This is a genomic window from Rhizobium sp. P1_E1, assembly GCF_056406015.1.
Genome location: NZ_JBFUAY010000007.1, coordinates 1 through 105522, shown reverse-complemented (window position 1 = coordinate 105522; position 105522 = coordinate 1). Strand labels below are relative to the sequence as shown.

Annotated in this window: 110 protein-coding genes and 1 pseudogene; 52 read left to right on the top strand and 59 right to left on the bottom strand. The window is 61.1% G+C overall.

Going from position 1 to position 105522, the window contains the following annotated elements; genetic code table 11:
- Nucleotides 1-361: 361 nt before the first annotated feature.
- Genes pyk through AC1D1Z_RS05240 form a run of 4 tightly spaced genes read right to left on the bottom strand, consistent with a single transcriptional unit; the run spans nucleotide 362 to nucleotide 5634 of the window.
- Nucleotides 362-1837 (bottom strand): pyruvate kinase, encoded by a 1476-nt coding sequence (gene pyk / locus AC1D1Z_RS05255; RefSeq protein WP_477849722.1) that lies wholly within the window; start codon nucleotides 1835-1837, stop codon nucleotides 362-364.
- A gap of 28 nt (nucleotides 1838-1865) precedes the next feature.
- Nucleotides 1866-3134 (bottom strand): glycerate kinase type-2 family protein, encoded by a 1269-nt coding sequence (locus AC1D1Z_RS05250; RefSeq protein WP_477849720.1) that lies wholly within the window; start codon nucleotides 3132-3134, stop codon nucleotides 1866-1868.
- Nucleotides 3135-3140: 6 nt separating this feature from the next.
- On the bottom strand, nucleotides 3141-4214 hold the full coding sequence (locus AC1D1Z_RS05245) for a tartrate dehydrogenase (protein WP_018449318.1): 1074 nt from the start codon (nucleotides 4212-4214) through the stop codon (nucleotides 3141-3143).
- A gap of 28 nt (nucleotides 4215-4242) precedes the next feature.
- The gene (locus tag AC1D1Z_RS05240; RefSeq protein ID WP_446959788.1) at nucleotides 4243-5634 is read right to left on the bottom strand and encodes an MFS transporter; all 1392 of its coding nucleotides are present in this window, start codon (nucleotides 5632-5634) and stop codon (nucleotides 4243-4245) included.
- Between the two features lie 47 nt (nucleotides 5635-5681).
- Here AC1D1Z_RS05240 and AC1D1Z_RS05235 point away from each other — a divergent pair, with 47 nt between their 5' ends.
- From AC1D1Z_RS05235 to AC1D1Z_RS05225, 3 genes are all read left to right on the top strand, one after another.
- Nucleotides 5682-6596 carry a LysR family transcriptional regulator gene (locus AC1D1Z_RS05235; RefSeq protein ID WP_446949754.1) on the top strand — a complete coding sequence of 305 codons (915 nt, stop codon included), beginning with the start codon at nucleotides 5682-5684 and terminating at the stop codon, nucleotides 6594-6596.
- A gap of 248 nt (nucleotides 6597-6844) precedes the next feature.
- Nucleotides 6845-8389 carry a methionine--tRNA ligase gene (gene metG, locus AC1D1Z_RS05230; RefSeq protein WP_283186125.1) on the top strand — a complete coding sequence of 515 codons (1545 nt, stop codon included), beginning with the start codon at nucleotides 6845-6847 and terminating at the stop codon, nucleotides 8387-8389.
- A 164-nt stretch (nucleotides 8390-8553) separates the two neighbouring features.
- Nucleotides 8554-8775: a hypothetical protein gene (locus tag AC1D1Z_RS05225; RefSeq protein ID WP_104891238.1), complete on the top strand. Its 222-nt coding sequence runs from the start codon at nucleotides 8554-8556 to the stop codon at nucleotides 8773-8775.
- Between the two features lie 126 nt (nucleotides 8776-8901).
- Here AC1D1Z_RS05225 and AC1D1Z_RS05220 read toward each other — a convergent pair whose 3' ends face one another.
- The 6 genes from AC1D1Z_RS05220 to AC1D1Z_RS05195 form a co-directional block, all read right to left on the bottom strand.
- Nucleotides 8902-10041: a PAS domain-containing sensor histidine kinase gene (locus AC1D1Z_RS05220; protein ID WP_477849715.1), complete on the bottom strand. Its 1140-nt coding sequence runs from the start codon at nucleotides 10039-10041 to the stop codon at nucleotides 8902-8904.
- Nucleotides 10038-10829, bottom strand: coding sequence for an alpha/beta fold hydrolase (locus AC1D1Z_RS05215; RefSeq protein ID WP_477849713.1), 792 nt, complete (start codon nucleotides 10827-10829; stop codon nucleotides 10038-10040). The genes AC1D1Z_RS05220 and AC1D1Z_RS05215 overlap by 4 nt, the downstream gene beginning before the upstream one ends.
- Nucleotides 10830-10916: 87 nt before the next feature.
- Nucleotides 10917-11429 carry a GXWXG domain-containing protein gene (locus AC1D1Z_RS05210; protein ID WP_065277959.1) on the bottom strand — a complete coding sequence of 171 codons (513 nt, stop codon included), beginning with the start codon at nucleotides 11427-11429 and terminating at the stop codon, nucleotides 10917-10919.
- 166 nt (nucleotides 11430-11595) lie between these two features.
- Nucleotides 11596-12159, bottom strand: coding sequence for a biotin transporter BioY (locus AC1D1Z_RS05205; RefSeq protein WP_018245071.1), 564 nt, complete (start codon nucleotides 12157-12159; stop codon nucleotides 11596-11598).
- A gap of 24 nt (nucleotides 12160-12183) precedes the next feature.
- A complete protein-coding gene (locus AC1D1Z_RS05200) occupies nucleotides 12184-12792 on the bottom strand; it encodes an energy-coupling factor transporter transmembrane component T family protein (RefSeq protein ID WP_477849711.1) in 609 nt (202 codons plus the stop codon).
- Nucleotides 12792-13466, bottom strand: coding sequence for an energy-coupling factor ABC transporter ATP-binding protein (locus tag AC1D1Z_RS05195; protein ID WP_446973114.1), 675 nt, complete (start codon nucleotides 13464-13466; stop codon nucleotides 12792-12794). Before AC1D1Z_RS05195 ends, AC1D1Z_RS05200 begins: the two co-directional genes overlap by 1 nt.
- Before the next feature lie 118 nt (nucleotides 13467-13584).
- Here AC1D1Z_RS05195 and AC1D1Z_RS05190 point away from each other — a divergent pair, with 118 nt between their 5' ends.
- A complete protein-coding gene (locus AC1D1Z_RS05190) occupies nucleotides 13585-14775 on the top strand; it encodes a winged helix-turn-helix domain-containing protein (RefSeq protein WP_018449309.1) in 1191 nt (396 codons plus the stop codon).
- Nucleotides 14776-15004: 229 nt separating this feature from the next.
- On the opposite strand, the gene ribB is transcribed toward AC1D1Z_RS05190, so the two are convergent.
- The 3 genes from ribB to AC1D1Z_RS05175 all read right to left on the bottom strand — a co-directional run bounded on the left by ribB (nucleotide 15005) and on the right by AC1D1Z_RS05175 (nucleotide 20631).
- Entirely contained in the window at nucleotides 15005-16108 is a 1104-nt protein-coding gene (gene ribB / locus AC1D1Z_RS05185) for a 3,4-dihydroxy-2-butanone-4-phosphate synthase (protein ID WP_130715746.1), read from the bottom strand.
- A gap of 13 nt (nucleotides 16109-16121) precedes the next feature.
- Nucleotides 16122-17219: a chorismate synthase gene (gene aroC, locus AC1D1Z_RS05180; protein WP_026231122.1), complete on the bottom strand. Its 1098-nt coding sequence runs from the start codon at nucleotides 17217-17219 to the stop codon at nucleotides 16122-16124.
- A 232-nt stretch (nucleotides 17220-17451) separates the two neighbouring features.
- The gene (locus tag AC1D1Z_RS05175) at nucleotides 17452-20631 is read right to left on the bottom strand and encodes a bifunctional diguanylate cyclase/phosphodiesterase (RefSeq protein ID WP_446965567.1); all 3180 of its coding nucleotides are present in this window, start codon (nucleotides 20629-20631) and stop codon (nucleotides 17452-17454) included.
- A gap of 244 nt (nucleotides 20632-20875) precedes the next feature.
- On the opposite strand from AC1D1Z_RS05175, the gene AC1D1Z_RS05170 reads away from it, so the two are divergent.
- Complete coding sequence (locus tag AC1D1Z_RS05170; protein ID WP_018449305.1) at nucleotides 20876-21136, top strand: DUF1344 domain-containing protein; 261 nt, start codon at nucleotides 20876-20878, stop codon at nucleotides 21134-21136.
- A gap of 126 nt (nucleotides 21137-21262) precedes the next feature.
- Here the strand turns inward: AC1D1Z_RS05170 and AC1D1Z_RS05165 are convergent, their stop codons facing one another.
- The 4 genes from AC1D1Z_RS05165 to AC1D1Z_RS05150 all read right to left on the bottom strand — a co-directional run bounded on the left by AC1D1Z_RS05165 (nucleotide 21263) and on the right by AC1D1Z_RS05150 (nucleotide 24769).
- Nucleotides 21263-21853: a histidine phosphatase family protein gene (locus tag AC1D1Z_RS05165; protein ID WP_018449304.1), complete on the bottom strand. Its 591-nt coding sequence runs from the start codon at nucleotides 21851-21853 to the stop codon at nucleotides 21263-21265.
- Nucleotides 21854-21877: 24 nt separating this feature from the next.
- Nucleotides 21878-22696 carry an enoyl-ACP reductase FabI gene (fabI, locus tag AC1D1Z_RS05160; protein ID WP_018245080.1) on the bottom strand — a complete coding sequence of 273 codons (819 nt, stop codon included), beginning with the start codon at nucleotides 22694-22696 and terminating at the stop codon, nucleotides 21878-21880.
- 121 nt (nucleotides 22697-22817) lie between these two features.
- On the bottom strand, nucleotides 22818-24035 hold the full coding sequence (locus AC1D1Z_RS05155) for a J domain-containing protein (protein WP_477849706.1): 1218 nt from the start codon (nucleotides 24033-24035) through the stop codon (nucleotides 22818-22820).
- Nucleotides 24036-24310: 275 nt separating this feature from the next.
- The gene (locus AC1D1Z_RS05150) at nucleotides 24311-24769 is read right to left on the bottom strand and encodes an RT0821/Lpp0805 family surface protein (RefSeq protein ID WP_018245082.1); all 459 of its coding nucleotides are present in this window, start codon (nucleotides 24767-24769) and stop codon (nucleotides 24311-24313) included.
- A gap of 65 nt (nucleotides 24770-24834) precedes the next feature.
- On the opposite strand from AC1D1Z_RS05150, the gene pdxH reads away from it, so the two are divergent.
- Nucleotides 24835-25455 carry a pyridoxamine 5'-phosphate oxidase gene (pdxH, locus tag AC1D1Z_RS05145; RefSeq protein ID WP_018245083.1) on the top strand — a complete coding sequence of 207 codons (621 nt, stop codon included), beginning with the start codon at nucleotides 24835-24837 and terminating at the stop codon, nucleotides 25453-25455.
- Between the two features lie 6 nt (nucleotides 25456-25461).
- Here the strand turns inward: pdxH and AC1D1Z_RS05140 are convergent, their stop codons facing one another.
- Nucleotides 25462-26499 carry a polysaccharide deacetylase family protein gene (locus AC1D1Z_RS05140; RefSeq protein WP_427149204.1) on the bottom strand — a complete coding sequence of 346 codons (1038 nt, stop codon included), beginning with the start codon at nucleotides 26497-26499 and terminating at the stop codon, nucleotides 25462-25464.
- Nucleotides 26500-26776: 277 nt separating this feature from the next.
- Between AC1D1Z_RS05140 and AC1D1Z_RS05135 the strand changes: the two genes are divergently transcribed.
- Nucleotides 26777-28060, top strand: coding sequence for a serine hydrolase (locus tag AC1D1Z_RS05135; protein ID WP_446962901.1), 1284 nt, complete (start codon nucleotides 26777-26779; stop codon nucleotides 28058-28060).
- Nucleotides 28061-28142: 82 nt separating this feature from the next.
- Complete coding sequence (locus tag AC1D1Z_RS05130) at nucleotides 28143-28460, top strand: nucleoside triphosphate pyrophosphohydrolase family protein (protein WP_446947622.1); 318 nt, start codon at nucleotides 28143-28145, stop codon at nucleotides 28458-28460.
- Between the two features lie 42 nt (nucleotides 28461-28502).
- Here AC1D1Z_RS05130 and AC1D1Z_RS05125 read toward each other — a convergent pair whose 3' ends face one another.
- From AC1D1Z_RS05125 to AC1D1Z_RS05095, 7 genes are all read right to left on the bottom strand, one after another.
- The gene (locus tag AC1D1Z_RS05125) at nucleotides 28503-29981 is read right to left on the bottom strand and encodes a DUF1254 domain-containing protein (protein WP_245498906.1); all 1479 of its coding nucleotides are present in this window, start codon (nucleotides 29979-29981) and stop codon (nucleotides 28503-28505) included.
- Nucleotides 29982-29992: 11 nt separating this feature from the next.
- The gene (locus AC1D1Z_RS05120; RefSeq protein ID WP_018449298.1) at nucleotides 29993-31393 is read right to left on the bottom strand and encodes a DUF1254 domain-containing protein; all 1401 of its coding nucleotides are present in this window, start codon (nucleotides 31391-31393) and stop codon (nucleotides 29993-29995) included.
- Nucleotides 31297-31980: a sulfatase-like hydrolase/transferase gene (locus tag AC1D1Z_RS05115; protein WP_446962902.1), complete on the bottom strand. Its 684-nt coding sequence runs from the start codon at nucleotides 31978-31980 to the stop codon at nucleotides 31297-31299. The genes AC1D1Z_RS05120 and AC1D1Z_RS05115 overlap by 97 nt, the downstream gene beginning before the upstream one ends.
- The gene (locus AC1D1Z_RS05110; RefSeq protein ID WP_477849698.1) at nucleotides 31896-32141 is read right to left on the bottom strand and encodes a sulfatase-like hydrolase/transferase; all 246 of its coding nucleotides are present in this window, start codon (nucleotides 32139-32141) and stop codon (nucleotides 31896-31898) included. The genes AC1D1Z_RS05115 and AC1D1Z_RS05110 overlap by 85 nt, the downstream gene beginning before the upstream one ends.
- Before the next feature lie 294 nt (nucleotides 32142-32435).
- Nucleotides 32436-32927, bottom strand: coding sequence for a GNAT family N-acetyltransferase (locus AC1D1Z_RS05105; protein ID WP_477849697.1), 492 nt, complete (start codon nucleotides 32925-32927; stop codon nucleotides 32436-32438).
- 16 nt (nucleotides 32928-32943) lie between these two features.
- Complete coding sequence (gene tldD, locus AC1D1Z_RS05100; protein WP_446945313.1) at nucleotides 32944-34359, bottom strand: metalloprotease TldD; 1416 nt, start codon at nucleotides 34357-34359, stop codon at nucleotides 32944-32946.
- A 433-nt stretch (nucleotides 34360-34792) separates the two neighbouring features.
- On the bottom strand, nucleotides 34793-35461 hold the full coding sequence (locus AC1D1Z_RS05095; protein WP_018245089.1) for an invasion associated locus B family protein: 669 nt from the start codon (nucleotides 35459-35461) through the stop codon (nucleotides 34793-34795).
- A 316-nt stretch (nucleotides 35462-35777) separates the two neighbouring features.
- Between AC1D1Z_RS05095 and coxB the strand changes: the two genes are divergently transcribed.
- The 6 genes from coxB to AC1D1Z_RS05065 all read left to right on the top strand — a co-directional run bounded on the left by coxB (nucleotide 35778) and on the right by AC1D1Z_RS05065 (nucleotide 41098).
- Nucleotides 35778-36662 carry a cytochrome c oxidase subunit II gene (gene coxB / locus AC1D1Z_RS05090; protein WP_018449294.1) on the top strand — a complete coding sequence of 295 codons (885 nt, stop codon included), beginning with the start codon at nucleotides 35778-35780 and terminating at the stop codon, nucleotides 36660-36662.
- Nucleotides 36663-36679: 17 nt separating this feature from the next.
- On the top strand, nucleotides 36680-38395 hold the full coding sequence (gene ctaD, locus AC1D1Z_RS05085; protein ID WP_446962903.1) for a cytochrome c oxidase subunit I: 1716 nt from the start codon (nucleotides 36680-36682) through the stop codon (nucleotides 38393-38395).
- A gap of 67 nt (nucleotides 38396-38462) precedes the next feature.
- Complete coding sequence (locus AC1D1Z_RS05080) at nucleotides 38463-39413, top strand: heme o synthase (RefSeq protein ID WP_018449292.1); 951 nt, start codon at nucleotides 38463-38465, stop codon at nucleotides 39411-39413.
- The gene (locus AC1D1Z_RS05075; RefSeq protein WP_018245093.1) at nucleotides 39413-39553 is read left to right on the top strand and encodes a hypothetical protein; all 141 of its coding nucleotides are present in this window, start codon (nucleotides 39413-39415) and stop codon (nucleotides 39551-39553) included. Before AC1D1Z_RS05080 ends, AC1D1Z_RS05075 begins: the two co-directional genes overlap by 1 nt.
- Nucleotides 39550-40158: a cytochrome c oxidase assembly protein gene (locus tag AC1D1Z_RS05070; RefSeq protein WP_018245094.1), complete on the top strand. Its 609-nt coding sequence runs from the start codon at nucleotides 39550-39552 to the stop codon at nucleotides 40156-40158. The genes AC1D1Z_RS05075 and AC1D1Z_RS05070 overlap by 4 nt, the downstream gene beginning before the upstream one ends.
- A gap of 61 nt (nucleotides 40159-40219) precedes the next feature.
- On the top strand, nucleotides 40220-41098 hold the full coding sequence (locus tag AC1D1Z_RS05065; RefSeq protein ID WP_018245095.1) for a cytochrome c oxidase subunit 3: 879 nt from the start codon (nucleotides 40220-40222) through the stop codon (nucleotides 41096-41098).
- Between the two features lie 55 nt (nucleotides 41099-41153).
- Here AC1D1Z_RS05065 and AC1D1Z_RS05060 read toward each other — a convergent pair whose 3' ends face one another.
- Nucleotides 41154-41795, bottom strand: coding sequence for a chloramphenicol phosphotransferase CPT family protein (locus tag AC1D1Z_RS05060; protein WP_157213976.1), 642 nt, complete (start codon nucleotides 41793-41795; stop codon nucleotides 41154-41156).
- Between the two features lie 141 nt (nucleotides 41796-41936).
- Between AC1D1Z_RS05060 and AC1D1Z_RS05055 the strand changes: the two genes are divergently transcribed.
- The 6 genes from AC1D1Z_RS05055 to AC1D1Z_RS05030 all read left to right on the top strand — a co-directional run bounded on the left by AC1D1Z_RS05055 (nucleotide 41937) and on the right by AC1D1Z_RS05030 (nucleotide 46147).
- Nucleotides 41937-42317, top strand: coding sequence for a DUF983 domain-containing protein (locus AC1D1Z_RS05055; protein WP_065277971.1), 381 nt, complete (start codon nucleotides 41937-41939; stop codon nucleotides 42315-42317).
- A 1-nt stretch (nucleotide 42318) separates the two neighbouring features.
- Nucleotides 42319-43065 (top strand): SURF1 family protein, encoded by a 747-nt coding sequence (locus AC1D1Z_RS05050; RefSeq protein ID WP_477849725.1) that lies wholly within the window; start codon nucleotides 42319-42321, stop codon nucleotides 43063-43065.
- 63 nt (nucleotides 43066-43128) lie between these two features.
- Nucleotides 43129-44130, top strand: coding sequence for a 4-hydroxy-3-methylbut-2-enyl diphosphate reductase (ispH, locus tag AC1D1Z_RS05045; RefSeq protein ID WP_011650764.1), 1002 nt, complete (start codon nucleotides 43129-43131; stop codon nucleotides 44128-44130).
- Between the two features lie 70 nt (nucleotides 44131-44200).
- On the top strand, nucleotides 44201-45166 hold the full coding sequence (locus AC1D1Z_RS05040) for a homoserine kinase (protein ID WP_113541739.1): 966 nt from the start codon (nucleotides 44201-44203) through the stop codon (nucleotides 45164-45166).
- Nucleotides 45163-45618, top strand: a complete 456-nt coding sequence (gene rnhA, locus AC1D1Z_RS05035) for a ribonuclease HI (protein ID WP_003545999.1) — start codon at nucleotides 45163-45165, stop codon at nucleotides 45616-45618. Before AC1D1Z_RS05040 ends, rnhA begins: the two co-directional genes overlap by 4 nt.
- Nucleotides 45619-45736: 118 nt before the next feature.
- The gene (locus AC1D1Z_RS05030; protein ID WP_446949763.1) at nucleotides 45737-46147 is read left to right on the top strand and encodes a hypothetical protein; all 411 of its coding nucleotides are present in this window, start codon (nucleotides 45737-45739) and stop codon (nucleotides 46145-46147) included.
- Between the two features lie 196 nt (nucleotides 46148-46343).
- Here AC1D1Z_RS05030 and AC1D1Z_RS05025 read toward each other — a convergent pair whose 3' ends face one another.
- From AC1D1Z_RS05025 to AC1D1Z_RS05015, 3 genes are all read right to left on the bottom strand, one after another.
- Entirely contained in the window at nucleotides 46344-47429 is a 1086-nt protein-coding gene (locus AC1D1Z_RS05025; protein WP_222284563.1) for a zinc-binding metallopeptidase family protein, read from the bottom strand.
- Nucleotides 47430-47577: 148 nt separating this feature from the next.
- Complete coding sequence (locus tag AC1D1Z_RS05020) at nucleotides 47578-47769, bottom strand: CsbD family protein (RefSeq protein WP_477849692.1); 192 nt, start codon at nucleotides 47767-47769, stop codon at nucleotides 47578-47580.
- 98 nt (nucleotides 47770-47867) lie between these two features.
- Nucleotides 47868-48473 carry a YqgE/AlgH family protein gene (locus AC1D1Z_RS05015; protein ID WP_018245102.1) on the bottom strand — a complete coding sequence of 202 codons (606 nt, stop codon included), beginning with the start codon at nucleotides 48471-48473 and terminating at the stop codon, nucleotides 47868-47870.
- 141 nt (nucleotides 48474-48614) lie between these two features.
- On the opposite strand from AC1D1Z_RS05015, the gene AC1D1Z_RS05010 reads away from it, so the two are divergent.
- Both AC1D1Z_RS05010 and AC1D1Z_RS05005 read left to right on the top strand, forming a co-directional pair.
- On the top strand, nucleotides 48615-49466 hold the full coding sequence (locus AC1D1Z_RS05010) for a protein-disulfide reductase DsbD domain-containing protein (RefSeq protein ID WP_018449284.1): 852 nt from the start codon (nucleotides 48615-48617) through the stop codon (nucleotides 49464-49466).
- 81 nt (nucleotides 49467-49547) lie between these two features.
- Nucleotides 49548-50033 (top strand): peroxiredoxin, encoded by a 486-nt coding sequence (locus AC1D1Z_RS05005; protein WP_003557102.1) that lies wholly within the window; start codon nucleotides 49548-49550, stop codon nucleotides 50031-50033.
- Between the two features lie 160 nt (nucleotides 50034-50193).
- On the opposite strand, the gene pcaD is transcribed toward AC1D1Z_RS05005, so the two are convergent.
- The 9 genes from pcaD to AC1D1Z_RS04960 all read right to left on the bottom strand — a co-directional run bounded on the left by pcaD (nucleotide 50194) and on the right by AC1D1Z_RS04960 (nucleotide 58812).
- A complete protein-coding gene (gene pcaD, locus AC1D1Z_RS05000) occupies nucleotides 50194-50982 on the bottom strand; it encodes a 3-oxoadipate enol-lactonase (protein ID WP_477849689.1) in 789 nt (262 codons plus the stop codon).
- A 197-nt stretch (nucleotides 50983-51179) separates the two neighbouring features.
- Entirely contained in the window at nucleotides 51180-52514 is a 1335-nt protein-coding gene (locus tag AC1D1Z_RS04995; RefSeq protein ID WP_477849687.1) for an MFS transporter, read from the bottom strand.
- A 39-nt stretch (nucleotides 52515-52553) separates the two neighbouring features.
- Complete coding sequence (benD, locus tag AC1D1Z_RS04990) at nucleotides 52554-53342, bottom strand: benzoate diol dehydrogenase BenD (RefSeq protein WP_047622055.1); 789 nt, start codon at nucleotides 53340-53342, stop codon at nucleotides 52554-52556.
- Nucleotides 53339-54367, bottom strand: a complete 1029-nt coding sequence (gene benC / locus AC1D1Z_RS04985) for a benzoate 1,2-dioxygenase electron transfer component BenC (RefSeq protein ID WP_477849684.1) — start codon at nucleotides 54365-54367, stop codon at nucleotides 53339-53341. Before benC ends, benD begins: the two co-directional genes overlap by 4 nt.
- Before the next feature lie 41 nt (nucleotides 54368-54408).
- The gene (gene benB / locus AC1D1Z_RS04980) at nucleotides 54409-54897 is read right to left on the bottom strand and encodes a benzoate 1,2-dioxygenase small subunit (protein WP_018245108.1); all 489 of its coding nucleotides are present in this window, start codon (nucleotides 54895-54897) and stop codon (nucleotides 54409-54411) included.
- The gene (locus tag AC1D1Z_RS04975; protein WP_477849682.1) at nucleotides 54894-56252 is read right to left on the bottom strand and encodes a Rieske 2Fe-2S domain-containing protein; all 1359 of its coding nucleotides are present in this window, start codon (nucleotides 56250-56252) and stop codon (nucleotides 54894-54896) included. The genes benB and AC1D1Z_RS04975 overlap by 4 nt, the downstream gene beginning before the upstream one ends.
- Nucleotides 56253-56358: 106 nt before the next feature.
- The gene (catA, locus tag AC1D1Z_RS04970; protein WP_018245110.1) at nucleotides 56359-57297 is read right to left on the bottom strand and encodes a catechol 1,2-dioxygenase; all 939 of its coding nucleotides are present in this window, start codon (nucleotides 57295-57297) and stop codon (nucleotides 56359-56361) included.
- Between the two features lie 64 nt (nucleotides 57298-57361).
- The gene (catC, locus tag AC1D1Z_RS04965; protein ID WP_018245111.1) at nucleotides 57362-57652 is read right to left on the bottom strand and encodes a muconolactone Delta-isomerase; all 291 of its coding nucleotides are present in this window, start codon (nucleotides 57650-57652) and stop codon (nucleotides 57362-57364) included.
- Between the two features lie 11 nt (nucleotides 57653-57663).
- On the bottom strand, nucleotides 57664-58812 hold the full coding sequence (locus tag AC1D1Z_RS04960) for a muconate/chloromuconate family cycloisomerase (RefSeq protein WP_130651854.1): 1149 nt from the start codon (nucleotides 58810-58812) through the stop codon (nucleotides 57664-57666).
- 98 nt (nucleotides 58813-58910) lie between these two features.
- On the opposite strand from AC1D1Z_RS04960, the gene AC1D1Z_RS04955 reads away from it, so the two are divergent.
- Nucleotides 58911-59849: a LysR family transcriptional regulator gene (locus tag AC1D1Z_RS04955; protein WP_210067010.1), complete on the top strand. Its 939-nt coding sequence runs from the start codon at nucleotides 58911-58913 to the stop codon at nucleotides 59847-59849.
- Between the two features lie 204 nt (nucleotides 59850-60053).
- On the opposite strand, the gene AC1D1Z_RS04950 is transcribed toward AC1D1Z_RS04955, so the two are convergent.
- Complete coding sequence (locus tag AC1D1Z_RS04950) at nucleotides 60054-61190, bottom strand: NADH-dependent flavin oxidoreductase (RefSeq protein WP_477849723.1); 1137 nt, start codon at nucleotides 61188-61190, stop codon at nucleotides 60054-60056.
- 117 nt (nucleotides 61191-61307) lie between these two features.
- Between AC1D1Z_RS04950 and AC1D1Z_RS04945 the strand changes: the two genes are divergently transcribed.
- From AC1D1Z_RS04945 to AC1D1Z_RS04905, 9 genes are all read left to right on the top strand, one after another.
- On the top strand, nucleotides 61308-62204 hold the full coding sequence (locus AC1D1Z_RS04945; RefSeq protein ID WP_477849678.1) for a LysR family transcriptional regulator: 897 nt from the start codon (nucleotides 61308-61310) through the stop codon (nucleotides 62202-62204).
- A gap of 208 nt (nucleotides 62205-62412) precedes the next feature.
- Nucleotides 62413-63582: an aldo/keto reductase gene (locus AC1D1Z_RS04940; protein ID WP_477849676.1), complete on the top strand. Its 1170-nt coding sequence runs from the start codon at nucleotides 62413-62415 to the stop codon at nucleotides 63580-63582.
- 214 nt (nucleotides 63583-63796) lie between these two features.
- The gene (locus AC1D1Z_RS04935) at nucleotides 63797-64315 is read left to right on the top strand and encodes a cytochrome P460 family protein (RefSeq protein WP_446981004.1); all 519 of its coding nucleotides are present in this window, start codon (nucleotides 63797-63799) and stop codon (nucleotides 64313-64315) included.
- On the top strand, nucleotides 64312-65028 hold the full coding sequence (locus tag AC1D1Z_RS04930) for a DUF4405 domain-containing protein (protein WP_477849674.1): 717 nt from the start codon (nucleotides 64312-64314) through the stop codon (nucleotides 65026-65028). Before AC1D1Z_RS04935 ends, AC1D1Z_RS04930 begins: the two co-directional genes overlap by 4 nt.
- Before the next feature lie 92 nt (nucleotides 65029-65120).
- Nucleotides 65121-65960, top strand: a complete 840-nt coding sequence (locus AC1D1Z_RS04925; protein WP_477849672.1) for an SDR family oxidoreductase — start codon at nucleotides 65121-65123, stop codon at nucleotides 65958-65960.
- Nucleotides 65961-65995: 35 nt separating this feature from the next.
- Nucleotides 65996-66373, top strand: coding sequence for a DUF1330 domain-containing protein (locus AC1D1Z_RS04920; protein ID WP_334542289.1), 378 nt, complete (start codon nucleotides 65996-65998; stop codon nucleotides 66371-66373).
- Nucleotides 66374-66469: 96 nt separating this feature from the next.
- Nucleotides 66470-67540 carry an alpha/beta hydrolase family protein gene (locus AC1D1Z_RS04915; protein ID WP_334542291.1) on the top strand — a complete coding sequence of 357 codons (1071 nt, stop codon included), beginning with the start codon at nucleotides 66470-66472 and terminating at the stop codon, nucleotides 67538-67540.
- Nucleotides 67541-67772: 232 nt separating this feature from the next.
- The gene (locus tag AC1D1Z_RS04910) at nucleotides 67773-68609 is read left to right on the top strand and encodes an SDR family NAD(P)-dependent oxidoreductase (protein WP_047622076.1); all 837 of its coding nucleotides are present in this window, start codon (nucleotides 67773-67775) and stop codon (nucleotides 68607-68609) included.
- 215 nt (nucleotides 68610-68824) lie between these two features.
- A complete protein-coding gene (locus tag AC1D1Z_RS04905; RefSeq protein ID WP_334542294.1) occupies nucleotides 68825-69241 on the top strand; it encodes an ester cyclase in 417 nt (138 codons plus the stop codon).
- 122 nt (nucleotides 69242-69363) lie between these two features.
- Here AC1D1Z_RS04905 and AC1D1Z_RS04900 read toward each other — a convergent pair whose 3' ends face one another.
- Both AC1D1Z_RS04900 and AC1D1Z_RS04895 read right to left on the bottom strand, forming a co-directional pair.
- Nucleotides 69364-69939, bottom strand: coding sequence for a peroxidase-related enzyme (locus AC1D1Z_RS04900; protein ID WP_065277988.1), 576 nt, complete (start codon nucleotides 69937-69939; stop codon nucleotides 69364-69366).
- Nucleotides 69936-70418 (bottom strand): CMD domain-containing protein, encoded by a 483-nt coding sequence (locus tag AC1D1Z_RS04895; RefSeq protein WP_446972097.1) that lies wholly within the window; start codon nucleotides 70416-70418, stop codon nucleotides 69936-69938. Before AC1D1Z_RS04895 ends, AC1D1Z_RS04900 begins: the two co-directional genes overlap by 4 nt.
- A gap of 161 nt (nucleotides 70419-70579) precedes the next feature.
- On the opposite strand from AC1D1Z_RS04895, the gene AC1D1Z_RS04890 reads away from it, so the two are divergent.
- The 10 genes from AC1D1Z_RS04890 to AC1D1Z_RS04845 all read left to right on the top strand — a co-directional run bounded on the left by AC1D1Z_RS04890 (nucleotide 70580) and on the right by AC1D1Z_RS04845 (nucleotide 79595).
- Nucleotides 70580-71578: a LysR family transcriptional regulator gene (locus AC1D1Z_RS04890; RefSeq protein ID WP_446949775.1), complete on the top strand. Its 999-nt coding sequence runs from the start codon at nucleotides 70580-70582 to the stop codon at nucleotides 71576-71578.
- Nucleotides 71575-73065: an NAD(P)-binding domain-containing protein gene (locus tag AC1D1Z_RS04885; RefSeq protein ID WP_446972096.1), complete on the top strand. Its 1491-nt coding sequence runs from the start codon at nucleotides 71575-71577 to the stop codon at nucleotides 73063-73065. Before AC1D1Z_RS04890 ends, AC1D1Z_RS04885 begins: the two co-directional genes overlap by 4 nt.
- Nucleotides 73058-73798, top strand: coding sequence for an amino acid ABC transporter ATP-binding protein (locus AC1D1Z_RS04880; protein WP_011650774.1), 741 nt, complete (start codon nucleotides 73058-73060; stop codon nucleotides 73796-73798). The genes AC1D1Z_RS04885 and AC1D1Z_RS04880 overlap by 8 nt, the downstream gene beginning before the upstream one ends.
- Nucleotides 73799-73814: 16 nt before the next feature.
- Nucleotides 73815-74639: an amino acid ABC transporter substrate-binding protein gene (locus AC1D1Z_RS04875; protein WP_477849666.1), complete on the top strand. Its 825-nt coding sequence runs from the start codon at nucleotides 73815-73817 to the stop codon at nucleotides 74637-74639.
- A 55-nt stretch (nucleotides 74640-74694) separates the two neighbouring features.
- Nucleotides 74695-75402, top strand: coding sequence for an amino acid ABC transporter permease (locus tag AC1D1Z_RS04870; protein WP_018245130.1), 708 nt, complete (start codon nucleotides 74695-74697; stop codon nucleotides 75400-75402).
- 19 nt (nucleotides 75403-75421) lie between these two features.
- Nucleotides 75422-76114: an amino acid ABC transporter permease gene (locus tag AC1D1Z_RS04865; protein ID WP_018245131.1), complete on the top strand. Its 693-nt coding sequence runs from the start codon at nucleotides 75422-75424 to the stop codon at nucleotides 76112-76114.
- Nucleotides 76115-76935: 821 nt separating this feature from the next.
- Entirely contained in the window at nucleotides 76936-77064 is a 129-nt protein-coding gene (locus AC1D1Z_RS04860; RefSeq protein WP_261315743.1) for a hypothetical protein, read from the top strand.
- Nucleotides 77061-77810 carry a metal ABC transporter ATP-binding protein gene (locus tag AC1D1Z_RS04855; RefSeq protein ID WP_446962908.1) on the top strand — a complete coding sequence of 250 codons (750 nt, stop codon included), beginning with the start codon at nucleotides 77061-77063 and terminating at the stop codon, nucleotides 77808-77810. Before AC1D1Z_RS04860 ends, AC1D1Z_RS04855 begins: the two co-directional genes overlap by 4 nt.
- Nucleotides 77807-78679: a metal ABC transporter permease gene (locus AC1D1Z_RS04850; RefSeq protein WP_018449256.1), complete on the top strand. Its 873-nt coding sequence runs from the start codon at nucleotides 77807-77809 to the stop codon at nucleotides 78677-78679. Before AC1D1Z_RS04855 ends, AC1D1Z_RS04850 begins: the two co-directional genes overlap by 4 nt.
- 16 nt (nucleotides 78680-78695) lie before the next feature.
- Entirely contained in the window at nucleotides 78696-79595 is a 900-nt protein-coding gene (locus AC1D1Z_RS04845; protein ID WP_446971269.1) for a metal ABC transporter substrate-binding protein, read from the top strand.
- A gap of 35 nt (nucleotides 79596-79630) precedes the next feature.
- Here the strand turns inward: AC1D1Z_RS04845 and AC1D1Z_RS04840 are convergent, their stop codons facing one another.
- The 3 genes from AC1D1Z_RS04840 to AC1D1Z_RS04830 form a co-directional block, all read right to left on the bottom strand.
- On the bottom strand, nucleotides 79631-79939 hold the full coding sequence (locus tag AC1D1Z_RS04840) for a Dabb family protein (RefSeq protein WP_477849661.1): 309 nt from the start codon (nucleotides 79937-79939) through the stop codon (nucleotides 79631-79633).
- A gap of 136 nt (nucleotides 79940-80075) precedes the next feature.
- Entirely contained in the window at nucleotides 80076-80501 is a 426-nt protein-coding gene (locus tag AC1D1Z_RS04835) for a hypothetical protein (protein ID WP_018449254.1), read from the bottom strand.
- Between the two features lie 142 nt (nucleotides 80502-80643).
- Nucleotides 80644-81087 carry a RidA family protein gene (locus AC1D1Z_RS04830; protein ID WP_052215302.1) on the bottom strand — a complete coding sequence of 148 codons (444 nt, stop codon included), beginning with the start codon at nucleotides 81085-81087 and terminating at the stop codon, nucleotides 80644-80646.
- Nucleotides 81088-81318: 231 nt separating this feature from the next.
- Here AC1D1Z_RS04830 and AC1D1Z_RS04825 point away from each other — a divergent pair, with 231 nt between their 5' ends.
- Entirely contained in the window at nucleotides 81319-82017 is a 699-nt protein-coding gene (locus tag AC1D1Z_RS04825) for a TetR/AcrR family transcriptional regulator (protein WP_447013253.1), read from the top strand.
- A 76-nt stretch (nucleotides 82018-82093) separates the two neighbouring features.
- On the opposite strand, the gene AC1D1Z_RS04820 is transcribed toward AC1D1Z_RS04825, so the two are convergent.
- Genes AC1D1Z_RS04820 through AC1D1Z_RS04800 form a run of 5 tightly spaced genes read right to left on the bottom strand, consistent with a single transcriptional unit; the run spans nucleotide 82094 to nucleotide 84793 of the window.
- Complete coding sequence (locus AC1D1Z_RS04820) at nucleotides 82094-82444, bottom strand: DUF2200 domain-containing protein (RefSeq protein WP_018449251.1); 351 nt, start codon at nucleotides 82442-82444, stop codon at nucleotides 82094-82096.
- 48 nt (nucleotides 82445-82492) lie between these two features.
- A complete protein-coding gene (locus AC1D1Z_RS04815; protein ID WP_157214111.1) occupies nucleotides 82493-82651 on the bottom strand; it encodes a nuclear transport factor 2-like protein in 159 nt (52 codons plus the stop codon).
- Nucleotides 82652-82656: 5 nt separating this feature from the next.
- Nucleotides 82657-83553, bottom strand: a complete 897-nt coding sequence (locus AC1D1Z_RS04810) for an MBL fold metallo-hydrolase (protein WP_461522644.1) — start codon at nucleotides 83551-83553, stop codon at nucleotides 82657-82659.
- 60 nt (nucleotides 83554-83613) lie between these two features.
- Nucleotides 83614-84102 carry a GlcG/HbpS family heme-binding protein gene (locus tag AC1D1Z_RS04805; RefSeq protein WP_018449248.1) on the bottom strand — a complete coding sequence of 163 codons (489 nt, stop codon included), beginning with the start codon at nucleotides 84100-84102 and terminating at the stop codon, nucleotides 83614-83616.
- Nucleotides 84103-84106: 4 nt separating this feature from the next.
- Nucleotides 84107-84793 (bottom strand): DsbA family protein, encoded by a 687-nt coding sequence (locus AC1D1Z_RS04800; protein WP_018449247.1) that lies wholly within the window; start codon nucleotides 84791-84793, stop codon nucleotides 84107-84109.
- A gap of 106 nt (nucleotides 84794-84899) precedes the next feature.
- Here AC1D1Z_RS04800 and AC1D1Z_RS04795 point away from each other — a divergent pair, with 106 nt between their 5' ends.
- Nucleotides 84900-85796, top strand: a complete 897-nt coding sequence (locus AC1D1Z_RS04795) for a LysR family transcriptional regulator (protein ID WP_168320086.1) — start codon at nucleotides 84900-84902, stop codon at nucleotides 85794-85796.
- Nucleotides 85797-86185: 389 nt separating this feature from the next.
- Complete coding sequence (locus tag AC1D1Z_RS04790; RefSeq protein WP_477849658.1) at nucleotides 86186-86812, top strand: class I SAM-dependent methyltransferase; 627 nt, start codon at nucleotides 86186-86188, stop codon at nucleotides 86810-86812.
- 269 nt (nucleotides 86813-87081) lie between these two features.
- On the opposite strand, the gene AC1D1Z_RS04785 is transcribed toward AC1D1Z_RS04790, so the two are convergent.
- Nucleotides 87082-88239 carry an acyl-CoA dehydrogenase family protein gene (locus tag AC1D1Z_RS04785; protein ID WP_477849656.1) on the bottom strand — a complete coding sequence of 386 codons (1158 nt, stop codon included), beginning with the start codon at nucleotides 88237-88239 and terminating at the stop codon, nucleotides 87082-87084.
- 165 nt (nucleotides 88240-88404) lie between these two features.
- Here AC1D1Z_RS04785 and AC1D1Z_RS04780 point away from each other — a divergent pair, with 165 nt between their 5' ends.
- Both AC1D1Z_RS04780 and AC1D1Z_RS04775 read left to right on the top strand, forming a co-directional pair.
- On the top strand, nucleotides 88405-89097 hold the full coding sequence (locus AC1D1Z_RS04780) for a winged helix-turn-helix transcriptional regulator (protein WP_018245148.1): 693 nt from the start codon (nucleotides 88405-88407) through the stop codon (nucleotides 89095-89097).
- Between the two features lie 274 nt (nucleotides 89098-89371).
- On the top strand, nucleotides 89372-89881 hold the full coding sequence (locus AC1D1Z_RS04775; RefSeq protein ID WP_477849655.1) for a DEAD/DEAH box helicase family protein: 510 nt from the start codon (nucleotides 89372-89374) through the stop codon (nucleotides 89879-89881).
- 253 nt (nucleotides 89882-90134) lie between these two features.
- Here AC1D1Z_RS04775 and AC1D1Z_RS04770 read toward each other — a convergent pair whose 3' ends face one another.
- The 4 genes from AC1D1Z_RS04770 to thrC are packed head-to-tail and all read right to left on the bottom strand — an operon-like array spanning nucleotide 90135 to nucleotide 96414.
- Nucleotides 90135-93047 (bottom strand): sensor domain-containing phosphodiesterase, encoded by a 2913-nt coding sequence (locus AC1D1Z_RS04770; RefSeq protein WP_130715783.1) that lies wholly within the window; start codon nucleotides 93045-93047, stop codon nucleotides 90135-90137.
- The gene (locus tag AC1D1Z_RS04765; protein ID WP_018245151.1) at nucleotides 93044-93658 is read right to left on the bottom strand and encodes a GNAT family N-acetyltransferase; all 615 of its coding nucleotides are present in this window, start codon (nucleotides 93656-93658) and stop codon (nucleotides 93044-93046) included. Before AC1D1Z_RS04765 ends, AC1D1Z_RS04770 begins: the two co-directional genes overlap by 4 nt.
- Before the next feature lie 29 nt (nucleotides 93659-93687).
- A complete protein-coding gene (locus tag AC1D1Z_RS04760) occupies nucleotides 93688-94986 on the bottom strand; it encodes a M16 family metallopeptidase (protein ID WP_026231110.1) in 1299 nt (432 codons plus the stop codon).
- A 3-nt stretch (nucleotides 94987-94989) separates the two neighbouring features.
- Entirely contained in the window at nucleotides 94990-96414 is a 1425-nt protein-coding gene (gene thrC, locus AC1D1Z_RS04755) for a threonine synthase (RefSeq protein WP_446995869.1), read from the bottom strand.
- A gap of 275 nt (nucleotides 96415-96689) precedes the next feature.
- Between thrC and AC1D1Z_RS04750 the strand changes: the two genes are divergently transcribed.
- A complete protein-coding gene (locus tag AC1D1Z_RS04750) occupies nucleotides 96690-97337 on the top strand; it encodes a hypothetical protein (RefSeq protein ID WP_477849652.1) in 648 nt (215 codons plus the stop codon).
- A 255-nt stretch (nucleotides 97338-97592) separates the two neighbouring features.
- Nucleotides 97593-98357, top strand: a complete 765-nt coding sequence (locus AC1D1Z_RS04745) for an MBL fold metallo-hydrolase (protein WP_130715784.1) — start codon at nucleotides 97593-97595, stop codon at nucleotides 98355-98357.
- An 85-nt stretch (nucleotides 98358-98442) separates the two neighbouring features.
- Here the strand turns inward: AC1D1Z_RS04745 and AC1D1Z_RS04740 are convergent, their stop codons facing one another.
- The 4 genes and pseudogenes from AC1D1Z_RS04740 to AC1D1Z_RS04725 form a co-directional block, all read right to left on the bottom strand.
- Nucleotides 98443-99132 carry an HAD family hydrolase gene (locus AC1D1Z_RS04740; RefSeq protein WP_028734823.1) on the bottom strand — a complete coding sequence of 230 codons (690 nt, stop codon included), beginning with the start codon at nucleotides 99130-99132 and terminating at the stop codon, nucleotides 98443-98445.
- Nucleotides 99133-99488: 356 nt separating this feature from the next.
- Nucleotides 99489-100838, bottom strand: a complete 1350-nt coding sequence (locus AC1D1Z_RS04735; RefSeq protein ID WP_477849650.1) for a Dyp-type peroxidase — start codon at nucleotides 100836-100838, stop codon at nucleotides 99489-99491.
- 265 nt (nucleotides 100839-101103) lie between these two features.
- Nucleotides 101104-101303: pseudogene (locus AC1D1Z_RS04730) on the bottom strand (hypothetical protein); the annotation flags it as partial.
- Between the two features lie 68 nt (nucleotides 101304-101371).
- A complete protein-coding gene (locus tag AC1D1Z_RS04725) occupies nucleotides 101372-103204 on the bottom strand; it encodes a methyl-accepting chemotaxis protein (protein ID WP_477849648.1) in 1833 nt (610 codons plus the stop codon).
- 261 nt (nucleotides 103205-103465) lie between these two features.
- On the opposite strand from AC1D1Z_RS04725, the gene AC1D1Z_RS04720 reads away from it, so the two are divergent.
- Nucleotides 103466-103675: a hypothetical protein gene (locus tag AC1D1Z_RS04720; protein ID WP_018245157.1), complete on the top strand. Its 210-nt coding sequence runs from the start codon at nucleotides 103466-103468 to the stop codon at nucleotides 103673-103675.
- A 234-nt stretch (nucleotides 103676-103909) separates the two neighbouring features.
- Nucleotides 103910-104341 carry a hypothetical protein gene (locus AC1D1Z_RS04715; protein WP_026231108.1) on the top strand — a complete coding sequence of 144 codons (432 nt, stop codon included), beginning with the start codon at nucleotides 103910-103912 and terminating at the stop codon, nucleotides 104339-104341.
- 46 nt (nucleotides 104342-104387) lie between these two features.
- Here the strand turns inward: AC1D1Z_RS04715 and AC1D1Z_RS04710 are convergent, their stop codons facing one another.
- Complete coding sequence (locus tag AC1D1Z_RS04710) at nucleotides 104388-105074, bottom strand: ArsR/SmtB family transcription factor (protein ID WP_477849647.1); 687 nt, start codon at nucleotides 105072-105074, stop codon at nucleotides 104388-104390.
- An 84-nt stretch (nucleotides 105075-105158) separates the two neighbouring features.
- Between AC1D1Z_RS04710 and AC1D1Z_RS04705 the strand changes: the two genes are divergently transcribed.
- Nucleotides 105159-105488 carry an NIPSNAP family protein gene (locus AC1D1Z_RS04705; protein ID WP_442182412.1) on the top strand — a complete coding sequence of 110 codons (330 nt, stop codon included), beginning with the start codon at nucleotides 105159-105161 and terminating at the stop codon, nucleotides 105486-105488.
- Nucleotides 105489-105522: the final 34 nt, after the last annotated feature.

The window sequence follows — 105522 nt, the reverse complement described above, 5'->3', positions numbered from 1 at the left end:
GCACGGAGACCCTCGCAAGCCTGAGCTCGCAGGCCAGCAACAAGCCGACCGGCCCGGCGCCTGCAATCACGACATCGAAGAGAAAAGACGTTGGGTGGCGATTATTCATGAACGGCTCCTTATGGTCGTTCGACCGGAGCAGTTCGTCGTTCTGACAACCACACGGACGAACGGGTGGGCGCTCTCAGCGTCCGACGTTCGTCGCGGGGTCTCATGCCTGGGGCAGGGGACAGAGCTTCCGTTTCCAGAAGGACTTGGGCTTACCAAACCAAGTCTGCCTTTTCCGACACCGGCAGCATATCGGCATGCCGCTCGATCGGCAACGGGTCTGTAACAATCCGCGCCTAGAGCCAGTCCTTTCTCAAGGGGCAGCGCGGTCCGAAAGCGAGTGCAGATCGAGCACCGCCTCGGACGGTGTTTCCTCCTTCAATTGAACCACCCGCAAATTGTTTGTCGTTCCCGGTCGACCGAAGGGGATGCCGGCAACCACCACGATATTGTCGTGGGGTGAGGATAATCCGGATCTGCCCGCCATCTGCCGGGCGTAGTCGATCGTGTCTTCGTAGGTAACGATCTCCTTGGAATGGATACTGACAGCCCCCCAAAGAAGACAAAGCTGCCTGGAGACCAGCTCGTCAGGCGTGATGGCAAGAATGGGCAACGATGGTCGCTTGCGGGCAATTCTGGCGGCGGTTATGCCGCGGGATGTAAAGGCCGCGATCAATGGCGCGTTGATGGCGGTTGCCAGGTCGGCAGCGGCGGCCGCCACGGCGTGGGGTGGTGACGGTTCGATGTCCGGCTCGGACGCGGCAATCAGCGAGCGGTAGAGCTTGTGGCCCTCGGTACTCCGGATGATGCGGTCCATGATCTCCACCGTCTCGCGGGGAAATCTGCCGGTCGCGGATTCGGCAGACAGCATCACCGCATCTGCTCCGTCATAAATCGCCATGGCGACGTCGGAGGCTTCCGCCCGTGTTGGCGTCGGCGCGGCCACCATCGAATCCAGCATCTGGGTGGCGACAATGACGGGTTTGACGGCAAGGCGGCAGGCGCGAATGAGTTCCTTCTGACGGCCGGGAACCTCCTCTGGCGGAATTTCGACGCCGAGATCGCCGCGCGCCACCATGATGCCGTCCGAAAGACGAATGATATCGTCGATCTGATCGAGCGCCGAAGGCTTCTCGATCTTGGCGATCAGCCCGGCCCGCTGACTGACGAGCGCGCGCGCCTCCATCATGTCGCTGGCCTTCTGAACGAAGGAGAGGGCGACCCAGTCGACCCCGAGTTCCAGCCCGAACTCCAAGTCGCGCCTGTCCTTCTCAGTCAAAGGCGAGATGTCGAGAATTGCCCCGGGAATATTGACGCCCTTGCGGTCGGAAATCACCCCGCCGACCACGACCTCCGCCGTTATCGTTTCAGCTCCGACGCCATCGATCCGAACCCTGACGCGGCCGTCATCAATCAGCAGGTCATCGCCCGGCTTGACGGCTGCGAATATCTCACGATGGGGGAGGGGAATGGAATCCGCTATGCCCTCGTCTGTTCCTGGAACGAAGCGGATCCGATCGCCTTTCGAAACCGAAATTGCGCCGTTTCGAATTCGTCCGACACGGATTTTCGGACCCTGAAGATCCTGCAGGATACCGATCGGTCTTCCCGTTTCTCTTTCCAAGGCGCGGATCGATCTGAAGACAGCCGCATGATCCTCGTGTGAGCCGTGGCTGAAGTTGAGGCGAAACGTGTCGACGCCCGCTTCGAACAGTGACTTCAGCATGTCGGGAGACGCGCTTGCCGGCCCGACAGTCGCCACGATCTTGGCCCTGCGATTGCGATGCATCGAAATTTCCTCAGGCTTGGTCGCCGTTTCAGACGATGAGTATGGCTCGGATATCGTTGACATTGGTCAGGGTCGGCCCGGTTTTGACCAGATCCCCGATCTCGTCGAAGAATGAATAGCTGTCGTGCGAAGCGAGATAGGCTCGGGCATCAAGGCCCTTCTTACGGCCGCGCTCCAACGTGTCGGGCGTGACGACGGCCCCCGCTGCATCTTCGGTGCCATCGATGCCGTCGGTATCGCCAGCAATCGCCCATATTCCGGCATGTCCCTTGAGGGCCACCGCAAGGCCGAGAAGGAATTCGGTGTTGCGGCCACCGCGCCCCGCGGGCTCGCAGCCGATCGTAACCGTCCCTTCGCCGCCCGACAGAAGGACGGCGGGCCCGCGAACCGGAAGCCCCTTGGTCTTTGCGGATAAGGCGATGCCCGCCATCACCGTACCGAGCTCGCGCGCCTCTCCCTCGATGGCGTCGCCGAGGACAAGTGTTTGCAGGCCCGCGTTGGCGGCGGCTTTCGCTGCACTATCCAGGGCGAGCGAGGGGGCAGCGATGATGCGGACATCGCTTGCGAGATCCGCGGGTTTCGGCGTCTCGTCGCCGCTTTTGAGGACGGAGCGTGCCGTGTCGGGCAGAACGATCCTGTAGCGGGATATGATGCCGCGAACCTCGTCGATCGTGCTTTCATCGGCGATCGTCGGGCCGGATGCGATGGATGCAGGATCATCGCCCGGCACATCGGAAATGACCAGGGTAACGACTTTCGCGGGCCGGGCGGCCAGCCCGAGACGGCCTCCCTTGATACGCGAGAGGTGCTTGCGAACGGCGTTCATCTCGGTGATCGTCGCGCCGCTCGCCAGAAGCGCACGATTGACGCTCTGCTTGTCCGCCAAGGTCATGCCGCCCGCCGGAGCGACCAGAAGCGCCGACCCGCCGCCAGAGACGAGAGCAACCACGAGATCGTCCGGTGTCAGCCCGCGAACGGCTTGCAAGACATCGGCAGCCGCCCTTTCGCTCATCGCATCCGGAACGGGGTGCGATGCCTCGATGATGCGGATACGACCGGCAGGCACCGCGTGACCATAGCGTGTCACGACAACACCGGAGAGATCGACATCCGGCCAGGCGCTATCGAGAGCGGCCGCCATGGCCGCCGATGCCTTACCGGCGCCGACGACGATGCATCGGCCCGTTGGCTTGTCCGGGAGGTTTTCGAGAACCGCCCGCTGGGGACTGGCGCTTTCGACCGCTGCATCAAAGATCTGATGCAGCGTTGCCCGTGCTTTCTGATCGGTCCAGTACATCGTCGTTCAGACGTTCGATGCGTGGATCGCATCGACGACCGCGTCGGTGACTTCCTTGGTATTGGCCGTTCCACCGACGTCAGGCGTCAATATGCCGGCCCCGGTCACGCGTTCGACGGCCCGCATCAGGCGTGCGGATGCATCTGTTTCACCGAGATGGTCGAGCATCTGCGCCGCTGTCCAGAAGGTCGCCACCGGGTTTGCGATGCCCTTGCCCGTGATGTCGAAAGCAGAGCCATGGATCGGTTCGAACATCGACGGGAAGCGGCGTTCCGGATCGATGTTGGCGGTCGGCGCGACGCCGAGGCTGCCTGCGAGCGCGCCTGCAAGGTCCGAGAGGATATCGGCATGAAGATTGGTGGCGACGATAGTGTCGAGGCTCCTGGGGTTGAGGGTCATGCGGACGGTCATGGCGTCGACGAGCATCTTGTCCCAGGTGACGTCAGGGAATTCCTCGGCCACTTCGGCCGCGATTTCATCCCACATTACCATGCCGTGCCGCTGGGCATTGGACTTGGTGACGACGGTCAAGAACTTGCGCGGCCGGGACTGGGCGAGCTTGAACGCATAGCGCATGATGCGGGTGACGCCGACGCGGGTGAAGATGGCGACCTCAGTGCCAACCTCTTCCGGCAGCCCCCTGTGCGCACGGCCGCCGTGACCGGAATATTCGCCTTCGGAGTTTTCGCGGACGATAACCCAGTCCAGATCGCCCGGGCCGCAGTTGCGCAGCGGCGGCGTGATCCCGGGCAAAATCTTCGTCGGGCGAACATTCGCATATTGGTCGAAGCCCTGGCAGATAGGCAGCCGCAGACCCCAGAGCGTGACGTGGTCGGGAACATCAGGCGCTCCGACGGCGCCGAAATAGATGGCGTCGAATTTCTTCAGCTGCTTCAAGCCGTCGGTCGGCATCATGACGCCGTGCTTTTTGTAATAGTCGGATCCCCAGTCGAAATTCTCGAGATTGAACTTGATCCCGCCCTCGCGCTTCTCGATAGCAGCCAGGACACGTGTACCGGCAGCGATGACTTCAGGGCCGATGCCGTCAGCGGGGATGGTGGCGATTGCATATTCACGCATTGGTATTCTCCGATTGGGTCAGCTGTGGTCAGTGTTGACTGGCGGCGCGGGTATCAGCCGCTTTGGGGCCGGACCGTGCCAGGACGAGGGTGAGGATTGCCGAGATCAGCAGAAGCCCGGCGACGAAGTAGAGGCCACCGGCGAAACTCCCGGTCGTATCCTTGATCCACCCGATCATCGACGGACCGACGAAGCCGCCGAGGTTGCCGATGGAGTTGATGGTGGCGATACCGGCCGCCGCAGCCGGGCCGGAAAGGAAGAGGGTCGGCATGCTCCAGAGCGGCGGCTTCGAGGAGCTGATGCCGATATTGACGAGGGTGAGAGCGATCAGAACGGTGAATACGCTGGTCGCACCCGTTGCGAAGGCCAGTCCTGCGGCTGCCAGCAGGCAGGCTCCGACGACGTGCCATGTCCGTTCGCCGGTCTTGTCGGAATGACGTGCCCAAAGAACCATGGCAATGACGGCGAAGATACCGGGAATAGCATTGATGAAGCCGACCTGGAGTGCCGGTAGGCCGAACTGCTTGATGATCTGCGGAGCCCAGATGCCGAGGGTGTAAAGCCCGGCAGAGGTGCCGAAATAAACCAGGGCGAGGGCAATCACGCGGATGTCGGCCAGTCCTGCCAGGATGCTGTGGCTGGCCTTGCTTTTGCCTGCCTGCTCCGCATTCATCGTTTTGACGAGCCAGCTGCGCTCTTCGTCCGTCAGCCATTTCGCCTTTTCCGGACGATCGGTGAGATAGAACAGGACGACGACACCAAGGATGATGGCTGGGGCTGCCTCGATCAGGAACATCCACTGCCAGCCGGCAAGGCCGAGAAGGCCGTGCATTTCCATCAGCGCACCGGAGATCGGCGAGCCGAGGACCGTGGAGAGCGGTGCTGCGGCCATGAAGATCGCGGTCACCGCGGCGCGGCGGCGGGCGGGGAACCAGAAGCTGAGATAGAGGATGATGCCGGGGAAAAAGCCCGCTTCGGCGACGCCGAGAAGGAAGCGCAGGACGTAGAAGCTGGTCGTCCCCTGCACCAGAGCCATGAGGCCCGAGACGATCCCCCAGGTGATCATCACCCGGGCGATCCAGATGCGGGCGCCGACCTTGTTGAGAATGAGGTTCGAGGGAACTTCGAAGAGGAAGTAGCCGACGAAGAAGATGCCCGCACCGATGCCGAAGACGGTCGACGAGAAGCCGAGGTCCTGGTTCATCGTCAGGGCGGCAAAGCCGATATTCACGCGGTCGAGAAACGCGATGAAATACAGCAGCATGATGAACGGTACGATGCGGAATGTGATTTTGCGCAAGACGCGCGTTTCCAAGTCGTGAGTCACGACGGTCTCCTCCCAGATTGGACGATAAACGAAGCGCACCTCCTGCGCTTGCGAATATCTATGACCACCGCCGGCTTGATCCTCAAGCGACACAGGAATATATAAAAATTTGATATAATCGAACTCTGGAGCAGACGTTCGTGGACCTGAACCAGCTTCGATGTTTCGTGTCGGTAGCGGACGAGCTTCATTTCGGGCGGGCGGCTCAAAAGCTTGGCCTCCTGCCGGCATCGCTATCTCGGCACATACGCCTGCTTGAAGAATCCCTTGGGACGCGGCTGATGGCGCGAACGACACGCAGCGTTTCGTTGACGGAAGACGGTCTCGTCTTCCTGGAAGGCGCGCGGGAGATCCTGGCCAAGACCGAAGCTCTTCAGCAACGGTTCCACACCTCCCGCCAGGCAAAAGCGGATGTGCTGCGGATCGGGGCGATCGACAGCGCGGCAGCAGGGCTCGTCCCCATGCTGTTGCACGATTTCCGCCAGCAGTGTCCCGACGTCTCGACGCAGTTGTCGGAAGACAAGACGATCAGGCTGATCCCGAAACTCCTGTCAGGTTCATTGGATTTGGCATTCATCCGCGCCCCCGATATCGTCGACCCCAAGCTGAAGACGATGTTTCTCTTCCATGAGACCGCGGTCGTCGCCATGTCCGAGAACCATCGACTGGCTTCGAGAGCCAGCGTGAGAATCGAAGACCTCGCCGACGAACCGTTGATCGTCCCCGAGCGCCGGTCGCGCCCGCATAGCCACGACCTGACGATGAAGCTGTTCATCGAGGCGGGACTGCAGGCGCGGGTGGCCCAGCTTGCTGAAGAAAAGCAGACGATTGTTAATCTCGTGGCCGCGGAGATCGGGCTGGCGATCGTACCCCAATGGACATCGCGGCTCGCCGTCAGCGGCGTCCGTTACATCGCTCTCGATATGGAAGGGATGGCGGCGATGAACAAGCTTCCCCTATCGGTCGCGTGGTTGAAGGGCGTCCGCGACCCGGGGCGGGACCGCATTCTCGCCATGCTTCAAGACAAGCTGGCCCACTATGCCGAGCTTGCCTGACAATCGGATTCAATTGCCGCTGCGTGGTTTGACGATGGGCGCCAACGAGCACGCTTGTTCGAAACCGCTCTTGATGCTAGGAAAATCGCATGGACAACACCGTAATCAGCACCTTCGTGATGATGATGCCGCGCTCATAGCGTGGCGGGTTTCGTGCGTCCAGAATGCACCAGCGACCGCCCTCGAGGCGGTCTTTTCATGGGTCGATCCGTCTCGCGGGCATTAACAGCCTTCGAAAGGAAACGCCGATGAACAAGATCTACATCACCACCTCCATCCCCTACGTGAATGCCGCGCCGCATGTGGGCTTCGCTCTCGAGCTCGTCCAGGCCGATGCCTATGCCCGCCATTTCCGCCTTCTCGGCCACGACGTGCGGTTCCAGTGCGGAACCGACGATAACAGCCTGAAGAATGTCCGGTCTGCGGAAGCCGCGGGACAGGAGGTGAGGGACTTCGTCAATGCCAACGCCGACAGGTTCGAGAGCCTTGGCGGCCTGCTCGATATCTCCAACGAGGAATTCGTCCGCACGTCGCGCGATCCGAGGCATATTGCCTGCGTCCACGCCTTGTGGAGGGCATGCGCTGAAAATGGCGACCTCTATCGCAAGGCCTATGAGGGCCTCTACTGCGTCGGTTGCGAGCAATTCTACGAGCCGTCGGAACTCGATGACGGGCGCTGCCCGGAACACGGCATTGCCCTTGAGACCATCCGTGAGGAGAACTGGTTCTTCCGCCTCTCGCGATACGGCGACCGGCTGCTTGAGCTCGTCGAGACCGGGGGGCTTCGGATCGTTCCAGCCCATCGTCGCAACGAGGTCCTTGCCCTGCTGCGGCGCGGCCTGACCGACATCAGCGTGTCGCGCAGCGCCGAACGGGCGCGCGGCTGGGGTGTGCCCGTCCCCGATGGGGATGAGGTCGTCTACGTCTGGTTCGATGCATTGGCGAACTACCTCACAGGTCTCAGCCACGGGTCCGATCCAACCCTGCTGCAGCACTATTGGAACGGCGGCCAACGCATCCACGTCGTCGGCAAGGGCATCTCCAAGTTCCACGCCATCTACTGGCCGGCCATCTTGCTGTCCGCAGGCCTGCCGCCACCTTCGTCGATCCTGGTGCACGGCTACGTCACGGTCGACGGCCGGAAGATCGGCAAGTCGGCCGGCAACGGCATCGATCCGGAACGCATCATCCAATCCTACGCAACGCCCGACGCACTGCGATATTACCTGCTCCGGCATATACGCTCGGGTGACGATGGCGATTTCTCAGACGAGCGTCTGGAAGCCGCCTGGTCGGGAGAGTTGGCAGGGCAGCTCGGAAATCTCGCCAACCGGGTCCTTGCCCTTCTGTCTACCTCGTTCAACGGCATCGTTCCGCCGGTGCCAGACAGCGAGTTCGTGGAGGAGGCTGCCCGCCTTCCGGAGAAGATGGCTCGAGCCTTCGCGGCCTACGAGCTCCATGTCGGCCTCGCTGATATTTTCGCGTTTATCGGCGCGGCGAACAGGCGGTTTGCACAACGCGCGCCATGGGCCGATGCGAAAGCCCTGCTTGGCGATCTCACGCCGGACGATCGGAAGGCGACCGCGACCCGTCTTGGCGCTTCCCTGGCCGAGCAGGTCCACGGCCTTGCGATCATCGCCCGCTGCCTCCTGCCGTTCCTGCCGAGCTCGGCCGCAAAGCTGCATTCCAGGCTCGGAATACCGTCTCCTCGCCTCTATCAGGACCCCTTGATGGTGGCTGGAGTCAAAACCGCCCCGCAAGCCGTCCTCTTTCCGCAAAGGGCGGCGGCTTGAAGGGGCAGTCCGAGATACTCTGTGCTGCAACTTAGGCAGCGCAGAGTTCAAGCCTGTTTGAAGTGTCATGAAAGTTTCATATTCAGGCTATTTCCGGGAGCGGGAAAATAATCTACTATTTTAGTCAGGAAACAAGATTTCCTGAAACAAACGAAGGAGACTGATTGGAGATATTTCTTGTGGTTACCGTGCTCGTTGGAGGCTTCGCACTGATCTTTGCGCTGATCGCAAGGGCAGAAAGAGGCGCCACCACCCAGACCACCGCAAACACCAAGCGCAGGTGGGGCAATTCGGAAGGCTCCGGCGATGGAGGTGGAGGCTGGTTCGATGCCTCAGGCGACGGCGGCTGTGATGGCGGTGGCGGAGATGGCGGAGGAGGAGACTAAATCAAACTGAAATCGATAGAATGCCCGACCGCCTCAAGGCGGTTTTTTGTTGCCCGGATTCCAGGCGGTATCGAGACGGCCATAGAACGGAACGTCGCCCACGCCGGCGCAGCTGTGCGGTCCGGTTCAATCCAAGGGCATCACAAAGGTGAAGCGTGTCTCGTTGACACCGGAACTGACCGTGATCGCCCCGCCATGGGCGCGGGCGATTTCCGAAGCGATATACAAACCCAGCCCCAATCCTCTTTGACTTGTGCCGCCTTCGCCTTTGAAGAAAGGCTGGAAAAGCCGCGTCATCGCATCGCTGGAAATAGGAGCGCCGCCGTTGGCGATCCAGAGCTCCAGTCTTCCGTCGACGGTTGCCGCAGATAGCCGCACCGGTTCGTCCGGCGTCCCATGGGTCAGGGCATTTCCCAAGAGATTGGACACCAGCTGGCCAATCCGGCTGCTGTCGCAACTTATAGGGCCGTCTAATTCGATGCTCACCTCAATCCTGCGGTCGAGGTGACTATAGCGGAGTTCTTCGATGACCTGCCGCAGGATCGGCTCGAGCTCCTCCGTTCGCCTGTCGAGCACGATGCCGCCACCCAATCGTGCACGCGCGAAGTCGAGGACGTTGTCGATCAGGCCAGACATGCGAACGACGCTGCCCTGCATCAAATCGAGAACTTTAGTCGAGCGATCGGTCTGCTCTTCCTTTCGCAACATACGCCCCGCAGCGGCAATCGAGGCAAGCGGGTTGCGCAGGTCATGCCCAAGGATGGCGATGAACTGCTCCCGCAACTCGGCGGTTTGCTGTTCGAAGTCGAGCTGGGATTTGACGATGGCACCGGCCGTGTCCGCCGCCGCGCGCGCTTCGACCAGTTCCCGTTCATAACGGCGACGCTCGGCAGCCTGGAACATCGTCACACGGGTGAAAAGCAGGGCACCGTCTTCTGCACGTCTTTCCATGGCATTGGCGAGCACAGGCAGTTTTCTGCCGTCCGCCGCCACAAGATCGAGGGCAACCTCGTTGAAAAACCCTTGCATGCGCAGCAAAGGCGCAAAATGGGTTTCGTAGAATATACGGCCCGAGGTGTTGAGCAGGTCGTGAAGTCGTTTGCCAAGGAGTTGCTCGGCAGGGATGCCGATCCAGGTCGACAGCGTTTTGTTCACCTTGACGATGCGCCCGTCCGGCTGCAGCGAAAGATAGCCGCATGGCGCGTTTTCGTATAAGTCCTCAAGGTCTTCCGCCGGCATGGAGATCTGCGTGTCGGGACCGCTCATCGGGCGAACCGCCGGATTGCAGAGATGACCTCGTCGGGAGCGCTGAGGTTAGGGCAGTGGCCACTTGCGTTCAGCACGACCAATTGACTATTCGGGACCTGCTGATGGACGTATTCGCCGACCTCTTCGGAGGCGATGATATCATCGCGGCATTGAAGGATCAGCGTTCTGGCGGTGACGCGCGGAAGGTCGCGGCGATTGTCTGACGTGAAGGTCACCCGTGCGAATGCCTTGGCGATCTCAGGATCGGTGCGGCAGAAACTGTTTGTCAGCTCTTCGCTAAGTTCCGGTCGATCCGGATTGCCCATGATGGCGGGCGCCATGGCGGCAGACCACCCCAAGTGATTGTCGTCCAACGATGTCAGGAGTTCGTCTATCTCGGTCGCGCTGAAGCCGCCGATATAGTCATCGTCGTTGGTATAGCGCGGCGACGGCCCGACAAGGATCAGGCTTTCAAACAGGTCCGGTGCCTTAAGCGAGGCGATGACGCCAATCATCGCGCTGACGGAGTGCCCGACGAAGACTGTTTGCGTCAGGCCAAGCGCGCGGCAAATTTCCACGAGGTCATCGGCATAACCAGACAATGAAGAATACTTTCCGGCATCATAGGCCGTGAGATCGGATCGTCCCGCGCCAACATGATCGAACAGCACTGTCTTGAAGTCGCCTTCAAAAGCCGGAGCCACGAAGCGCCACATATTCTGGTCGCACCCGAATCCATGCGAAAAGATCATCGCACGCTGGCCATCGCCCCGGACTTGAACATGATTTCGATCGATGACGGTCATCTCGCCCTCTTCCCTGCTTTCATAGCATGTTCAGCCCGTTTTGGATTGAGGAAAGATTATCCAGGCGCCAGCCGTTTGCTGCATACCTCAGTCCGTCACTTTCCGGAGCTTGAAGAAGAACCGCCGAGGGTCGTCGCGAACGCACATCATTCCGGCAATCTCGCCATCGTCAATCCTCCGGAAGTAGTCCACGATCGGCTGTTTGTCGTAGATCATCGCAGCCGTTTCGATGCCGTCAAAGGCCTGAAGCCGTAACGAAGCGGTCGTGCCTCTCGCTCGAAGCATCTTCTGCAGGTATGAGAACCAGCTGCGCGCGACGAATGTCCGGCCAAAGGGCGCTATCTTGATCGCCAGCCTGATGGGTAAGAAGCTTGGCTCGAGCGCCACCAGTCGGCCCGGTCTCCACGTGAAGAGCAGGGCGTCCGCCCTCATGTCGGAATGGAAGCGCTTGCCAAACCAGTTGAGATTCTCGAGCACGCCGTCCAGTGGATGATCCGACGGAATGCCGACGCCGCTCCAGAGGCCGACCATGTCCTTCGGCTGGACAGGATCCAGCGACCGGAACCAGGCAGCCATCTCCTCCTGCTGGTCGCCTCGCATGATTTCTCCTTCACGGATGTTCGTTGCGACAAATGAAAAGAAGGTTTGGAAGTTCCCGCATTCATCCGGACCGGAAGCGACTTCTGGTGAAAGGCTCCATGTCTTTAAGCGCAACGGCCCCCGAAGGGGCCGTTGGGGTATTCACCAGACAAGACCGGTCTATGCGTCAGGCGCGCGACGGCAGCAGGGGATAGCCGACCATGACGGCGCGGCCAAGCAGGGCTGCGACGAAGGCCTTGATCACGTCGCCGGGAATGAAGGCCATCGAGCCGACGAAGGCTTTCGTGAAGCCGAAGCCGGCGACGGTGGCGAGATAGGTGATGCCGAAAGCGTAGAGCACGACGATGCCGCCGGCCATGGCGGTGAGGAAGAAGCTCACCGTCTGCACCAGGCCGGATTGCTGTTCGTTGACCAGCCGTTCGCTGAGATAGCCGGTGACGAAGGCGGCAAAGATCCAGCCGATCAGGAAGCCGGCCGTTGGCGACGCGAAGATCGCAAGCCCGCCGCGGCCACCGGAAAGCACCGGCAGGCCGATCGCGACCAGAACCAGCACGATCAGCACGGCAATCGCGCCGCGCCGGGCGCCGAGCACGACACCGGCCATCATGACGCCGAGGGATTGGGCGGTGATCGGCACCGGAATGAAGCCGAGCGAGATCGGCGGCAGCAGGCCAAGCGCCACGATGATCGCGGCAAAGAGGGCGGTAAGAACGAGGTCGCGAGTGCTCATCATGAATTCCGTGTTTATCAATCGTTAACTCACATGCCGCCGAATTCCGCGCGCGTCAATCGCCGCGGCGATATTATCCGCATCCTTAAGGGTCAGGATGATCAGCGGCGCAAGCAGCGTCGTCGGCCGGACCTTCAGCCCGCGTGCCTTATGCGCCTCGCGGATCGCCTGATAACGGCCGACGATCTCCGGCACGAAACGCAGCACCAGCCCCAGCGCCAGGCCGATATCGTCGGCCTGCACCCAGCCGGTGCGTTCGAGCGGGCGGGCAAGCGCCGTCACTTCGTCGATGAACTCGGTGATCGACGTCGTCGCCGTCACGGTGGCGGCAAGCAGCATCAATGCCGTCAGCCGCAGCAGCGGCACGAGCGCCTGCTGCCAGGGATTGAAGATGAGGTTGAAAAGCGCCACGACCGCGATCGTCAGGAAGACCGGCCGCAGCCGCCTGAGCCCATCGGCAAACGGCAGGCCGATCATCCGGTAGAGAACCGCCGTCAGCAGTACGGCGATCGAAAGCAGCAGGATGTTGTCGCTGATGAACAGCACGACGCCGAAGACCGTCAGCGACAACAGCTTTACCCGCGGCGAAAGCCGGTGCATCACGCTGTTGCCTTCGACATAGAGCGATTGCATCAGGCGGCGATCTCCTTGTAGCGGGCGATCGCCTCGGCAGCCGGCGCATCGGCGGCAAGCCGCCCTTCATGAAACAGCAGAACCCGCTCGAAACCGGCGATCAGTTCCAGGTCGTGCGTGATGATGATGGCGCTTTCCGGCAGCCCGGCGATAATCCCTTCGACCAACGCCCGGTTCTTGAGGTCGAGCTGGTTGGTGGGTTCATCGAGGATGAGAATGCCCGGTCCCGTCGCCAGCACCGAGCACAGGGCCGCCACCTGCAGCTCGCCGCCGGAAAGCTCGTGCGCGCGGCGATCGCCCAGCGCCTCAGCGCCGAAGCGGGCCAGCACGCCCTCGACCTTCGCCTCGATTTCCGCCTTGGTTAAGCCGCGCCGCTTCAGCCCGAAGGCGATGTCGTCTTTGACGATCGGCAGGATGATCTGGTTCTGCGGCGACTGGAAGATGAAACCGACATCGGCCACAGCAGCCTTCTCATCGCTCGTGTCGCGGCCGTTGACGGTGACGCGGCCGACCGATGGTTTGGTCAATCCGTTGATCAGCCGCGCGAAAGTGGTCTTGCCCGAACCGTTCAGCCCGATGACGCCGATGCGTTTTCCACTGATGCCAAGCGTCAGCGGCTGCAGCGCCACCCGCGCCCCGAAACTGACCCCGGCGCCTTCGAAACGAATATCCAAACCCATCCCTCGCATCCTCGCGATCCCGCTTCTATACGGGGAATCTCGGGTGATGAAAGAGTAAATCTCCTTGTCGATATCGGGTGGCTAGGAAGATTTTCCGGATTATGATGCAGTCATGACGAATCTGCTTTCCAATTCCGACGCCCGCCGTGTCTTTCTTGCCAAGCAGGGCCTCAGCGCCCCGCCGAACCGCGCCCTGACCAAGGCCGGCCTGTTGCAGCTCATCCATGAACTGGGTTTCGTCCAGGTCGACAGCATCCAGACGGTGGAGCGGGCGCATCATCAGATCCTGTTTTCCCGCAACCAGACCTACAGGCGCGAGCATCTGACCGCGCTGCTCGAAAAGGACGGCGCGCTGTTCGAGCACTGGACGCACGACGCCTCCATCCTGCCGAGCGCCTTTTTCGTCTATTGGAAGCACAAGTTCCGCCATCAGGAGAAGGTGATCGTCGAGCGCTGGCGCAAATGGCGCGGCGAGGGCTTCGAGGCGGCGTTCGCGGAGACCTATGAGCGCGTTGAGCGCGACGGCGCGATCCTGGCGCGCGACATCAAGGCCGACGGCCACGTTTCCGGCGGCTGGTGGAACTGGCATCCGAACAAGACGGCGCTCGAATATTTCTGGCACACCGGCAAGTTCGCCATCGCCGGCCGCTCGAATTTCCAGAAGATCTATGACCTGGCGGAACGCGTCATCCCGGCCGAGTTCCGCGAGCCGGAGGTGAGTCGCGAGGAGTTCGTCGACTGGGCCTGCCGCAGCGCGCTTACCCGGCTCGGCTTCGCCACCCATGGCGAGATATCAGCCTTCTGGAACCTGGTCTCGCCCGATGAGGCCAAGGCCTGGGTATCAGCCCATCGCGACGAACTGATCGAAGTGTTGATCGAACCGGCGCTTGGCGGCAAGGCGCGCCCATCCTGGGCTTTTACCGATTTCCTGTCGACACTCGACACTTACCCCGGCGCTCCGCCGCGCGTCCGCGTGCTCAGCCCCTTCGACCCGATGATCCGCGACCGCAACCGCACCGAACGCCTGTTCGGCTTCTTCTACCGCATCGAGATCTTCGTGCCCGAGCCGAAGCGCGAATATGGCTACTACGTCTTCCCGCTGCTCGAAGGCGACAGGCTGATCGGCCGCATCGACATGAAGGCGGATCGGAAGAAGTCGACGCTCGACGTCAAGCGGCTCTGGCTGGAGCCGGGCGTCAAGCCGTCAGCCGGGCGGCTGGAGAGACTGGAAGCCGAGCTGGACCGGGTCGCGCGGTTTGCCGGTGTGGAGAAAGTCGTGCTTCTCGAGGGCTGGAGAGGGTAGGCGAATCTCGTCCGATATATCTTGCTCCTACCGAGGTGAAAGGACCGAGACGTTGCTACGTATCCCTTCGCCCCAGCGGGGAGAAGATGCCGGTAGGCAGATGAGGGGGTGAGCGGCAAAGCCGCGAATGCACTGAGCGTAAGCGAAGAGCAATAAATGGCGTGCCGTGTGGCCCCCTCATCCGACCCTTCGGGCCACCTTCTCCCCGCTGGGGAGAAGGGAAAAGCCTTCAGCAGATCTCCGTCGTGCTGATCTTGATGCCGAAACCTTCGAGGCCGACATAGTGGCGCTCGCGGCTGGTGAGCAGTTTGATCGAGCTGACGCCGAGATCCCTGAGGATTTGTGCGCCGAGGCCGATTTCCAGCCATTCGCTGTCGCGCGTCTGGGCTTCGGCATGGGCTTCGCGGCCCTGGTTGCGGGCCTTGCGGCCGTTGTCGTGATGACCAACGCCGACCGAGCCTTCGCGCAGATAGACGATGACGCCGCGGCCTTGCTCGGCAATCTTCTGCATGTAGAAATCGACCGGGCTGTTCTTGCCGAAGAGATCATCGGCGACATTCTCCGGATGCAGGCGCACCGGGATGTCGACACCATCGCGGATGTCGCCGAAGACGACGGCGAGATGCTGCATCGGGTCCCAGGGCAGGGAATAGGTATGGGCCTTGGCTTTGCCGAACGGCGTCTCGATGTCGAAGCTGGTGCCGAGCTCGATCAGCGTTTCCTTGCGCTGGCGATAGGCGATCAGATCGGCGACGGAAACAAGCTTCAGCCCGTGCTGTTCGGCAAAGTCCACCACCTCAGGGCCGCGGGTGACGGTGCCGTCGTCGTTGACGAGTTCTGAGATAACGCCGATCAGCGGCAGGCCGGCGAGCTTGCAGAGGTCGACGGCAGCTTCCGTATGGCCGGAGCGCATCAGCACGCCGCCTTCGCGGGAAACCAGCGGGAAGATGTGGCCGGGACGGACGAAATCGGAAGCGCCGACATTCGGATTGGCGAGGTTGCGCACCGTCAGCGTCCGGTCGTCGGCGGAGATGCCGGTCGATGTGCCGTGCTTGAAATCGACCGAGACGGTGAAGGCCGTCGTATGGGCCGAATCGTTTTCCGCCACCATGGCGTTGAGGTTGAGGCGCTTGGCCTCTTCCTTCGGCATCGGCGCGCAGACGATGCCGGAGGTGTGGCGCACGATGAAGGCCATCTTCTCAGGTGTGCAATGCACGGCAGCGACGATCAGGTCGCCTTCGTTCTCGCGGTCATTGTCGTCCATGACGACGACGATCTCGCCGGCCTCGAAGGCCCGGATGGCGTCGACGACACGCTTCTGGTCATAAGACATGAGACGAGCGCTCCTATTTCAGACGGCCGGTCTGGCCGCGGTCGCGAAGATAATGATCGGCGACGGCGCAGGCGACCATCGCCTCGCCGATCGGCACGGCGCGGATGCCGACGCAAGGGTCGTGTCGGCCCTTGGTGCGGATATCGACATTCTTGCCCTCCGCATCGATCGACTGGCGTTCGGTCAGGATCGAGGAGGTCGGCTTGACGGCGAAACGCGCCACCACCGGCTGCCCGGTGGAGATGCCGCCGAGAATACCGCCGGCATTGTTGGAAAGGAAGATCGGCGTGCCGTCATTGCCCATGCGCATCTCGTCGGCATTGTCTTCGCCTGACGTTTCGGCGGCGGCAAAACCATTGCCGATTTCGACGCCCTTGACGGCGTTGATCGACATCAGCAGCGAGGCGATATCCTGGTCGAGCTTGGCATAGATCGGCGCGCCGAGGCCGGCCGGCACACCTTCGGCGATCACCTCGATGACTGCGCCGATCGAGGAGCCATTCTTGCGGATGCCGTCGAGATATTCCTCCCAGACCGGCACGATCGCGGCATCGGGCGAGAAGAACGGGTTCTGATCGACCTGGTCCCAATCCCAGTTGCGGCGGTTGATCTTGTGTTTACCGATCTGCACCAGCGCGCCGCGCACGGTAACGCCTGGCACGACGAGGCGGGCGATGCCGCCGGCGGCAACCCGCGCAGCGGTTTCGCGCGCTGAGGAGCGGCCGCCGCCGCGATAGTCGCGAATGCCGTATTTGAGGTCATAGGTATAATCGGCATGGCCGGGGCGATATTGTTTGGCGATCTCGCCGTAGTCCTTGGAGCGCTGGTCGGTGTTTTCGATCAGCATGGAGATCGGCGTGCCGGTGGTCGTCATCGTCGCGCCGTCGGCGTCCAGCATGACGCCGGACAGCACCTTCACCAGATCGTCCTCGCGCCGCTGCGTCACGAAGCGGGATTGGCCAGGCTTGCGCTTGTCGAGCCAGACCTGCAGATCCTCGAGCTTGAAGCGCAGCCCCGGAGGGCAGCCGTCGACGACGCAGCCGAGCGCCGGACCATGGCTTTCGCCCCAGGTGGTTACGCGGAAAAGGTGACCGAATGTATTGTGCGACATGTGTTCCCACGGTGGCGCGCCAAAGCCGGTCGCTGCCGGCCGCGCCATTGCTTGAAAAGGCGCGACACTCATAGGCCAAAAACCCGCCGAGGCAAAAGCCTTTCTTTGCGCCAAACCACCAGCTCAGGAAATGCTGTTTCCGTTCGTTGTCGGGGATGGACGGCGCATCCTGCCGTCACTCTCTCTGCGCGGGCGGGGAGGGGGCAGGACGAGGTCGATCGGCAGCCGGCGATCACGAGGCCAGCCGCCACCCCGTACCTGTGGCTTCGTTGGTGAAATCGTCGAAGGAGAGCGGCCGCGAAAAGGCATAGCCCTGCAGGATATCGCAGCCGAGATCGCGCAGCAGTGCGGCATGTGCTGCCGTCTCCACCCCTTCGGCCACCGTCTCGACGCCGAGCGAGCGGGCGATCTCGATGATCGAGCTGACGAGTGCGCGCTCCTGCGAGGCGTTGACGATCGGCTGCACCAGCTGGCGATCGATCTTCAGGCGCTTGGGCTTCAGCTTCAACAGGCTGACGATCGAGGTATGGCCGGTGCCGAAATCGTCGATCTCGATATCGATGCCGAGCGCCTTGATGCGCTCGAGATTCTGCGAGACGACGTCCTCGCTCTCGTCGAGGAAGATCGATTCCACCAGTTCGAAGGAGATTTCGCCTGGACGGATATGCAGGTCGGCGAGCGATTCCAGCAGGCTGCCGTCATGCAGCCGCCGGGCCGAAACATTGACCGAGACCTTGGGCACGGCAATGCCGCGAGCGGTCCAGCGCATCTTGTCGTGCAGCGCCGTTTCCAGCACGATCCGGTCGAGCATCTGCACGACATTGATCTCGTCGGCGATGCGCAGGAACTTGTCGGGCGTCAGCAGTCCCTTGGACGGATGCTTCCAGCGCACCAGCGCCTCGACGCCGGTCAGTTCCATCGTCCGGGCGCAGAATTGCGGCTGATACCAGGCGGTGAATTCGCCATTGTCGATGCCGGCGAGGATCTCGTCGGCCGTACGCTTGGTGTTGATGATATCGGCCTGGAGATTGTGATTGAAGAATTCGAAGCGGTTGCGGCCCATGCTCTTGGCGCGGTAGAGCGCGATGTCGGCATTGATCAGCACCTTGCGCGCATCGACATGGATGCCGTTGGCGAGCGCAATGCCGATCGACACGCCGCAGCGGCAGGAAAAGCCCTGGAAATCGATCGGCTGGCGCATCTCCTCGATGATCCGCGTCGAAAGCTGCGCCATCTCCTTGTCGCCGACGTCGAGGGCGAGGATGACGAACTCGTCRCCGCCGATGCGGGCGACGATATCGCTGCCGCGGACATTCTTGGCGAGCACCTTCGAGGCGTGCACCAGCATCGCATCGCCGGCGGCATGGCCGAGCGTGTCGTTGATGTCCTTGAAGCGGTCGAGATCGATGTGCAGGATCGAGAATTTCTGCCGCTGCTGCCGGCCGTCATGGGTGAGATTTTCGAGTGCGATGTCGAGCTTGCGGCGGTTGGCGAGTGCGGTCAGCGGGTCGTGCAGCGAATTGTGCTCGATCCTGTTCTTGACAAGTTCGAGCTCGATATTCTTGGCGACCGCCTCGTCCTTGGCGGCCTTCAGCCGGATCGTCATCAGCACGTCTTCGGTGGCATCGAAGGCGATGCCCATGATCTTCATCTCGCCGGTCCCCGTCTGGTGGACCTTGCCGACCGAGCGCACATAGCGCACCGAGCCGTCGTCGACGATCACGCGGCAGACGAGGGTGTGCGTATCGCCGTTGCGCTTGAAGTGACGCGCGCTTTCGAGCGCCAGGCTCCGGTCCTCGGGGTGGATGCGGCTAAGCCAGATCTCCTCGGTCATGAAGCCGTTGCGCGGCGCAAGCCCGTAGAGCTCGTGCATCCGCTCGTTCCAGATCGAGCCGCCGAGGCCAGGCCGCGCCTCCCATATGCCGCACTGATAGGAGTTGAGCGCCAGGTCGAGCCGGCTGGAAAGCTCGGCCAGCTGCCCCTCGCGGCTTGAGAGCTCTTCAAGCGCCAGCTCCAGCTCGGCATTCTTGACCTCGCTCATATCCTTGGCCTTGCGCAGCGTGTCGGTGGTCACCGCATCGGCGGTCACGTCCCAGACGATGCCGATCGTCTTGCTGACGCCACCGGCATCCGTATAGAAGGCGCCGACCGAGCGCAGGTGGCGGATGCCACCGTCGCCAAACAGGATGCGGTACTGCGCCGTGCAGGCAGCGCCGGCAATGCTGCAGCTGAAGAAATGCACTTCGGCGGTTTCACGATCCTCGGGCAGGATCGACGCCAGCCATTCGTCGAGCGGCCGGCTTCCTTCTGCCGCCGCTTTGCCGTGCAGAGCCGCGGCGCGGGCGTCCCAGAGCAGGCTGCTCGAATGATCCTCCAGCTCCCAGATGCCGATATTGGAGGATTCCAGCGCCAGATTGAGCCGCTGCGACAGTTCCAGCAATTTTGCCTCGCGCCTCTCCAGCGCGGTAATATTGCGATTGCGCTCGCCGAGCAGAAGTGTGGCGAAGAAGATCGGCACGATGATGATGAAGCCGGCGGCAAGGATGATCAGACGCAACTCGGTGCGGTTTTCGGGTATCGCGTTCCAGCCGCTGTTCGGGACCGCGGAAAGCTCCCACTTGCCGCCGGCAAAGCCGATCTTCTGGCGCATCGGATGCTTGTCATCGATATCGGACGAACCGAAGAACGGCGGCGGCAGAGCAGCATTGGTCGCGGCCGCCGCGCCGATATCGCGGATGGCGATCGAAAGATGGTCGAGATGCGGATAGCGTTCCCGGTTCTCGCGGTCGCGTGCCGGCATCAGCCCGGTCGCCTGGTAGAACATCGTCTGGTCGATCGCGACCTCGACTGCCCCCCAGAGCCGCCGCTCGCCGTTCTCCCTGACGAAAACCGGGAAGAAGATGGCAAAGGCGTCGCGGCTATCAATGCTGATCGGGCCGTAGAAGCGCGCCGACTGGTCGCCGGCCGCGCTGGTCATCACCTGGCGGAAGAAGAGAGTTTCGCGCACGTCGCGGCCGATCCGCTCATTGCCGGATTGCGGCGGGTGGATGTCGCGGACGATGAAATCAGGGGCGACGGCGATATGAATGAAGGACGGGTTCTGGATCAGCAGCCAGTTGATCTGGCGCTCCATCTCCTCTCCGTTGGCCGCGCTGAGGGAGATCAGGTTCGTAAGGTCGCGGACGACGCTGAGGTCCAAATTGATCTCGGCCATCACCCGGGCGCGGATCAGATTCGTCTCGTTTTCGGTGCGGATATGAAGTTCGCGCACATAAGACGCAGTATTGGCCCGGTCGAGGCCGAAGCCGACCATGATGACGACGAGGGCGACAAGCGACGAAACCAGAAACGAAACGCGAGTATTCTTCAACACGCGCCGCAACTGCTTGCTGTCGCTGAGCCTGGATAGCAAAATGAAACTCCCCTGTTGGCGAGCAACTGTAGGACGCGCGGGTTAATTTACGATTGCCCGCCGGCGATGCCGAAAAATCATGTGAAGGGAAAAACCGCGGGTTAACGCGGTATCTTGATTATATTTAAAATCCTATTCATCAATTGGGCGGGAAAAGCCATTCTTACGGGCAATTTTCGCCATATTCAGGAGCTTATCTGTGGCCAGTCATGTTCTCGTGCAGCGTCTTAAAAGGATTGTCGCCATGCGTTTCGTCGTCGCCACGCTTTTGGCAACAGCAAGCTTCCTGTCACCGATGAGCGGTTTTGCCGAGAGCGCCGATGTCGAGGCGACGATCAAAAAGGTCGACACAACAAACCTCGTGCTGACGCTCGATGACGGCAAGACCTATCAGGCGCCTGAGGAATTCAATTTCGACGGCCTCGAAGCCGGCGTGAAGGTGATCGTCTTCTATACCGAGGTCGACGGCAAACGCGTCATCAACGATCTCGACATCGTCAAATAGGCAGTTCTCTGGAGACCGATCAGGTGAGGTAAGCGCCGATCGCTGCAACCTCCCTGGACCGCACAGGCCAAACAGCTCGTTCGCATCCCAATCCGACCTGTTGAGCGCATCGCTGGCTGGCAATGCCTAGAGCCAGACGATCGTCCGCTCCGAGGTTTCGATCCTGATGATCCGGTCCTGCGGGATTGCGCCTTCCGCAGCAGTGCTTTTCGGCAGGTCGGCGATTGTCTGGAAAAGCGTGCGGATGACGCCGCCATGTGTCACGCAAACCGTCGGACGATCGACGGAATTTAGCCATGAGCCGGTCCGCCAGGAGAGAATTTCATAGCTTTCCGCATCATCGCCGGGCGGGATGAAATCCCATTTCGAGGCATTGCGTTCCGCCACCCGCTCACGCTGCGTCGCCTTCAGCTCCTTGATCGTCGAGCCCTCCCAGTCGCCGAAGGAAATTTCTACCAGCCTCGGATCGGTGCGATAGGCCAGCGGTGGCAGGCCCATGGCGCTGCGCATGATCTCCATGGTCGCGCGTGTGCGTCCGAGCGGGCTGGCGACGAAATCGAATTGGTCGATCGTGTCGCCGAGAATCCCGGCAAGCGCGATGCCGTTCTGCCGGGCCTGTTCCAGGCCCGTGGCATTCATCGGGATATCCTTCTGACCCTGCAGGCGGCGCTCGGCATTCCAGGCAGTCTGGCCGTGTCTGATCACGTAGATAAGCACGGTCTCAGCTCCGCTCGAAATGCTCTAGTCCTTGATGACGGAAATGTCGGGCGCGTCGACCGCCTTCATGCCGATGACATGATAGCCGCTGTCGGCATGGTGCACTTCGCCGGTGACGGAGCGCGACAGGTCCGACAGGAGATAGAGGCCGACATCGCCGACTTCCTCGATGGTGACGGTGCGGCGCAGCGGTGCGTTATATTCGTTCCACTTCAGAATATAGCGGAAATCGCCGATGCCTGAGGCGGCAAGCGTCTTGATCGGTCCGGCCGAGACGGCGTTGACGCGGATGTTCTGCGGCCCGAGGTCAACGGCGAGATACTTGACGCTCGCTTCGAGCGCGGCCTTGGCCACACCCATGACGTTATAGTTCGGCATCACCTTTTCGGCGCCGTAATAGGTCAGCGTCAGCATGGCGCCGCCATCCGTCATCAGCTTCTCGGCGCGGCGTGCGACCGAAGTGAAGGAATAGACGGAGATCTGCATCGTCTTGGCGAAGTTGTCAGCCGAGGTGTCGACGTAGCGGCCGGTCAGCTCGTCCTTGTCGGAAAAGCCGATCGCATGCACGAGGAAATCGATCTTGCCCCACAGCTTTTCGACGTTCCCGAAAACCTCATCGATGGTGGCTTCGTCGGCGACGTCACAGTGGCCGACCAGCGTCGCGCCGATTTCGGCGGCGAGCGGCTCGACACGCTTCTTCAGCGCATCGCCCTGATAGGTGAACGCGACTTCTCCACCCTGCGCATGAATGGCCTTGGCAATACCCCACGCAATCGAACGATTGTTGGCGACACCCATGATGACGCCGCGTTTGCCTGCCATGAGGCCGGATGCTTGAGCCATATTTCGCTCCCTAGGATTCTGATCGATCCTGCCTATGGCATAGGCCGTTAATCGGTTCAAGCTTGGCCGGGATCATCAACTGTTAGGGATCGTAATAAAGGGTGCGAATGTCATAAAAATTTCATAGGAACAGGCCTTCGCGCATGCTCCGCATGAGATCGGTGATTTTATCGTCGGGTTTTTCCCACAAGATAATGCGCAATTCGACAACGAGATCGCCTCTGCCGCCCTCTTCGCGGGGCAATCCCTGGCCGGGAATTCTAACCGTCTTGTCCGAGCCGGACCATGCCGGGATCGTCACGTTCAGCGGCCCGCTCGGTCCTTCGATGCGCGCCTCGGTGCCGAGCACGGCATTTTCGATGCTGAGCGGCAGCACGGCGTGCAGATCGAAACCGTCGACCGTGAAGCGCGGATCTGGCGCGATGCGAATGTTGATGACGGCGTCGCCGCGCTGCAGGCCCGGCAGTTTGAAACCCTGTCCCTTGAGCCTGATCTCGTGACCGTCGGTCGTGCCTGCCGGCAATGCGAAGCCGATTTCACGGCCCTCCGGCAGGGACGCAGTGATCCAGCCGCTCTTCAACACGTCGTCGATCGTCACCGTCGCCGTCGTCACCTCATCCGGTGCCTTTTCGAGGCCCGTATCCTTGGCGCCGGTGAAACGGCGCACCAGATTTGTCAGGATGCTGAGCGGCAGCGACAGGTTAGCGGCGGCATTTGCCGCAGCTTCGCCGGCTTCCTCGTCGCCCTTGGTGTCGGCCTCGGCGGCATCGCCGTCCATACGCTTGCCGGCGTCGCCCTGGGCGTTTTGTGTCTGTTGATTTTGGGCCTGCTGGTATTGCGTCTGCTGGGCGCGACCCTGCGCTTGGCCACTGGCAGCTGCGCGGGCCTGGGCGCCGAAAATGCGATCCACCATCTCGTYGGCGGCCTCAGCGGAACCTGCCTGTTGCCTGGGGCCGTCGGCGGCAGCCTTCTGTGCGGCGCGCGCCAATTCTTCCATCACGCGTTCGGCATTAGCCTGCGCCGCCTTGGCGCGCACGGCCGCCTCGCGGGCGGCCTGGCGCTGCTGCATGATCGTCTGTTCGTGCTTCTTGGCTTCGGCCATCCGCAGGGCATTGTCGAACAGGCTGCGCTTGCGCGGATCCTTCAGCGTTTCATAGGCGCGGCCGATCTCGGCGAACCGGGCCGTCGCTGTCGGATCGTCCTGATTGTGGTCGGGATGGGCTGATTTGGCCATGTTGCGCCAAGCCGCCTTGATCTCGTCTACTGCCGCGTCGCGCCTGACGCCCAGAATTTTATAAGGATCGCGCATGTCAAAACCGCCGGTGTTGCGATGCGGCAAGCCTCGTCCTTGCCCGGCATCCCCGTCCAATAAAACGTGTGTGGCGCCACCCGCCACAAAGGCAGGAAGAACCACTCTCAACGCCGATCCTGCGGCGGAGTTGCTAATCACTTGTTATTTCTGTGGAGACATGTGGGGTGTTTCGCGGCGAATGGTTAGCTCTTTGCTAAGCATTGGGCAGAAAGCGGCCGCGCGTTAACCTGTTGGTGACGGCGCCCCGCGTCTTTTCGAACGCGCAAAGGGACGCTGTAACATTTTGAACTAACTTGGGAAGATCAGCTCTCCGGCTGGAAACTCAGAAGCTGCCAGTTGCCGCCGCCGACGAGGCAGGTCTTGCCGTAGAATTTGGCGATGCCGACATAGGAATGTCGGGTCGTGCGGAACTGGCGGCAGACCTGGCCGGACTCGTTGTTCTCGACGATCGTATCGATGACGCCGGCACTGCCCGTCGATGCATTTGCCCAGGGAAGCGGCTGGCCCTCGAGCCTTTGCACATCGGCCGAGGTGACGGCATTGCGCACGGTCATCTCGTCGGAAAGCGTGTCGGTGCTCGGCGGTGTCTGCGGCACGGTGCCGGTTGCCACCGACCGGTCGACCTTGGCGTCACTCAGGAAATCCATACCGCCGCCGACGCAGCCGGAAAGCGATAACATCGCGGTGCTGATGACGAAGAACGCGCGGCTGCGTCGCCGCAGGCCCTTTGTATGGCGAGATGACTTTGTTATGACTTCCACCCTGCATCCTGTCCAGTTATCAAAAGCTGGGCGAGTTTTGAATAATCCGGGGCATTTGAACCAATATGTCGGCAAACGAGTTAACAAGCGGTGACTTTACCGAAAGTGGCGAACCCTTCAAGCTCTTTGCCGAATGGCTGAAAGAAGCCGAGGCGTCCGAGCCCAACGACCCCAATGCGGTGGCGCTGGCAACGGTCGATGAGGATGGTCTTCCCAATGTCCGCATGGTTCTCCTGAAGGGATTCGACGACAACGGTTTCGTCTTTTACACCAATTTCGAGAGCCAGAAAGGCCGCGAAATTCTTGGCCAGAAAAAGGCTGCCATGTGCTTTCACTGGAAAAGCCTGCGCCGCCAGGTAAGGCTGCGCGGCCCCGTCGAGATCGTCACCGATGCCGAAGCGGACGACTATTTCAAGACGCGTGCGCGCGGCAGCCGCATCGGCGCCTGGGCCTCCAAACAATCCCGTCCGCTCGAAAGCCGATTCGCGCTGGAAAAGGCGGTGGCCGAATATACCGCGCGCTATGCCATCGGCGAGATTCCGCGCCCCGCCCACTGGTCGGGCTTCCGCATCCGGCCGACCTCGATCGAATTCTGGAAGGACCAGAAATTCCGCCTGCACGACCGGGTCGAATTCCGCCGACCATCACCGGAAGGCGAATGGGACAAGGTGCGGATGTATCCGTAACGGGCTTTACCTGCCCATCAGTTTCAGCGGTATGCCGGAGGCAAGCGCCGAGACGTAGCGTCGCTTCTGGTAGAAGCCGTTGAGCGAAATGCGCGGGAGATAGCCGGTCAGCTTCGCTGCCGGCCGCCCGGGTTGCGTGGTGACCGCGAGGGTAAAGCCGAGATTGCGGGCGATGCGCGCCTCGCGGGCGGTCGCAGCGTCCGGCGTGCCATAGGGATAGGCGATCGTCTCGGGACGGATACCGGTCACCGCTTCGAGGTAATCGGCCGAAGCCTGCATTTCTATTCGTGCTTCGGCTTCCGGCAGCCGGGCCAGCGCGCGGTGGCTGATCGTATGGGCGCCGAGCGTTGCGAGCGGATGTGCCGCCAGCCATTGCAATTCGCCGGGTCCCATCACCAGTTCGCGGACGATATCCGTCGGCTCGATGCCGTTTTCCCGCGCCAGCAGATCGATGGCGGCGACGGCGCGCGCCTCGTCGGAGCGATGGATATAGGCGGCGAAGCGGTCGAAGGCATGCCATTGCTGCTGCGGGCTGTCGAGCACCAAGCGCTCCATGCCGCGGCCGAAATCGAAGCGGATTTCCGGCACCTGGCGTAAGAGGATCGCCAGCGTCTCCCACCAGATGCTGTGGGAGCCCTCGGCAAAACCCTTGGCGACGAATACCGTGAACGGTGCTTGATGTCGCTCGAATACCGGCAGCGCATGTTCCAGATTGTTGCTGTATCCGTCGTCGAGCGTGAAGGCAGCAAACGGCGCTCCGCCCTCGGGCTCCGCCAGCAGCACCGGCACCTCGCCGAGCGGCACGAAACGATAACCCTCCCGCCTCAACCGCCGCAGCGCCGCGTCGAGAAAGCGCGGGGTGATTTCGAGATGCGCATTCGGCTCGAAGGCCTCTGGCACGTGCGGGCGGACATGATGCAGCGTGAAGACGACGCCGCGCCCGCGCGCTTCCTGCATCAGCCCGGCCGAGGCGAGCAGCCAGGAAACCTCGAGCCCGGCGCCGATCGCTGCGCGTTTTGCCAGTCGCTTGAATTGTCCCGTCATGCGGCGCCCGTCCCTTGCCTTTGCTGGAAACTAGCAAGTGCGACTTAAGCCTTGCTGAATCCCTGTTCGGAACAGGTCTTTGATTTCCTGTTAACCAAGGCAATGAAAAGACTAGAAAAATGATAGGCGTTGCCTCAAAGTCGCGCCAAACTTACGGCTTCTGTCACATTACGGCACAAATGCCGGTCTGACCGAGAGCCCGCATCAAGGGCTGCGCATCAGGGGCCAGCGTATGAGGGGCCAGCGTATGAGGGGCCAGGGTATGAGGGGAAAGTGCATGAGAAAGCTTTTGGCGGCTGTTTTGACCGTAACGCTTGCCGTTTCGGCGCCTCTTGCGGCCCTTGCCGGCAATGCTTCGCTGATCCTCGATGCCCGTACCGGCAAGGTTCTCGCCGCCGAAAACGCCGATACGCTGAACCATCCGGCCTCGCTGACGAAGATGATGACGCTCTATCTCACCTTCGAGGCGTTGAAGCGCGGCAAGATCGCCTGGGACACCCCGATCAGGATTTCGAAATACGCCGCCGCACGGCCGCCGACCAAGCTTGGCGTCAAGGCGGGTGGCACGATCACCGTGCGCGAGGCGGTCTATGGCATGATCGTCAAATCGGCCAATGATGCCGCCTCCGCCATGGGCGAAAAGCTCGCCGGCTCGGAAAGCGGTTTTGCCCGGGTGATGACGGCCAAAGCCCGCCAGCTCGGCATGAGCCGCACCGTCTTCGTCAACGCATCCGGCCTGCCGGACGGCCGCCAGGTTACGACGGCGCGTGACATGTCGACGCTCGCTGTCGCATTGATGAAGAATTATCCGAACGAATACCGGCTGTTTTCAACGGCAAGCTTCAATTTCCGCGGCCGAACCGTGCGCGGCCACAACAATCTCATGTACCGCTACCAGGGCATGGACGGCATCAAGACGGGTTATACCAACGCTTCCGGCTTCAACCTCGTCAGCGCCGTCAGGGACGGCAACCGCCGCGTGGTCGGCGTCGTGCTCGGCGGCCGCACCGCCCGCAGCCGCGACGACAAGATGGCTGGTTTGCTAGACCGTTATCTCGGCCGTGCCTCGTCCTCCGGCGGCGCAAAGCTGGTGGCGAGCGTCGGCGCGAAAGAAACTGTCGAAGTCGCGTCCGCCGCTGACGCGTCCGATGTTCCAGTGCCGCTCAATGCACCGCGCCCGGCCGACGATCTCGCAGCCAAGAGCCTGGCCTATGCCGACGACGCCGTCGTGCCCCTGGATCGTCCCGTCGCGATGGACGAGATCCTGAGCGCCGGCAAGACGCCAAAGACATCAGCAGAGAAGGCCAATGGCGACTGGCAGATCCAGATCTCGGCCGCCCCTAGCGCCGATGCGGCGCGCGCGCTTCTCGCCCAGGCGAAGTCGGAAGCCGGTGCGCCGCTCGTTTCTGCCTCGCCCTATACCGAGGCGGTCGGGCAGGGTGCCAACAAGATCTATCGCGCCCGCTTCGTCGGCTTCGCCAGCAAGGATGCCGCCGTCTCGGCCTGCGATGCGCTGAAGCAGCGCTCCTATGACTGCATGCTGCTGCCGGATCGCGGCTGATCGCCGCCTCAGCACTGCGGCAATTCACTCTGGACAAGCATCGGGAATCAGCGTCTCCTCCATAAACAAAAGGAGAACGCCCATGTTGCGTCATCTTGCCGACCAGTTCGAAATCTCATCCTCTGTTCACGTCGCTGCCAACAACATCGAGCGTGATGCCGACTGGTTCCTGCTGAAGCTGCAGGAGGAAATGGGTGAACTGACCCAGGCATGGAACCGGCTGACCGGCCGCGGCCGTGCGAAGGGCCGCTCGCCTGAAGACATGCAGCGCGACCTCGCTGACGAGACCGCCGACGTTCTCGGCCATCTTCTGCTGTTTGCCCGTCACAACGACCTCGATCTTGCTGCCGCGATCGAACGGAAGTGGCTGTTTCGGCCGGCGCCCGGCAAGGAATTTTGAAGCTAATCTGAGCCGTGGCGCCGCCCTGTTATTCCTGAAAGCTTAGCGATCCTCGACAATGTCGTCCGGCTTCCATGACCGATCGAAGAACTCCTTCCTGGGGCCGTAAAACCGGAGCAGAGTGAACCAGCCCCTGCCGGGCACGGTCCTGATCCAGTTCTTTTCCTTTCCAGCAGGTGCCGTCGGCGCGAAATACACGTCGATCGAACCGTCGGCATTGCTCTGCGGGTCGGTATATTGGCTCACGCTAGGAAACGGCATGCCGTTGCGAAGCTCGGACCGGCTCTCGGAATCGTAGACCACGACCGACCAGAAATTCACCACCGGGATGTTCGCGGGCAGATGCAGGCGATAGTTCTTACTGCCGTCGAGATGTCTTCCCTCGCTGTCGCGCATCGTCGACAGGTACTGAGAGCCCTGTCCGACGACCTTGTCCACCATCGCTGGGGACATGCCCACGGCGACATAGGCGAATGCCGCACGGAGGTCCGTGTTTACGTAACCCCGCGGATCCCAGCTCGCGCTTCCGCCGATGAACAACCATTCCCACGCGCGGTCGTCATAGACGAGCCTTTCCGGGTAGGTCGAGGCGAAACTGTTGGTTCGCGCCATCGCCGAAGCCAGCCGGGCGGCCTCGGTAAGAGCAGCTTTCCGTTCCGTGTCCGGAGAAAAGGGTTTTCCCTTCTCGATGCCGATGGCGGCAAGCTGGAAACGACCGGCGCTGTCGATGATGTCGGCGGGCTCGCGCTCGATCAGATCGGCCAGATCGGCAAAATACTGGAAGTCTTCCGCCATCAGCGTGTCGATCTCCTTGCCCGAACCATTGAGGAAGGTCATTTGCGGAGGACTTGACGCTTGAGACAGCGGATAGATGCGCGTTGATTTCATCAAGGCGACCGCCGGTTCCGGCTTGCCCTCCACGAGGAACCCGCGCATGCCGAGAACCACGCCAAACGTCTTTGCATGTCCGACGAGATAACCTTCCGGTATCGGACCGTCATAGCCGGGGGGCACGAGCAGGAACTTGCCCCCGCGCCCCTTGTCGTCTGCGGTCGGCCCGATTCCCGCGATCTGCTCCTGCCAGAGATCGCTGAAGCCGCCGAGCATCTTAGGCGGAACTTCAATGACCACCGGGCCATCGCGTTGAAGGTCGATCGCCGCAAGCCCGTAGACCGTTTCGGTATTGCCGGTCAGCAGCAGGGTCTGGGCATCCATCAGGCTTTCCCAGATCACCAACTGATTGGGTGCCTTGTCGCCGGCGGCGGCGACGCCTTTCCAGGTGCGATACCAGGAGACCGCGGGCATCTGCGCGAGATAGGCTTCCACGGCGCGGCTGATCAGCAGAACCTCGCGCAGCTTCGCCGCCGAAGCGTCATCAGGATAGCCGTTCCTGAATTCGAAATCTCCGAAGCGCGTCTTCACCGTCTCGGTGCCGATCCAGCCATGCTGATTGGGCGTCTCGGCGACGACGTTCGAGGTCGTGGCGATGGCGAGTGCCGCTGCCAGCAGAAACATTTTCATGATCGCCTCCCTCATTTCACCTTTTCGATATCGTTCAGCATCCATGATTTGTCGAATACCGGCTTCTCCGGTCCGTAGAACCGAAACAACACTTCAAACTGGCCGCGCGGGTCCGTCGGCACCCAGTTTGTCTCCTTGCCATCGGGAACCTTGGGACCGAAGAATATGTCGACCGCCCCATCGACGCCCGTCGCCAGGCCGGGGCTGAGCGAGGATCGGCTGAGAATTTTCTGGCCGCGGATGAGGGCATGAGTCGCCCGGTCATAGGCTGTGGCCGACCAGTATTGTTTGACAGGGGGATGCGCCGGAATGGTCAATCGATAGGTCTTGGAGCCATCGAAGGGCTGGCCGTCCTTGTCCTTGATCGTCATCAGATAAAACTGACCGATGCCCGAATGCTTGGTGCTGAAAAACGCCATCGTATAGGTGACGCCGCGTCCGTCTACGGAATAGCTGTCAGGGTCGGCATACTGTGTCTGCAGGCCCTTGATCGCATCGGGTGCGATCGGAAAAACCCACTGGCGTCCCTCATAATAGGGCGCGAAGGTGGTTTCATATTGCAAATCCATCCATGCTTGTGCCTCGACGACCGCGGCTTCCAGGATGGCTTGTGTCGTAGCGTCCGGCTCGAAGGGTTTCCCCTTCTCGATGCCGACGGATTTCAACTGGTCGATCATCGCCTTGTCTCGATCGAGCCACGGTTCGCTCTGAACGAAGCGGTCGAGCGATTGGAAAAAGCGCAGGTCGTACGGAATGGTGGAATCATAGACCGTGCCGAGGGCATCCAGGAAAACCGTTTCCGGCGGGTTGGAAGCCTGGCTGAAAGGGTAGAGCTTGATGCGCTTGCCATAGGCCACGGCCGCATCGACGTCGGCCTTGTTGCCTGACTTGGGGATGGATCGCAGCAGCGCATAGCCTTGATAATTCGCGGAGCGAAGCGGGATGTAGTCTGCCGGCACGGCCGCGTCGTAGCCCGGCGGCACGATCAGGTACTTTCCGCCTGCACCCTTATCGACGCCAGCCGGGCCGACATCTTCGAGCGCTGCCTGCCATGGGTCCATGATGCTGCCGTTGATGACCCCATCACCAGCGGGCGGAATCTCGATCACAACTGGCCCGTCCTTGGTGTTAAAGAAGGCCATGAGGTAGATGACGTCGGGATTGGGGGTCAGCGTCTGGTTTTGCCAGTCGAAGAGTTCCGACCAATAGACGATCTGGTTGGGCTTGCCGCCGAGCCCCAGCATCTGTTGGTACATGAGGTCGTAGTTCACAGCCGGCATGCCCCAGACCACCGCCTCGAAGGCGCGGCGCTCGATCAATCGAGTTTTGAGGTCGTCAGCGGAGAGGTCTTTCGCCGGGACATATAAGGTCGAGCCCAAAATGGCCAATGCGGCCAGCAGTATCCGAACCATGGCGCACGTCCTGTGGTTGCTTCGTCGGTGCTGGTACTTGAAGTAAGTGTAAGGATACTCCCATCAAGGCAAAACGGAAGTAACGCAACGGTAAATTTGCGAACGCGGTCTCCTGCCTTCGAGCGACCACGGGCCTGACTGGCGAAAGGATTAGGTTCGGCAATTTCACTCTGGCGGTGTGTAGGGGTCGGGGGTGCCGATCTTGATGGGCGGGTACTGCGCCAGACTTTTCTCGAAGTCGACCATGACACCGATGGCTGGCGTTGCCGCCCAGGTGTTGCGGAGCCCGGTCTCTGGATATTCTTCTTTCGGATCAGTGGCTTGGCCTGCGGCTCATCCGGCCAGAACGCCTCGTCGGTGGTACGCGGAATTCCGTACCATTCGTCGAAACCCTGCTCGTTCGGGAGGCGGCCTTGCTCGCTGCCAAGATGCCATTTGCCGAAGGCTGCCGTCGCATAGCCCGCCGTCGACAGTGTCTCGGCAAGGGTTACCTCCCATCGCGTCAGTCCTTCGATGCCTCCGCCAATCGGGTCCCTGAGCGGATGGAAAAGCGCCCCGTCAGGATCGCAGAGCGGCTTGGTGTGCACTTGGCCTCGACATTGTAGTTCGTCAGCCGCGTTCCCTCATCGGCAAGTCGATCGACCCGGGGCGTTGCAGCTCCCCGGATGATGCCGCCGCCGTATGCGCCAAGCTCACCGTAGCCGAGATTGTCCATAAGGATGAAAACGATATTCGGCCTACCCTGCACATTTCCTTCCTCCCCCCAGAGGCCGGATCAGCCATTCCCGCGTCGAGAGGACGCTGATGATGGCAGAACATTAGCATACGCCCTTGAAATCAGCGAGAGAATTTGAGTTCATATTCCCTTCCGCGTTGTATGACGTCCGTCCGAAGCCGGTCGGCGCTGAGAGCCGTCGGACGCATCGCGCGCGAATACGGGCGGGCTGGCTAGACGGGGCCGTCCTTCTTCGGGAAATCCGGCTGCGTCTCCGGCCTTGCCGACCGCGAAATCAGCCGCATCACGATCTTCCCAAAGCTTAAGTCAGCCGACCTTATAACGGTAGAATTTGCTGTCCACCGCCATCAGCGGGAAGGAGCGGGGCAGGGCGCTCTTGGCAATCTCAGTAAAGCCGTTCTTCTCGTAGAAGCGATGCGCGGCGACGAACTTGTCGGTTGTGCCGAGGAAGATATCGGTGAGGCCGGCATCCCTGGCATGGGCAAACAGCCGATCGAGGAGCCGCGCCGCCACACCATGCTCGCGGCCGCGAACCTCGGCGGCGACGAACATCTTGCGCAGCGCCGCCTGGTTGTTGCCGATATCCTTGAGCCCGACCGTGCCGACAATGGCGCCATCCTTGACGGCGACCCAGAACTGCCCCTGGCCGGACTGATAGAAATCCGGGATGACCCTGAGATCCGGCTGCGCATCCACGGTGATATCGATGCCGAATTCTTCGCGCTGGATCGGCAGGATCACCGAAAGTAYGGCATCGGCGTCATCGGCGGTGAAGGTTCTGATTTCGACGTCCGCCATGACGGGTCCTTTCGCCTCAGGTCTGCGTGCCGCCGACCGTCACCTGATCCATGCGCAGGTGCGGCTGGCCGACGCCGACGGGAACCCACTGGCCGGCCTTGCCGCAATTGCCGATGCCGGTATCGAGCTTCATGTCATTGCCGATCATCGACACCCGCTTCATCGCATCCGGACCGTTGCCGATCAGCATCGCGCCCTTGATCGGCGCGCCGACCTTGCCGTTCTCGATCAGATAGGCCTCGGTGCAGCCGAAGACGAACTTGCCGGAAGTGATATCAACCTGGCCGCCGCCGAAGGAGACGGCATAGATGCCCTTCTTCACCGAGGCGATGATTTCCTCAGGCGTCTTGTCGCCGCCGAGCATATAGGTGTTGGTCATGCGCGGCATCGGCACATGGGAATAGCCCTGGCGGCGGCCGTTGCCGGTGGGCGCCATGCCCATCAGCCGGGCATTCTGCCGATCCTGCATATAGCCGACGAGCTTGCCGTTTTCGATCAGCACGTTATAGGCGGACGGCGTGCCCTCGTCGTCGATGGTGATCGAGCCGCGGCGATTGTCGATCGTGCCGTCATCGACGACGGTGACGCCGGGAGCGGCGACCATCTGGCCGAGAAGGCCGGCAAAGGCCGACGTCTTCTTGCGGTTGAAATCGCCTTCCAGCCCGTGACCAACAGCCTCGTGCAGCATCACGCCCGGCCAGCCGGAGCCGAGCACCACGTCCATCGTGCCCGCCGGCGCATCGATCGCCTCGAGATTGACGAGCGCCTGGCGCAGCGCCTCGTCGGCGCCGTATTGCCAGCTGCCTTCGGCAATGAAATCGCCGAAGCCGATGCGCCCGCCGCTGCCATAGGAGCCGCTCTCCTGGCGATCGCCTTCGCCGACCATGACCGAGATGTTGATGCGCGTCATCGGCCTGATGTCGCGGACGCGGTGTCCGTCGGCACGCAGGATATCGACGACCTGCCAGCTTGCGGCGACCGAGGCCGTCACCTGCCGCACCTTGTCATCCTTGCCCCTCAGATAGGCGTCGATGTCCTGCAGGACCTTGACCTTCTCCTCGAAGCTCGGCTGCCCGATCGGGTTCTCGTCGCTGTAGAATTTCTTGTTGGTGCCTTGCGGTGCTGCCGCATAGGAGCCGGAATAGCCGCGCGTCACCGCGCCGACGGCATCGGCCGCCCGCTTCAGCGCCGCCATCGAGAGATCGCCGGCATGGGCATAGCCGACCGCTTCGCCGGCAACGGCGCGCAGGCCGAAACCCTGTTCGGTGTTGAAGCTGCCGCCCTTCAGCCGGCCATTGTCGAAGGTCAGCGCTTCCGCCTGCGCATGCTCGATGAACAGTTCGCCATCATCGGCGCCGGACAGAGCCTCGGCCACGTGCTTGCGCATCGTGGCTTCATCGGCATCGAAAAGCGTCAGGAGATCGGTGGTCATGGTATGGCTCCAAGCATGCGTTCAGGAGTGCACTGACTCCCTAGATAGGGCTCCACATAATAAGGAGTGAAGCCCCGCCGTCGAATTATTCTTTGTTGGGCAGGATGATGTGGCGAGACGGAACGTACCATGCGATGAGCCGGCGGGGAACGGAGAGGGCGCGGCGCAATCTCTTCTCCCCTCGGGGAGAAGGTGCCGGCAGGCGGATGAGGGGGCTGCACGGCAGATCCTTCACGTAAACCCTGTTCCCGGTACGCCAACGATAACGCCGCCTCTCAAGACCCTGAGCACAGTCGAGGCGGTGCCAGCGCGGTCGCAGCTCGCATGGGCTTTGTTCAAAAGACCGGCTTCGCCGGCCCCCTCATCCGCCCTACGGGCACCTTCTCCCCGCTGGGGAGAAGAGGGAATCGAGACGTCGCGACTAGCCTGCGCATCACGGCAGGGCGTCGAAGCCTTCGGCGAAGCCCTTGAGGTCGACGGGGATGCCGATGCCTTCTTCCGGCGTCTGGAAGACGATGAAGGTTGCCTGGGCGCCGCTGCGGAAGGTCTTGAGTAGCTCGTCCTCGAGCACGACCTCGGCGTAGCAGCCATCGGCAAAGCAGCGGACGAAATAGGCGCGGCCGATATCCTTGCCGTCGACATTGAGCCCGAGGCCGTTCGGCAGCAGCACGCCGAGCGGCGCCAGCACGCGCAGGATCTTCGACTTGCGGTCGGCCGTCTTCAAGACGACGACGGAAAGCCCGACTTCCGGCCGATCCTCGGCGATGACGTTTTGCATCAGCGCGCATTGTTCGGTCGCAGCCCCGGCCGGCTTGTCGCAGACGACGGACCACGCGCCATGATTGGACTTTACCGTGCCGGGCGCCGGCGGCTGCGTCTGGCCGGGCGTCACCTGTTCGACATTCGGTTTGGCGGCGCTCGGCTGCTGCGGCGCCGGAGCAGGGGTCGGCGCCGGCGCGGCAGCGGGGGGCTTGGCCTGTGACGGCGTGGGTTGCTGCTGTGCGAAAACGGGCGTCGTCGCTGCGGCCGCGATGCTGGCAGTCAGGAGAAGCGACTGCGCGAGGGAACGGAAACCCATGGAAACCTCTGGATATCGAATCATTGCGGCTATTGTTGAAGCTGCCCACCAAAAATGAAAAGCCCCACCCCGTGAAAACCGGGGGACTGCGGCGGAAATTGGACCTTTGCGAAATAATGTGTCGCGCGCGGATTGGCCGGAAAGCCGATTTTTCATATGCTGATGAAAAACTTGGGATGTTTTGCCGTTCTGACCTGCCTATGCTTTGAGCAAAAATGCCGCATAGACAATTGCTCTGACCTGTTGCGGCAAATGCCAAACTGTGGTTTGAAGCGCTGAAGATGGCAAGGATTCTGCGTTCTATTTTGCAGGTCAAGCGCTCGAGGGAGATAATAAGGTGATGAAGAAGGCTTATGCAGCCCTGACCACGCTGGTCTGTCTGCTTTTTGCTTCCGGCACATATGCCGACCAGCCCATGCCGTGGCAGGCAACGCTGCAGCCGGCGGCAACGCCGATCATGCGGGAAATCCATTGGTTCGAACAATATACCCTGTGGTTTATCGTTCCGATCACGCTTTTCGTTCTGGTCCTGCTCATCGTCGTCTGTTTCAAGTTCCGCGCCAGCGCGAACCCGGTTCCCTCGAAGACGAGCCACAACACGCTGATCGAGATTGCCTGGACCGTGGGGCCGGTCCTGGTGCTTCTTCTTCTCGCCATTCCTTCGTTCAACCTGCTGACGGCGCAGCTGACGCTGCCTGAAAACCCCGACGTCACGATCAAGGCGACCGCCACCCAGTGGCAGTGGAACTACGAATATGAAGGTTCGGGCGAAAGCCCGCTGGCTTTCGATTCCTACCTGCTGAAGGATCAGGATCGTGCAGCCGCCGGCAAGGAAGACAAGTCGATCTATCCCAGACTTCTCGCCGTCGATAACGAGCTGGTCCTGCCGGTCAACAAGACGGTCCGCGTTCTCGTGACCTCTGCGCCGACCGACGTCATCCACGCCTTCGCCATGCCTTCCTTCGGCGTCAAGATCGATGCCGTGCCGGGCCGCCTGAACGAGACCTGGTTCAGGGCCGAGCGCGAAGGCCTGTTCTACGGCCAGTGTTCCGAGCTCTGCGGCAAGGACCATGCGTTCATGCCGATCGCCATCCGCGTCGTCTCCGAGGACAAGTACAAGCAGTGGCTGACCGCAGCCGCCAGCGACCTGCCCGGCGCCTACAAGACACTCATGGCTGCAACCGATGGTCCCGCAAAGACCGTCAACGTCGCCGAAGCACAGTAATTAAGGGGATCGGGACAATGGCTGGACCTTCCGCTCACGACGATCATTCTCATGATCACGCCCATCATGACCACGCGCATGATGATCACGATCACCACGATCACCACGATCACGCGCACAAGCCGAGCTTTGCCAATCGCTGGCTGTTCTCGACCAACCACAAGGACATCGGCACGCTCTACCTGATCTTCGCGATCATTGCCGGCATCATCGGCGGCGCGCTGTCGGTTGCCATGCGCATGGAGCTGCAGGAGCCGGGCATCCAGATCTTCCATGGCCTGGCCTCGATGGTCTACGGCTATGAGGGCGATGCCGCAATCGACGGCGCCAAGCAGATGTTCAACATGTTCACGACCGCGCACGCGCTGATCATGATCTTCTTCATGGTCATGCCGGCGATGATCGGCGGTTTCGCCAACTGGATGGTGCCGATCATGATCGGCGCGCCGGATATGGCTTTCCCACGTCTGAACAATATCTCCTTCTGGCTGATCGTTCCGGCCTTCGCGCTGCTGCTGCTGTCGATGTTCGTCGAAGGCCCAGCAGGCGCCTATGGCACGGGTGGCGGCTGGACGATGTATCCGCCTCTGGCAACGAGCGGCACGCCCGGACCGGCGGTTGATCTTGCGATCTTTGCGCTCCACATTGCCGGCGCCTCGTCGATCCTTGGTGCGATCAACTTCATCACCACGATCCTCAACATGCGCGCTCCCGGCATGACGCTGCACAAGATGCCGCTGTTTGCCTGGTCCGTGCTGATCACCGCCTTCCTGCTGCTGCTGTCGTTGCCGGTTCTGGCAGGCGGCATCACCATGCTGCTCACCGACCGCAACTTCGGCACCTCCTTCTTCTCTCCGGAAGGCGGCGGCGACCCGATCCTTTACCAGCACCTGTTCTGGTTCTTCGGTCACCCCGAGGTCTACATCCTCATCCTGCCGGGCTTCGGCATGGTCAGCCACATCATCTCGACCTTCTCGAAGAAGCCGATCTTCGGCTATCTCGGCATGGCCTACGCCATGGTCGCGATCGGCGCCGTCGGCTTCGTCGTCTGGGCCCACCACATGTACACGGTCGGCCTGTCCCTCGACGCGCAGCGCTACTTCGTCTTCGCGACGATGGTCATCGCCGTTCCGACGGGCGTGAAGATTTTCTCCTGGATTGCGACGATGTGGGGCGGCTCGATCTCGTTCCGCACGCCGATGCTCTGGGCGATCGGCTTCATCTTCCTGTTCACGGTCGGCGGCGTCACCGGCGTCCAGCTTGCCAATGCCGGTCTCGACCGCTCGCTGCATGACACCTATTACGTCGTGGCCCACTTCCACTACGTTCTGTCGCTCGGCGCCGTCTTCGCGATCTTCGCCGGCTGGTACTACTGGTTCCCGAAGATGACCGGCTACATGTACAACGAGCTGGTCGGCAAGCTGCATTTCTGGATCATGTTCATCGGCGTCAACCTGGTGTTCTTCCCGCAGCACTTCCTTGGCCTCGCCGGCATGCCGCGCCGCTACATCGATTATCCGGATGCCTTTGCCGGCTGGAACTATGTTTCCTCGATCGGCTCCTACATCTCGGCCTTCGGTGTGCTGATCTTCCTCTATGGCGTCTTCGAAGCCTTCGCCAAGAAGCGCGTCGCCGGCGACAATCCGTGGGGTGAGGGTGCAACGACGCTCGAATGGCAGCTGCCTTCGCCGCCGCCCTATCACCAGTGGGAACAGCTTCCGCGCATCAAGTAATTTGCGCGGACATCAGGACGCCGCCTTCGATACGGCGTCCTGATGGTAAGACATTCAGGACGGAATGATGACGGTCATCGACAATCACGAGGTGCTTGCAAAGGACGGCGAATTGTCGGAAGCGAGTGCGCGCGATTATTTCGAATTGTTGAAGCCACGGGTCATGTCGCTCGTGGTCTTCACTGCCTTTGCCGGTCTCGTGCTGGCGCCGGGCCACATCCATCCTGTCCTCGGCCTGATCGCCATTCTCTGTATCGCCGTTGGGGCCGGCGCCTCCGGCGCGCTGAACATGTGGTATGACGCCGATATCGATGCGATCATGAGCCGCACGGCCAACCGTCCGATCCCGGCCGGCCGCATCGCGCCGTCGGAGGCGCTCGCCTTCGGCCTGGTGCTGTCAGGCTTCTCGGTGGTGATCCTCGGCCTGGCCGTCAACTGGCTCTCGGCCGGCATCCTCGCCTTCACCATCTTCTTCTATGCCGTCGTCTACACCATGTGGCTGAAGCGCTCGACGCCGCAGAACATCGTCATCGGCGGTGCCGCCGGCGCCTTCCCGCCGATGATCGGCTGGGCATGCGTGACCAACAGCGTGACGATCGAGAGCACGGTTCTCTTCCTCATCATCTTCCTGTGGACGCCGGCGCATTTCTGGGCGCTTGCCCTCTTCAAGATGCGCGACTACGAGGCCGTCGGCGTGCCGATGCTGCCGAACGTCGCCGGCGAACGGGTGACCAAGCATCAGATCGTCGCCTATGCGGTGCTGACCGCCGTCTGCGCGGTATTGCCGTCCTTCCTCGGTTTCGCGAGCCTCGGTTATGGCCTCGTCGCCGCCGCTCTCGGCGCGATCTTCATATACTGTTCCATCGCCGTCTGGCGCATGCCCGACGGCGATCTGAAGATGATCCCGGCGAAGAAGCTCTTCGGCTTCTCGATCTTCTATCTCTTCGCCGTGTTCTCCGCCTTGATGATCGACCGGCTGGCCTCGCTGCTGGTCTCGCATGCGGGAGGTTGGTTCTGATGGAATTGATCAAGCTCACGGAAGCGCAGCGCAAGTCGCGCCGCAACCGCAACGTCGCCCTCGGGCTGGTGCTCGCCGGCCTCGTTATTCTCTTCTACGCGATCACCATCGTGAAGATCGGCGGGGGAATGGCTGGATGAGCGAAAACGCCGGTACACCGAAGAAGCAGGGCCGCAATAACGGCGCCGTCGTGATGATGTGTCTGAGCTTCGTCTTCGGCATGGGCGCGATGAGCTATGCCGCCGTGCCGCTCTACCGCATCTTCTGCCAGGTGACCGGCTATAACGGCACGACGCAGCGCGTCGACCAGGTGTCGAGCGTTGTGCTTGATCGCACGATGCGCGTCACTTTCGACGCCAATGTCGCGCCCGGCCTGCAATGGGAATTCAAGCCCGTCGAGCGCGAGGTCAATCCGAAGATCGGCGAGACGATCCAGGTCAATTTCACCGCCGAGAATCGTTCGAACGAAACCCAGCGCGGCCAGGCGGTTTTCAACGTCACGCCGGGCGAAGCGGGCGTCTATTTCAACAAGGTGCAATGTTTCTGCTTTACGGAAACGGACCTGAAGCCGGGCGAGAAACTCGACATGCCTGTCGTGTTCTACATCGATCCCGAAATCGTCAAGGCCGTGGAATCCAAGGATATCCACACGGTCACGCTGTCATATACGTTCTACCCGAAAGAGGGTCCGAAGCCGGTGGCTTCGAATGAGGGTGGAGCGGAGAAGATTGAAAAGAAACTTTGATCAAGGCTCGTTTCCGGCTATGCCGGGAACGGAGTGAAGGAAGACATCCGGGGATAGCTACATGGCCGATGCTCACCAGAAGAATCACGACTATCACATCATCGATCCGAGCCCGTGGCCGATTCTCGCCTCGCTCGGCGCCTTCATTATGGCGATCGGCGGCGTCTGCTACATGCGCTACCTGAACGGCGGCTCCTTCAAGGTCGCCGGCGCGGAACTCGCCAATCCCTGGCTTTTCTACATCGGCTTCGCGCTGGTGCTCTACGTCATGTACGGCTGGTGGGCCGACACGGTGAAGGAAGCCCATGAGGGTTCCCACACCCGCGTCGTCTCGCTGCACCTGCGCTACGGCATGATCATGTTCATCGCTTCGGAAGTGATGTTCTTCGTCGCCTGGTTCTGGGCCTATTTCGACGCCAGCCTCTATCCGAACGAAGCGATCCAGGCCTCGCGCCTGCTCTATACCGGCGGCACCTGGCCGCCGAAGGGCATCGAGGTCCTCGATCCCTGGCACCTGCCGATCTACAACACCGTCATCCTGCTCCTGTCGGGCACGACGGTGACCTGGGCGCACCATGCGCTGCTGCACAACGACCGCAAGGGCCTGATCCAGGGCCTGACGCTGACGGTGCTGCTCGGCGTGTTGTTCTCCAGCGTCCAGGCCTATGAATATGCCCACGCGCCCTTCGCCTTCAAGAATTCGATCTACGGCGCGACCTTCTTCATGGCGACCGGCTTCCACGGTTTCCACGTCCTCGTCGGCACGATCTTCCTGGGTGTCTGCCTGATCCGTGCGCTGCGCGGCGACTTCACCCCGAAGCAACATTTTGGCTTCGAGGCGGCAGCCTGGTACTGGCATTTCGTCGACGTCGTCTGGTTGTTCCTGTTCTTCTGCATCTACGTCTGGGGCGGCTGGGGCGCACCCCTCGCAGCCGGCTGATCGGGACGGATAAAAATCAAAAAGGCGGGTGCCATTGGCCCCGCCTTTTTTGTTTTCAACGCAAACCGGCCAGCCTTTCGAAGGCCGATGGCTCGGGAATGCCGAGATCAAGCTGGTGGCGGATCGCCTCGGCACATTCGAGCGCCGTAAGCACCGACGTATCGACCTCCATGTCGTAGATGCCGGGACGATGAACCTCGTCCTGCCAGCGCTGCACCGGCTCGGGAACCGGTGTCTCCTCGTTGCCGCGCAGGTAGAGGGTCTCGCGCCCTTCCTGTACGACCTCCCGCCGTTGCATGATCGTCTCGATCGGACAGCGCACGCCGACGAACAGCACGGAAAAGTCTTGCAGCCGCCGGGCGCAGTCGCCGAGAATGCCGAGCGGCTGCGAATAGCTATCGTGATGACCGAGATCGGCGACGACATTGAGTCCTAATCCGGCATGGATGGCGATCGATTCATAAAGCGCCGCATAGAGGAACGGCACCAGTTCCTCCAACTCCGGCCGCTCGCCGCCGGGCCTGAGCCCAATACCGGGCAGGTAGCGCTTCGGTGTCATGGCATTGTAGGTGTCGACGCCGAGGTTGATCCAAGGTCCCTCGAATCCTTCCTGAATTGCGCGCGCAATGCTGGATTTGCCGCTTCGCGGCGCGCCGTTCAGGATAATGATCTGTCCGGTATGGCTATCGTTGCTCATCAGTCTTCTTCTTCTGTTTGGCGCGAATCGCTGAGGCGAAACCGCGCAGGCCTTTCCATTCGGGATGCGAATACTTTATGGGAGAGTTAAGGCAGCATTGAAGAAGCCGCGACCGCGAATGCATCTGCGGGAAGGAATGCCATGAACGAGGACAGCGCCCATTTTCCCCCCGTCGATCCGGTGAAGACCGGCATCAAAGGCTGCTGCCCGCGCTGCGGTCAGGGCAAGCTGTTCGATGGCCTGCTCGGCTTAAAGCCGCGCTGCGCTTCTTGCGGCCTCGATTATTCCTTTGCCGATTCCGGTGACGGCCCCGCCGTCTTCGTCATCCTCATCGTCGGCTTCATCATCATCGGCATGGTGTTGTGGCTGCAGGTGAATTACGGGCCGCCGATCTGGGTGCACATCCTGCTCTTTGCTCCGTTGACGATCGTCCTGTCGCTGCTGACGCTGCGCTGGTTCAAGGGCATCCTGATCGCCATGCAATACCGTCATAATGCCCGCGAAGGACGCCTGAGTGACTGAAATGGTGCATGTAACGCCGCGCCGGCGGCTGCCTGTCTTGACCGGTATCCTGGTGCTGATCGCCCTTGCCATCCTGATTTCGCTCGGCACCTGGCAGGTGGAGCGCCTGCACTGGAAGGAAGGCCTGCTCGCCGATATCGCTGCGCGGCAAATTGCTGCCCCCGTGCCGCTTGCCGACATCGAGGCGATGGCAGCTGCAGGCGGCGACATCGAATACCGCAAGGTCACCGCCACCGGCCGCTATATCAACAACAAGGAGCGGCACTTCTTCGCCACCTGGCGCGGCCAGACCGGCTATTACATCTATACCCCGCTGGAGCTTGCCGACGGGTGCATTCTCCTCGTCAATCGCGGCTTCGTTCCCTTTGACAACAAGGAGCCGGAAATGCGCATGCAGGGCCAGCTGACGGATCAGCAGACCGTCACCGGCCTGGCGCGCGAAAAGCTTCCCGGCAAGCCCTCCTGGGTGGTGCCCGACAACGACGTCGCCAAGAACATCTTCTACTGGAAGGATCTCGACGTCATGGCCTCCAGCGTCGGGCTGGAGAAAGCGCGCGTCATTCCCTTTTTCGTCGATGCCGATTCCACCCCCAATCCGGCCGGCCTGCCGATCGGCGGCGTCACCCAGGTGGATCTGCCGAACGACCATCTGCAATATGCTTTCACCTGGTACGGGCTGGCCGCCGTGCTTATTGTCGTCGTGGCGATCTCCTGGTTCCGCAAAGGCGTCAAGACACCTCAGCAATAGTATCACTTCAATTCTCGACCATATTGGGCTAGAGGTCCCTAAATCTCTCAACCCGGAACTGACATGAATATTGCGGCGAAACCTCCTTTGACGATCAGGCTCTGCGGTCCACGCGGCTTCTGCGCCGGCGTCGACCGCGCCATCCAGATCGTCGTGCTGGCGCTGAAATCCTATGGCGCGCCGGTTTATGTGCGCCACGAGATCGTCCACAATCGTTATGTCGTCGAGGGGCTGGAGGCCAAGGGCGCCGTCTTCGTCGAGGAGTTGGACGAAATCCCGGCCGAACATCGCGCCCAGCCGGTGGTCTTCTCCGCCCATGGCGTGCCGAAATCCGTGCCGGAGGATGCGGCAAGCCGTAACCTCTTCTATCTCGACGCCACCTGCCCGCTGGTCTCCAAGGTCCACAAGCAGGCGATGCGCCACAATCGCCTCGGCCGCCATGTCGTCCTCATCGGCCATGCCGGCCATCCCGAGGTGATCGGCACGATGGGGCAACTGCCGGAGGGGTCCGTTTCTCTGATCGAGACGATCGAGGATGCCGATGCCTACGTCCCTGTTGATCCCGATAATCTCGGCTATGTCACCCAGACGACGCTGTCGGTCGACGACACGGCCGGCGTCATCACCCGCCTGCACGAGCGCTTCCCGAACCTGACGGCGCCGGCCGCGGACTCGATCTGTTATGCGACGACCAACCGCCAGGAAGTGGTGAAGCAGGCAGCCCCGGGCTGCGATCTCTTCATCATCGTCGGCGCCCCGAATTCATCCAATTCCAAGCGCCTCGTCGAAGTGGCGCTCAGGGCAGGGGCGAAGAAATCGATCCTCGTGCAGCGCGCCGCCGAGCTCGACTGGGACGAGATCGGCGCGATCTCGACGCTCGGCCTTTCCGCCGGCGCTTCCGCCCCCGAGGTCATCGTCAACGAGATCATCGAGGCTTTCCGCGCCCGCTTCGACGCCCGCGTCGAACTGGCAGAAACGGTGCAGGAAACCGAAAACTTCCTCGTCAATCGCGAACTGCGCAATATCGAGCTGACGGCGGCCGACATGGCTTTCGTCAACGGCTAGATCGGCCTTTCGGCATAGCGTCCACTCCGGCAAATCCAATATCAACAAGGCATGAAGGGCGAGACCTCACTTGGCAGTCTATACCGATATCGCCGAAGACGATCTGAAGTGGTTCCTGACGGAATATGACGCAGGCACGCTGCTCTCCTACAAGGGCATTGCCGAAGGCGTCGAAAACTCCAACTTCCTGCTTCACACCTCCAAGGATCCGCTGATCCTGACGCTCTATGAAAAGCGCGTGGAAAAGAGCGATCTGCCTTTCTTCCTCGGCCTGATGCAGCATCTCGCCGCCCGCGGTCTGTCCTGCCCGCTGCCGCTGCCGCGCCGGGATGGCGCGCTGCTCGGCTCACTGTCCGGCCGTCCGGCGGCGCTGATCTCTTTCCTCGAAGGCATGTGGCTGAGAAAGCCGGAGGCCAGGCACTGCCGCGAAGTCGGCAGGGCGCTGGCCGAGATGCATGTGGCCGGCGATGGTTTTGAGCTGAAGCGGGCGAATGCGCTGTCGATCGACGGCTGGCGGGGGCTGTGGGAAAAATCCGAAGCGCGCGCCGGCGAGGTCGAGCCCGGCCTGCAGACCGAGATCCGCAGCGAACTCGATTTCCTCTCCACTGCCTGGCCGAGCGGCCTGCCTGCCGGCGTCATCCACGCCGACCTCTTCCCCGACAACGTCTTCTTCCTCGGCGACCAGCTCTCCGGCCTGATCGATTTCTATTTCGCTTGCAACGACCTGCTCGCCTATGACGTCTCGATCTGCCTGAATGCCTGGTGCTTCGAGAAGGACGGCGCCTACAACATCACCAAGGGCACGGCGATGCTCGAGGGTTACCAGAGCGTTCGGCCGTTGAGCGATGCCGAAATCTCAGCCCTGCCGGTGCTGTCGCGCGGGTCCGCGCTGCGGTTCTTCCTGACCCGGCTCTATGACTGGCTGACGACGCCGGAAGGCGCCATGGTCACCAAGAAAGACCCGCTCGAATATCTCCGCAAGCTGCGGTTCCACCGCCAGATCAAATCGCCCGCCGAATACGGATTGAGCCTATGAAACACGTCGATATCTTCACCGACGGCGCGTGCTCCGGCAATCCCGGCCCTGGCGGCTGGGGCGCGGTGCTGCGTTATGGCGATGTCGAAAAGGAGCTTTGCGGCGGCGAGGCGGATACGACCAACAATCGTATGGAACTGCTGGCGGCGATCTCGGCGCTATCGGCCTTGAAGAGCCCTTGCGAGGTCGATCTCTATACCGACAGCGCCTATGTCAAGGACGGCATCTCCAAGTGGATATTCGGCTGGAAGAAAAACGGCTGGAAGACCGCAGACAAGAAGCCGGTGAAGAATGCCGAGCTCTGGCAGGCGCTGGAGGCGGCCCGTGACCGCCACAAGGTGACGCTGCACTGGGTCAAGGGCCACGCCGGCCACCCGGAAAACGAACGCGCCGACGAACTCGCCCGCCGGGGCATGGAGCCGTTCAAGAAGGGCAAGGCGGTTTCGTTTTAACCTGGCACCCAGTGTGGTCGGCACAGCCTTGAGAAGAATTGACAACTGGACCCCTGGCTCTCTCGAGGTCAGACAGTGGCAAATGGCCCACGTAATTCAAGTGTTGCGGAAGGTGCACATGTCACTCAGCTTTAGGAGTCCGATCTATACCATTGCTATTTTCTGCTTTTTGATTGCGTTTGGCATGTATTGTGGTGCGAACACAGCTGTTGCGACCGAAAAACCGGTGCATAAATCCTTCGACGACCGGCCGATGTTGTGTGCCGCTTACTACGGCCATCTCGCTCAGGGATTCAAAGACAAGCGCGAGCCCAAGAAAGCGCAAGCGTATCAAGCCAAGTTTCGCATCTTATACGAGCGCGGCATCAAGAACATGATCGCTGGTGGGAGCACCAGAGATGAGGCACATACCATGACACAGAAATACGCAGATCTGCTTGGCGAACTGGCGCTCAAACAGGCTGCCGAGGTCCGTTCAATCGCTTCGATGTGTCAGCGCGAGTTTCCCGTCCCGACCATATGGAACTAGATGCGATTGAGTCCTGCAGCATGTTAGATCCGGGACGAGAGCCGACGACATAGCTTTCGAGAGGTGCACGTCGGCCAAATTAGTTTCGCGCCGAGCCGAAATTTTTGCAAGCTCCAGCAAAGCACCTCCCGCCAAAAATCTTGGTCGCCTTGAAAGCAGTCGAACTCGTAACCCGGTTCGGTAGCTTTCCAGCTCCTCAAGCCGCCTGCTGCTGCGGCGCCGTCGCGGCGCCCTGGATCAGCCGGTGCAGATATTCGAGTTTTGCCACGACGGGTGAGGACAGCACGAAGGGGTAGGAGTCCGGCTGCCCCATGCTGCGCTGGATGGCGTTGATCGCCAGGCTGAGCGGCACCCAGGCGCTGACCAGCTGTTCGGCGCTTCTTGCCCGGTAAGGGATGAAATCCACCTCGCCTGATATTTCCTCATGGCCGCGCGGATCGATGGCGATGCCGAAGGCGCGCGCCGTTTCGAGCGTATCGACGATATGGAGGTAATGCGCGAAGCATTCGGCGAAATCCTCCCAGGGGTGCGACGCCGCATAGGCGCTGATGAAATTGTCCGGCCATCCCAAGGGCGCACCGCCGGCATAATGGTTCTGGAGGGCCGTCGCATAGTCCTGCCGTTCGTCGCCGAAGACGGCGCGGAAATCGGCAAGGCCGCCCCGATCGCGCACCAGCTTGTTCCAGATGAAATGGCCGGCCTCGTGGCGGAAATGGCCAAGCAACGTGCGATAGGGTTCGTTCATCGAGCTGCGCGCCTGTTCGCGCGTCGCATCGTCGGCCTCTGCGGCGCGGATGGTGATCAGGCCTTCCTCATGACCGGTCATAGCAGGCACGACATAACCGTTGCTCTCTATCGAATCCTCGAGAAAATCGAAGACCAGGCCGCCTTGCGGGTCTTGATCCCGATCGGGATGCGGCAGCTTCCAGCGCAGCAGCGAATAAAACAGATGGCGCTGCGCCTGGCTGATGCGCCGCCAGCGGTCGATGCCGTCCTGGGTATCGGTGTTCGGAACCAGCCGGTTATGGCGGCAGGCAACGCAGAATTCACTCTCGCCGTCACCGTCCACCAGCCAGTTGCAGATGTCGAGGCCGGCATTGGCGCAGAAGCGGACGTCGCGATCGGGATTGGAAACGAGCTGCCAGAGTATCTCGTCGCGCGGTTCCAGCGCATGCATCGCCAGATCGCCGGGCAGGAAGCCGAGGCGATGGTTGCAGCGCACGCATCGCCGGTTGTCGAAGTGGACGACCTGATCGCAGTTGTCGCAGGCAAAAAGTTTCATCGTATCTATCTCTGCAGAGCATGAGGGTGACGGATTAAAAATGCCTGCCGCGCGAGGGCGCAGCAGGCATGGTGATAAAGGATGAGCGTCTACTGCGCATTCCTTAAAGCGGAATCACAGCGTCCTTTGCGCGTCTTGGTGCTGTCGCTCAGAGCCGATCGACGGCGCCCTTGAGCTTGTCCTTGACCTTGCCGGTTGCGACTTGTCCCTTGCCMTTGGCTTCCTGGACGGCGCCCTTGGCCTGCATCTCGCGATCGTCCGTCGCCTTGCCGACGGCCTGCTTGGTCTTGCCGGCAATTTCGTTTGCCTTACCGGAAATCTTGTCGCTGGTGCTACCCATAAGTGATGTCTCCTTGGTCGGCATGGGCCTTTTGTCCATGCTTGCCGAAATGAAACGTCACTCTTGGCTATTCGTTCCCGCTGCCGTCAGGCCAGCTCTCAAGCATGGCCGGCTTCGGCCGAAAGCATCGCAGCGGTCACGCCCATGCCGGCGAGCGCCCGCTCGTATTTGTCGTCGAGGCTGCGGTCGAAGATCAGTTCCTCGTTGGCCGGGCAGGTGAGCCAGCCATTGTTGACGACCTCGCTTTCGAGCTGGCCGGCCGACCAGGAGGAATAACCGAGCAGCATTGTCGCCCGCGTCGGCCCATTGCCCTTGGAGATGGCGCGCACGATATCGAGCGTCGCCGTCAGGCAGATGTCGTCGCTGACGGGAATGCTGGAGTCGCTGGAATAATCGTCCGAATGCAGCACGAAACCACGGCCGCTTTCCACCGGGCCGCCGGTCTGGATCGGAAAGTCGCGCGCCCGCTTCGGCAGCACGATCGAATCTTCCTGCTTGATCATGTCGAGATGCAGCAGCACATCGGTAAAGGTGAGGCTCTGTGGCCGGTTGATGACGAAGCCCATGGCCCCGGCATCCGAATGCGCGCAGATGTAGATGACGGTGCGCGCAAAATTGCGGTCTTCCATGCCCGGCATGGCGATGAGGAACTGGCCATCGAAGAAGCCACGTTCCCGTCTGTTCTTCAGCGTCAATAAGGACATCGTTCCTCCTGCTGCTAGACCGCACAAAGGCCTCGACAAAAGAAACATGGGCCAATGTCACACATCAATCAACTGAAAATGAAGATTTAAATCGCCGCGGCTTCTGGCGGCGAAACAGCACATTCGGTAAACCTTTGTTCCATGATGATTATTTCCTCAGGCCCGTGCAGGCTTTTAATCGCGGTTGTGTCGGTGGTCGCAGCCCTTGTGCCGTTTTATTCCGCCCATGCGGAAATGAGCGCCTGGGCGGACAACGAGGGCGGCCGCATGCGCCTCGTGGCGCTCGCGCCCGATGCCGGCGGCAAAATCCGCGCCGCCCTTCAGATCGAGCCGAAACCCGGCTGGATCACCTATTGGAAAGAGCCCGGCGGCAATGGCATTCCGCCCCAGATCACCATCGCGGCGGGCAGTGGCGTCACGCTCGATGCCATCGCCTATCCCGTTCCGAAGCATTTTTTCAACGGCACGGTCGAGGATATCGCCTATGACACGCCGGTGACGCTGCCGCTGTCACTGACGGCGGCCGGCAAAGACCCGGTTACGATCGACGCTGCCGCCTTCATCGGCATCTGCAGGGATATCTGCATTCCCTTCCAGGCGAATTTTCAGCTGAAGCTTGGCCCCGCCATCCAGTCGCACCCGCAAGAGGAGGCGATCCTTCAGGCCGCCGATGCGAAGCTGCCGAAGCCGCCGTCGCAGGATTTCGACGTAATCGCGCATGCGATGTCGCCCGATAGGAAGACGCTGTCTTTGACACTCGCTCTGCCGGGCGGGGGGGCGGGCGAGGGGAAGAGCGCGCCCGATATCATCGTCACCGGCCCGAGCGGCCATGCCTTCACCAAGCAGATCGGCGGCAAGCGCGACGGCGCCACTTTCAAGGTCGATGTCGCTATCGGCAAACTGCCTGAAAATTACGACATATCCGGCAAGCGCTGGGGCGTACTGGTCATCGACGGCGAAAGGGCGATGGAGACCACTCTTGCCTTTCAATGACCGGGTCTTATAGTCGCCGCAGATCCCCTGCGGCGCCTGCCGCCAAGCAGAACCCCCAAAGCCAGAACCAAGGAGAAGACCATGACCATCGCGATCGGCGACAAGCTTCCTGCCGCCACCTTCAAGGAAAAGACGGCTGACGGCCCGGTTGAAATCACCACCGATCAGCTCTTCGCCGGCAAGCGCGTCGTGCTCTTTGCCGTGCCGGGCGCCTTTACGCCGACCTGCTCGCTGAACCACCTGCCGGGTTATCTCGAAAATCGCGACACCATCCTTGGCAAGGGCGTCGACGATATCGCCGTTGTATCAGTCAACGACTGGCACGTGATGGGCGCCTGGGCGCAATCATCCGGCGGCATGGGCAAGATCCACTTCCTCGCCGATTGGGATGCCGGCTTCACCAAGGCTGTCGGCCTCGACGCCGACCTCTCCGCCGGCGGCCTCGGCCTCCGCTCCAAGCGCTATTCGATGCTGGTGGAAGACGGCGTGGTGAAGGCCCTCAACGTCGAGGAAAGCCCCGGCCAGGCAACGGTCTCGGGTGCTGCCGCGATGCTGGAACAGCTCTGAGCGTTCATCGCTGACGTTATGAAGGGGCGGCCGTTCGGTCGCCCCTTTTCAGTTGTGTCGGTGCTCAACGATGGACCAGGTTATGCCAGGGCGTGCAAAACGGTCTTAGAACCGACCGGTGCGCAAAAATCGACATGCTTCCCTTCGCCTTTCCGAACTATCAATCGTCGAGAAACTCGCTCAGCGCAGCATTGAACGCCGATGCCGACTCCAGGTTGACGATATGCCGCCCAGGCAAGGACAGATGACGGCCCTGCCGCACACGAACGGCGATGCTCTCCAAATCGGACGGCGGACATACCGGGTCTTCTTCACCGGAGACGGCAAGCAAGGGGTTGGCGATCCGTGCGATGTCTTGCTGCAAATCAGTGTTGGCCAGCGCCGCGCAGCAGCCAATATAGCCATCAACCGTTGTCGCGGTGAAACGGTCGAGAATGTCGCGCACCATGCCGGGTTGGCTGGCGTTGAACGCCGGGGTGAACCAGCGTTCTGCGGTGGCAGCTGTGAGCCCGCCAAGGCCGTATTCCCGCACGGCCGCCATGCGCGCGCCCCAGCTTTCGGCGGTGCCGATCTTGGCGGACGTCGCACACAAAAGAATTTTGTCCAGACGGTGTCCGGCATGAATGCCCAGCCACTGTCCGGTCAGGCCGCCGATCGACAGACCGCAGAAATGCGTCCGCTCTATCTCCAGCGCATCGAGCAGCGCAAGGACATCATTGCCGAGGTCTGACAGCGCATAGGGCGGCGGCGGGGCCGACGACAGGCCGTGGCCGCGGCGGTCATAACGCAGCACGCGATAGTGCTGCGACAATGCGGCCGCCTGCGCATCCCACATGTGCAGGTCGGTTCCGAGCGAATTGCAGAACATGAGCCACGGTTTGCCGGCCGCACTCCTGTCGCCGTCGATGCGATAGTGCAGGCGGTGGCTTGCGAGATCGAGATAGGGCATGGCTTGAGGACTTTCGGTGTTTGAAAATGGCTGGAGGCAATGTCCCGACGATCCGGCCGAACCCTCCTATCCCGATGACGAAGGTCGCCGCAGTCGCGACGCGAAGGCGCCGACGGCCACATCGGGATGGCCGTCGGCGGAAGCATGACGCTGACCTGCGGGTATGTTCTGTCCGCCCGCCGTCAGCGTACCGACCCTCATGCTGCGGCGAGCAGGACGGCGTCGACGCGGCGGGCGTTGCTGATCGCGAAGACCAGCATGGCGAGCGCCGAGACGGCCGCGGGGATCGCGAAGATCAGGAAGTTCTGCTGCAGCGGCAGCTGTTGGGCCAGAAGCACACCGCCGAGGGTCGGACCGACAATGGCGCCGATACGGCCCACACCGGAAGCCCAGCCCAGCCCCGTCGACCGGACGGAGAGGTTATAGAGCTGCGCGACGCTCGCATAGAGCAGGATCTGCGTGCCGATGGTGGTGGCACCGGCGATGAAGATCGTCAGGAACAGCAGCCCAGCCGGCAGGTTGAAACCAATCAGCGCGATCGACAGGGCGGCAGCCACGAAGAAGCCGACGACAACCTTCGGCAGGCCGAACCGGTCGCCCAGCCAACCGCCGGCGATGGCCCCGACCATGCCGCCAAAATTGAGCGAGAACAGGCTCACGAGGCTCGCTCTTTCGGCATAGCCGGCTTCCTGCAGCACTTTCGGCAGCCACGACGACAGCAGATAAACAAGCAGCAGGCAGCAGAAGAACGCCACCCAGAGCATCAGCGTGCGCAACGTGCGCTGGTGGCGGAACAATTCGGCGACCGATGCGGACGCACCCTTGGATTCGGTGAAGACCAGCATGTCGTCGTTGCCAAGGCGGGCAGACGGATCGATCTTCGCATAGATCCGTCTGGCTTTCTCCTGCTGCCCCTGGCGGATCAGAAAGCCAAGGGATTCGGGCAACTTCCAGAGCACAAGCGGCAGCATCAGCAACGGCAGGGCGGCGATGAAGAACATGGGCTTCCAGCCATATTGCGGGATCATGCCGATGCCGAGCCCGGCGGCAACCATGCCGCCGACCGAGTAGCCGGAGAACATCAGCGCGACGATGGTGCTGCGGAGGCGCTTGGGGGCATATTCGTTCATAAGCGCCACCGCGTTGGGCATCAGTCCGCCGCAGCCGAGACCGGCGATGAAGCGAAAGATTTTGAACTGGTCGGGCGAACTGGCGAAACCGGTCAGAAGGGTGGAAGCGGTGAACAGCACGAAGCTGATCGCAATGCCCTTCTTGCGCCCGATCCTGTCAGCCAGGGAGCCAAAAGCCAGGGCGCCGAACATCATCCCGAACAGCGCCCAGGCCTGCAGCGCGCCGGCCTGTGGTTTGGTCAGGCCCCATTCCGCAATCAGCGTCGGCAGCACGGTGCCGGCGACGAAGACGTCATAACCGTCGACGATCAGCAGCAGCGCGCAGAGCGCCACCACCGACCACTGAAACCTTCCGAATGGATTGTTGTCTATCGCTTCATTCACATCGATAGCGCGCATCATGGCTCCTCCCTGAGTTTCTACGCAGTCAGTATTGAGATGTCAGCCGGTATCGCCCCCGGCCACCGGCAGCACGCTGCCGGTGATGTAGGACGCTTCATCCGAGGCGAGGAACAGGATTGGTGCTACCTGTTCCTCGATGGTCCCGTACCGCTTCATGAAACTGGATTGCTTCACCTGGCCGACGACGTCTGTCATCCAGGCCTTCTCCGCGTCCGTATCGCCCGCGACATTGCGCGGAATCCGACGCGGCGGCGCTTCCGTGCCGCCTGGTGCGGTGGCGACCACGCGGATGTTGCGCTCCGCCAGTTCCATGGCAAGCGACTGGGTGAGGGCGTTCACGCCGCCCTTGGCTGCCGAATAAGGCACACGATGGATGCCGCGCGTTGCATTCGACGATACGTTGACGATGGTACCGCCGCCGCGCGCGAACAGATGCGGCAGGACGGCGTGGCAGCAATAGAGTGTCGGCATCAGCGAGCGGCGGATCTCCGCGTCGATCTGCTGCGATCCGAATTCCGCAAAGGGGCGCATCCGGATGGCGCCGCCGACATTGTTGATCAGGATGTCGATGCCACCGAAGCGTTGCTCGGCGAAGCGCATCGCCGAAGCCGCGCCTTCATAGCTCTCCAGATCGGCATTGAAGGCGGCGGTTTCGGCGTCTCTGGCTTCGGCTGCAATCTCCGTCACGAAATCGGCGCGGTCGACGAACAGCACCCTGCCACCCTCTGCCGCGGCGCGGATGGCCACGGCGCGGCCGATGCCCTGCGCGGCGCCGGTGACGACAAGCACCTTGCCGTCAAACCGACCGGCGAAGCGCGGCGCGCTCATGCAGCCTCCTTCTCCGCCGCATTGGGCGTGAACTTTTCGTATTGGAAGCTGTTGGGCTTCACGCCGTTGTCGTCGAAATGCTTGCGCACCGCATCGACCATTGGCGGGGGGCCGCAGAGATAGACGTCGACATCGCCGCCATGAAGCAGCTCGGCCGGCATATGTTGCGTAACCCATCCCTTACGAGGATGGCTCGAGGCCTCCTCGGCCACCACCGTGGTGAAGCTGAAGTTGGGCAGGCGCGTGGCATAGGCCGCGAACTCGTCGACGAGAACCAGATCGAGATCGCGCGTCACGCCATAGATCAGATGGATTTTCTGTTCCGATCCAGCGCGGGCAAGAACCTCGAGCATCGAGAGGAACGGTGCAAGGCCGGTGCCTCCGGCTAAAAACAAAAGCGGCCTGCGCACATCCCGCAGATAAAAGCTGCCGAGGGGGCCGGTCAGATTGAGCCTRTCGCCGGCCTGTGCGTCGGCGAGCCAGCTGCTCATCAACCCACCCGGGATCTTCTTGATCAGGAAGCCGATGCGTTGCTCGCCGGGCGCCGTGCTGAACGAATAGGAACGGCTCTGGCCGCTGGCCGGCACATCGATGTTGACATACTGGCCGGGCAGGAAGGAGGGAGACGCCCCAGTGTCCACGTCCAGTTCCAATACGATCGCCGCATCGTTGTGCGGCGTCACCTTCGCCACAGTGGCGGCGAATTTCTGCTGCCCGGTTTTGCAGGCCGTCGATGTCGTCGGTACAGCGATGACGCAGTCCGACGTCGGCTTCATCTGGCAGGTCAGCACGAGGCCGCGCTCCGCCTCGTCGGCCGTCAGCGCGTCATCGATATAGTCGTCGCCGAGATCGTAGAAACCGCTTTCGGCGCGACATTTGCAGGTTCCGCACACGCCGTCGGAGCAATCCATCGGCAGGTTGATCTTGTTGCGGAAGGCGGCATCGAGAACCTTCTCGCCGTCCTTGCATTCGACGAACCGGGTGACCCCGTCCTCGAAGTTCAATGCGATCCTGTAGCTGGCCATGGAGCCCTCCTCATCAATCCCCTGCCGGCCGGCGACGCCTGTCAAACGTGATAGACGTCGATAACCTGGCGGATGTAGTCGTTCTTCAACACGATCTTCTTGCGCGCGATCAGCAGTGCGTCGTCGTCCTTGCGCAGCGTGGCGAACATGGTGCCGAAGAAGTGGTCAGTTACCTTGTAGCGATGGTTCAACGTGTGGAAGTTGTAGCGCACGTCGACTTCGTCGCCCCGATGCGCCAACACTTCGACATTGGTGACATTGTGGCTCGTGCGCGGTTCCGGCGTGGAAGCGCCGGAGCGCTCGGTCTTGATGCGGAATACCCGGTCTTCCAGGCCGTCGCGGTTCGGATAGTAGATCAGCGAAATCTGCGACTGCGGGTCTTCGGTAATCCGGTCGTCGTCATCCCAGGCCGGCATCCAGTAGGTCACGTCGGGTGCATAGCAGGTCAGCCATTCGTCCCACTCGCGATCGTCCAGGAGCCGCGCTTCCCGATAGAAGAACGCGCAGATGGCGTCATAGGAAATGCTCATGCGACAACTCCGTTCTTTTCAGCGGACAGCGCCTGGCGCATCACCTTGGCCCAGTATTCGTGCTGGCGGACGAACAGGCCTTCGTCCTCGCTGCGCTCGCCGGACAGCAGCGGCTCGATGCCCATCTGCTTGGCGTTTTCGTCCGGACCGTCGATCCACAGCGGCGCGCCCCGCGACAGGTCGTTCCAGAGCGCTGCGGTGCCGGCATAGCCGGCCTGGCAGGCGCGGAATTCCTCCAAATCGTCGGCCGTGCCCATGCCGGACACGTTGAAGAAATCTTCATATTGGCGGATACGGAGCTGGCGATCAGCCTCGCTTTCGCCCTTCGGCGCAAAGCAGAAGATGTTGATTTCGGTCTTGTCGACACTGATCGGGCGGGTCACGCGGATCTGCGTGCTGAACTGGTCCATCAGGAATACATTCGGGTAAAGGCAGAGGTTGCGGGTCTGGTTGACGATGAAATTCGCCTTCTCGGCACCGACGCGCTCCGCGATCTCGTCTCGCTGGTCGTAGACCGGACGCACCTCGGGGTTCATGGTGTTGGTCCACAGCAGGATGTGACCGTTCTCGAAACCATAGACACCCGCGACGGAACGGCTCCAGCTGTTGGCGTCGACGGCCTTCGTGCCCTCTTCCTTGCGCCGCCCCATCGTCGCGGCATAGTTCCAGTGGACGGAGCTGACGTGATAGCCGTCGCAGCCATTTTCCATCTGCAGCTTCCAGTTTCCGTCGTAGATGTAGGACGAATTGCCCCGCAGCACTTCAAGCCCGTTCGGCGCCTGGTCGACGATCTGGTCGATGATAACCTTCGTCTCGCCGAGATAGTCCTCGAGCGTCGCGACCGCATCATTCAGGCTGCCGAACAGAAAGCCCCGATAATTCTCGAACCGGGGAACGCGCTTGAGGTCGTGCGAACCGTTCTGCGCGAACTGAGGCGGATACTGGGTGGTTTTCTCGTCCTTGACCTTGAGCAGCTTGCCGGTGTTGGAAAAGGTCCAGCCGTGGAAGGGGCAGGTGAAGCTGCCCTTGTTGCCGTGCTTGCGGCGGCACAGCATCGCGCCACGGTGGGCACAGGCGTTGATGACCGCGTGCAGTTCACCGTTCTTGTCGCGGGTGATGACGACCGGCTGCCGGCCGATATAGGTCGTGTAATAATCGTTGTTCTCTGGGATTTGACTCTCATGGGCCAGATAAACCCAGTTGCCTTCGAAGATATGCTTTATCTCCAGCTCAAAGAGGTCTTCGTCGGTGAAGATGTCCCGGCGGCAACGGAATAGACCGGCTTCCTTGTCGTCCTGCACGGCAGTGGCGAGCAGATGATCGAGTTCTCTTGCTTTGTCGATGATCGCAGACATGGCTTCTCTCCCGCAAAGTGCGCGGTAACCGGCGCAACCCTTGCAACAGTGTCGATGATGACGATGATATGCGGGCTGGCGGCTATTCAGCCGCCGCCCTTGCCGTTTACGCGGCGGCGCGTTTGCGCTGTTCGTTGATCTGGTTGTCGATGCCATCCACCAGAGCGGTCAGATGGATGTCGAACGTGATCTCGGCGAACGGGCCGCTCAGACCATTGGCCTTGATGCTGGCCTCGTCGCTGCGCTCGATCACGGCCGGAACCAGGCCGTCTCGCGTCGCATAGGCAAAATCATCATTGACCAGCGGATCGCCTTCGATGTTGATCTGGGTCGTCAGCTTGCGATGGCCGTCGGCGCTGATGAAGAGGTGGATATGCGCCGGGCGCTGGCCATGGCGGCCGAGGGCGGAAAGCAACTGTTCCGTCGGGCTGCCCGGTGGCACGCCATATCCGTGCGGCACGATGCTCTGGAATTTGTAACAGCCCTTTTCGTCGGTCACGATCGTGCGGCGCATGTTGAACGGCGCCTGCTTGCCGGTCGGGTCGAAGTGTGAATAGAACCCGCGGGTGTCACAATGCCAGACTTCGACAGTCGCACCCGGCTGCGGCTTGCCGTCAGAACCATAGACGGTGCCGTGCATGATCAGTGTGTGACCATTGGCGTCGGTGCCGTCATCGAGACGGGCAAAGCCATGACTGACCGGTGCGCCGGCCACATAGAGCGGCCCCTCGATCGTGCGCGGCGTCGGGTTTTCGATGCCGAGCGCCTCATCGATCGCGTCGAGGCGTTCGTCGAGGAAATGATCGAGACCGAGACCGGGCGAGATCAGGCCGGCCTGGCCGGCGGCGCCGATCTCATTGAGCCAGGCAATGCCGGTCCAGTATTCGTCGGGGGTGATGTCGAGATCATCGATCGCCTTGAACAGGTCGGACATGATCCGATGGACGATGAGTTTGACGCGCGGATTGCCGCCGTCCTTGTCGAGGCCGCTCAGGACGCTCAGAAAATCCTGAATGTCGGGCCTGCCGAAAATCTTCACGCTCATTTTTTCCTCCTCTTGCATTGTTCAGAAAGTCGATGCGGCTCCCGTTCCCGCGCCGAACACGGCGCTAGGTATCGTCCTCGCGGATCGCCGAGGGATGCCGCAGCAGCGGCGTTACTTCGATGTCCATGAACTTGAACAATGGCAGCCCCGACAGGATCTCGTGCAGCTCCGTATTGTCCTTCACGTCGAAGATGCTGTAGTTCGCGTATTCACCGGCGATGCGCCAGATATGCCGCCATTTGCGGCTGCGCTGCAGTTCGTGCGAATAGGCCTTTTCCCGAGCGATGATCTCCGCCGCCTCCGCCGAGGGGAGATCATGGGGAATATTCACATCCATCCTCACATGGAAAAGCATGGTCGCCTCCCTTATCCGGCAATGCTGATCGTCTTGCGCATCCTGCCTCGAACAAAGAACGCCACACGATCCTCGTCCAGTTCGATCCCCAGTCCCGGTCCCTGGGGAACGGTCAGTTCGAAATCGCTGTAATCCAAGGGCGTGGCGAGGATCTCTTCCGTCAGCAGCAGCGGACCAAAGAACTCCGTGCCCCATTGCAGATCCTTCACGCCGGCCATCAACTGCGCGGCAGCGATCGTGCCGATCGGCCCTTCGAGCATGGTGCCGCCATAGACACCGATGCCGGCCGTCTCGGCGATGGCGATGACCTTGGCGGCGGCGAACAGGCCGCCCGCCTGCTCGATCTTGATCGAGAATACGTCGGCTGCGTGCGCCGTCACCGCTTCGAGTGCGCTTTCGGGACCGACAAGCACTTCATCGGCCATCATCGCGATCGGTGACACTCGCGTCAGCCGGGCAAGCGGCGCGACGCCGCCCACCGGCTGCTCGACCAATACGCAACCCGCATCGCTGAGTGCCGCAATCGCATTGCGCGCCTCGCGCTCCCGCCAGGCCATGTTCACGTCGACACGAACCGAGGCCATGTCCGGCAGCGCCTTGCGTATGGCAGCCACGTGGCGGATATCCTCCTTGATCGACTTGACGCCGATCTTCAGTTTGAAGTCCTTGTGGCGACGTCGGTCGAGCAGCGCCTGCGCCTCATCGATGTCCTTTGCGGTATCTCCGGATGCGAGCGTCCAGGCAACCGGCAGTTTCTCACGACGTCGGCCGCCGAGCAGTTCCGACATCGGCACGCCGAGCCGGCGGGCCTGGCAATCCAGCAACGCGGATTCGACGGCGCATTTGGCAAAGTGATTGCCCTTTACCGCCTTCCGGACGCGATCCATCGTCGCCTGTACGCGCGTCGGATCGCAGCCGAGGAGCAGGGGCGCGATATATTCGTCGATCGTGAGTTTCATGCCTTCCGGGCTCTCCGGTCCGTAGGCAAGTCCGCCAATGGTCGTGCCTTCACCCAGGCCTTCGATCCCATCGGAGCAGCGAACACGCACGATCGTCATGCTCTGGCGGTTCATGGTGACCATCGAGAGCGTGTGCGGCCGGATGGTCGGCAGATCGAGTATAGTAGCCTCGATGGAAACGATCCGAATTTCCGCACGCACCGCGCTTCCTCCCTTTATTTGCAGGAAGGTTAGCCCTCGTTTAAGGTAAGGTCCAAGACCATATAAGTCGAAATCTATACCTTGGAGGTATAATAGGAATGGAGCTGCGCCAACTCCGCTACTTCGTGGCGGTCGCCACCGAGCGCAATTTCTCGCGCGCGGCGGAAATTCTCCACATCGCGCAGCCGCCGCTCAGCCGGCAAATCCAGCAGCTGGAGGAGGAACTGGGCGTCAACCTGATCGACAGGTCCAAGCGGCCGCTGAGCTTGACGGAGGCGGGACGGTTCTTCTTCGACCAGGCTTCGCAGATCATGGCCCGGCTCGAGCACATCCGTGATCAGACCCAGAGAATAGGAAAGGCCCAGCGCGAACGGTTCGTCATCGGCTGCGTCGGCTCCACCCTCTATGGAGGCATGCCGGATCTCGTCAGACGCATGCGGCAGCGCTGGCCTGATCTCGATATCGAGATCCGGGAAATGATGTCGACGGAACAGGTGACTGCGCTCAAGGAGCGACGCATCGATCTGGGTTTCGGCAGGGTGCGCTTCAATGACAGGGAAGTCGAACGGCTGACGCTCCGAGAGGAGCGGCTTGTCGTCGCCTTCCCGAAGAGCCATGCCAAATCCATCGCCAAGGAGCCCATAGGGCTTTGCGAGCTGGAGGGGGAATCCCTGATCATCTATCCCTCGACGCCCCGGCCAAGCTTTGCGGACGAGACGCTGAACCTGCTCGGCGAGATCAACGTCAATCCCGGACATGTCGAGGAGGTTCGCGAAATCCAGACGGCGCTGGGCATGGTCGCAGCCGGCGCCGGCCTGTGCATCATTCCCGCGGCCTCGCAGCGCCAGCGACCGGACGATGTCTGCTATCGCATGATTGCCGACGAGAGGGCGACCTCACCCATCATCATGAGCTACCGGCGCAACGAAGCCGGCGGCCGGATCGAATTGATAAAGCAGATTATCCGCGAAATGTATGCCGACAATCCCCCCTGGCTCCAGCTCTCCAATGTCCGTCTGGACGCGCTCGAGAGTTAGGCAGGCCTGCGCTTCGGCCTGCTGCCATCCACTCACTTCCGGGTGCAGCAGTTCGAGCCCCAGGGAGGCGCGCCCGACTGGCATGCCGGGCCGAACGATCTGTTGGCAGAAGGCGGCAAACAGTTCCTTGACGCCGTTATGAGGCGCGCCATTTGCCAGCCAGCGTGCGATATCTTCCATCCTCTCCGGCCTCGCTTCGCAAGGTTAAGTTCGGATTTCGAACCAGCCCGCCGTGGCACGAATGATGTTCCAGAGTTTGACTGGAAGCGTGATCTCCGAAACCGTGAGTGGGCTGAGCGCAATGTCGATTTCATGACTTCTTTGGTTCTGGGCGAGTTCAACCCATTCCGGATTCATCACCAGCCCCTGGCCGACGGCGACGAGCGACAGGCCAAATTCGAGGGCCCTTTCGGCCTCATCGGGTTTTCTGATTTGGCCGGCGGCGACGACGGGTATACGGCCCTCGACGCGCTCGGCAATGAGCTCAGCGATGGAACGGCCGCCGGCATCGTGGATAGGTTTGGCATGAAGCACGCTCGAGAGCGACACGTGCATATAGTCCACACCGGCGACGACGAGGCGATCAATCAGTTCGCAGGTGTCACTGAGCCGAAGGCCACCTTCATCAGATTCCTCTGGCGAGATCCTGTAGCCGAGCAGAAAGGGCCGCTTCGCGTGCGTATCGATGATCCGCTTGACCTCTTGAGCGACGGCGAGCGGAAAGCGCATGCGGTTCTCCGGCGAACCGCCCCATTGGTCTTCTCGCTGGTTAGATAGCGGCGAGAAGAAATTCTGAATCAGGAACCCGTGCGCCCCATGCAACTCGATGCCGTCGAAGCCTGCCTCGATTGCCCGGCGTGTGGCCTCGCCGAAAGCAGCCACGACAGCCAGGATTTCATCGTGAGTTAGCGCGCGCACTGTCATGTTGCCAGTGTTGAACGCACCCGCAGCAGCCTTGACGGCGCTGGCGCTGACGATCTCGCCCCCTGGAACCAGTTCGGGCACGGCTTTGTTGCCGGCGTGGAAGATCTGGAGGATCGCCGGCGCGCCGCCACTCTTGGCCGCCCCTGCCAGGCGGCGCAGGCTCGGCGTGAAGCTATCGTCGCAAGAAGCAAACTCGCCCGTGAAGCCGACACCATTCGGCATGACGTGGGTGCAACCGGTAATCACCAGGCCGACGTCCTTTGCTCTGCGACGGTAATACGCGACCTCTTCGTCAGAGACCGTTCCGTCCTCATTGCCCGACCATGTCGTCATGGGGGCCATGACAATCCGGTTGCGAAGGGTGATCCCCTTGGCGAAAGCGAACGCGTCGAAGAGTTTCGGTTGTGTCTTGCTCATGATCTCGTCGTCCTCGCGCCGCTCCAACAGCATGCGGTGTCGAGCAACTAAATAATGGAGGACAGGCATGCCGATTAGCCGCTATAATCTGCATGAACTTAGAAATGGAGTTTATGAATGAGAAAAGGTGATTTCAGCGAGCTGGCGGCATTCATCACCGTCGTGGAGGAGGGAAGTTTCACGCGCGCGGCCGCAAAGCTTGGCCTCTCCCAGTCCGCACTCAGCTATGCTGTGCGAATGCTCGAGCGACGTCTGGATGTGCGGTTGATTTCACGGACGACGCGCAGCCTTTCGACGACAGAGGCGGGAGAACGGCTGTTTCACAGCCTGCGTCCCGCATTTGATCACATCGACAGCGAGATTGCCGCGCTCACCGCCCTTCGCGACAAGCCCGCAGGCACGATTCGCATCACCACCTTTCGGCATGCCGCCCGGATGGTGCTCTGGCCCGCATTGCTGAAGCTCGCGCCCGAGTATCCGGACATCGTCGTTGAGATCAATGTCGACGAAGGGCTCACCGACATTGTCGCTGGCCGATTTGACGCGGGCATACGGCTCGGCGAACAGGTCGAGAAGGACATGGTCTCGGTGCGGGTGAGCCCCGAGGTTCGAATGGCGGTTGTCGGATCGCCCTCCTATTTCGCCAACCGTAAGCGCCCGGAAACGCCACGTGACCTGAACAGTCACGCTTGCGTCAGCTATCGGCAGAGCAGGGGAGGCGGTCTCTATGCCTGGGAGTTCGAGCGTGACGGCATTGAGCTGGAGGCGCGCGTCAGCGGATCGCTTATTCTCAATGACAATGAGATGCTGGAAAACGCGGCCCTTGACGGACTGGGGCTTGTTTATGTCTTCGAAAGTCAGGTTTCTCACCATGTGGCCGAGGGACGGTTGATCCGTGTTCTGGAAGACTGGTGTCCGCCATTCCCAGGCTATCACCTCTACTATCCAAGCCGGCGGCAACACACCCCGGCCTTCTCCCTCCTGGTCGAGGCACTCCGTTGCCGGGGACCGTAACGGCATTCATCAATCCCATTTCTAACCCCATGCAGAAAATGGGGCCTAATCGCTGGTGCTGCGCTGCTTATCTCACCTCACGAGGACGGGCGCAAAATCACTGTGCCGGCGAGGTGATCGAGATCGCCTGAGTGCAAGCTGGCCTGGCACGGCTCGTCCCTCCTTCGATGAAAAGACGGCTCTGCCGCTAAAGTTCAGGAGACGACCTATGGACAAAAACAAGCCAAATGCGGGTTCCAATGCCAACGAGCATCCGGGCGTTGCTCGCCGCGACTTCTTGATCAACTCGGCGCTCGCCGGGGCAATGTTGACCGTCGCATCGCCGGCCTGGGCCGCTTCGTCGGATCAGCCCCAGGTAACCAAAAGCACGCCCCAGGCAGGACAAGCCCAGATGAAAACCCGGAAACTCGGAACGTTGGAAGTCTCGGAAATGGGAGCTGGATGCATGAGCATCAGCGCCAATTATGGACCGGCCGCCTCGACTGCCCAAGGCATCGACACCATCCGCGCCGCCCACGAAAAAGGCGTTACATTATTTGATACCGCCGAAGTCTATGGGCCGTATACGAGCGAAGAGCTTGTCGGAGAAGCGTTGGCACCGATACGCGATCAGGTGAAAATCGCCACCAAGTTCGGCTTTGCAATTGACGGCACGGCCGGGCTGAACAGTCGTCCGGAACGGATCAAGCAGGTGGCGGAGGCCTCGCTCAAACGTCTGAAAACCGATCGCATCGATCTCTTCTATCAGCATCGCGTCGACCCCAACGTACCGATCGAAGATGTGGCTGGTGCGATCAAGGAGCTGATCCAGGAAGGCAAGGTTCTGCACTTCGGTCTCTCGGAGCCGAGCGCCGGGACAATTCGCCGGGCACATGCCGTCCAGCCTGTGACGGCGGTCCAGACCGAATACTCCGTGATGGAGAGGAGCCCGGAACACAATGGCGTTCTCGTAGCATGTGAGGAGCTTGGCATCGGCTTCGTCCCGTGGGGTCCCATGGGAATGGGTTATCTCACAGGCAAAATCGACGCGAGCACACGGTTCGACCCGAAGACCGATCTGCGCTCGACATTCGACCGCTTCAGCCCTGAAAACCTGGCAGCCAATTTGCCGTTCGTCGCGTTGTTGAAGCAGTTCGCCGAAAAGAAAGGTTCAACGCCCTCTCAGATTGCCCTGGCGTGGCTGCTGGCGCAGAAGCCGTTCATCGTTCCTATCCCAGGCACGCGCAATATCGATCATCTGAATGAGAACCTGGCTGCACTTCGGGTCGAGCTGACGCCTGACGACCTCCGCGAGTTCGGGACTGCCCTCGCGGCGCTGACCGTGCATGGCGGACGTATGAACGAAATGCAAATGGGTCTGGTTGACCAAACAACCTAAAGCGCGTCGCGATCTTTCCGACCTCCAGGCGCCGCGCGTTTTTCAGACGCGCGACGCTGCAGCACTTTGAATTGCTGCAGCAATTTGGCGGATTAAGAAGCCCGCTTTCTAAGCCCATGCAAATACCGCCGCCTAATCTGATCGGCTTCGCCGGACTACGGTGTCGTCGATTGTCCGTGTCAAATCCCGCTCCGGTAAACCAAGGGAATCCTCTATGGCTGACGCCAGATCCAAAAAATCCAATGAACCATTCGCCGCGATCCAACGTCTTGTCGTGACCGTGGCCGCTATCGTCTTCAGCGTCTTCGGCCCATTCAGCTCTTCGGCAATGGCGCAGGCAACCGGAAACCGAGCAACCTTCCCAAAGAATTTCGATGAGTATGTCCACTATGCGACCTACGACCGTGGCTCTTCCAGGGAGGAAGCGTTTGCAACGCGCGAAACTCTGGAGATCGCGAAGTCCGGCCGATCGCTGCCGCCCGGCACGCAATTGGTCCTGGGCATCTGGGCTGACTACAAGCTCACCGGCTATTTCGTCATGGAGAAAGGTGTGGATTGGGGTCTCAGCGTCCCGGAGGAGCAGCGCACCGGAGACTGGCATTTTCAGCAGTTCGATACCAACATGCAGGTCAGTCGGACCGCGTTCGCCGAGCGATGCCAATCGTGCCACGGGTCGCAGGCAGATAATGACTTCATGTTCACGACCGACAGAATGCGGGCTTACGTCCCTTGAAGCCGCTGTTTCTCTTGCGGTTGATCCTCGATGTCTTGGCGTCCGGCCTGTTGCTGGCCGCTCTGGCTTACAACTGGCTCGGCAATGCGGCACACGAGATAATCGGCACAGGCATGTTCCTGCTGCTGATCAGCCACAACATTTTCAACCGCCGTTGGTACGGCATGATCACGCAGGGCTGGCGCGAACCGCGCGGTATCGTCGCCAGGGTGATCAATCTCTCGCTGCTGATCACCATGCTGACCTTGCTGGTAACCAGCATAATCATCTCACAGACTGTCTTTGGTTTCCTGTCTTTGACCGGCACCTTCACCTTGCGCCAGATCCACGCGTCGGCGGCTTATCTGGCGCTGCTCATGGCTTCCCTTCACCTGGGCCTGCACTGGTCGATGATCATCGGCGTGGTGAGCAGCAGGTTCGGCATGACGGCCGAGGGCAGACTGCGGACGCTTGTTTTGCGTGTGGTCGCCATCACTGTCGCCGTCTATGGCGTTCAGAGCTTGCTCACGATCGATGTCGGATCAAAATTGTTCATGCAAATGAGCTTCGACTTTTGGGATTTCCAGACTGCGACGCCGGCCTTTTTCCTGCATCACATAGCGATCATCGGGCTTTTCGTGTTTATCACCCACTATGGCCTGAAGCTGATCAGGGGCCGAAAGCGCCGGACGCGTACTGTCGGCCATAAAGCAGTTGAACGCGGGTCTATTTAGAAACCCGCTTTCTAGCTTCATGCAAATTATGCATTCTAATCAAATAGACCGAGCGCATCTATCTTCCTGTCTGTCGAAACAGGGAGTTAAGCGTGAGCAAAGTTTGGTTCATCACAGGCGGGAGCAGCGGCATCGGCGCCGGGGTCGCCAGAGCGGCATTGAAGGCTGGCGACAAGGTCGTTGCCACCTCCAGAAATCTCGACAAGTCCCGTGATGCCTTGCGCGACGTTGCTGGTGACGATCTTGCGTTCATCAAGTTGGACGTGACCAGCGAAGCACAGGTCAATGCTGCTGCAGAAGACGCCGTCGCGCGATTCGGACGCATTGACGTCGCGGTGAACAATGCTGGCTATTGCCTGCTCGGCAACTTCGAAGAGCAGAGCCTTCCCCAGATCGAAGCCCAGTTTGCCACTAATTTTTATGGCGTTGTGCATGTCGTGCGCGCCGTGCTTCCGGTCATGCGCAAGCAGCGGTCGGGGCACATCATCAACATCGGCGCCGCAGCCGGCGTCATTGGCCTGAAACACTGCGGTGCCTATTCAGCCACCAAGTTCGCGATCGAGGGTCTGGCGTTTTCCGTCGGGATCGAGGTCGAGCCATTCGGCGTCAAGTTCACGACCGTCGAACCCGGAGCCTTTCGCACGGATCTGCTGGACAGCCAGAATGTTCGGTACGTTCCCAGAAGCGGCATCGAAGACTATGCCGGCGATGCAACATCCGAGGCCACCTGGTCGAGCTTCCATGGCGTGCAACCTGGCGATCCCGACAAGCTCGGCGCGGCCGTCGTCACCGTCGCCGCCATGGAAAATCCGCCGAAGATATTCGTCGCCGGAACGGATGCGATCGCCATGATCGCGCCCGGCATAGAAAGCCGTCTCCGCGACATGCGAACCCATGACGAGCTGTCCAGATCGACGGACGGATCTCTCTGATCATCCTCAACTCAAAAACCAAAGGACCCGACACAATGAAGAAGATCGCTTTCGGTGCGGCTGCCGCCATCGCCTTGACCCTCACCACGACCGCCTTTGCCCAGGATTCGCAGGCCCCCGGCTACATGATTGCGAATTATACGATCAAGGATCAGGCCGGCTACAACAAATATATGGAAGAGGCCGGTCCGCTCGCTCCGAAATTCGGCGGCAAGATCATCGTGTTCAATCTGAATGCGACGGCGGTGGAAGGCGAACCGAAAAAGGTCATGGCCATCGCCGAGTTCCCAAGCGTGGCTGACGCGCAGCGCTTCTACAATTCTCCGCAGTACACGGCCGCGCGGAAATTTCGCGTCGCCTCGACCGAAGGCTCGGTGATCATCACCGAAGGCTTCGTTCCTCCCAAGCAGTGAACGCGGACAGTGGCAGAGGGTGCCGACACCCCTATCCGGTGCCCTCCGCCTCAAATGTCCCGATAACGCAACGTCTCAAGCAAACAGGAGCCTGATATGGCCAAGCAAACTGATACGATCGTTTCACCGGAAGGTGCTTTCAACAGCCGCCGCCAACTTCTGAAAGCCAGCGCGGCACTCGCGACGCTGCCTCTCATGGCAGCGGCCGCGACCAGCGCGCAGGCCGCAGATACCAAGGCGGCCACGGCTGCGACAGCGCCGGATGCAAACTCCGAAGCGTTCATCAACGGCATGGCCGACCTGATGGCGCATTCGACGCGCACACCGGTTCTGCGGTGGCCGAACGAATACGGCATGGATTATGAGGAAATCTTCTTCCCGGCGATGGACGGCATCACCATCGAGGGCTGGTTCATTCCAGCCGCCGGCTCCGACAAGTTGCTCATCATGAACCACCCGATGCCTTGCAATCGCTACGGCTATCCGGGGCATCTGGCGCCCTGGCAGGACTTTGGCGGCTTCGAGGTGAACTTCCTGCCGGAATACAAGATCCTGCATGACGCAGGTTACAGCATCATCACCTATGACATGCGCAACCATGGCCGCAGCGGCACCGGAAGCGGCGGCATCAATGCCCATGGTACGCTGGAATATCGTGACGTGATCGGATCGCTGCGTTACGCCAAATCGCGGCCCGACACCAAGGACATGAAGACGGCCCTCTACAGCCGTTGCCTGGGCGCCAACTCTACCATCGTCGGCATGCACAAGCACCCGGAAGAGTTCACCCACATCAAGGCGATGATTGCATTGCAGCCGGTAACGCCTGCCGTCTTTGTCCAGACAGCGATGGAAAATCAAAAAATCGCCAACGGTGTCGAGCTGTTTGATGCCGCCTACTACAAGCGGACCGGCTATCATCTCTCAGACGTCTGGCCGATGGAATATGCCAAGTCGGTGACGGTTCCGACATTGGTCGCGCAGGTCCGCGACGATTTCTTGACCAAGCCGTCTAATGTTCAGGAGATCTACGACACGATTTCCTCAAAGGATAAGAAGCTTTTCTGGATAGAAGGCACGGACCAGCGTTTCCAAGGCTACAATTATTTCGCGAAGAACCCGCAACTGGTGCTGGACTGGTTCGCCACTCACATCAACGTCGCCTAAACGCAGACGTCCTCACCTTTAAACAGGATCCCGTCTTTGGGGACGGGATGGTTCAATCCTCCTTCACAAGGAGGATTGAACACCAGTGGGGTTTAATTGGGCGCGGGACGTCAGCATGTCCGTTCTCCCGGCGCATTCATAAATCTCATTTCTAAGTTCATGCCGATAATACCATCTAATCGTGCCTCGCTAGGCGATCTATCCTCCGGTTCATCAGGAACAGGAGTGAGATATGAGCAAGGTTTGGTTTATTACGGGTGCAGGCAGCGGTATCGGTGCTGCCAGTGCCAAAGCGGCCCTGAGGGCTGGCGACCGCGTCGTCGCGACCGGCCGCAACCTCGACAAGGTACGCAATGCCCTGAGCGACGTCGCAGGCGACCGCCTTCTATTCGTCCAGCTGGACGTCGCCAATGAGGAACAGGCCAGAACTGCGGTAGACGAAGCTGTGAAGGCGTTCGGTCGCATTGACGTTCTGCTCAACAATGCGGGCTACAGCCTGCTCGGCAACTTCGAAGAGTTGAGCACCGCCGAAATCGAAGGGCTGATGTCGACCAATTTCTACGGGGTCATGTATGCGATGCGCGCGGTTCTTCCGGTCATGCGCAAGCAGCGGTCGGGCCGGATCATCAATATCAGTTCGCTTGCCGGGATCGTCGGCTTCAAGCACTGCGGGGCATACAGCGCCTCGAAATTCGCGGTCGAAGGCCTCTCGCAGGCGGTTGCTCAGGAAGTCGAACAATTCGGCATCAAGATCACCGCCGTCGCACCTGGCTTCTTCCGGACAGATCTGCTCGACGCCCAGAATGCGAAGTACGCCGCCAGCACCATCGAGGACTACGCCGCCGAAGGCAGCGCTGAAGACATGTGGTCAGGCTATAATGGCAAACAGGGTGGTGATCCCGGAAAGCTGGCCGACGTCCTTGTCAAGTTCGTCGGCATGGAAAATCCGCCAAAGCAATTTCTGGCTGGAAGCGATGCTCTTGCGGCCTACCAGCCGACCCTCGAAGGACAGCTCGACGCGCTGCGCGCATACGAGCAATTGTCCAAGTCGACAGATGGTTCCTTCTGAGGATAAGAGTGAGGTGGCCGTGGCAAGGAACCATGACGACACTCCGAAAAGACGCGGCGCTATCGTCAGGTGGTCTCGCGGATCCCGCTTTTCATGCCCCGCCGATTTCCCCAGAGCGCCGCATGAAATTCACCGCCGCCGTTTCGACAAGCCGAAACTCATCGTCGATCGATCACAACCATCCAGCTTGAAGCAGTGCTTGAAGGAGAACAGGAATGGCAATGGAACGCAACAAAATGGCAATGCGCCGGTTTGTCGAGTTTATAAATACAGCTAGCGAACAACTGGCCGCGGAGTTGATTGCTTCGGAGGCGATTTTCCATGTCCCTGGGCGGCAAGAGCCTCTGCGCGGCCCGGATGGTTACCTCGAGATCATTGGAATGATGCGAGGCGGCTTTCCCGACATCCAATGGACTTTGGAAGAAATCATCGCTGAAGACGATAAGATAGCCGCACGCTTCACAATGCGCGGCACGCACCAGGGTCCGTTCCTTGGCGTTGAGCCGACTGGTAAGTCGATCACGGTCCAGGCCGTGAACTTTTACCGCCTGGCTGATGGAAAATTTGTCGAAGAGCGTGGTCAACCCGACTTGCTGAGCTTGTTGCAACAAATCGGTGCGGTTGCGGGTTAGTGCGGGGCTGAAGCTCTGAGCGCTCATTCCGGACAGATGAAGGGCGGCCATTCGGTCGCCCTTTTCGCTTGTGTGATCGGCTCGCTCTCGGGTCGCCGGTTGCAGCACGATTGCGACGCGCTTTAGTCCTTCATCGGCTCGCCGAGCGTATGCATCAGGCGGTTCGCCCAGCCGAAGATGGCCGATGAGAGGACGAGATCGAGAGCCTCCAACTCGTCGAGCCCGACGTCTGCCAGCGACTGCGCGTCGGCCGCGACGGCCTCGGGCGGCGTGGTCGACAGTCGGGCTGAAAAGTCGAAGATTGCCTGGAGGTGCTCGTCGAGCGTCGCCTCGAGACCATCGGCGAATACGGCTTCGATGACATCGGTGCGTTTTGTCAGATTGTTGAACCTGGATGCATGGACGGCCGCACAGTAGACGCAGCGGTTGACGACGGAGGCGGCGACCGCGCCCAATTCGCGCTCGCTCCCCGCCAGTCCGTCCTTGCCGTACATGATCAGGTTGAACAGCGGCGAGCGGACCGCGAGTGTCTCGGGGTCGTGCGCCAGGGTCAGCACATAGGGCGAGATGCCCTTGTTCGACGGCGTCGTCTGCATCGCTGCATGCTGCTCGTCGGTGGCGGTCGCGAAATCGACCGGAACGACATAGGGCTGCCAGCGCGGCACCGTGGTGGTGAAGGTGTGGACGACCTCGCTCATCGCATTTCTCCCAGCAGCTTCAGGCCGGCGAGAACCCGCACCTGGTAATTGACGAAAGCCGCAAGCTCCGCGAGCCGGACGATGTCAGCGTCGGTGACGCCGACCTGACCCAATGCCTCGACATGGGCACGCGTGGCATCGCGCGGCGCGAGCGTCAGCCGGTCGGCATGACGAACGATCTCCGCAGTCCGCGGGTCCGTCACATTCGTGTCGGGCTCGGCGAGCACGGCTGTCGCCGCTTCGCCGGCGCGGGCAACGAGCGTGTCGTAGTGGCTTGCGAGCGCCGGGCTGCGGTTGTGGCGCGCCATGCGGGCGGCAAGCGCGGCCCTCAGGCCGTGCGACAGTCCGCCGGGATCGCGTGGCAGAAGCACGGCGTCGTGGGCCGCTTCACTGAGGCGCAGGATTTCCGCGCGTTTCCCCATGGCTTCCGCGAGGGCTGAACCCGGGCTCACAGAGGCAAGAGTTTCGATGAGTGTCAAAACAAGCTCCTCAAGACGTCAAAGGACATAAGCCCTAGGTAGGCCTGACGCCTCATTATGTCAAACTGGAATGATAAACAGCATTCGATGTGAATTTTTTATCTACTGCCAGTCGTCAAATGAGAATTGTCATGCTTTACTGGCATGAAGGAGAGTGTTTGATGTCCACTATGCATTCTAACTCTTTCGATATAAGGCAACTTGAAGCCTTCGCTGCGGTGATGTCCGCCGGCAGCGTGACCGGGGCGGCAAGGCTGCTGGGACGATCGCAGCCGGCGGTCACGCGGCTCATCCAGGATCTGGAGGCCGATATCGGTTATGCGCTGCTGCATCGAAGCGGCCCGCGCATCAGCCCGACCGCGCGCGGTCTGCTCTTTCATGCCGAAGTGGAACGCCATCTTGCCAGCCTCGCCCACATCCGCGAACGAGCGAACGCCATCGGTCTCGATGAGCCGCCGTCGCTGACAATCGCGGCCACGCCTTCACTTGCGGCCGGCGTTCTGCCCCAAGCGATCGCGGCCGTCGCGCCGGACCTGATACCGCGTCATCTCCATGTGCAGGCGCTGGCGGCCGAGAATGTCGTGCAGGCGGTGCTCGCCCGCTCGGCGGACTTCGGCATATCAAGCCTGCCGCTGGAGCACCCCGGCCTCGACGTGCACTGGATTGCCGAGGCGCCGTGTGTCGTCGCTCTTGCCGCCAACGATCCACTCGCCAACGATGACATGGTGCGTCTTTCCGACCTCGCCGAGCGCCGCATCATCACGCTCGCCAATCCCTACCGCCTGCGGCACCGCATCGACGAAGCCCTGGAGCGGGCAGGTGTGGCGCCGCAGCGGATGATCGACGTCAACGCCTCGCTGACGGCGCTCACCATGGTCCGGGCCGGACTGGGAGCGGCCATCGTCGAGCCGGCGACCGTCTGCGGCGTTCCGCTCGAGGGGATCGTGATGCGCGTCCTCGACCACACCATCCCCTTCCTGTTCGGCGCTATTTCGCCTGCCGCGATGCCGCTGACCCCGACGGTCGCCGCCGTCATCGATGCGGCGCGCGCGGTGGCCCTGGCGATGCCCGGGTGCCGGCTGCATGACGCAGGCGGCGTTGAAGCCTTGGCCGACACCGTCTATGGCGGTAGCCCGATGACCGAGGAGGTGCCGTCATGAGCGACCTCTCGGCGTTTCCGAACAGTCTCGAAGCGCTCGAGGCACGCCTGCGGCAGGACCTCGCCTGGCTGGAGCTGCCGGCCAAGTCCTGGGTTCCGCCCCGCGTCGTCGATGGCCAAGGGGTGGTCGACGTCGTGATCATCGGTGCGGGCATGGCCGGGCTCGTCGCCTCCGCCATGCTGAAGCGGCTCGGCGTCGCCAACCACGTCGTTCTCGACAAGGCGCCTGCCGGAAGCGAGGGGCCATGGGTCACCTTCGCCAGGATGCGAACCCTACGCTCTCCCAAGCAACTGACCGGGCCCGCGATGGGCCTGCCGGCGCTGACCTTCCGCGCCTATTACGAGGCGCTGCACGGCCGCGATGCCTGGGTCGCGCTCGACAGGGCGCCGCGTCAGACATGGATGGATTACCTGGTCTGGTACCGGCGTGTGCTTGACCTGCCGGTGCGCAATGGGGTCGCCGTCGAGGCCATTCGTCCGCGCGCCGACGGCCTGCTCGATGTCGTCTGCCGTCACGATGGCCGGACCGAAACGAAGATCGCGCGCCATGTGGTGCTGGCGACGGGCCGCGACGGCCTGGGCGGCCCCTTCGTGCCGCCGATCGCCGATGACGTCGATCGCAAGTTCTGGGCTCACACCGCCGACGAAATCGATTTCGCCGCATTGCGCGGCAAACGGGTCGGCGTCGTCGGCGCCGGGGCCTCGGCGATGGACAACGCCGCCACCGCGCTCGAGGCAGGCGCCGCCCGGCTTGACCTGTTCGTGCGCAGGGCCGACCTGCCACGGATCAACAAATTCACCGGCATCGGCAGCCAGGGCGTGGTGCACGGCTTCGCCGGTCTACCGGATGACTGGAAGTGGCGGTTTCTCGACTACGCCATGCGCTCGCAGACGCCGCCGCCGCGTCCGAGCGTCTTGCGTGTCAGCGCATTCCCGCAGGCCCATCTCCATCTCGCAAGCCCGATCAACCGGCTGCAACGGGAAGGCGATCATATCGTCGTGACGACGCCGAAAGGCAGCTATCCCGTCGATTTCCTGATCTTCGGCACCGGCTTCAAGGTCGACCTGACGAACCGGCCGGAACTTGGCCCCGTCGCATCCCATATCCGTCTGTGGCGCGACCGCTTTCCCGTGCCCGCCGACATGCGAAACGACGAGCTTGAAACCTCGCCGGACCTCGGCGACGCGTTCGAGTTCCTCGAGGTTGAGCCGGGCGCCTGCCCGGCGCTGGCCCGCATCCACTGCTTCAATTTCCCCGCCACGCTCAGCCACGGCAAGCTCACGGGCGACATTCCCGCAATCAGCGAAGGCGCCGACCGGCTCGCCCGCGGCATCGCCAGGGCGTTGTTCGTCGCCGACCGCGAGCGTCATTTCGCCGATCTCCAGGCCTTCGACACGCCCGAGCTGCTCGGTGACGAGTGGGCCGACGACGAGACCGCGACGTTTTCCGACCTACCTGCCGAAAGGACACCGACCCGAAATGCTTGAGCTCAAAGATCTAAAGCTGTCCTACGGCAACACCCAGGTCCTGAACGGCGTCGATCTCTCGGTGAACCGCGGCGACGTGGTGTCGATCATCGGCCCCAGCGGCACCGGCAAGACAACATTGCTGAAGTGCATCAACTATCTGGCCAAGCCGGCCTCCGGCACGATCGCCTTCGATCAGGTCAGGATGGACTACCGGAAGCCGGACAGCACCGCGGTCCAGGCGATCCGGCTGCGGACGGCGATGGTCTTCCAGCAGTTCAACGTCTTCAAGAACATGACCGTCATTCAGAACGTGATGGATCCGCTCGTCGTCGTGCAGCGCAAGTCGAAGGACGAGGCGCGTTCGATCGCTTTGCAGGAGCTTGAGCGGGTGGGCCTTTCGAACAAGATCGACAGCTACCCGTCCCAGCTTTCCGGCGGCCAGCTGCAGCGAACCGGCATTGCGCGTGCGCTGGCCGTCAAGCCTGATGTCATGCTCTTCGACGAACCGACGTCGTCGCTCGACCCCGAACTCGTCGGCGAGGTTTTGAAGGTGATCAGGGACGTCACGTCATCAGGCATCACCTCGCTCCTCGTCACCCACGAGATGCAGTTCGCAAAGAACATCTCGAACCGCATCGTCTTCATGGATCGGGGCGTCGTCGCCGCTCAAGGCAGCCCTGCCGAGATCTTCGACACGCCCTCCAACCCGCGCCTTGCCCAGTTCCTGAATTCCGAACACTCCATCCAGTAAAGAAAGGATGCCTGACATGTCTTCCATCAAGTCGACTTCCCGCCGTACCTTCGGCCTCGCTGTCGCCGGCGTTGCCTTTGCCCTCGCAACCGCGGGCCTATCCCATGYCGAGGACGTGCGCACCATCAAGATCGCCACGGCTGCCGAATCCAAGCCGCTCTCGTGGGGTGCCATCGGCGTCGAGCCGCAGGGTTACGAACCCGATGTCCTGAAGGCGATCAACGCCAAGCTGCCCCAGTACAAATTCGTGATGGAGGGTGCTGCCGACATCGCTCAGGAGACCGGCCTTGCGACCGGCAAGTACGACATCGCGACCGGCGGCTACTACCGGGCGCCCGCTCGCGAAAAGCAGTTCCTCATTCCCGAGAGCCCGATCGGCGCCAGCCTGATCAAGATCTACAGCCGCAAGGATAGCGGCATCAACGAGATGAAGGATCTGGTCGGCAAGAAGATCGTGCCGGTGACGGCCGGCGGCGGCATCTACAAATTCGCCACCGCCTGGCAGGAAAAGAACCCCGACTTCAAGATCGAGATCACCGCCTCCAGCGCCGGCATTCCCTATCCGGATCGCCTGAAAGAGGTCGAGAACGGCAAATACGACGCGCTGGTTCTGCCGTCGAACCTCGGCGAGCAGACGGTCATCGACCAGCAGAAGCTCAACGTCAAGGCAAGCGAGCCGGTCGCGATCAACAACACCTTCGTGCTGATCCATCGCTCCGAGGAGAACAAGGCGCTCTCCGCAGACATCGACAAGGCTCTGAAGGAGCTCAAGGCTGACGGCACGCTCGCCAAGCTCTCGCAGAAATGGTTCGGCGAGGACATCACCACCTACATGAAGTAACGCCCAAGGCAGGGCCGACGATCAAGGCTGAATTTGAAACAAGGAGTGTTCCCAAGTGGACCTTTCCATCATGATCCCCGAGCTGCTCAAGGCATTGCCGCTGACGCTTGCGATCACGTTCACGGCCATGATCGCCGGCTTCCTGCTGGCGCTGATTGCGACGACGTTCCGGGTGCGCAGGATACCGGTTCTCAGCCAGCTGGCTGACCTCTACGTGTCCTATGCCCGGAGCGTCCCCGTCGTGCTGCAACTGTTCGTCGCCTTTTACGGACTGCCGCTGGTCGTCGCCTTGTTCGAGGTCGAGGACTTCGTGTCCCCGAATGTCGCGGCGATCGTCGGCCTCAGCCTCTACCATGGAGGCTATCTTTCCGAGGTTCTGCGGCCAGCCTACCTCGCCGTAGAACGCGGTCAGCATGACGCCGCCGACAGTCTCGGATACACCTTCCTTCAGAAGATCCTTCGTGTCGTCGGACCCCAGGCGGTGCACATCGCCCTGCCAGGCTACGGCAACTCGATCATCTACCTCATCCACAACGTCGCACTCGTGATGTACATCGGCGCCGCGGATGTCATGGCGACCGCCCATCTCGTCATGGAGCGCGACTACAATCAGTACCAGTTCGAGACCTACCTTGTGCTGGCGGTGATCTACTCGCTGCTATGCCTCGTGGCATGGATGGTCGTGCGCTTTTTCGAAACGCGAAACGCAAAGTTTGCGCCCAATACCGCACCGGCCAAGGCCACCATGATGGCAAGCGTCTGATCGAATAGGAGGTCATCACATGTTCGATTCCGAAGTCCTTCTGCCCGATCTCTGGGACATCCTGGGCGCGGTCCCGGTGACGCTCGCCATGGCGCTTGGCATCTTTGTCTTTTCTACGATCGTCGGCAGCCTTTTTGCGATGGTGGAATACCGGCGGGTCCCGCTGCTTCGGGAACTGGTCGTCGCCTACAAGGTCGTCTTCAAGGGCGTTCCGATGGTGATCGTGATCTTCCTCGCCTATTACGGCCTGCCGCCGACGCTGCAGTTCCTGACCTCGCTCGTCGGCATCGACTATAACGGCCACTCGACGCCGAACTGGATCACGCTCATCGTCGCCCTGACCGCCTGCGTCGCAGCCTTCCAGGCGGAAGTCGTGAAGGGCGCACTGAATTCTTTCGACAACGGTCAGGCCGATGCGGCCTACTCCCTGGGCTATAAACGCAGCCAGGTGTTCCGCCGGGTGATGCTGCCGCAGGTCATCGTCGCGGCCATCCCGGATCTTGCCAACTCTATCATGGTGATCATGAAGGCACTGTCGCTGGGATTTGCAATCGAGGTCGTCGACATCTTCGCACAGTCGCAGCTGACCGCCGCGCTGAACTTCTACTATCTCGAAGCCTTCCTGATCGCTGTCGTCATCTACATGGTGATCGCCTATCTCGTCACCTACGCCGCCGACCGGATGGAACGGGCGCTGAGGGTATGGGCCTAGGGGGCACTTCGCCTTCCTCGAGCACGATGCAGGGGTCAGGATACACTCGTTTCGGCCTATAGCGGCCAGAGGCTTGGGCTCTGGTTGAAGGGCGGCATAGGCCGATCTCCGCCAAATGTCAGAGACCGCCCCGAATGCGGAAATTGGACGCGTCGCAACAATGTCGCCTTCATCGCGAGTTTCGCGAATGGAAAGTATCATGGGACACAGAAGGCGGGATGGGCCGGTGCGAGTTTGGATGGCCAGGCCGCAAACTCTTAGTTCGGGATGGCAGCAAAATTGTTGGGACCTGAAGCCCAGTGAAGTTGGCCCAAGAAGGTCCTAAGCCTGTGAACAGCTCGTTCTGGCGTTTCCGTCCGCGTCCATTGCCGGCGTTCCACATGCGTATCGATATAGCGAAACTCTATCAGGCCCGATGATTGCGCTGAAATCCGAAGGTAGGCCACCGAGGGAGGGGCATGGTCGGTTTGTTGGACGCACAGATCAGCCATCGACGTCCATCCGAACAGCGCATTCCGAAGCGAACTTCGAGCGATGAAATCGGCAAGTTGCTCAATGCCCTGCAAGGCAGACGAGAATTTTTCGTCTTCCGAATGTCCTCGCACGTTGCGAATATGGTCAACAAGTAGGGGCCATGGCCTGATCATGTGTCAAGTCTGGCCCAACCGCATATGGCTGTCAAATGGGTGCACGCACGCGATCATCTCATGTCGAATGCTGCCCGTATTTAGCTTAGCGATGAATCTGGGATTGGCCTTCGCCTCAATCTCGCCGCAATCGTTATAACATAACCGTAATGTTATTACATTGTAGGATGCGCCATGCCCCCGAGCCCCGACCGCCCCTCCGTCAGCCTGCTGGGACAGTCGGCTTTATCTAGGGTGATCGGCATGGCGCTGGTCATTGCCGTGCTCTGGCTGGCGATCCACTGGGCGGTTCTCTTGCCATGACGCCGCTGATCCGTCTGGAGAATTTGACCGTCGCCTATAACAGGCATCCCGCCGTCCATCATGTCTCCGGCGCCTTCGCCTCAGGCAGCCTGACGGCGATCGCCGGGCCGAACGGGGCGGGCAAGTCGACGCTGCTGAAGGCGATCATGGGCGAGCTTCGCCCGGCCGAAGGCAGGGTCGAGCACCGGCTGGGGCGGGCGGAATTCGGTTACCTCCCGCAGGCGGCGGAGATCGACCGCCGCTTTCCGATCTCGGTCATCGACACCGTCATGTTCGGTGCCTGGAAGAAGACGGGAGCCTTCGGCCGCATCGCGCCTGCCGAGATGAAAAGGGCAGGCGAGGCGCTGTCGGCCGTCGGCCTCGAGGGCTTCGGCCGGCGCCATGTCGGGTCGCTGTCGGCCGGCCAGTTCCAGCGCGTGCTCTTTGCCCGCCTGCTGCTGCAGGATGCCGGCATCATCCTGCTCGACGAGCCGTTTACGGCGATCGATGCCCGCACGACCAGGGACCTCATCGATATCGTCACCCGCTGGCATGGCGAGGGCCGCACGGTGATTGCCGTGCTGCACGATTTCGAGCTCGTCCGCGCCCATTTCCCGCAAACCCTGCTGCTTGCCCGCGAACTTGTCGGCTGGGGTGCGACCGCAGACGTCATGTCCTCCGTCAATCTCCTGAAGGCGCGCGCCATGGCCGAACGCTGGGATGAGGATGCGAATGCCTGCGCACCCGAAGAGGCGCCGGCGGCATGACGGCCTACGATCTCTTCCTCGCGCCCTTTGCCGATTACGGTTTCATGCGCCGCGCGCTCGTCGCCTGCCTCTGCCTCGGGCTCGGCTCCGGCCCGATCGGCGTCTTCCTGATGCTGCGGCGCATGAGCCTGATGGGCGACGCGATGAGCCATGCCGTGCTGCCGGGTGCGGCAATCGGTTACCTCGTCGCCGGCTCCTTGTCGCTGACGGCGATGGGCCTCGGCGGCCTCATCGCCGGCCTGTCGGTGGCGCTGCTTTCCGGCGCCGTCAGCCGGATGACCGTGCTGCAGGAAGATGCAAGCTTTGCCAGCTTCTATCTCGCCTCGCTGGCGCTCGGCGTGCTGATTGTCTCGCTACGCGGCTCGAATATCGATCTCCTGCATGTGCTCTTCGGCACCATCCTGGCGATCGATGCGCCCGCCCTTTACCTGATCGGCGCGATCACCTCGCTGACCCTCGTCATCCTCGCCTTCATCTACCGGCCTTTGGTGGCCGAATGCTTCGATCCGGGTTTTCTGCGCGCCGTCGGCGGGCGCGGGCCGGTCTATCACGTGCTCTTCCTGCTGCTCGTGGTGCTGAACCTCGTCGCCAGCTTCCAGGCGCTCGGCACGCTGATGGCGGTCGGCCTGATGATGCTGCCGGCAGCCGTCGCCCAGCTCTGGTCGCGCAGCCTGCCGGTGATGATGGCGATATCAGCCGCAAGTGCCGCCGCATCCGGCTATCTCGGCCTGATCGCCTCCTACCATCTCGAACTCGCCTCCGGCCCGACAATCATCATGACGGCGGCGATCCTCTACGGCCTTTCTATTCTTTTCGCGCCCTCCGGCCTGGCCCGGCGCTTCTTTCCCCGCCCGCATTTGAAGGGCTGATCCCAAGGAGACTTCGATGACATCGCACAGACTGCTTCTCTCCGCGGCAATCCCCGCTTTGATGGCGCTGTCGGCCATGCCCGCCTCCGCCGAAACGCTGAAGGTTGTGGCGTCCTTCACCGTGCTTGCCGATGTTGTGAAACAGGTCGGCGGCGAGCACGTCAAGGTGACGAGCCTCGTCGGGCCGAACGGCGATCCCCATGAATTCGAGCCGTCGCCGGCCGATGCGAAGAATTTGAACGCGGCGCAGGTTACCTTCGTCAGCGGCGAGGGGCTGGAGGGCTGGATGGACCGGCTGATCACCGCCTCGGGCTATAAGGGCAAGCCGGTCACCGTTTCCGAAGGCATCAACACCCGCACCATGGAAGAGGACGGCGAAAAAATCACCGATCCGCATGTCTGGAACAGCCCCGTCAACGTCAAGGTCTGGGTCGCCAATATCGAAAAGGCGCTGTCATCGGCCGATCCCATGGACGCCGCCGCCTTCAAGGCCAATGCCGAGAAATACACAAAGACGTTGGATGAATTGAACGCCTACGCCCACGCGAAATTCGACAAGGTGGCCGACGATCGCCGTAAGGTGCTGACCAGCCACGATGCCTTCGGTTATTTCGGCCGCGAATATAATGTCAGCTTCCTGGCACCGCTTGGTCTGTCCACCGAAAGCGAGGCCTCGGCCGCCGACGTCGCCAAGCTGATCGAGCAGATCAAGGGCGAGCATGTGAAAGCCTATTTCTTCGAGAATTCCAACGATCCGCGCCTGGTCAAGCAGGTCGCCAAGGCAACCGGTGCCGAGCCCGGCGGCGAGCTCTATGTCGAATCCCTGTCCGACGCCAAGGGGCCGGCGCCGACCTATGAAAAGATGTTCAAATACAATGTCGACCAGCTCGCCGCCGCCATGGCGAAATCGAGCTGATCAACGGAGGGCTGCGGGGTTTGACCCCGCAGTCTTCACAAATTGAGGTCGAAGACCAGGATGCCGGCAAGGCCTCCATCCGTCGACGAGACGATGCGCTCGCCAATAGCCACATGTTCGGGATGGATGAGATAGGCGTCGCGGGCCTCGGCGCTTTCAAAGGTCACGGCAAAACCGTCGACGAAGCCGCCATGCAGTCCCTCGGGCGAAACATTCGGCCCGTATTTGATGTCCAATATGCCGGGAATGACCTGTTTCAGGGCGACGATTGCCGCAAACAGCGACTGCTTGTCGTCGGTCGTCACCGCGGTTTTCAGCCGCAGGAATACGCAGTGCAGGATCATCCGTGGTCCTCCCGATTTTGTTTGGCCGATTTTGTTTGGCCCGATTTTCTTTGGGAGGACAATAGCGGCGAAAGCCGGGAGAGCAATGAGATTTATTTTCACGCAGGCGTTGCGCCGCAAGCTGTGAGCCGGCAGATTACATCTGGTCGGTCTTAGCCAGAGGCCGCTTGTAGATCTTCTGGACGAGATCGCTCGCCAGCGCGCGGGCTTCGTCTTTCTCAGCCGCCGTCATCGGCCGGCAGGTGATCCTGGTGTTCGAACTGTCAAGCACTGTTGTAGTACCGGAATTGGCGATGACGAGATGCCAGCTGCAGGAGGCGACCTTGTCGATGGCGACGGCACCATGGCAACCTGTGGACAGGCAGAAGGCAACGGTCGCCTGCGCCCCGTGATCGCCTTTATACGCCAGCTCGACGGCTTTCTTAATATCTGTGACCCATCGCTCGCATTGCGCCTGTTTTGCCCCCGGCTGGCAGCTCTTGGTAACGGGAGTGACGTCGCCGGCCTGAAGCGGCGATACGCAAAAAACACCCATCGAGAGGGCGAGCAGAAACTTGAGCATGGGATTTTCCTTGTACAAGGAATGAGTGGCGCACATCGCAGGCGATTGGTCAATGGCCACCCACAAAAGCGCAGGTGGCACGCCAAGCAGATGTTGGCGCGCCACCGGGAAAATCCGAAATTGTGTAGATCCGGCGCCGCCGCTATTCCAGAACGACGGTGGCTTCGACCTCGAAGAGCATGGGATCGATGGCCAGCTTGGGAACGGGTATCAACGTCTGCGCCGGCAGCGACGCGCCGAACATGTCCTTGACGCTCCTGGTCAACACCTCGAGCTTGGACATATCGTGATCGACCACGAAGACCGTGAGCTTGGCGACCTGATCCGGCCTGGCGCCGAGCGCATCGAGGGCGGTGCGCAAATTCGCATAGGCCTGCTTCACCTGGACGGCGAAATCGGGCGACAAGGCTCCCGTGCTGTCCTGGCCGCCCTGTCCGGAGATGTAGGCCAGCCGGCCTTGGCGGGGCACGATCACCGCCGTGCTGTAGCCATTCGGCGAGGGGTCGTAGAGGTTTTTCGGATTGACGATATCAAGCTTGAGATCGTCCTCATTGGCTGGCGCCGCAGTGGGAACGCTGATGGTCATGATGATGAGTCCTCCGATAATGAGATGTTTGATTGACACGATTTTCTCTCGGCTTCTCAGGACTGCGAGCAACGGATCCTCGCGGCCTGCAGGATGGAACTTTGTCGCTATAGAATTGACTCGTACGTCGTACGACTAAATTGCATCGTACGACGTACGAGTCAATCGGTCAGGATCGACATTCCCAGCATTGTCGGCTTAGATCGACGTCTGATGAGTAAAGGGAGACGAATGGCAGCCAAACGCAGCGGCGCTGAGAGCAAAGGGTCCGGGCGGACAGGTGTGTCACCCCAGTCCGGGCAGGAGCCGCGCAATGAACCGCCTCTCTCGCTGGAACGGATCGTGGCGACCGCGGTGGAACTGCTGGACGCAGAGGGCGTCGACGGATTGAAGATGCGTCGGCTGGCCGATCGCCTCGGCGCGGGCGCGATGAGCCTCTATTGGCACGTCGACAACAAGGAAAAGGTCTTCGATCTGGCGCTCGATTCGGTGCTTGAATATCGCGGCCCGACTGAAGTCGATGCGTCCCGAGACTGGCGCGGCGACGTCGTTCATATGCTCGAAGACTGGCGCGCCAGCATGCTGCGCCATCCCTGGTCGGCATCGCTGCTGCCACGCCGGGCGCTCGGCCCGAACATCCTCAGCCGCCTGGAACGGCTGAGCAAGACCTTGTCCGGAGCCGGTGTCGCCGATGCTGATTTGAACGTCGCGATCTGGTCGCTCTGGAATTTTGTGATCGGCGCAACCACCACCCGGGCGAACTTCGACCTCTCGGACGACGACAGGACCGCTGCGCAACAGCGCCTGACAGGTCTCAGCCAACACTACCCGACGATCGAGCGCTCTCGTCTGCTGCTGGACAATGATTGGGACGGCGCTTTCAGGAAGGGCCTCGACTTCCTGCTCGATGGCCTTGCCCCGCGACAATGAACATTCGTCATTCCTGGACGAGGCGGTGCCGGATTCTGCGCCCGTGCCTTGGGTGAGCTCATGCAAGCCCGACTGGCTATTTCCGCAGGATTTTCTCCATCGCTTTCCCCTTGGCGAGTTCGTCGATCAATTTGTCCAGATAGCGGATTTCCCGCATCGTCGTTTCCTGGATATCTTCAACGCGGACGCCGCAGATCACGCCTGTAATCGACGATCGGGATGGATTCATCCGAGGCGCTTGCGCAAAGAAATCCTCGAAGTTGGTCTTCTCAGCCAATTGATCGTCCAGGCTCTGCTGGCTATGCCCCGTCAGCCAACGGATGATTTCATCGACCTCTGCCTTCGTGCGCCCCTTCTTCTCTGCCTTGGCGACATAGTGGGGATAGACGCTCGCGACGCTGACTGAATAGATGCGATGCTTCGTCATGCGTGCTCCTCAGCGTTCCGGATATTTTCCGGCTTGAGATAGCTGACTTCAAGACCTCAACAAGTGGCCGACAACGGTACCAGCGTAGGGGAAACCTTCGGCTTCCGTCCACGTCGCATCAGGTGCCAAGGCCGCAAGTAGATTGCGGCCATTGTCTTCCGATGAGCCCTCATAGGTGGCCCGGATGATTTCGAGATTAGCGCTCATGGCGATCAGCCCCACTTCATTTCGCCGGTCGCGACCTTGGAGCCAATATCGAGCGCAACACCCATGCCGAGGTTGGGGAAACGGCCTTCCATGGCGGCCTTCAGCGATGCGGAGTCCTTGGCCTTGGCCAGTTCTTCCTCGAAGGCCTTCAGGTAGGCGATGGTATGTTCCACACCCGCGAGGTCGGTCTTGGCGTCGGACGTCATGTGTCCGGCCACGACGACGGCCGGCTTGCGCGCCGCGAGCTTTTCGAGATTGGCAACCCAGGCGGCGCGCAGTTCCGCGCTGTTGGTATCTGCCGTCCAGACGTGGACGCCGTTGAAGATCATCACGCCGCCGAACACGGCATTCAGCGATGGAACGAAGAGGTAGCGACGATTGGCCATGCCTTCCGCATCGACAATCTCGATGGTCTCGCCATCAACAGTCAGCCTCTTTCCGTCAAAGGTTTCCGGCATGACGATGTCAGCCAGGGTCTGGGGACCGTTTTCCTTGAGCTGCGGCCCCCAGACGGCCAGCTTCTTTTCGACGCTCGCCTTGATCGCATCGACTGTCGCCGAGGCAGCGATCACCTTGGCATCGGGGAAAGCTACCTTGATCGGGCCGAGGCTGAAGTAATAGTCCGGATCGGACTGGCTGATGTAAATCGTGGTCAGCTTTTTGCCCGTCGCCTTGATGGCGTCGGCGAGCGCCTTTCCATCGGGCAGCGTGAAGCCGCCATCGATCAGCACAGCTTCGTTCGCGCTGGAAACCAGAACGGGCGCGCGGAAGAAGCCATTCTGCCCTGCAGGGAAATGCTTCCAAGTGAGGCTTCCTGCTGCGTGGCCGAGGTCTGCGGGTGCAAGTACGGCGGTCACGCCAGCGGCGAGAGTGGTTTTCATGATGGTTCTCCTGGTGAACATGGTCCTGGTGTCCTGTCTTGGTTCATTCATGCGTCATATCAATGTGGATCGGCGGTCGGGCTAGAGCGCCTTCGCGCCGGTATTGGCGATCGCGCCATCATCTGCGGGCATGCCGCCACTGACGCCGATCGCACCGATTACCTGGCCATCGGCGACGAGAGGCACTCCGCCTTCGACCGGAAAAGCTCCCGGCACGGCAAGCAGATTGCTCTGGTTGTTATGAAGGATCATATCCTCGATCGCCTTGGTCGGCGTCTTGATACCGTTTGCGGCCTTCGCCTTACCGAGCGCGGCGTCGATCGTGCCGATACCCGCCTGATTGGAGCGTTCGAGATAGACGAGGTTACTGCCGGAATCGACGATGGCGACCGTCATCTCAAAGCCTTTCTTGCGCATTTCCGCGAGGGCGGCCGCGGCGACCTGCTTGGCGCGCTCGATGCTGATCGGCGCGCCGTAGGGTGGCACACTCTGGGCGAAACCGGGCGTCGCCGATGCTGCCCCGAGCATGAAGACAGCCAGTGCTGTATAGGTCGTACGCTTGATCATCATCGGGTTATCCTTTCATCGGATGGCTATTGCGAGCGAGACCTGCAGGTGAAGCGCCTGTGTTGGACAGCCTGGCGAGGAGATCGCCGCCGCTGAATAGGTCCTGCGCCTTGAGCAAAGTCCGGTCCGCGCCGTCATCCACGATCAATCCCGGTACGCCATTGACTGCGAACTCACGCGTCAGGGCGCGCGCCGAGGCCATGCGCGCGCGATTGGCGGCCAGCAGATCGGAATCGGGAGAAGCGAGGCGGGAGGCTGCCGCATCAAGTCCAACACTGACCAGCACGCTCTGCAGTTCGGACATGTCCGTGACATCGCGGCCCGAAACATAGCGCGCCTCCTGGATGAACCGGAGCGCATCGAGTTCGTGCTGCCCCGCCGTCAGGGCAACGGCAGTTAGTGCCAGCGTGGCTGGACCAGAATCCAGCATGCCGCCTTTTGCCAGAACCTGGCTCCGGTAGACATCGCTAAACCGCTGCCCCGTGAGGCTCCCAATGCGCTGGTCGTTTGACCAAGCGAAGGCGGCGAACTGTTCGTCCATCGCCCTGGCCCCGGAGTCGGAAAACAGACCGGTCGGGGCGAGCGACACTGTCAGATCAGGTGCCGCGGCGAGCTGTGCGAGCAGCGGCGATGCGCCATAACACCAGCCGCAAAGGGGATCGAAGAGATAGGTGATGTGGGTCTTGCCAGTCATGTCGGCTCCTTCTTGAGCCATAGATGACATGAGCCGATTGGAACGAGAAGATCGAGAAAAATGACAGAATGTATGCTAGAGGCTGACAATAAAATCGGAGAATACTATGCAGGAAGCGACCAATCTCAATCGGCTGGCTTATTTCGCGGCCGTCGTTGACGCGGGATCGTTCACGAGAGCTGCGGAATATTTGGGCATCACCAAGGCGGTTGTCAGCCAGCAGGTCGCAAGGCTTGAACAGGAGGTCGGCACCACATTGCTGATGCGCACGACGCGGCGGGTGCAGGCGACCGAAGCCGGGCTGTTGTTTCACGCCCGATGCGTCTCGATCCTGCGCGACGCAGAGGATGCCCTGGGAGAGTTGGCTCAGCGCAGGACGGAACCCAAGGGCCTTCTGAGGATCACCGCCCCCTACGACTACGGTACCTCGGTTGTCGTGCCCTTGGTCGCCGCCTTCCGCCGACGCTATAATGATTGCAAGGTGGAACTGAACCTCAGCGACAAGATGGTTGATCTGGTTGCCGACAACATGGACCTTGCCATCCGCGTCGGCTGGCTGGCTGATTCCAGCATGCAGGCACGACGAATCGGATCGTTCCGCCAACTCTTGGTGGGATCGCAAGCCTTGGCCGCGGATATAGCGGCAATGAGCGAGCCGATTGACTGCACGCCTCTACCCTTCGTGGCCAACAACGCTTTGAGAGAGCCGCTTGTATGGACGTTCACTCGCAGCGATGGAGACGCCAGGAGCGTCCGTTTTAAAGCGGACATCGCGATCAATACCACGCCAGCGGTCATGGAGGCGGTCCGACAAGGCGCAGGTCTGTCGGTTCTGCCCGATTTTCTCGCGACCGCCGGCATATTGGCGGGAGACCTCATTCCAGTCCTGCCTGAATGGCAACTCCCATCCGGCGGCGTTTACACGGTCTATCCCGCCGGGCGATTTCGGCCGCCCAAAGTTTCCGTGTTTGTCGACATGCTGATCGCAGCGTTGAAGGCGTGAAGCTATCGAATGTCGCGTAAACGATCGGAAATTGACATCGGATATTGATATGGAGACGAAACCGGATACCAGCGCCTTGGTAAAGCCCCGCGAAATTCAGTCTGCCAAGCGTCCTCCAACATGTCTTGGTCTGGCGCTTTCCGGGCGCGACCGCTGGCGAAGCAGACCGACGGCTTCCAGTAGCTCGCGCGGGTGGTGTGAGTGACCAAAATGAAGGCGCATTGCCGCCCGGCAGCATTGGCTCGGTCTGTGGTGTCTCTGACGGCATTTCTGCTAAAGCTGGGAAGCAAATCGCCGGCGATGTCACCAACTGCCGAAGTGTGAACGGCGCAACGGGCTGATGGGCCTCTCGCTCATCAGGCCTCTTGTCTTGAAGGAGGAGCGCTAGGATGAGCACAGACCTGGATACCGTGCGGTCCTATGATACGGTCGCGGCAGAGTACGCTGCCGAGGCCGCGGCGATGCCCGAATGGGTCGCGACAGAGATCGATGCGTTCGTGACCGAGCTGGGCGGCTCGGGCAGGGTGCTGGAAATCGGAAGCGGTGGTGGGCGAGATGCACTTGAGCTGGAGAAGCGGGGAATTAGCGTCCGGCGCACCGACATTTCAAGGGGTTTCGTCGAACTGCTTCGCGAAAGTGGCTTCGAAGCCGATCTGTTGGACCCGCTGACCGATGACTTGGCCGACCCGCAGCGTCCCGGCACGCCGTACGACGGGATCTGGGCCTGTGCCTGCCTGATTCATGTCGCGCGCGGGGATTTCGGCACGGTGCTTGGACGGCTTGCCGAGGCGACCCGGACCGGTGGCCGATTGCACGCCTCGGTAAGAGAGGGCGAAGGCGAGGATGTGTCCACACACGGCAGTGCTGCAGCGCCCCGGCGCTACGTCGAGACGTACTGGCGCGAGTTTGCCCTGCGGTCCGCACTCACAGACGCCGGCTGGAGCGTCAGCGAGGTACGTCGGTGCGTCGGAAAGCCCCATGATCGGTGGCTGAGCGTTCGGGCGAGTCGGGCGTGACGCACACAGAACTTGCGGAAATGGCCGGTTGTGGCGCGACTATGAACTCTAGGTGGTCACCGCAATGTCGGCTTCCGGGCGAAGGCAAAGATCCCCTCTGTGGCCGACATGGGGGCGCATTGCTGCCGTGGTCGAGGTCGCATATCGGCGCCAAAGCGCACAAGAGGTTGCTCTGTCGTCCCTGCTGGCGGGGCTCGTCCATTCGAATTCTGGACGTCAAACGACCCACCTAGCCTATGATTCCGCGGAGTTTGTCGTTGCGCCAGGCGCTAGAAAACCTTCGCGGTGGGAAGTCCGAGCGCGAATGAACCCGCGTATTGCGCCTGGGCTCCGGGCTGCATCGGATGATAGCGAGCGCCCTGTATGTCACGGAAGCAGCGCTCCAGCCCGTTCTCTCGATAGAATGCCGCGCCGCCTGCGACCTCCATTGCAAGCTCCGTCACCTCGATAGCGTGCCGTGCGACCAAGGAACGGCCGATCATAACCTCGTTGACGGTTTCCGCGGACGGTTCGTTTCGAGCAACTACCTCTAACATCCAGCGATGCGCGATCTGTGCGGCCCTCAGAGACGTTTCCATGCGCCCGACCAACCCGATCACATGATCGTTGTTGGCCTTGCTACGGACCATCTTGACTGCGATGTCGCGGGCGCTCTCGGCGACGCCAAGATAGACCGCGTAGATCAGAGGAAACGCGATCGTGCCGATGACTTGAAATACTGGATGCCATTGCCCCGCGCTTCTGGAAAATGCGACACTGGCATCCGGCACGAAGAGGTTTTCGATGATGACATCGTTTGACCCGGTTCCCCTCATTCCAAGTGTTCGCCACGTATCCTCTATCGAAACCTCTGGCGATGCCATCGGAACGCCGAAATGGATGACGGAGCGCGCGCCGTCCTGTTCTTCATAAACAGCACCGGTCATCAGGATGTTTCCTGCCGCCGCGCCGGAAGTGAAGCGTTTACGCGCGGTGATCCGGTATCCGCCATCAACTTTCATGGCCTTGCCCGATCCGCCGATCCAGTCCGATCCGCCGCTCGAGAGCAATATGATTTGCTCCGATGCAACACGTCTCAGGAGCGGCTCCACCGCGGCCACCTTTTGATGCCGCCAGCGCCAGGCGGGGATGGCGACTTGATGGGTATGCATGGAAAAGGCAAGCGCAGTGGACCCACATGCACGAGCAATGGATTTGAGCATCTCAGAAAGTTCGGGCACTTCCGCGCCCAGCCCGCCCAATTCGATTGGAACGCCTGCCCGCACGAGTCCAGATTCCTTTAGAAGCGCGTAATTCTCGCCGACGAAGGTGTCGCTCTCGTCGATCGATGCGGCGCGTTGCGCGATGGTGGGCAGGACCGAATTGGTTAGTTCGACAATGGTCCGACCGCCGGCAAGGTTCTGTTTTGGTTCTGTAAGCCCGAGCATATCAATGCCTCCTATCTCGTGAGGATTGAGACTCTGCGCTCGTTTCACAATTGCGGCTAGTACACGAACTGTACTGAACGCCGCCGCCGTATGGCTGGGCAAGGAGCATTTGGCGGACCGGTTGTTTTACAATATTGTGCCTGATCCAGACCGGTGGAGGTCCTTATGGTAGAGCGTGACGGCTACGGGCAATTCTGTCCAGTATCAATGGCGTCGGAAATCCTCTGCTCGCGGTGGACGACCTTGGTCGTCCGCGAATTCCTTTGCGGATCGACGCGCTTTAATGAGTTGCGTCGCGGTCTACCAAAAATGTCTCCGGCACTCCTATCAAAACGCCTGAAAGAACTGGAACAATCGGGCGTCATCACGGTGACAAGGAGTGCGAACGGCATTGCCGATTACCAACTCACGGCAGCGGGCGAAGAATTGAGACCTCTGATCATAGGTCTCGGAAATTGGGCTCAACGGTGGATGGAATCGCGACTTTCCTTGAAGAATCTCGACCCTTCTCTGCTCATGTGGGACATGCGGCGGAGCCTCGATACAAGAAGACTTCCGACCCGCCGTTGTACGATACAGTTTCTGTACCCGGAACTTTCGGCCGCGCAAAAGAGCTGGTGGCTTGTGGTCGAAAACGGAAAAGTCGATCTCTGCAACTTCGATCCGGGCTATGATGTAGACCTTCTCGTTGAAGGGTCGCTCCGTTCGATGACCGCAATTTGGATGGGCCTCACGACCATACGTCAGGAAACCGATGCAGAAACGCTGAAACTTGAAGGGGACAGGGTCCTCGCGCGCGACATGCAGGAATGGCTCGGTCTTAGTGTGTTTGCCAAAACCCCCCGGATGAGGGCTTGAACCATCGAAGGCGAGTGGTTCTGACGGATACAGCCCAGCAACGAAGACCCGTCACCCAGCCGGAAAGGCTCTAGTTCCAGTGCATCCTCAATATCCACCCCCCGGGTACCTGAAGTGTTGTCGATCTTGGTATGATCTAAGAGGATCTGGTCGGCCAAGGATTGGCCGCTCGGAATACATACGTGAGCAGTGAGAGGGGCTGCCATTTCTTTGGCGACGCGTTCTTAGGGAGAGTGTCTTTTCACCAGATCGAAGTCCATGATAAGCGGCGCCTATGGGAATCAAGAACTATTTGATCGAAGGCGGTTCCGGCACTGGGAAAACGTCTATCGCTACCGAACTGGAGCGGCGGGGCTACCATGTCGTCCATGGTGACCGGGTCTTGGCCTATGTCGGCGACCCCGAGACGGGCCAGGCACTCGCACGACCACCCGAAGGCGCGGACCGCATCGTTTGGGGATACGCCCACTGGATCTGGCGTGTCGACAAGGTCAGCGCTATTGCTGCCGACACCACCCATCCTGCCACTTTCTTCTGTGGCGGCTCGCGCAATTTCCACAAATTCCTCGACCTTTTCGATAAGGTTTTCGTGCTCGACATAGACGTTGAGACTTTAAACCGACGATTGGATGGGCGGCCAAATGAGCCGGGCTTCGAGCCGGCCGAGCGGACGCTGGTGCTCCGCTATCATCATACCCGGGAATATCTTCCCATCGGCATCAATATCGACACGACGGGTACTGTCCCAAGTGTCGTCGACGATATCCTCGCTCAACTCACCTGACGCCCTGAAAGTATTGAGAATGGGATGGGAGGCACTCGATTATTGCGGGAACGCTAGTCGCCTGAACGACTCACAGGCGGCATTATCGCTTTCGTAGTCGACCGGCAGCTCTCAGAACGAGAAACCGGGTGTCTTAACGACCAACAAGACGGCGCAAAGTAGCCGCATCCCTCAACAACAAACAGATGTCCGCCTCGGGCCGAAGGCGGCCTTTGGTTGCTTCCGAGGAAACCGCCGAGACCAACCGCTCCGCTCACGCCCGTTTCGTCAGCGGAAACCGGTCCCGCAGCAGCCGTAGCACCGATTCCGACGGGATCGGCGGGCCGAAAAGGTAGCTCTGGCCGTAGTTGCAGCCCATCTTGGCGAGTTCGATCGCATCCTCGTTGGATTCGATCCCCTCCGCCACCACCTTCATCTCAAGTTCGCGCGCCATTGATATCACCGACCGGAGCACGGTCGCCTTCTTGTCGCTGCCGTCGCGCACCAGCGCCTTGTCGAGCTTGATCATGTCGAAGGGGAAGCGGGTGAGGTAGGCGAGCGACGAATATCCGGTGCCGAAATCGTCGAGTGCGAGCCCAATGCCGGCTTCCTTCAGCTTCTGCAGCACCAGCCGGGCCTGTTCCGGATTTTCCATCACCATGGATTCCGTCAGTTCGAGCTTGAGGCGCGAGGGCTGGCAATGCGTCTTGGCGAGAACCGAACGCACGTCGTCATAGAGCTCGTTGTTGAGCAGCTGCACGCTCGACAGATTGATCGAGACGAAGATCGGCAGTTCGCCGGTCTGGTGCTGCCAGCTCATCAGGTCGTTGGTCGCCTGTTCCAGCGCGAACATGCCGAGCGGGCCGATAAGATCGGAGGCCTCGGCGATCGGAATGAATTCGGATGGCGGAATATTGCCGCGCTTGGGATGTTCCCAGCGCATCAATGCCTCGAAACCGGCGACCTCGACATCCTCCAGCCGGGCGATCGGCTGGTAGACCATCGACAATTCCTTGCGTTCGATGGCGCGGCGCAGATCCGTTTCGAGCTGCAGCCGGTCGGTGCCGAAGTCGCGGAAGGCCGGCTGGAACGGTTCGACACGGTTGCCGCCGGCCCGTTTTGCCCGGTACATCGCAAGCTCGGCGTCGCTGAGCAGGCCGGTGGCGCTCTCCTGCCGGTCGACCCAGGAGGCGAGGCCGACCGAGGCGGTCAGGATGATTTCGCGATTGGCGAAGTTGATCGGCACCATGATCGCCTTGCTGATCGCATCGGCGAAATCGGCGACCTTGGCCGGATTGTGCTCGGAAACCAGGATGAGGCCGAACTGGTCGCCGGCAAGCCGAGCCAGCGTGTCCTGCGGTTTCAACAGCCGGCGCAGCCGCCGCGTCAGTGCGATGAGGATGTTGTCGCCGGCGGCAACGCCGAGCGAATCATTGACCAGCTTGTAGCGGTCGATGTCGATCACCATGACAGTCGGGCGCAGCGTGTCGCCGCCCGGCGCCAGCGCCAGCACCGACTGCAGCCGGTCGAGGAAGACCTGCCGGTTCGGCAGGCCGGTCAGATTGTCGTGCAGCGCATCATGCAGCAGCCGCTCGATGGAATTCTTCTGTTCGGTCACGTCGACGATCGTGCCGACGCAGCGGATGATTTCGCCGTTCGAGCCGAGCACCGGCCGGGCGCGGATCAAGAGCCAGTGGAAATGCCCGTCCTCGGCGCGGATGCGGAACTCGTGGTTCAGCCGCCCGCGGCGATGTTCGAGCAGCACGTCGAGCGTGGCGCGGAAGCGGTCGCGGTCGTCGGGATGCAGCCGCGGCAGCCAGTTGCGCGCCGCGCCATGCATGGCGCCCGGCGACAGGCCGAGCTTGATCGAGACGTCGGGAATGGTGACGACGCGGTCGCGCGCCACGTCCCAATCCCACACCATGTCGCCGGAGCCGGTCAGCGCCAGCGATTGCCGCTCGAGATCGGAAAACAGGCCCTGCTGGAAGGCGCCGCCGGCAAAAGCATGCTGCATGACGGTGAAGCCGATCAGAAGCACGATGAGCACCAGGCCGCCGCCGAGTGCGGGCTGGATGATGTCGTTGTCGAGCCGTCCGGTGACCGTCAGCCACGCCCCGAACAGCCACACCAGGATCAGCGCCCAGGCCGGCACCAGCAGGATGGCGCGGTCATAGCGGTTGAAGCCGAGATAGATGATCAGCAGCAGCCCCATCGTCGCCGTCAGCGCGAAGGAAAGTCTGGCGATGCCGGCGGCAATCGACGGATCATAGATCGCCACGCCAAAGAGCAGGGCAAGGCCAAGCACCCAGGCAAGCGTCGCGTAGCCGAGATGCGCATGCCAGCGGTTGAGGTTGAGATAAGTGAACAGGAAGATGACGAAACTCGACGCCAGCGCCACCTCCGCACAGGCGCGCCATATTCGCTGGTCGGCCGAAGCGACGCTGATCAGCTTGCCGAGGAAACCGAAGTCGACGCAGATATAGCCGAGCACCGCCCAGGCAAGGGCCGCCGTCGCCGGCAGCATCGAGGTGCCCTTGACGACGAAGAGGATGGTCAGGAACACGGCGAGCAGGCCGGCAATGCCGAGCACGATGCCGCGATAGAGCGTGAAGGCGTTGATCGTGTCCTTGTAGGCGTCGGGTTCCCAGAGATAGATCTGCGGCAGCTCCGGCGTCGACAGTTCGGCGACGAAGGTGATGACGGCGCCGGGGTTCAGCGTGATGCGAAAGACATCGGCCTCGTCGCTCGGCTGCCGATCGAGCGCAAAACCTTCGCTCGGGGTAATGGCGCTGATGCGCTGCGAGCCGAGATCCGGCCAGAACAGTTTGGAATTGACCAGACGGAAATGCGGCGCGACGATGACGCGCTCGAGCTGTTCCTCCGAGACGTTGGCGAGCGCAAACACCGCCCAGTCGCCCTGATGGTTCTCCGAGCTTGCCCTGACCTCGATGCGGCGGCGGATGCCGTCGGCGCCGGCCGCCGTCGAAACCTGGAAGGCCTCGCCCTGGTTGGCGTAGATCTCGGTCGTCGCGGTCAGATCGAGCGCGGTATCGTCACGGGAAATTTTAACAGGTTCGGCCGCCTGGGCAACACCCGCCACGAAGGCGAAGGCCGCCAGGAAAAAGGCTGCGATCACCGCGATCACTCGTCCGGACGGTGACTTGGGCAGCATGCGGTCTCTTGTCATCGGCTGTCGGTTTTCCTGCCTTTATCCGTATCGGTGGCGAGACGTGAAAACATCACATGGTCATGCCACTGACCGTTGATCTTTAAATATCCGCGCAGATAGCCTTCCTGTTGAAACCCGGCTTTTTCAAGCAGACGAATGCTGCGCGCGTTATCTGGAATACAGGCTGCTTCGATACGGTGCAACTCAAGCCCGGCGAAGATGTAAGGAATAACCAATTGAAGGGCGGCGAACATATGCCCCTGGCCGGCATGGCGTTCGCCCATCCAGTAGCCGATCATGCAGCTTTGTGCCGCACCCCTTCTGATGTAGCCGATGGTGACACCGCCGACGAGCGTCATGTCGCCTTTCAGGAAAATGAACAGCGGTACTGCCTGGCCCGAGGCATATTCCTGCTTGCCACGGACGACGCGGGCGCGGTAGGCGCCCTCCGTCAGCTCGTCGCGCCGCCAGGTCGGCTCCCAGGGTTCCAGGAACTTGCGGCTTTCGGCGCGCAGCCGGTGCCACTGGTTGAAATCCTGATAGCGCGGCAGGCGCAGGAGATATCTGTCGTTCTCCAGCTCCACCGCTTCCGGCTGCCGCGACAGGAACCGAAAAACCGATTTTGGCATCGATCACTCCCGGCAGGACAGACGTCGGCTCAGCGGCTTGCCTGCAGCGTCTTCGACGCCGGGACCGAAAGCGAGGCGGTGATGTCTTCCATCGGCGCGAGCTGTTCCAACGGACCGATCGCCGAAAGCGTCGGCACCGTGTCATAGAACAGCCGGCCGGCGAGGTCGGTCAGCCGCTCGATGGTGATGCCCTCCAGCCGCTCCATCATCTCCGGATTGGAGATCGGCCGGCCGTAAAGCATCATCTGCCTTGCGATCTGGCCGGCGCGGGCCGCCGGGCTTTCCGCACCCATCAACAGCTGGGCGCGGATCTGGGCGCGGGCGCGCTCGATTTCCTTCTGGTGGATCTGATCGGCTGATTTGTGCAGCTCGTCGATGATGACCGGCACCAGCTCCGGCAGGTTTTCACCGCCGGTCGCGGCATGAATGCCGAAGATGCCGGTGTCGGAAAAGCCCCAGTGGAAGGCATAGACGGAATAACAGAGGCCGCGGAACTCGCGCACTTCCTGGAAGAGCCTGGACGACATGCCGCCGCCAAGGATATTGGCGAGGATCTGCGAGCAGTAGAAATCGCGGGCGTGGTAAGGCTTGCCTTCGAAGCCGAGCAGGATCTGCGCGTCCATCAGGTCGCGGGGTTCGCGCACGCTGCCGCCGATATAACGCGCCGGTTCCATGACGGGCGGCGCTGAAGGGGCCGTCGGCAGGCTCGCGAAACGATCCTCGACCATGCGCAGGAATTCGTCATGCTCGACGGCGCCGGTGGCGACCACGAACATGCGGTCGGTCGTGTAGTTGCGGCTGAGATAGCCACGGATCTGCTGCGGCGTGAAGGAGACGACGGTCTCCGGCGTGCCGAGGATCGCCCGGCCGAGCGTCTGGTCGCGGTAGGCGACCTCGGAGAACCGGTCGAACACCACGTCGTCGGGCGTGTCGTTGGCGGCGTTGATCTCCTGCAGGATCACCTGCTTCTCGCGCTCCAGCTCCTCTTCCTCGAAGGCCGATTCGGTCAGGATGTCGGCGAGGATGTCGACGGCAAGCGGCACGTAGTCCTTGAGCACGCGGGCATAATAGGAGGTCGTCTCGGTCGAGGTCGCGGCATTGACTTCGCCGCCGACATCCTCGATCTCCTCGGCAATCTGGCGGGCCGTGCGGCGCGCCGTGCCCTTGAAGGCCATGTGTTCGAGCAGATGAGCGATGCCGTGCTCGTTATCCGTCTCGTTACGCGATCCCGATTTGATCCAGACTCCGAGCGCAACGCTTTCAAGATGCGGCATGGTCTCTGTGACTACTGTCAGCCCGGATTTAAGCCGGGTGCACTCAACTGTCATTGGCTATCTTTCTGCGCCTGCTGTCGTCTCGCCRCGGGCATGCTTGCCGATAAAAGTCTCAACGGCTTTCAGCTCCGGTTTGATGATCTGGAAACGCTCCTCCCTGTGCATCAGATCAGCAAGCCACGTCGGAAGCGCCGGGTCAATACCGCAGGCGGATTTTACGGCGGCGGGGAATTTCGCCGGATGCGCGGTCGAAAGCGTCACCATCGGCGTATTCGGCTTTTCTTTCTTCTGCGCGACGAAGACGCCGATCGCCGAATGCGGATCCAGCAGATAGCCGGTCTCGGCATGGGTCTGGCGGATCGTCTCTGCCACTTGCTTCTCGCTGGCGCGCCCGGCGCGGAAGTCGCGGCGGATCGCCTTCAGCGCTTGCGCACCGATCTCGAAGCCGTTGGATTGCTTGAGGCTTTCCATCGCCGCGCGCACCTTCGCGGCGTCGCGGTCATAGGCTTCGAAGAGCAGCCGTTCGAAGTTCGAGGAGATCTGGATGTCCATCGACGGCGAACTCGTCGCCTTGACCGCCTTCATGTCGTAGCGGCCGGTCTTCAGCGCCCGCGCCAGAATGTCGTTCTCGTTGGTGGCGATCACCAGCCTGTCGATCGGCAGGCCCATGCGCTTGGCGCAGTAGCCGGCGAAAATATCGCCGAAATTGCCTGTAGGCACCGTGAACGAGATCTTCCGGTCCGGGCCGCCAAGCGCCACCGCCGCCGTGAAATAATAGACGATCTGGGCCATGATCCGCGCCCAGTTGATCGAGTTGACCCCTGACAGTCTGACCTTGTCGCGGAAAGCCACGTCGTTGAACATCGCCTTCACGAGGTTCTGGCAATCGTCGAAATTGCCCTCGACGGCAAGCGCATGCACATTGGGTGACGGCGAGGTCGTCATCTGCCGTTGCTGCACCGGCGAGACCTTGCCGTGCGGGAAGAGGATGAAGATGTCGGTGCGCTCGCGGCCGGCGAAAGCGTCGATCGCAGCCCCGCCGGTATCGCCCGAGGTGGCGCCGACGATCGTCGCCCGCTCGCCGCGCTTCTCGAGCGCATAATCCATCAGCCGGGCAAGCAGTTGCATCGCCACGTCCTTGAAGGCGAGCGTCGTGCCGTGGAAAAGCTCCATGACGAAGCTGTTCGGCCCGGTCTGGACGAGCGGCGCGATCGCCGGATGGCGGAAAGTGCCATAGGCCTCGTCGATCATCGCCCGGAAGGTGTCGTCGGGGATCTCGCCATTGGTGAAGGGCGACAGGATGGTGAAGGCGATCTCCTGATAGGTCTTGCCCCTGAGCGCCCGGATCTCCTTCTTGGAAAAGCTCGGCCATTTCGAGGGAACGTAGAGCCCGCCGTCGCGCGCCAGCCCCGTCAAAAGGGCGTCGCAAAAGCCGAGGGAAGGGGCCTCGCCGCGGGTCGAGATATAGTCCACGTTCGTCATCCTTGATCTATCGCTGGAGGAAATCCGGCCGGGCGCGCCATGGCCCGCTCTGCCGGAAATCTGGGCCGGAAATCGAAAAGGGGCCGCCCTGCGGGCAGGGCTCTGCTTGTATGCTTTTGAACTTGCCCGCATCCGGCGTCGAAAAGTGCATCAAAACGGCGCTTACCCAATCGATTTTTGTTTGCGCCGCTGATATAGACCATCGCAAACCGTCATGAAAGGCCTCGCGAAAAAGACATGGGGCCTCCAAGAAACGCTTGTACAAGGGATGGAATATGGTGCTCGGCAAGGTCTCGCGTCTCATCGTCTCCGCATCTTTTCTTGCCCTGCTGACTGGTTGCAACTCGCTCGGCATAGGCGGCGACAGCAAGTCGTCACCGCCGACGACCCAGCCGAACGGCACCGCCCAGATCATGCCGCTGGCGCCCGCCAACCCCTCTTCGAACAATCCTTCGATCGGCACCGCCACGACGGCGCAGGGCACGGTCGCCCCCGTCGTCCAGGGCGCCTGCCCGCAGATCTTCATGCGTGACCAGGACGCGATCTTCCGCACCTATGCCAAGGGCAAGAAAGACGATCCGCAGCAGGTCGTCTTCCAGGCCTCCTTCGGCGATTACACCCGCCAGTGCACGCTGAACGACACGAACCTGACGATGACGGTTGTCGCCCAATTGCGCCTCGTTGCCGGCCCGGCCGGTACGCCGGGCCCGGTGACGCTGCCGATCCGCATCTCCGTCCTCGACGGCGAGACCGTGCTTTATTCCGAGGTCACCAAGTTCCCGACCGAGATCCCGCCGGGCACGCCGGGTGCGCAGGTCATCTTCCGCAAGGACGGCATCAAGATGCCGGTCGGCTCCGGCGCCCTGGTGCGCGTCAATGTCGGCTTCGACACCCAGCCGGCAAAGACCAAGAAGAGCAGCTAAAGCAATTCGGGCTTCGACCTGACATCGGCCCTCATCCGGCTGCCGCCACCTCTGCGTGGGTCGAGCCACGTGCCTCGACCCCGGTAAGGTCAGGGTGAGGGGCAACCATCGGCGCGAAAGATCGAAAGCAACACTCATTTTTCGCATCGGCTTTAATCTCGTCTCCCGCGCACCGATGGATCGCTGGCCGACTTGATTTCACGCCAGCAACTGCGACGATCATCTCAGGACAGGTGCCGCAGGGAGAATGTTGCCATGAAGCTCCAGTTGATCCGAAACGCGACCTTGAAGCTCGACTACGCTGGCCGCACGGTGCTGATCGATCCCTATTTCGCTCCGAAGCACAGCCAGCCTTCTTTTGCCGGTCGCTCGCCGAACCCACTGGTCGAGCTTCCTGTCAGCATCGATAAGATCCTCGATGGCGTGGAACTGGTGATCGTCTCGCACCTGCACGAGGATCATTTCGACGAGGTGGCGATGGAGCATGTGCCGAAGCACATGCCGATTATCTGCCAACCTGGCGACGAAGCGGAAATTCGCGGAGCAGGATTCACCGAGGTCTCGCCATTGACCGATATGGCGACTTGGGAAGGTCTGACGCTCACGCGCCGCGAAGGCAGCCATGGGCTTGGTCCCGTTCTCGAAGAGATGGGCTCGGTCATGGGTTTCAGCCTCGAAGCAGCGGGCGAACCTTCGATCTACTGGGCTGGCGACACCGTGCTCTATCCGCCGGTCACCGACGTCATCCGCGCGACGAGTCCCGATATCCTCATCACCCATTCCTGTGGCGCGTTATGGAATGGCGACCTCATTGTCATGAATGCCGAGGAAACGATCGCAGTTTGCGAAATCGCCGCGTCCAGCCTTGTGATTGCCACCCACATGGAGGCGCTCGATCACGCAACAATTGGCCGTGAGGATTTGCGTCGCGCGGCAGAGGCGCGCGGCATTCCTGCTTCCAGATTGCTGATACCCGCCGACGGGGAAGTGCTGGTGCTGACCCGATCCGCTACCCATTGACATAGCGTGCAGCTTACCGGCTCGGAGAGCTGATCTCCGTTATTCGTCGCATTGACAAGAGCGGGCTTGAGGCGCTTCGGGAGCCTCAGAGAACGTTGTCCCAGGCCGCCAGTGCGGCGACGACGCCCGGCAGGTCGTTCATGCGGGAGATTGCCGTTTCGGCGCCGGCATCCGTCAATTTGTCGGCATGGGCGGGATAGCTGTGCGAGGCGCCGGTAAAACCGATGACGCGCATGCCGGCGGCGCGCGCCGCATGCACGCCGTGCACGGAATCCTCGACCACAACAACCTTGTCAGGCGAAACACCCATCTGGCTTGCGCCATGCAGGAAGATGTCGGGCTTCGGCTTGGCGCGGTCGGGGCCAAGGTCCTTGGCGGAGAAAATGTTCGGCGCAAAAAGCGGCTTCAGGCCCACCTTGGTCAGCATCATGTCGAGCCGCTTGGTGCTCGAATTCGAGCAGATGCAGCGCTTGATCGGCAGCCTGGAGACAGCGAATTCGACGCCCGGAATGGCCTGGACGTCCTGCGCCAGCCTGAGGTCGAGCATCTTCTCTGACTTATCGAGCAGCGAGGCCGAAAACGGGATGCTCGCCTCGCGCTCGATCTGCAGCAGGATGTTGCGCCATGTCATGCCGGCGAAGCGCTCGCCCATTTCTTCGACGCCGATCGGATATCCGGCCTCCGTCAGAAGCGCTGATTCGACTTCCGCCGCGATGATTTCCGAATCGACGAGAACGCCGTCGCAGTCGAAGATGATGAGGTCGAAGCCGTCCATATGTTCACGCCTTGCTGAAAGTCTGGGCTGGAAGCCTGGGTCTTGTCCGGGAATGCTGCGGCTTTACACGATGCCCGGCCAAAGCTCAACCTGATCTCAAGCATGGCTGCGATGCGGCAAGCGACCGGCTCCGGCGTCGCTGCCGGATCGGCGGCGTTGGCCGCCATCATCCCGGCCTCGACAAGCAGGAACTCGCTCGCCACCGAACGCGCATGGGGAGGGAACCGGAAGGCACAATCGCAAGCCGCATCAGCCGAATGCTCGCCTAGCATCGTGCGCGGCGCTATAAGGTGAGAGTGCCTGGAGATGACGGTGGAATGACGTCGGCAGGATTGCCCGCCGACGTCATGGCAAGTTTAAAGCGAGCTCAGAAACGCGAGGGACGGCATAAAGAAATATTCGCCTCCCTTCATCTTCACCGCTTGAGGAACGGTTGCAACGGTCTTGAGGGAGCTGGGATCACCCCAGATGGCAGCTCCTTCCATATCTGGTCGCGCAGCATCTTGTTTTGTTTGACCGATGACCGGATCGACCCCAGGCGGTGGAAAGCCAGCCGGAACGGCTGGGAAACCGGGATTGTTGGCCCAATTTTTCTGCGTGAATTCGAATTGATTGCCTATGTCACTGTTGAACGCCATGAACAGCAGGCCGACGTATTTACTCGGTTTGTTCTCGATCTTGCCATCGTTCGGATTATCTGTTCGCACGCCATAGGTTTGGCCGCGTCGGGCCATGAGGTGCTTTCGCTCGCCAGCACTGTTTTCGAACCCGCCCGACCCTCGCGGATTGGTTTTTCGGATATGCCCTGAAAAGGGACACTTCGCGCCGCTCTTGTCGCTGAAGTAGTTGAAGTTGTTCGGGACGGGTGACTCAACTCCGTCTTCTGACTGCATCGTGACCGGCGTTCCGTCCTCAAAGCGCCCGACGACCATGGCGCCGGCCCTTTCGTCATCAGATCCGAACAAGCGATCTGCAAGTTTCTGCTCTTGCCTTTTGAAGCGGCGGACGTTTTGTTCCAGCTTCCGGTATACGAAGTAACTTCCGAAATGAACGGCCGGATCGGGCGCTGCTGGATCAGGAACAATAACCTGTTCTAATGGGAAAGCCGGATCCCAGTTCGCAATCCCATCTGTCGCGTTTTCTTCCGCGTCGATGTCTTCCAGCAGAAACAGCGGCTGGCTGCGCCCATCGACATAGCCAAAGTGTTCGATACCTTCTTCATTGTCATTGTGAAGGCCCAGGCCATCTTGCGTCCCTACGATTGTTACCCCTTGCGAGGCTTGGATCAAGTCTACCACCTGATCGTGAGCAGTGACCTTGGTGTCATTGAGCATATCTCCCACCAAAACGACCGCATGGATGGGATGGCGAAAATAAGAATCCCACCTGCTGACATCAGGGTCATTCAAGTCGGATTTTTGCATACCCGCGCGGAATATCGGATCGCTCGGCCTTTGGGCGATTTGGAGGGCTTGATAGCCCGCGTCAGTAAGGCCAAGCCCAATGTACGGCGTTCCCGGCGTCGAAGGTTTGGCTTTGAATGCTTCAATTTCCATTAAATGTTGCTTTGCCGATTTCATCAGCGTCGTGGAAATTGCCCGAAGGAAGCTTTTCGCAGCCTCCTTATCGTCAAACCGCAGAAAAAACAGAGTCAAAAACTCACGAACATGCGCCTTGATGATGTTTGGCTGAAGATTGTCGAGCATAGTGCTGTCATCAGCCGATGGGTTTTTCCATGATATTGGAGAGTTTAACGTGACGGACATCTTGCATTCCTCCGTTAATGACGTCGTCATTAAACAACAGGTAGCATATTTGAGTCAACGCAACCATTTATTATTTGATTTGTATTTCGAATGACGGTTTGAATCTTTTGCCTTTTTTGACCTACAAACGAACCTATTGATATCAGGGTGCTCCGCATGTCCTCGATGCTGCGGGCGAGGGGGTAGCGGGCTTTGATCTGATTTATCACTTGCCCTCTTGGATAGGCTCTGCTGCCAGATCTGCTGAAGAGTGCAGTGACTGCCCGCCGCCTTCCGCCGAGAAGATGATGGCGCGACTTTCCGCCGTCCGGCGCGCCCAGCCTTTGTCGAAGAAACTGGCAGCAGGGACCCGCCGAGACTGCCGGCAAGATGAGCCCGCCTTTCGTTACAGTCGAGGCAGGAGCGGCGACCGCGATGATCTGAGGTCCCCGCGACGTCGCGGGAATGGACAAATGGCGAGCAGATAGCAGCCGTCAGGCCGCCAGCTGCCCACCCCGGCGTCCCGCTGCAGATTGCGTCGAGGCCGTCGCCCGAAGCCTGAACCGGGAAACCAGTTCGCGCAGCTTGGCAGCTTCCTGGGCAAGCTGGCCGGATGCCGCGGTGGATTGCTCCACCATCGCTGCGTTCTGCTGGGTCACCTGGTCCATGGAATTGACGGCGGTGTTGACTTCGGCAAGGCCGGTCGACTGCTCTCTGGCCGATACGGCGATGGCATCCATGTGCTGATTGATGCGGGCAATCTGCTCGCTGATCGCCTTCAGAACCTGGCTGGTATCGAGAACCAGTTTGACGCCGCTTTCCACTTCCACCGACGATTTCTGGATGTGGCCTTTGATTTCCTTTGCCGCCTGCGCCGATCTCTGGGCGAGTTCGCGAACTTCCTGCGCCACCACCGCAAAACCCTTGCCCGCGTCTCCGGCGCGTGCCGCTTCGACGCCGGCGTTCAGTGCCAGCAGATTGGTCTGGAAGGCGATCTCGTCGATCACGCCGATAATGCTGGAGATCTGCTGGGACGAAGCCTCGATGCGGCGCATGGCTTCTTCGGCATGCGACACGACCTCGGAAGACTTGGCGGCGTTGCGGTTGGCATCGGTCGCTTCAGTGCGTGCCTCGTCGGTCCGCTTGCTCGAGTTCGAGACATTGGCGGTGATCTGATCGAGCGCTGCGGCGGTTTCTTCGAGAGAGGCTGCCTGCTGTTCGGTTCGTTTCGACAGATCGCCGGCCCCGGATGCGATTTCCCTTGTGCCTTCGTCGATCGCGGCAATGGCGGTTGCGATGGCGCTGAGCGTCTGATCGAGCTGCCGGATCGACATGTTGAAATCATGCCGGAGGCTCTCAAAGTCGGGGGCGAAGGGCTCGTCGATCTGGAAGGCGAGATCGCCGGATGCAAGGCGCTTCAAGCCTGCGGCGAGGCCCGATGTCGCCGCCCGCAGCCGTTCGGCGGCGTCTTCGTCAGCCTGCTTGCGCGCCGTGACCCGCTCGGCTTCGCCCTGCAATCGGGCTGCCTCGGCGTCTTGCTCAAGCTGCTTGTTGGCAATCGCCGCCTGGCGGAAGATTTCGACGGCCGATGCCATCGTTCCGATTTCATCGGTGCGGCCGATCCCGGTGCAGGCAATGGCTGTGTCACCACCGGCAAGCTTTTGCATGTCGTTAGAAAGCGAAAGGATTGGTTTGGTGACGGTCTTGCGGGTCAGGAAATAGAGGCCGAGCGCAAACAGCGCGGCCGCGGCGAGAAGTGCTTTCAGAACAATATCGACCGACGCCTTTATGTCGGCGCTATGCTTGGAAATTTCGTCCGACGCCGCGGTGATCTCATCCCCGGCCTGTTCCATGGCCGTTTCCAGCGTCGAGAACTGCTGCATGAATTCGGGCAAGGCCTTCAATGCCGCCGAGGGATCCTGGCTCGCCAGATCGACGATCTTCTTGGCGCTTTCGACATAGGTCAGAAGGGGAGGTTCGATGCTGGCAAGCAGCGCTTTGGTCTTTTCGTCGGCGGCAAGCGCCTTGTTGGCAGCAATCATCTCGCGGAACGACGCGTCGTGCTCCGCCAGATCCGCCTTCACCCCGGCAGCTTCTATGCCGGCTGCCGGATTGGACGCCAGCATGGATGCCAGCACGTCCGCGCGCATTGCGTCATGCATCATGTCGGCCTGCATGTGGTTGCGCAGGATCTGTGCCGACCGGGCAACGTCGGCGTTGTTTTCGGAGAGGGTCGAGGCGGACCAGATGCCGACGCCAGTCGCGCCGCCCGCCAACCCGAAAATCGCGATGCTCGCAATGATGATCTTATGCTGGATCGACGCCATGATAGGGCTCTCTCGTTAATTTAGAAGGTGAGAGTACCAGAACATGCTTAATGATTTCTCAGCAGCGTGTCGCTTAGCGGCGCGAAAACAATAGGTTGCAGCGCAAATTTCACTTTCGATGAGAAGTTGAGCTCTTTGTGGGTCGAGCGGATGCCCGATGCCGATAGAATGACGGACCTCCGCGAGTGCCGGGGGATCGTCGAGGCTCATTGCTGCTTCACGGTCTGGGGCGTACCATGCATGCGCAAGAGGAGAGGGACAATGAGGCTTTCAGCTTTCGTCCGACCGGCGGCAGCCGTAGCGCTGCTGTTTGCCTTCACATCCACCGACGTTATCGCCAAGGGCAAGCACCGAAGCTGTGCGCAGCTGCAGGCGATGAAGGATAATGCCCTGACCGGCGGAAAGCATGCCGGGGATGGCACCGACAAGAGAGCCAAGATCGAAAGGAAGATGAGGAAGAAAGGCTGCTAGAGGCAAGTCGCCGATAGCTTGCGAGCATCGAGAGAATGGTCTGGCAGCAGGCAAGCCTGTTACCGCGTTGAGGACGGCGCGACATCCATCAAATCCGCGTCATGGCAGACGAACCGCAGCCCGGGGACTACCTTTGGCAAACTCATGCACTAGATGGCGATCGAGGAGGACGCCACCGCCGCTCTTGGGAGGAGAACAAGCGGCGCCTAGAGAATGGATGAAGAGGAAGACAGCATGACAATCGAGGACATCATCGAAACCCTGGAAAAGACTGACATGCCCGACAGCCGGATCGACGCCTTCATCACCTGTGCCTTTCTGTTGAAGCAACTCCGGCCGGCCGAGCCCAACGATTTCGACGGTCCTAACGATTACCTGCCGAGCAGTATCAAGTCAGAGCACGGCTTCCTGATGGCGCGACCCTTCACACACGACGTCAATCATGCCATCGACCTGTGCCGGGAAGTCCGGCCGGATGCGGTTTGGCACCTCGCCCGCGGCCGCCAGACAGCGGACGAGTCGCTCTACGGTGCGCAGTTGCGCGAGACCAAGGAGGGTGAAAGCGTGCTTGGTGAAGCCGAGAGCAATCACGCGGCGCTAGCGCTCACGCTGGCGGCGCTGCGCGCGCATGTGCGGCAGGAGGATGAAAAGAGGGCAGGTGCGTGAGGGAGGTGGATGCTGAACTTGAATCTTTTGTAGATCCGTAACAAACCTACCCATCAATCGGAAAAAGCATGAGGAACTGCCGGTCGCCGTCCGGCGAAAACAGGATCGAGCGGCTTTCCGCCGTGCGCCGCGCCCAGCCTTTGTCGAGGAAGCTTGAAAGCAGGGCCTTGCCGAGGCTGCCGGCGAGGTGGGCGCGTCTTTCGCTCCAGTCGAGGCAGGAGCGGCAGAGCGGCCGGCGCGACGATCTGAGGTCGCGAACATCGATGCCGATGCATTTGAGATCGCTTTCACCCTTTTCCGTCAGCGCCAGGCCGTCGCCGACCGCATCGATCGAGCCGGAGGCAATCAGGCTGTCGAGCATGCGTACGCCGTAATCGCCGGCAAGGTGATCGTAGCAGATGCGCGCCTTGCGCAGCGCCGGTTCCTTCGGTCCCGGCTGGTGGCGCAGATGGCCGCGTCCGGCGGCAAAGCCCATCATGCTTTCGATCAGCCGGGCGACGGCCTCGTCGGCCAGCGTGAAATAGCGATGGCGGCCCTGCTTGCGCTGGGCAAGCAGCCCGCCGGCTTCGAGCTTGGCGAGATGCGTGCTCGCCGTCTGTACGGTGATGCCGCCGACGCCGGCAAGCTCGGTCGCCGTCAGCGCCCGGCCGCCGGTGAGTGCCGCCAGCATGTTGGCGCGGGCGGGATCGCCGATGAGCGCGCCGATCTGCGCAATGTCAGGGCCTTCCTTCATAGTTCGATCGTAACCGAAGCATCGCCGTCAGGCAATGTGCGAAAACGGCCCAGGAGAGCACTGAGACAGCAAAGGAGAAACGATATGATCACCTGCTTCATCCGCTATCAGATCGACCCCTTCAAGAAGGAGGCGTTTGCCGAATATGCCCGCAACTGGGGCCAGGCGATCCCGCGAAACGGCGCCGATCTGATCGGCTATTACGGCCCGCATGAGGGATCGGCAACGACGGCTTACGGCGTCTACAATATCGAAAGCCTCGCCGCCTACGAAGCCTATCGCGCCAGGCTGGCTTCCGACCCGCTCGGCCGCGAGAATTATGAATTTGCCAGACGCGAAGGCTTCATCCTGAAGGAGGATCGCATCTTCCTCAAAAATGTCTCCGCTCCTCACGCAAAGCTGGTGCTGTCATGATCGCCGTCATCTTCGAAGTCGTGCCCTATATGGG

Excerpts from the sequence above, each read along its gene's own strand:
- AC1D1Z_RS05215 (WP_477849713.1), bottom strand. The coding sequence starts at position 10,829 with ATGACCGTCATCGATCGAAATCATGTTCAAGTCCGGGGCGATGGCCAG.
- AC1D1Z_RS04935 (WP_446981004.1), top strand. The coding sequence starts at position 63,797 with ATGGCTGACGCCAGATCCAAAAAATCCAATGAACCATTCGCCGCGATC.
- AC1D1Z_RS04760 (WP_026231110.1), bottom strand. The coding sequence starts at position 94,986 with ATGACAGTTGAGTGCACCCGGCTTAAATCCGGGCTGACAGTAGTCACA.
- AC1D1Z_RS05010 (WP_018449284.1), top strand. The coding sequence starts at position 48,615 with ATGATGATTATTTCCTCAGGCCCGTGCAGGCTTTTAATCGCGGTTGTG.
- AC1D1Z_RS05130 (WP_446947622.1), top strand. The coding sequence starts at position 28,143 with ATGTTGCGTCATCTTGCCGACCAGTTCGAAATCTCATCCTCTGTTCAC.
- AC1D1Z_RS04955 (WP_210067010.1), top strand. The coding sequence starts at position 58,911 with ATGGAGCTGCGCCAACTCCGCTACTTCGTGGCGGTCGCCACCGAGCGC.
- AC1D1Z_RS05060 (WP_157213976.1), bottom strand. The coding sequence starts at position 41,795 with ATGAGCAACGATAGCCATACCGGACAGATCATTATCCTGAACGGCGCG.
- AC1D1Z_RS04845 (WP_446971269.1), top strand. The coding sequence starts at position 78,696 with ATGACATCGCACAGACTGCTTCTCTCCGCGGCAATCCCCGCTTTGATG.
- AC1D1Z_RS05075 (WP_018245093.1), top strand. The coding sequence starts at position 39,413 with ATGGAATTGATCAAGCTCACGGAAGCGCAGCGCAAGTCGCGCCGCAAC.
- AC1D1Z_RS04975 (WP_477849682.1), bottom strand. The coding sequence starts at position 56,252 with ATGTCTGCGATCATCGACAAAGCAAGAGAACTCGATCATCTGCTCGCC.
- AC1D1Z_RS05210 (WP_065277959.1), bottom strand. The coding sequence starts at position 11,429 with ATGCGAGGCGACCAGCAGGAGGAGATGGCTGCCTGGTTCCGGTCGCTG.
- pyk (WP_477849722.1), bottom strand. The coding sequence starts at position 1,837 with ATGCATCGCAATCGCAGGGCCAAGATCGTGGCGACTGTCGGGCCGGCA.
- pcaD (WP_477849689.1), bottom strand. The coding sequence starts at position 50,982 with ATGCCCTATCTCGATCTCGCAAGCCACCGCCTGCACTATCGCATCGAC.
- AC1D1Z_RS04765 (WP_018245151.1), bottom strand. The coding sequence starts at position 93,658 with ATGCCAAAATCGGTTTTTCGGTTCCTGTCGCGGCAGCCGGAAGCGGTG.
- AC1D1Z_RS04860 (WP_261315743.1), top strand. The coding sequence starts at position 76,936 with ATGCCCCCGAGCCCCGACCGCCCCTCCGTCAGCCTGCTGGGACAGTCG.
- AC1D1Z_RS05050 (WP_477849725.1), top strand. The coding sequence starts at position 42,319 with ATGGTGCATGTAACGCCGCGCCGGCGGCTGCCTGTCTTGACCGGTATC.
- AC1D1Z_RS05080 (WP_018449292.1), top strand. The coding sequence starts at position 38,463 with ATGACGGTCATCGACAATCACGAGGTGCTTGCAAAGGACGGCGAATTG.
- AC1D1Z_RS04880 (WP_011650774.1), top strand. The coding sequence starts at position 73,058 with ATGCTTGAGCTCAAAGATCTAAAGCTGTCCTACGGCAACACCCAGGTC.
- aroC (WP_026231122.1), bottom strand. The coding sequence starts at position 17,219 with ATGTCGCACAATACATTCGGTCACCTTTTCCGCGTAACCACCTGGGGC.
- AC1D1Z_RS05025 (WP_222284563.1), bottom strand. The coding sequence starts at position 47,429 with ATGAAACTTTTTGCCTGCGACAACTGCGATCAGGTCGTCCACTTCGAC.
- AC1D1Z_RS05125 (WP_245498906.1), bottom strand. The coding sequence starts at position 29,981 with ATGAAAATGTTTCTGCTGGCAGCGGCACTCGCCATCGCCACGACCTCG.
- AC1D1Z_RS04915 (WP_334542291.1), top strand. The coding sequence starts at position 66,470 with ATGGCCAAGCAAACTGATACGATCGTTTCACCGGAAGGTGCTTTCAAC.
- AC1D1Z_RS05015 (WP_018245102.1), bottom strand. The coding sequence starts at position 48,473 with ATGTCCTTATTGACGCTGAAGAACAGACGGGAACGTGGCTTCTTCGAT.
- ctaD (WP_446962903.1), top strand. The coding sequence starts at position 36,680 with ATGGCTGGACCTTCCGCTCACGACGATCATTCTCATGATCACGCCCAT.
- AC1D1Z_RS05250 (WP_477849720.1), bottom strand. The coding sequence starts at position 3,134 with ATGTACTGGACCGATCAGAAAGCACGGGCAACGCTGCATCAGATCTTT.
- AC1D1Z_RS05030 (WP_446949763.1), top strand. The coding sequence starts at position 45,737 with ATGTCACTCAGCTTTAGGAGTCCGATCTATACCATTGCTATTTTCTGC.
- AC1D1Z_RS05070 (WP_018245094.1), top strand. The coding sequence starts at position 39,550 with ATGAGCGAAAACGCCGGTACACCGAAGAAGCAGGGCCGCAATAACGGC.
- tldD (WP_446945313.1), bottom strand. The coding sequence starts at position 34,359 with ATGACCACCGATCTCCTGACGCTTTTCGATGCCGATGAAGCCACGATG.
- AC1D1Z_RS05065 (WP_018245095.1), top strand. The coding sequence starts at position 40,220 with ATGGCCGATGCTCACCAGAAGAATCACGACTATCACATCATCGATCCG.
- AC1D1Z_RS04740 (WP_028734823.1), bottom strand. The coding sequence starts at position 99,132 with ATGGACGGCTTCGACCTCATCATCTTCGACTGCGACGGCGTTCTCGTC.
- AC1D1Z_RS04795 (WP_168320086.1), top strand. The coding sequence starts at position 84,900 with ATGCAGGAAGCGACCAATCTCAATCGGCTGGCTTATTTCGCGGCCGTC.
- AC1D1Z_RS04735 (WP_477849650.1), bottom strand. The coding sequence starts at position 100,838 with ATGCTCGACAATCTTCAGCCAAACATCATCAAGGCGCATGTTCGTGAG.
- AC1D1Z_RS04805 (WP_018449248.1), bottom strand. The coding sequence starts at position 84,102 with ATGATGATCAAGCGTACGACCTATACAGCACTGGCTGTCTTCATGCTC.
- AC1D1Z_RS05055 (WP_065277971.1), top strand. The coding sequence starts at position 41,937 with ATGAACGAGGACAGCGCCCATTTTCCCCCCGTCGATCCGGTGAAGACC.
- pdxH (WP_018245083.1), top strand. The coding sequence starts at position 24,835 with ATGTCGGCAAACGAGTTAACAAGCGGTGACTTTACCGAAAGTGGCGAA.
- AC1D1Z_RS05120 (WP_018449298.1), bottom strand. The coding sequence starts at position 31,393 with ATGGTTCGGATACTGCTGGCCGCATTGGCCATTTTGGGCTCGACCTTA.
- AC1D1Z_RS05170 (WP_018449305.1), top strand. The coding sequence starts at position 20,876 with ATGCGTTTCGTCGTCGCCACGCTTTTGGCAACAGCAAGCTTCCTGTCA.
- AC1D1Z_RS05140 (WP_427149204.1), bottom strand. The coding sequence starts at position 26,499 with ATGACGGGACAATTCAAGCGACTGGCAAAACGCGCAGCGATCGGCGCC.
- benD (WP_047622055.1), bottom strand. The coding sequence starts at position 53,342 with ATGAGCGCGCCGCGCTTCGCCGGTCGGTTTGACGGCAAGGTGCTTGTC.
- AC1D1Z_RS05200 (WP_477849711.1), bottom strand. The coding sequence starts at position 12,792 with ATGCAATCGCTCTATGTCGAAGGCAACAGCGTGATGCACCGGCTTTCG.
- fabI (WP_018245080.1), bottom strand. The coding sequence starts at position 22,696 with ATGGCTCAAGCATCCGGCCTCATGGCAGGCAAACGCGGCGTCATCATG.
- AC1D1Z_RS04710 (WP_477849647.1), bottom strand. The coding sequence starts at position 105,074 with ATGAAGGAAGGCCCTGACATTGCGCAGATCGGCGCGCTCATCGGCGAT.
- AC1D1Z_RS05095 (WP_018245089.1), bottom strand. The coding sequence starts at position 35,461 with ATGATTCGATATCCAGAGGTTTCCATGGGTTTCCGTTCCCTCGCGCAG.
- catA (WP_018245110.1), bottom strand. The coding sequence starts at position 57,297 with ATGAGCGTGAAGATTTTCGGCAGGCCCGACATTCAGGATTTTCTGAGC.
- AC1D1Z_RS04800 (WP_018449247.1), bottom strand. The coding sequence starts at position 84,793 with ATGACTGGCAAGACCCACATCACCTATCTCTTCGATCCCCTTTGCGGC.
- coxB (WP_018449294.1), top strand. The coding sequence starts at position 35,778 with ATGAAGAAGGCTTATGCAGCCCTGACCACGCTGGTCTGTCTGCTTTTT.
- AC1D1Z_RS04725 (WP_477849648.1), bottom strand. The coding sequence starts at position 103,204 with ATGGCGTCGATCCAGCATAAGATCATCATTGCGAGCATCGCGATTTTC.
- AC1D1Z_RS04900 (WP_065277988.1), bottom strand. The coding sequence starts at position 69,939 with ATGAGCGAGGTCGTCCACACCTTCACCACCACGGTGCCGCGCTGGCAG.
- AC1D1Z_RS05135 (WP_446962901.1), top strand. The coding sequence starts at position 26,777 with ATGAGAAAGCTTTTGGCGGCTGTTTTGACCGTAACGCTTGCCGTTTCG.
- AC1D1Z_RS04775 (WP_477849655.1), top strand. The coding sequence starts at position 89,372 with ATGGGAATCAAGAACTATTTGATCGAAGGCGGTTCCGGCACTGGGAAA.
- AC1D1Z_RS04995 (WP_477849687.1), bottom strand. The coding sequence starts at position 52,514 with ATGATGCGCGCTATCGATGTGAATGAAGCGATAGACAACAATCCATTC.
- AC1D1Z_RS05245 (WP_018449318.1), bottom strand. The coding sequence starts at position 4,214 with ATGCGTGAATATGCAATCGCCACCATCCCCGCTGACGGCATCGGCCCT.
- AC1D1Z_RS04835 (WP_018449254.1), bottom strand. The coding sequence starts at position 80,501 with ATGCTCAAGTTTCTGCTCGCCCTCTCGATGGGTGTTTTTTGCGTATCG.
- ispH (WP_011650764.1), top strand. The coding sequence starts at position 43,129 with ATGAATATTGCGGCGAAACCTCCTTTGACGATCAGGCTCTGCGGTCCA.
- AC1D1Z_RS04770 (WP_130715783.1), bottom strand. The coding sequence starts at position 93,047 with ATGACAAGAGACCGCATGCTGCCCAAGTCACCGTCCGGACGAGTGATC.
- AC1D1Z_RS04950 (WP_477849723.1), bottom strand. The coding sequence starts at position 61,190 with ATGAGCAAGACACAACCGAAACTCTTCGACGCGTTCGCTTTCGCCAAG.
- AC1D1Z_RS05005 (WP_003557102.1), top strand. The coding sequence starts at position 49,548 with ATGACCATCGCGATCGGCGACAAGCTTCCTGCCGCCACCTTCAAGGAA.
- AC1D1Z_RS04705 (WP_442182412.1), top strand. The coding sequence starts at position 105,159 with ATGATCACCTGCTTCATCCGCTATCAGATCGACCCCTTCAAGAAGGAG.
- AC1D1Z_RS04825 (WP_447013253.1), top strand. The coding sequence starts at position 81,319 with ATGGCAGCCAAACGCAGCGGCGCTGAGAGCAAAGGGTCCGGGCGGACA.
- AC1D1Z_RS04940 (WP_477849676.1), top strand. The coding sequence starts at position 62,413 with ATGGACAAAAACAAGCCAAATGCGGGTTCCAATGCCAACGAGCATCCG.
- AC1D1Z_RS04840 (WP_477849661.1), bottom strand. The coding sequence starts at position 79,939 with ATGATCCTGCACTGCGTATTCCTGCGGCTGAAAACCGCGGTGACGACC.
- AC1D1Z_RS05190 (WP_018449309.1), top strand. The coding sequence starts at position 13,585 with ATGACGAATCTGCTTTCCAATTCCGACGCCCGCCGTGTCTTTCTTGCC.
- AC1D1Z_RS04905 (WP_334542294.1), top strand. The coding sequence starts at position 68,825 with ATGGCAATGGAACGCAACAAAATGGCAATGCGCCGGTTTGTCGAGTTT.
- AC1D1Z_RS05220 (WP_477849715.1), bottom strand. The coding sequence starts at position 10,041 with ATGAGCGGTCCCGACACGCAGATCTCCATGCCGGCGGAAGACCTTGAG.
- rnhA (WP_003545999.1), top strand. The coding sequence starts at position 45,163 with ATGAAACACGTCGATATCTTCACCGACGGCGCGTGCTCCGGCAATCCC.
- AC1D1Z_RS04810 (WP_461522644.1), bottom strand. The coding sequence starts at position 83,553 with ATGTTCACCAGGAGAACCATCATGAAAACCACTCTCGCCGCTGGCGTG.
- AC1D1Z_RS04820 (WP_018449251.1), bottom strand. The coding sequence starts at position 82,444 with ATGACGAAGCATCGCATCTATTCAGTCAGCGTCGCGAGCGTCTATCCC.
- AC1D1Z_RS04850 (WP_018449256.1), top strand. The coding sequence starts at position 77,807 with ATGACGGCCTACGATCTCTTCCTCGCGCCCTTTGCCGATTACGGTTTC.
- ribB (WP_130715746.1), bottom strand. The coding sequence starts at position 16,108 with ATGTCTTATGACCAGAAGCGTGTCGTCGACGCCATCCGGGCCTTCGAG.
- benB (WP_018245108.1), bottom strand. The coding sequence starts at position 54,897 with ATGAGCATTTCCTATGACGCCATCTGCGCGTTCTTCTATCGGGAAGCG.
- AC1D1Z_RS04750 (WP_477849652.1), top strand. The coding sequence starts at position 96,690 with ATGGTGCTCGGCAAGGTCTCGCGTCTCATCGTCTCCGCATCTTTTCTT.
- catC (WP_018245111.1), bottom strand. The coding sequence starts at position 57,652 with ATGCTTTTCCATGTGAGGATGGATGTGAATATTCCCCATGATCTCCCC.
- AC1D1Z_RS04815 (WP_157214111.1), bottom strand. The coding sequence starts at position 82,651 with ATGAGCGCTAATCTCGAAATCATCCGGGCCACCTATGAGGGCTCATCG.
- AC1D1Z_RS04715 (WP_026231108.1), top strand. The coding sequence starts at position 103,910 with ATGACAATCGAGGACATCATCGAAACCCTGGAAAAGACTGACATGCCC.
- AC1D1Z_RS04920 (WP_334542289.1), top strand. The coding sequence starts at position 65,996 with ATGAAGAAGATCGCTTTCGGTGCGGCTGCCGCCATCGCCTTGACCCTC.
- AC1D1Z_RS04830 (WP_052215302.1), bottom strand. The coding sequence starts at position 81,087 with ATGACCATCAGCGTTCCCACTGCGGCGCCAGCCAATGAGGACGATCTC.
- AC1D1Z_RS04945 (WP_477849678.1), top strand. The coding sequence starts at position 61,308 with ATGAGAAAAGGTGATTTCAGCGAGCTGGCGGCATTCATCACCGTCGTG.
- AC1D1Z_RS04865 (WP_018245131.1), top strand. The coding sequence starts at position 75,422 with ATGTTCGATTCCGAAGTCCTTCTGCCCGATCTCTGGGACATCCTGGGC.
- AC1D1Z_RS04910 (WP_047622076.1), top strand. The coding sequence starts at position 67,773 with ATGAGCAAGGTTTGGTTTATTACGGGTGCAGGCAGCGGTATCGGTGCT.
- AC1D1Z_RS04790 (WP_477849658.1), top strand. The coding sequence starts at position 86,186 with ATGAGCACAGACCTGGATACCGTGCGGTCCTATGATACGGTCGCGGCA.
- AC1D1Z_RS04720 (WP_018245157.1), top strand. The coding sequence starts at position 103,466 with ATGAGGCTTTCAGCTTTCGTCCGACCGGCGGCAGCCGTAGCGCTGCTG.
- metG (WP_283186125.1), top strand. The coding sequence starts at position 6,845 with ATGAACAAGATCTACATCACCACCTCCATCCCCTACGTGAATGCCGCG.
- AC1D1Z_RS04885 (WP_446972096.1), top strand. The coding sequence starts at position 71,575 with ATGAGCGACCTCTCGGCGTTTCCGAACAGTCTCGAAGCGCTCGAGGCA.
- AC1D1Z_RS04855 (WP_446962908.1), top strand. The coding sequence starts at position 77,061 with ATGACGCCGCTGATCCGTCTGGAGAATTTGACCGTCGCCTATAACAGG.
- AC1D1Z_RS04890 (WP_446949775.1), top strand. The coding sequence starts at position 70,580 with ATGTCCACTATGCATTCTAACTCTTTCGATATAAGGCAACTTGAAGCC.
- AC1D1Z_RS05205 (WP_018245071.1), bottom strand. The coding sequence starts at position 12,159 with ATGAGCACTCGCGACCTCGTTCTTACCGCCCTCTTTGCCGCGATCATC.
- AC1D1Z_RS04745 (WP_130715784.1), top strand. The coding sequence starts at position 97,593 with ATGAAGCTCCAGTTGATCCGAAACGCGACCTTGAAGCTCGACTACGCT.
- AC1D1Z_RS04785 (WP_477849656.1), bottom strand. The coding sequence starts at position 88,239 with ATGCTCGGGCTTACAGAACCAAAACAGAACCTTGCCGGCGGTCGGACC.
- AC1D1Z_RS04780 (WP_018245148.1), top strand. The coding sequence starts at position 88,405 with ATGGTAGAGCGTGACGGCTACGGGCAATTCTGTCCAGTATCAATGGCG.